The 115,343-nt window shown below is 38.3% G+C and carries 86 protein-coding genes, 1 tRNA gene and 1 pseudogene (1 of these 88 cut by a window edge); 9 read left to right on the top strand and 79 right to left on the bottom strand.

Annotated features, from left to right (window positions below; translation table 11 throughout):
• On the top strand, positions 1 to 145 hold the end of the coding sequence (locus tag AB657_RS06785) for an OmpA family protein (RefSeq protein ID WP_052958652.1). 1,037 nt of this gene lie to the left of the window's left edge; the window shows 145 of its 1,182 coding nt (coding positions 1,038–1,182); the start codon falls outside the window, past its left edge; it ends in the stop codon at positions 143 to 145.
• A gap of 99 nt (positions 146 to 244) precedes the next feature.
• On the opposite strand, the gene AB657_RS06780 is transcribed toward AB657_RS06785, so the two are convergent.
• From AB657_RS06780 to AB657_RS17950, 4 genes are all read right to left on the bottom strand, one after another.
• Complete coding sequence (locus AB657_RS06780; RefSeq protein WP_052958651.1) at positions 245 to 922, bottom strand: fibronectin type III domain-containing protein; 678 nt, start codon at positions 920 to 922, stop codon at positions 245 to 247.
• Positions 919 to 4,284, bottom strand: a complete 3,366-nt coding sequence (locus tag AB657_RS17645) for a PQQ-dependent sugar dehydrogenase (protein ID WP_052958649.1) — start codon at positions 4,282 to 4,284, stop codon at positions 919 to 921. The genes AB657_RS06780 and AB657_RS17645 overlap by 4 nt, the downstream gene beginning before the upstream one ends.
• A 100-nt stretch (positions 4,285 to 4,384) precedes the next feature.
• Positions 4,385 to 5,923: an FAD/NAD(P)-binding protein gene (locus AB657_RS17640; protein ID WP_052958648.1), complete on the bottom strand. Its 1,539-nt coding sequence runs from the start codon at positions 5,921 to 5,923 to the stop codon at positions 4,385 to 4,387.
• A 170-nt stretch (positions 5,924 to 6,093) separates the two neighbouring features.
• A tRNA-Leu gene (locus tag AB657_RS17950) sits at positions 6,094 to 6,183 on the bottom strand.
• A 213-nt stretch (positions 6,184 to 6,396) separates the two neighbouring features.
• Here AB657_RS17950 and AB657_RS17635 point away from each other — a divergent pair.
• Both AB657_RS17635 and AB657_RS06755 read left to right on the top strand, forming a co-directional pair.
• Entirely contained in the window at positions 6,397 to 12,345 is a 5,949-nt protein-coding gene (locus AB657_RS17635; protein ID WP_052958646.1) for a PKD domain-containing protein, read from the top strand.
• Positions 12,346 to 12,671: 326 nt separating this feature from the next.
• Positions 12,672 to 13,460: a glycosyltransferase family 32 protein gene (locus AB657_RS06755; RefSeq protein WP_047245797.1), complete on the top strand. Its 789-nt coding sequence runs from the start codon at positions 12,672 to 12,674 to the stop codon at positions 13,458 to 13,460.
• 78 nt (positions 13,461 to 13,538) lie between these two features.
• Here AB657_RS06755 and AB657_RS06750 read toward each other — a convergent pair whose 3' ends face one another.
• The 6 genes from AB657_RS06750 to AB657_RS17625 all read right to left on the bottom strand — a co-directional run bounded on the left by AB657_RS06750 (position 13,539) and on the right by AB657_RS17625 (position 32,599).
• Positions 13,539 to 14,303 (bottom strand): 4'-phosphopantetheinyl transferase family protein, encoded by a 765-nt coding sequence (locus tag AB657_RS06750; protein WP_047245796.1) that lies wholly within the window; start codon positions 14,301 to 14,303, stop codon positions 13,539 to 13,541.
• Positions 14,281 to 18,258: a non-ribosomal peptide synthetase gene (locus AB657_RS06745; protein ID WP_047245795.1), complete on the bottom strand. Its 3,978-nt coding sequence runs from the start codon at positions 18,256 to 18,258 to the stop codon at positions 14,281 to 14,283. Before AB657_RS06745 ends, AB657_RS06750 begins: the two co-directional genes overlap by 23 nt.
• Positions 18,259 to 18,331: 73 nt before the next feature.
• Positions 18,332 to 25,087, bottom strand: coding sequence for a type I polyketide synthase (locus tag AB657_RS06740; RefSeq protein WP_047245794.1), 6,756 nt, complete (start codon positions 25,085 to 25,087; stop codon positions 18,332 to 18,334).
• A gap of 271 nt (positions 25,088 to 25,358) precedes the next feature.
• Complete coding sequence (locus tag AB657_RS06735; protein WP_047245793.1) at positions 25,359 to 26,216, bottom strand: class I SAM-dependent methyltransferase; 858 nt, start codon at positions 26,214 to 26,216, stop codon at positions 25,359 to 25,361.
• 195 nt (positions 26,217 to 26,411) lie between these two features.
• On the bottom strand, positions 26,412 to 27,464 hold the full coding sequence (locus AB657_RS17630; protein WP_198146889.1) for an Ig-like domain-containing protein: 1,053 nt from the start codon (positions 27,462 to 27,464) through the stop codon (positions 26,412 to 26,414).
• Positions 27,465 to 27,532: 68 nt separating this feature from the next.
• Complete coding sequence (locus AB657_RS17625) at positions 27,533 to 32,599, bottom strand: PQQ-dependent sugar dehydrogenase (protein WP_052958644.1); 5,067 nt, start codon at positions 32,597 to 32,599, stop codon at positions 27,533 to 27,535.
• A gap of 413 nt (positions 32,600 to 33,012) precedes the next feature.
• On the opposite strand from AB657_RS17625, the gene AB657_RS06715 reads away from it, so the two are divergent.
• The gene (locus AB657_RS06715) at positions 33,013 to 34,119 is read left to right on the top strand and encodes a GNAT family N-acetyltransferase (RefSeq protein WP_052958643.1); all 1,107 of its coding nucleotides are present in this window, start codon (positions 33,013 to 33,015) and stop codon (positions 34,117 to 34,119) included.
• Positions 34,120 to 34,152: 33 nt separating this feature from the next.
• Here the strand turns inward: AB657_RS06715 and AB657_RS06710 are convergent, their stop codons facing one another.
• From AB657_RS06710 to AB657_RS06615, 20 genes are all read right to left on the bottom strand, one after another.
• Positions 34,153 to 35,286, bottom strand: coding sequence for a glycosyltransferase family 4 protein (locus tag AB657_RS06710; RefSeq protein WP_047245792.1), 1,134 nt, complete (start codon positions 35,284 to 35,286; stop codon positions 34,153 to 34,155).
• A 2-nt stretch (positions 35,287 to 35,288) separates the two neighbouring features.
• On the bottom strand, positions 35,289 to 35,936 hold the full coding sequence (locus AB657_RS06705; protein WP_047247850.1) for a sugar transferase: 648 nt from the start codon (positions 35,934 to 35,936) through the stop codon (positions 35,289 to 35,291).
• Positions 35,937 to 36,023: 87 nt separating this feature from the next.
• Positions 36,024 to 37,133: a hypothetical protein gene (locus AB657_RS06700; protein ID WP_047245791.1), complete on the bottom strand. Its 1,110-nt coding sequence runs from the start codon at positions 37,131 to 37,133 to the stop codon at positions 36,024 to 36,026.
• Positions 37,134 to 37,264: 131 nt separating this feature from the next.
• The gene (locus AB657_RS06695) at positions 37,265 to 38,446 is read right to left on the bottom strand and encodes a glycosyltransferase family 4 protein (RefSeq protein ID WP_047245790.1); all 1,182 of its coding nucleotides are present in this window, start codon (positions 38,444 to 38,446) and stop codon (positions 37,265 to 37,267) included.
• A 111-nt stretch (positions 38,447 to 38,557) separates the two neighbouring features.
• A complete protein-coding gene (locus AB657_RS06690; RefSeq protein ID WP_047245789.1) occupies positions 38,558 to 40,264 on the bottom strand; it encodes an asparagine synthase-related protein in 1,707 nt (568 codons plus the stop codon).
• Between the two features lie 65 nt (positions 40,265 to 40,329).
• Complete coding sequence (locus tag AB657_RS06685; RefSeq protein ID WP_047245788.1) at positions 40,330 to 41,487, bottom strand: glycosyltransferase; 1,158 nt, start codon at positions 41,485 to 41,487, stop codon at positions 40,330 to 40,332.
• A complete protein-coding gene (locus AB657_RS06680; RefSeq protein WP_047245787.1) occupies positions 41,480 to 42,208 on the bottom strand; it encodes a glycosyltransferase in 729 nt (242 codons plus the stop codon). The genes AB657_RS06685 and AB657_RS06680 overlap by 8 nt, the downstream gene beginning before the upstream one ends.
• 44 nt (positions 42,209 to 42,252) lie before the next feature.
• Complete coding sequence (locus AB657_RS06675; RefSeq protein WP_047245786.1) at positions 42,253 to 42,570, bottom strand: glycosyltransferase family protein; 318 nt, start codon at positions 42,568 to 42,570, stop codon at positions 42,253 to 42,255.
• Positions 42,571 to 42,751: 181 nt separating this feature from the next.
• Entirely contained in the window at positions 42,752 to 43,669 is a 918-nt protein-coding gene (locus AB657_RS06670) for a glycosyltransferase family 2 protein (RefSeq protein WP_052958642.1), read from the bottom strand.
• A complete protein-coding gene (gene murJ / locus AB657_RS06665; protein WP_047245785.1) occupies positions 43,662 to 45,017 on the bottom strand; it encodes a murein biosynthesis integral membrane protein MurJ in 1,356 nt (451 codons plus the stop codon). The genes AB657_RS06670 and murJ overlap by 8 nt, the downstream gene beginning before the upstream one ends.
• The gene (locus tag AB657_RS06660) at positions 45,007 to 45,939 is read right to left on the bottom strand and encodes an O-antigen ligase family protein (RefSeq protein WP_198146887.1); all 933 of its coding nucleotides are present in this window, start codon (positions 45,937 to 45,939) and stop codon (positions 45,007 to 45,009) included. The genes murJ and AB657_RS06660 overlap by 11 nt, the downstream gene beginning before the upstream one ends.
• Positions 45,940 to 46,178: 239 nt before the next feature.
• The gene (locus tag AB657_RS06655) at positions 46,179 to 47,252 is read right to left on the bottom strand and encodes a glycosyltransferase family 4 protein (RefSeq protein ID WP_047245783.1); all 1,074 of its coding nucleotides are present in this window, start codon (positions 47,250 to 47,252) and stop codon (positions 46,179 to 46,181) included.
• A gap of 13 nt (positions 47,253 to 47,265) precedes the next feature.
• On the bottom strand, positions 47,266 to 48,219 hold the full coding sequence (locus tag AB657_RS06650) for an ATP-grasp fold amidoligase family protein (protein WP_047245782.1): 954 nt from the start codon (positions 48,217 to 48,219) through the stop codon (positions 47,266 to 47,268).
• 113 nt (positions 48,220 to 48,332) lie between these two features.
• Positions 48,333 to 49,976 carry an Ig-like domain-containing protein gene (locus AB657_RS17620; RefSeq protein WP_157491618.1) on the bottom strand — a complete coding sequence of 548 codons (1,644 nt, stop codon included), beginning with the start codon at positions 49,974 to 49,976 and terminating at the stop codon, positions 48,333 to 48,335.
• 683 nt (positions 49,977 to 50,659) lie between these two features.
• On the bottom strand, positions 50,660 to 51,940 hold the full coding sequence (locus AB657_RS06640) for a nucleotide sugar dehydrogenase (RefSeq protein ID WP_047245781.1): 1,281 nt from the start codon (positions 51,938 to 51,940) through the stop codon (positions 50,660 to 50,662).
• A 162-nt stretch (positions 51,941 to 52,102) separates the two neighbouring features.
• Complete coding sequence (locus tag AB657_RS06635) at positions 52,103 to 53,104, bottom strand: SDR family oxidoreductase (protein ID WP_047245780.1); 1,002 nt, start codon at positions 53,102 to 53,104, stop codon at positions 52,103 to 52,105.
• A gap of 102 nt (positions 53,105 to 53,206) precedes the next feature.
• Complete coding sequence (locus AB657_RS06630) at positions 53,207 to 54,145, bottom strand: hypothetical protein (protein WP_047245779.1); 939 nt, start codon at positions 54,143 to 54,145, stop codon at positions 53,207 to 53,209.
• A 3-nt stretch (positions 54,146 to 54,148) separates the two neighbouring features.
• On the bottom strand, positions 54,149 to 55,567 hold the full coding sequence (locus AB657_RS06625; RefSeq protein WP_047245778.1) for an MBOAT family O-acyltransferase: 1,419 nt from the start codon (positions 55,565 to 55,567) through the stop codon (positions 54,149 to 54,151).
• Between the two features lie 59 nt (positions 55,568 to 55,626).
• A complete protein-coding gene (locus AB657_RS06620; RefSeq protein ID WP_047245777.1) occupies positions 55,627 to 56,649 on the bottom strand; it encodes an NAD-dependent epimerase in 1,023 nt (340 codons plus the stop codon).
• A complete protein-coding gene (locus tag AB657_RS06615) occupies positions 56,646 to 58,043 on the bottom strand; it encodes a nucleotide sugar dehydrogenase (protein WP_047245776.1) in 1,398 nt (465 codons plus the stop codon). The genes AB657_RS06620 and AB657_RS06615 overlap by 4 nt, the downstream gene beginning before the upstream one ends.
• Before the next feature lie 255 nt (positions 58,044 to 58,298).
• Here AB657_RS06615 and AB657_RS06610 point away from each other — a divergent pair, with 255 nt between their 5' ends.
• The 4 genes from AB657_RS06610 to AB657_RS06595 are packed head-to-tail and all read left to right on the top strand — an operon-like array spanning position 58,299 to position 64,584.
• Complete coding sequence (locus AB657_RS06610; protein WP_047245775.1) at positions 58,299 to 59,420, top strand: DegT/DnrJ/EryC1/StrS family aminotransferase; 1,122 nt, start codon at positions 58,299 to 58,301, stop codon at positions 59,418 to 59,420.
• Positions 59,417 to 61,360, top strand: a complete 1,944-nt coding sequence (locus AB657_RS06605; RefSeq protein WP_047245774.1) for a polysaccharide biosynthesis protein — start codon at positions 59,417 to 59,419, stop codon at positions 61,358 to 61,360. Before AB657_RS06610 ends, AB657_RS06605 begins: the two co-directional genes overlap by 4 nt.
• A gap of 43 nt (positions 61,361 to 61,403) precedes the next feature.
• Positions 61,404 to 62,183 carry a polysaccharide biosynthesis/export family protein gene (locus AB657_RS06600; protein ID WP_047245773.1) on the top strand — a complete coding sequence of 260 codons (780 nt, stop codon included), beginning with the start codon at positions 61,404 to 61,406 and terminating at the stop codon, positions 62,181 to 62,183.
• 34 nt (positions 62,184 to 62,217) lie between these two features.
• Positions 62,218 to 64,584: a GumC family protein gene (locus AB657_RS06595; protein ID WP_047245772.1), complete on the top strand. Its 2,367-nt coding sequence runs from the start codon at positions 62,218 to 62,220 to the stop codon at positions 64,582 to 64,584.
• Between the two features lie 9 nt (positions 64,585 to 64,593).
• On the opposite strand, the gene AB657_RS06590 is transcribed toward AB657_RS06595, so the two are convergent.
• From AB657_RS06590 to AB657_RS06355, 48 genes are all read right to left on the bottom strand, one after another.
• The gene (locus AB657_RS06590) at positions 64,594 to 65,337 is read right to left on the bottom strand and encodes a tyrosine-protein phosphatase (protein ID WP_047245771.1); all 744 of its coding nucleotides are present in this window, start codon (positions 65,335 to 65,337) and stop codon (positions 64,594 to 64,596) included.
• 639 nt (positions 65,338 to 65,976) lie between these two features.
• A complete protein-coding gene (locus AB657_RS06585; protein ID WP_047247847.1) occupies positions 65,977 to 67,791 on the bottom strand; it encodes a hypothetical protein in 1,815 nt (604 codons plus the stop codon).
• Between the two features lie 249 nt (positions 67,792 to 68,040).
• Positions 68,041 to 69,531 (bottom strand): M48 family metalloprotease, encoded by a 1,491-nt coding sequence (locus AB657_RS06580; protein WP_047245770.1) that lies wholly within the window; start codon positions 69,529 to 69,531, stop codon positions 68,041 to 68,043.
• A 13-nt stretch (positions 69,532 to 69,544) separates the two neighbouring features.
• Positions 69,545 to 70,753, bottom strand: a complete 1,209-nt coding sequence (locus tag AB657_RS18060; protein WP_198146886.1) for a DUF6882 domain-containing protein — start codon at positions 70,751 to 70,753, stop codon at positions 69,545 to 69,547.
• Positions 70,754 to 70,764: 11 nt separating this feature from the next.
• Positions 70,765 to 71,418: a hypothetical protein gene (locus tag AB657_RS06570; RefSeq protein WP_047245769.1), complete on the bottom strand. Its 654-nt coding sequence runs from the start codon at positions 71,416 to 71,418 to the stop codon at positions 70,765 to 70,767.
• 57 nt (positions 71,419 to 71,475) lie between these two features.
• The gene (locus tag AB657_RS06565; RefSeq protein WP_047245768.1) at positions 71,476 to 71,886 is read right to left on the bottom strand and encodes a hypothetical protein; all 411 of its coding nucleotides are present in this window, start codon (positions 71,884 to 71,886) and stop codon (positions 71,476 to 71,478) included.
• A 107-nt stretch (positions 71,887 to 71,993) separates the two neighbouring features.
• On the bottom strand, positions 71,994 to 72,731 hold the full coding sequence (locus AB657_RS06560) for a LytR/AlgR family response regulator transcription factor (protein ID WP_047245767.1): 738 nt from the start codon (positions 72,729 to 72,731) through the stop codon (positions 71,994 to 71,996).
• Positions 72,728 to 74,581: a tetratricopeptide repeat-containing sensor histidine kinase gene (locus tag AB657_RS06555; RefSeq protein ID WP_047245766.1), complete on the bottom strand. Its 1,854-nt coding sequence runs from the start codon at positions 74,579 to 74,581 to the stop codon at positions 72,728 to 72,730. Before AB657_RS06555 ends, AB657_RS06560 begins: the two co-directional genes overlap by 4 nt.
• 391 nt (positions 74,582 to 74,972) lie before the next feature.
• Positions 74,973 to 76,112: a serine hydrolase domain-containing protein gene (locus AB657_RS06550; RefSeq protein WP_047245765.1), complete on the bottom strand. Its 1,140-nt coding sequence runs from the start codon at positions 76,110 to 76,112 to the stop codon at positions 74,973 to 74,975.
• Positions 76,113 to 76,170: 58 nt separating this feature from the next.
• Positions 76,171 to 77,268, bottom strand: coding sequence for a DJ-1/PfpI family protein (locus AB657_RS06545; RefSeq protein ID WP_047245764.1), 1,098 nt, complete (start codon positions 77,266 to 77,268; stop codon positions 76,171 to 76,173).
• Between the two features lie 62 nt (positions 77,269 to 77,330).
• Complete coding sequence (locus AB657_RS06540) at positions 77,331 to 77,936, bottom strand: hypothetical protein (protein WP_047247845.1); 606 nt, start codon at positions 77,934 to 77,936, stop codon at positions 77,331 to 77,333.
• Between the two features lie 109 nt (positions 77,937 to 78,045).
• Positions 78,046 to 78,690: a hypothetical protein gene (locus tag AB657_RS06535; protein ID WP_047245763.1), complete on the bottom strand. Its 645-nt coding sequence runs from the start codon at positions 78,688 to 78,690 to the stop codon at positions 78,046 to 78,048.
• A gap of 248 nt (positions 78,691 to 78,938) precedes the next feature.
• On the bottom strand, positions 78,939 to 79,556 hold the full coding sequence (locus AB657_RS06530; RefSeq protein WP_047245762.1) for a CatB-related O-acetyltransferase: 618 nt from the start codon (positions 79,554 to 79,556) through the stop codon (positions 78,939 to 78,941).
• Complete coding sequence (locus AB657_RS06525; protein WP_047245761.1) at positions 79,553 to 79,936, bottom strand: hypothetical protein; 384 nt, start codon at positions 79,934 to 79,936, stop codon at positions 79,553 to 79,555. Before AB657_RS06525 ends, AB657_RS06530 begins: the two co-directional genes overlap by 4 nt.
• 19 nt (positions 79,937 to 79,955) lie before the next feature.
• Complete coding sequence (locus tag AB657_RS06520) at positions 79,956 to 80,816, bottom strand: SDR family oxidoreductase (protein WP_047245760.1); 861 nt, start codon at positions 80,814 to 80,816, stop codon at positions 79,956 to 79,958.
• 26 nt (positions 80,817 to 80,842) lie between these two features.
• Complete coding sequence (locus tag AB657_RS06515; RefSeq protein ID WP_047245759.1) at positions 80,843 to 81,313, bottom strand: hypothetical protein; 471 nt, start codon at positions 81,311 to 81,313, stop codon at positions 80,843 to 80,845.
• A 29-nt stretch (positions 81,314 to 81,342) separates the two neighbouring features.
• Positions 81,343 to 82,452 carry a serine hydrolase domain-containing protein gene (locus tag AB657_RS06510; RefSeq protein WP_047245758.1) on the bottom strand — a complete coding sequence of 370 codons (1,110 nt, stop codon included), beginning with the start codon at positions 82,450 to 82,452 and terminating at the stop codon, positions 81,343 to 81,345.
• A gap of 100 nt (positions 82,453 to 82,552) precedes the next feature.
• A complete protein-coding gene (locus AB657_RS06505) occupies positions 82,553 to 84,283 on the bottom strand; it encodes a tetratricopeptide repeat protein (RefSeq protein WP_232304853.1) in 1,731 nt (576 codons plus the stop codon).
• Between the two features lie 488 nt (positions 84,284 to 84,771).
• Positions 84,772 to 85,911 (bottom strand): amidohydrolase, encoded by a 1,140-nt coding sequence (locus AB657_RS06500; protein WP_047245756.1) that lies wholly within the window; start codon positions 85,909 to 85,911, stop codon positions 84,772 to 84,774.
• Positions 85,912 to 86,563: 652 nt separating this feature from the next.
• A complete protein-coding gene (locus tag AB657_RS06495; RefSeq protein WP_047245755.1) occupies positions 86,564 to 87,019 on the bottom strand; it encodes a DUF1569 domain-containing protein in 456 nt (151 codons plus the stop codon).
• A 2-nt stretch (positions 87,020 to 87,021) separates the two neighbouring features.
• The gene (locus tag AB657_RS06490; protein WP_047245754.1) at positions 87,022 to 87,399 is read right to left on the bottom strand and encodes a nuclear transport factor 2 family protein; all 378 of its coding nucleotides are present in this window, start codon (positions 87,397 to 87,399) and stop codon (positions 87,022 to 87,024) included.
• Between the two features lie 20 nt (positions 87,400 to 87,419).
• The gene (locus AB657_RS06485; protein WP_047245753.1) at positions 87,420 to 87,803 is read right to left on the bottom strand and encodes a VOC family protein; all 384 of its coding nucleotides are present in this window, start codon (positions 87,801 to 87,803) and stop codon (positions 87,420 to 87,422) included.
• A gap of 64 nt (positions 87,804 to 87,867) precedes the next feature.
• Positions 87,868 to 88,461 (bottom strand): Crp/Fnr family transcriptional regulator, encoded by a 594-nt coding sequence (locus AB657_RS06480; protein ID WP_047245752.1) that lies wholly within the window; start codon positions 88,459 to 88,461, stop codon positions 87,868 to 87,870.
• A gap of 164 nt (positions 88,462 to 88,625) precedes the next feature.
• Positions 88,626 to 89,735 (bottom strand): alpha/beta hydrolase family protein, encoded by a 1,110-nt coding sequence (locus AB657_RS06475; RefSeq protein ID WP_047245751.1) that lies wholly within the window; start codon positions 89,733 to 89,735, stop codon positions 88,626 to 88,628.
• A 147-nt stretch (positions 89,736 to 89,882) separates the two neighbouring features.
• Positions 89,883 to 91,025: a hypothetical protein gene (locus AB657_RS06470; protein WP_047245750.1), complete on the bottom strand. Its 1,143-nt coding sequence runs from the start codon at positions 91,023 to 91,025 to the stop codon at positions 89,883 to 89,885.
• 210 nt (positions 91,026 to 91,235) lie between these two features.
• Positions 91,236 to 92,354, bottom strand: a complete 1,119-nt coding sequence (locus tag AB657_RS06460; protein ID WP_047245748.1) for a serine hydrolase domain-containing protein — start codon at positions 92,352 to 92,354, stop codon at positions 91,236 to 91,238.
• Between the two features lie 128 nt (positions 92,355 to 92,482).
• Positions 92,483 to 93,619: a DNA cytosine methyltransferase gene (dcm, locus tag AB657_RS06455; protein WP_047245747.1), complete on the bottom strand. Its 1,137-nt coding sequence runs from the start codon at positions 93,617 to 93,619 to the stop codon at positions 92,483 to 92,485.
• Positions 93,589 to 95,028, bottom strand: coding sequence for a protein NO VEIN domain-containing protein (locus AB657_RS06450; RefSeq protein ID WP_047245746.1), 1,440 nt, complete (start codon positions 95,026 to 95,028; stop codon positions 93,589 to 93,591). Before AB657_RS06450 ends, dcm begins: the two co-directional genes overlap by 31 nt.
• The gene (locus tag AB657_RS06445) at positions 95,025 to 96,065 is read right to left on the bottom strand and encodes a DNA cytosine methyltransferase (protein WP_047245745.1); all 1,041 of its coding nucleotides are present in this window, start codon (positions 96,063 to 96,065) and stop codon (positions 95,025 to 95,027) included. Before AB657_RS06445 ends, AB657_RS06450 begins: the two co-directional genes overlap by 4 nt.
• Complete coding sequence (locus tag AB657_RS06440; RefSeq protein ID WP_047245744.1) at positions 96,058 to 96,390, bottom strand: helix-turn-helix domain-containing protein; 333 nt, start codon at positions 96,388 to 96,390, stop codon at positions 96,058 to 96,060. The genes AB657_RS06445 and AB657_RS06440 overlap by 8 nt, the downstream gene beginning before the upstream one ends.
• Positions 96,391 to 96,622: 232 nt before the next feature.
• The gene (locus tag AB657_RS17830; protein WP_232304907.1) at positions 96,623 to 96,820 is read right to left on the bottom strand and encodes a tyrosine-type recombinase/integrase; all 198 of its coding nucleotides are present in this window, start codon (positions 96,818 to 96,820) and stop codon (positions 96,623 to 96,625) included.
• 303 nt (positions 96,821 to 97,123) lie between these two features.
• Positions 97,124 to 98,191, bottom strand: a complete 1,068-nt coding sequence (locus AB657_RS06435) for a DUF3137 domain-containing protein (RefSeq protein ID WP_047245743.1) — start codon at positions 98,189 to 98,191, stop codon at positions 97,124 to 97,126.
• 9 nt (positions 98,192 to 98,200) lie between these two features.
• Positions 98,201 to 99,001: a DUF1266 domain-containing protein gene (locus tag AB657_RS06430; RefSeq protein ID WP_198146885.1), complete on the bottom strand. Its 801-nt coding sequence runs from the start codon at positions 98,999 to 99,001 to the stop codon at positions 98,201 to 98,203.
• Positions 99,002 to 99,010: 9 nt separating this feature from the next.
• The gene (locus AB657_RS06425; RefSeq protein WP_047245741.1) at positions 99,011 to 99,571 is read right to left on the bottom strand and encodes a LemA family protein; all 561 of its coding nucleotides are present in this window, start codon (positions 99,569 to 99,571) and stop codon (positions 99,011 to 99,013) included.
• Between the two features lie 17 nt (positions 99,572 to 99,588).
• On the bottom strand, positions 99,589 to 100,311 hold the full coding sequence (locus AB657_RS06420) for a hypothetical protein (RefSeq protein ID WP_047245740.1): 723 nt from the start codon (positions 100,309 to 100,311) through the stop codon (positions 99,589 to 99,591).
• Positions 100,312 to 100,313: 2 nt separating this feature from the next.
• The gene (locus AB657_RS06415; RefSeq protein WP_047245739.1) at positions 100,314 to 102,191 is read right to left on the bottom strand and encodes a PA3715 family protein; all 1,878 of its coding nucleotides are present in this window, start codon (positions 102,189 to 102,191) and stop codon (positions 100,314 to 100,316) included.
• Between the two features lie 49 nt (positions 102,192 to 102,240).
• Entirely contained in the window at positions 102,241 to 102,582 is a 342-nt protein-coding gene (locus AB657_RS06410) for a hypothetical protein (protein ID WP_047245738.1), read from the bottom strand.
• Entirely contained in the window at positions 102,583 to 103,755 is a 1,173-nt protein-coding gene (locus AB657_RS06405) for a hypothetical protein (protein ID WP_047245737.1), read from the bottom strand.
• On the bottom strand, positions 103,752 to 104,369 hold the full coding sequence (locus tag AB657_RS06400) for a hypothetical protein (RefSeq protein WP_047245736.1): 618 nt from the start codon (positions 104,367 to 104,369) through the stop codon (positions 103,752 to 103,754). The genes AB657_RS06405 and AB657_RS06400 overlap by 4 nt, the downstream gene beginning before the upstream one ends.
• A 45-nt stretch (positions 104,370 to 104,414) precedes the next feature.
• Positions 104,415 to 105,530: a hypothetical protein gene (locus AB657_RS06395; RefSeq protein ID WP_047245735.1), complete on the bottom strand. Its 1,116-nt coding sequence runs from the start codon at positions 105,528 to 105,530 to the stop codon at positions 104,415 to 104,417.
• A gap of 25 nt (positions 105,531 to 105,555) precedes the next feature.
• Positions 105,556 to 106,620: a trypsin-like peptidase domain-containing protein gene (locus tag AB657_RS06390; RefSeq protein ID WP_047245734.1), complete on the bottom strand. Its 1,065-nt coding sequence runs from the start codon at positions 106,618 to 106,620 to the stop codon at positions 105,556 to 105,558.
• A gap of 10 nt (positions 106,621 to 106,630) precedes the next feature.
• The gene (locus tag AB657_RS06385) at positions 106,631 to 107,836 is read right to left on the bottom strand and encodes a type III secretion system chaperone family protein (protein WP_047245733.1); all 1,206 of its coding nucleotides are present in this window, start codon (positions 107,834 to 107,836) and stop codon (positions 106,631 to 106,633) included.
• Positions 107,837 to 107,872: 36 nt separating this feature from the next.
• The gene (locus AB657_RS06380) at positions 107,873 to 108,259 is read right to left on the bottom strand and encodes a hypothetical protein (protein WP_047247844.1); all 387 of its coding nucleotides are present in this window, start codon (positions 108,257 to 108,259) and stop codon (positions 107,873 to 107,875) included.
• A 70-nt stretch (positions 108,260 to 108,329) separates the two neighbouring features.
• The gene (locus AB657_RS06375) at positions 108,330 to 110,021 is read right to left on the bottom strand and encodes a hypothetical protein (protein WP_047245732.1); all 1,692 of its coding nucleotides are present in this window, start codon (positions 110,019 to 110,021) and stop codon (positions 108,330 to 108,332) included.
• Positions 110,022 to 110,067: 46 nt separating this feature from the next.
• On the bottom strand, positions 110,068 to 110,628 hold the full coding sequence (locus AB657_RS06370) for a hypothetical protein (protein WP_157491615.1): 561 nt from the start codon (positions 110,626 to 110,628) through the stop codon (positions 110,068 to 110,070).
• A gap of 29 nt (positions 110,629 to 110,657) precedes the next feature.
• On the bottom strand, positions 110,658 to 110,867 hold the full coding sequence (locus AB657_RS06365) for a hypothetical protein (protein WP_047245730.1): 210 nt from the start codon (positions 110,865 to 110,867) through the stop codon (positions 110,658 to 110,660).
• Between the two features lie 231 nt (positions 110,868 to 111,098).
• A complete protein-coding gene (locus tag AB657_RS06360) occupies positions 111,099 to 111,836 on the bottom strand; it encodes a LytR/AlgR family response regulator transcription factor (protein ID WP_047245729.1) in 738 nt (245 codons plus the stop codon).
• Entirely contained in the window at positions 111,833 to 113,986 is a 2,154-nt protein-coding gene (locus AB657_RS06355; protein WP_198146884.1) for a tetratricopeptide repeat protein, read from the bottom strand. Before AB657_RS06355 ends, AB657_RS06360 begins: the two co-directional genes overlap by 4 nt.
• A 525-nt stretch (positions 113,987 to 114,511) precedes the next feature.
• Between AB657_RS06355 and AB657_RS18140 the strand changes: the two are divergent.
• A pseudogene (locus tag AB657_RS18140) lies at positions 114,512 to 114,729 on the top strand (IS110 family transposase); the annotation flags it as partial.
• A 139-nt stretch (positions 114,730 to 114,868) separates the two neighbouring features.
• Here the strand turns inward: AB657_RS18140 and AB657_RS06350 are convergent.
• The coding region (locus AB657_RS06350) for a carboxypeptidase-like regulatory domain-containing protein (RefSeq protein ID WP_047245727.1) at positions 114,869 to 115,343 on the bottom strand (475 nt) is incomplete at its 5' end.

The raw sequence follows: 115,343 nt of genomic DNA, 5'->3' as shown, positions 1-115,343 counted from the left end.
CAAAGCCGGTGTAGATACAGATAGATTGGCAACTGAAGCTTATGGTGAAAATCAGTTGTTGAACGAGTGTGATGACAATACATATTGTCCGGAAGAAAAGCACAAAGTAAATAGGAGGTCAGAATTTATAGTTCTTGAATTCTAGTAGTTTTTCTAAACTAAAGTATAGTTTAAGTGATAAAAAAATCCTGTTCATTTGAGAACGGGATTTTTTTTATGTTTTCGTATTTAATTTTAACTGTACTTATCCTACCGAAAAAGAAAAAATGGCAGAAGAGGATTCATTTCCTATACTGTCTCTAGTGACTATTTGCCAATAATATGTTTTTCCTGATGTAACCGGTATTCCACTATAGCTAGAGGTTTCTATATCTGAAATTAGTAACTCGGGGTCGGTGCTTTCCCCAAAATAAAGGTCGTAGCCAACAATATCATTATCCAAATCTTCTGCGTTCCATCTTAGGTTCACGGTAGTACTTGTTCTAGAAATAGAAGCACCGGAAATAGGGGATAGTGCAGTGGCGGGAAAAGGTATAAAAGATTCAATGCCATTGCCCTCGTTATAGAAGGTCCAAACCTCGCTACTTGTATTGTGTTTTCCGGTAACATACCAAGAATAGGGTGTGCCTTTTTCCAATACTATAGGTGTCTCTGTATTTTTACTCTCTATCAATACTGTTTCAGAATTGGAAATGTTTGTAAGGTGTACTATATAAGGTTCAGAGGACCTTTCATCGATCCATTCAAAAACTACTTCACTTTGTGTGTCGGAGACAGCGGAACCTTCGGTACATTCTGAATCCTTTTCAGGAAAAACAAGATTTATGCTAATATTGGCTTTGGTATATTCCAAGACATCCAAATCGGGACTGCATGAACTAAATATAAATCCGGATAAAATGAAGGCTAAACATCTTTTCATAGTTTGACTAGTTTGAAAGATTCGTTCATTTTTTCGTTCTTTAATCTTATAATATATATGCCTGAAGCAAATGAGCTGGTATCCAATGTTACCGGCGTTTGGTCTACTTCGTATTTTTTAGAGCTCAATAATACACCTGTTTCCGTAAAAATAGTTATTTCGACCCATGTAGAGGTTAGTGGTTTTAAATCTATGGTAAGATTGTTTTCTACTGGGTTGGGATATGCCAAAAAGGAATTTTCTAAAATTACGGTTTCTTCAAATTTTCCTAGGCAAGGTTGGTCTGAAAAAACAGTAATGTTATTGACATTTTCGTGTAGCAAAAGGTTTAATTCTTCTTTATCGGTGTAATGTGTACTCTTTCCGTTTATATCAATGGTGTATTCCGTACCACCTTTCATTTTTAAAGTGACACTGTTGGTAGATGAATTAAAATCTAGTTGTACTTCAAGCGGTTCGGGTTCGGTAATAATAATTTTAGAACAACTTTGATAGATAGAAGTAGGACCTAATGTTATGCATAGATCGTATGTTCCTTTTTGTAGCTCTGAAATTTCCAAAGATGTAGAAAAAGGAAAGGACGAGTCACCTTCTGGGCCACTTAGATTGGCGATGTAATCATTAGCTGTTTTTGCTTCTATATATACAGAGCCGTTGTTTGAGCCGATACAAGATGTTCCTGTGGATGTAATCTGAAATTGATCGATGGAAAAATCATTTGCCGAACAACCATTTTCATTAACTGTTTCCCCTTCTGGAGTATTTGGACAAATGTCGTTTGCATCTATGATTCCGTCATTGTCCTGATCATCACCTACTGTAATTACCAAGCTTTTGGTGCATCCTATTTCCGTAGTATAGATATACGCTCCTGATTGTTCTATTGTTATGGAGTTTATGGTGTGATCTCCATTAACAATAGTGCCATCGGGTAGCGTAAGGTTAAACGGAACATTGTTGGACAACATGCTTAAAACTACCTCACTGCCTTCTTTTACTATAATATTATTACTGCCACTATTGGATTCCCCGTTTATTCGATATTCGGTTATTATGTTGTCTTCCGTACAAAAAGTTTCAGACCAAACGGCTATATTGTTTGCTGGATTACCGCCAGCCGCCGTAAAATTACCACCTACTATAAGCTGTGTGTTGTTTTTGGTAAATAGTATAGAGTTCACCCTATTGTCTACCCCGACATTTGTTTTGGGGCCTAAGGCTTCCCACCCATTGGCAACACTCCATCGGGCTGTGTTCATCATTATTTTATTATTGTTTATGTCATCACTAGCGGTTTCAAAACTACCTCCGACGTATATATAGTTGTCATCCGATGTCATATCATTAACATTTCCGCTTAAACCGTTTCCTAGGGGTTCCCAAACTTGTGTAGTTCTATTGTACCTCGCAATTCTATTTACGGTTTGTGACCCGGATAAGGCAAAATTTCCTCCTGCATAAATATAGTTCTCATGCACTACTATGGCTTGTACAAATCCACTGGTGCCGGCTCCTAAACCAGACCAGTTTGATCCGTTCCATTGTGCAATTCGAGCAGCTTCATTTCCTCCGGCTGTATCAAAGTTTCCTCCAACATATAACGTATTGTTCTCGTCAAAAGCGATGGCTCTTATCTCGTTATTTGTGCCTATAATACCCGTTGAAGAATCGGTCAAGGCACTCCACAAGCCATCTTTGTATTGGGCAATATTGTTCACGGTAATGCCGTCAGCTGTTGTAAAGACTCCACCAACAATCAGCGTTCCTGTGGCATCAAAGGCTATTTTGGCTACAGGTCCATTGGTTCCGTCTCCCAAGGTAGACCAGTCAGAACCGTTCCAATAGGCAATATTGTTTGCATTTGTGCCTCCTATCTGGGTAAAATCTCCGGCAGCAAAAATATCTCCGTTATTGGCAATAGCCAGTGAGTATATTGTTCCATTACTTCCTTCTGCAAAAGATTCCCAATTACCATCTTCATTAATAATGGCAAGATTGGAAACATCTACACCTCCGGCATTTGTAAATGATCCACCAACATATATACTTCCATCTTCTGACTCTACCATGGTTTCTATGGTACCGTTTATTCCTGATGATATTTTTTTCCAGTTACCGATACCGTTTACCGGAGTTACTCCCGGACCACTACTTTCTGCTGTCAATTTATATATTTTAGCAGACGAACCATATCCAGAGAAATACAATTCTCCATATTCATCTTCTCCAAACGAGGAAATAAGTTCACCATTGGTTCTAAATAACAATTGGTTGTCCGTAGTTCCGTTTGCTTCATCATATTCCAGTGCCCAGACCCTTCCGGACACATAGTCGGCATATATGTATTTGTTTTGTAAATCGGAAGCGGACAGGGAGCCTCTATATACATATCCTCCTGTAATAGAAACATCACCTGCGCTATGGTCATAGAAAAAGATAGGCCCTATTTCTGGTGTTGTTACCAAAGAAGTGCTAGATCCATAACTGGGTTGGCTATTGGCTTCAAATTTGTTCCACCCGTAATTACCACCTTTGGTAATCAAATTTATTTCTTCATAAACGTTTTGTCCCACGTCGGCTCCCCATAACCTACCTTCTTCGTCAAATGAAAATTTCCATGTATTTCTGATGCCCCATGCGTATATCTCATCCAATCCGGATAAACCCACTCTGGGATTGTCGCTGGGGATTTCATAATTACCATCTGGTTCTTCAGGGTTTGTTTCAATGGGGTTGTCCCCATTAAGATCTACATCTATACGTAATATGCTCCCAAAGACGGTCTCTAGGTTTTGTCCGTTTCTTTGAGGGTCGCCTCCGCCTCCGCCGTCACCTATAGAAGCATAAAGGTAACCGTCGGGACCAAATGAGATTTTACCGCCGTTATGGTTAGAATCGGATTGATTTTTTGTAAATCTGGCGATAATGAATTCACTGTTGGGGTCCAGCATATTGGGGTTACTGCTAGATATAGTGTATCTAACGATATTGATTCTATAGTTGGAAGGTCTGTCGATATAATAGATAAACACATAACCGTTTTTTGTGTATTCTGGATGGAAAGCCATACCTAAAAGACCTATTTCTTGTCCAGAGCTGTAAGTTACTTTTTCCGATAGGTCTAAAAATGTCTCTATATCATCGTTTGTAGCGGTAGGTGAATTAGGGAGTACCTTGATGGTTCCGGGTTGTTCTACTACAAATAAACGATTGGATCCGTCTATCGATGCTTGTATTTCTACCGGGAGGTTGAAACTTAGGTTAGGAAAAGCGTTTTCATAAGACACTTGACCGGTCGTCAAGTTGGAGAAAAGAAATACAAATAAAACTATTAAAGGTAAAATATTCTTATTTGGAGACATGCAATCGTTTTTTATCAGTCCCAAATATACAGTTCATTATTGAACCTATTTGATTTATAACGCTTAAAAATTGACCGATAAAAGGGCTATAATCAATATATTAAATAGAGGTCATCAGTTTTTTTGATAATACCGAGCTGGACCAAATGATTCTAGCGCAATGTTCTAAGTGCCAGAAAATTTTGTCTTCTATTTGGTTGCCTGCCAACAAGGGGCCGGCAATAAACAAGTTTTTCGAAGCTTGCATATTTTCGTCTACGTGAAACCCTATTTTTGAAGGGTTGGGTCTACAAAGTCCCTCGTTAACAAGGCTTTTAAGAAAGGGTGATAGGTCATCAGCAGTTAAGTTAACGCTTCCGAGACAATTAATCACAATATTGAAATTTTCGCTACTTTCTTTGGAATCGGAAGATTCGCCGGTTTTATACTTCATGGACAGGCCATCTTGGTTTTCCGTTAACCCAACAAAGCGACCTTTTAAATGTTCAAATCTTTTAAGATTGGTCAATTCTTCTACTACCGATAGGTAATGATTACCTGCACAACGCTGTCTTCTACCTATTTGGTTGCCATGAAAACAGGCAAAGTTCAATAGTTCTTCTTTACTTAATTTTGGTAATAAAGCTCCAAAACCTTTAGAAATTATACCCACAGTTGTTGCTGCACCCAGTCCTATTTTTTCTGCTTCGTCAATATCTTTATGCGCGGCCTCTGCAATTTCACTGGCACTTAAATTATCGGCTTCGGCTAAAGATTGTAGGTGTTTGGCCTTAAACTGCTTGGCTTTTTCCGCATCAAAAGTTCCGTCGGGCATTACGCCATGCGACGATAGGGTTTTAAAAGTTGTATCATACTCTTTAATTGGTAGTTTGTCACAGATTTTATAAATCATTTCCAATCCACTTGCATTGGCTCCAAGAACGGCAATCTTGGTTTTTAGTCCCTGTTTTTTTCTATTTTTTATAAAGTTGGTGATTTGGTTCATGTTTTCTTCCATGCCCACGCCGTACGGTTCTTTGATGTATAGTGCTGTATTATTGTTTTTAATAGTGTCGTTATACAGTTTTTTATAAGGAAGGGAACCTATGGATAGTATTACTTTGTCAGTCTCGATTGCAGTGGCGTCCTCAAAAGCTATGTGAAATTTATCATCATTTTTTTTAATGCCTACTGTTTCTTTTTGAACATATGTAATGCTTACCTTGTTCGATGCAACTAATGTATCCAAACGTTTGCGGACCTCTTCATCTATATACTTACCGAAAAAAAACCGTGGAATGTATAAATCGTCCCATTGGTCTTTCTTGTATAAGGGACTATTTTTTTCTACCCACTGCGTGGCATATTGGCCACCATTTTTCATAAACTCTTCTGAAAGAGTATCTATATTGGCGTTCAGCCAATTCTTAAAGTGTGTTCTATGTGGCTCGGTAATAAAGTTTTTAAGGTCTTGTATTAAAAGAACCGATTTTCCCGAACGATTGCCATAAGGCATTCCCTTATAAAAATCTTGACTCTTATCAATGATGAAAAGTTCAATTTTTTTATCCATTTTTTTAGTGGACAAACTCTCTAAAAAAGGAATCAAAGTATAGCTAGTTGCTATTCCGGCGCCTACAAATGCAATTTTTTCAGACATTTTTCTTAAAATAAATTTGGTATAAAGTTCTTTAATTATAATTGAAGTTCAATGGCTAGTGCTTAATATTTGTCCAAGTCGATATAATTATCGATTATCTACTTGTAAGAAGGTTTTTTGGGGGAATTAAAACAAAGTAAAAAGGCCTGTATAAAACAGGCCTTTTTTAGCGGAGGAAGAAGGGATTCGAACCCTCGGAGGCGTTAACCTCAATAACAAAATACATTGTTATTTGCATTAGACCACTCTGCCATTCCTCCATTTCCAATTTCAAAACGCATCCTATTTGATAATATTGTTGATAAGTAGTTTTTTTTATACTAACAGGGTTTCTGTTTACTTCATGGATAAAGTAAATTTGGACCTCGTAAAATAAACGTGTTTATATGACTTTTGAACGATATTAATCTGTCGCTTAGTCATAAAGGTTTTTTTTTGTAGTACAAATTGCGCACTGCACATTATAAAAGATTATGAATAAAAATTACGCAACTAAGGCAAAATCGTTTAAGAATCTATTGCTTACCTCGAGTATTATCGGTTCAGCGGCATTGATTATGGGTTTTGGTCCAATGTTCTTTGGTCCCGGATTAACGGAAGCAGAACCTTTTGATTCTTTTACGGATACTGCTTTTTCACCAGCAGGAACGGCTACTGATCCTTATGAAGTGGCGTTTCCGAATTTGGATTTTGATACTCCCTTGAACTTTAATGTTGTGCCGGGGCAAAATAATATTGTAGTGGGGCAAAGGGACGGTAAGGTGTATTGGTTTCCCAATGATGATAATACTACAGATAAAAATTTAGTGATAGACCTTTCTGCGGAAGTAGGTGTTGTGTGGGATGGGGGTTTTCTTGGACTGGCCATACACCCCGATTTTGGAACGACAGGTAAAAATTACTTTTTTGTATACTATACAAGCGATTCAGGAAATAACGAATTGGATGGTCCTTTAGGGTTTTCTTGTGGAGTTGAAAACTTTCAGGGTAATTATCTTTATTTAGAACGTTTTGAGGTGGATCCGACCAATTTAGAGTATGTGGACAACTCAAGGGTTACCATGATAAAGAGAAGAATGTACAATACTACGCACCGTGGTGGTGGTATGGAATTTGGCGATGACGGGTTTTTATACCTATCTACCGGTGATCAAGCTGCTTATATAAATGCCCAGGATATTGCAGAGAATTTAGATGGTGGTGTGTTGAGGATCGATGTGGATATGGATCCAACGAAGAGTCATGAGCCGATAAGAACACTCTCTGATCCTGGGGCAGGTGATCCAGATGAGTTTTCGGGTCGGTATTATTATATTCCTGACGACAATCCTTTTCCGAGCCTTAACGGAGATAACTTTGAAGAGTATTACTCTTTGGGGCATCGTAACCCGCATAGAATGACGAAAGATAGGGCTACAGGCACTTTTTATATTGGTGAAGTAGGGGAGAGTACTCGTGAAGAGATCAATGTACTGTCTAAAGGTAAAAATTATGGTTGGCCTATGTATGAAGGTAATTTAGGCCCCACTGCAAGATGTGGTATGACAGAGTTGTACAACAATATGCCCCATGAGCAACCTTTGTTAGATTTTCAAAGAACGGAAGCCAGTTCTATTATTGGTGGTTATGTATATAATGGTTCCGATATGCCTAGTTTGCAAGGCAAATATATTTGTGCCGATTATGCTAAAAAGACGATTTGGCAAGTGAATACAGGGACAGGTGAAAAACAGGTGTTAGGTAACTTTACACCCTATGCACCGGTATCTTTTGGACAAGATTATCAAGGAGAACTTTATATTTTAAGTCAAGGAAACGGTGTTAAACTATATCGCTTAGCAGACCCTATAAGCTTGGAGGCTGCCCCAGAGAAACTTTCGGACACAGGGGTCTTTACAGATTTAAATAGCCTTACGGTTAGAGAAGGTTTTATCCCTTATACGATGGTAGACCCATTCTGGTCCGATGGAGCATACAAAACACGATGGATGGCCATACCCAATGATGGTACGCACGATACACCTGCGGAACAAATTCAGTTTTCGGAAAACGGCGATTGGGAATTTCCTGTAGGCTCTATTCTTGTAAAACATTTTGATTACCCGGTCGATGATAATGATCCCACGATTACAAAGAAAATAGAGACGCGTTTTTCAATTAAGGGAGCTGATGGCAACTTCTATTTTCTAACCTATAAATGGCGACCTGACGAAAGCGACGCTGATTTAGTGGACATGTCCGTAGGCGAAACAGCTGATATAGAGGTTGCAGCTGCGGGTGGTGGTAAACGTTATGTAGAGTGGTTGTATCCTTCCAATTCAGATTGTGTTACGTGTCATAATCCGGCTTTAGGAGGAACATTAGGGCCTCGTACTCGTTCTTTAAATAGAGATTTTGATTACTCTACACACGACCCTAGTGGTACGGAAGCAAATCAATTGGTGACATTAAGTGCTTTGGGTATTTTAAACGAGAACATTACAGATACCGATACCCCAAATTATTTGACACATGTCGCCATGAATGATGTAGAAGGAACGATAGATGAAAAGGCTCGTACTTATTTAGATAATAACTGTGCTTATTGTCACCAGCCTGCTACTGGAAATCGTGGGGATTTTGATCTTAGATTGTTCAATACCTTGGCACAAACGGGTCTTTTAACTGCAGGCATGAACGAGTCCGTTGGCTTAGGCCCGGATGAGCGTATTGTATACCCTGGAGACGCATCAAAATCACAGTTATACCATAGAGTACAGAGTACTACCCCAGGTGTAATGATGCCACCATTGGCCAAAGGGCAAGTAGATACGGAAGGTGCACAATTGATAATGGATTGGATAAATCAATTGCAACCGTTGGCCGAACCGCCTGCTGCCGGAAATTATAGAATTGTAAATAGAGGTAGTAACGAGACCCTACAAATTTTTGAGGGAAGCGTCGCGGAAAGAGCCAATGTTGTCAGTGGAGGTTACGAAGGGTTGCCAGAACAACATTTTGAACTGCAAGCGGCACCTGACGGATATTATTACCTAAGAGCGATGAATAGTACAAACAGGTATCTTGATGTGCAAGAGGGAGGCCTAGGGCCAAATACCAATGTGTGGCAGTATCGTGGAAACGGTACACCTGCACAGACTTGGGAAATAGTGGATGCAGAAGATGGTACATTTAATATTATAAGTACATTGTCGGGTTATTATTTGGGACAAGACGATACCGGAAACGTATTGGTGGTAGAAAATCCATTGGACGATAGTATACGATGGGAATTTATGCCAACGAGTGCACCTTTTACTATAGGTATAGATATATTGGATGACATACTTATAACCTCTGAAGATGGTACTACCGATGAATTTGATGTTGCTTTAAAATCGGCGCCATCAGAAGATGTTGTCTTACTGATTACTGGTACGGGAGCTACAGATGAATTTACACTTTCCGATACAGAACTGACCTTTACGCCCGCAAATTGGAATGTTCCACAAACAGTTACGGTCACGGGAGTAGATGATGCAGATGTGGACGGAGTTCAATATTATGATATTGAGATTGCCGTTGATGGCCCTCGTAGTGATAGTGCCTATGCCGGTTTTGTAGAGGTGTTTGGTGGTTACAATGAAGATAACGATGGAGGAGAAGGCGCTCCACCTGCGCCGGGTATTTACAGAATTATTAATGAAAGTAATGGCTTGTCCATAGAAGTTGCTAATGCCGAGACCGATAATATGGCAAATATAGAACAAGGGTTATACCAAGGTCAATCACATGAGCAATTTGAATTGGTGTACGAAGATAATGGACTATACTCCCTTATTGCGGTACACAGTGGAAGAGCCTTGGACGTAGAGTTGGGAAGTTCAGACCCAGGTACGAACATTTGGCAATATACGGCTAACGGAACTCCGGCTCAATTATGGAGTATAGAAGATGCAGGAGATGGTACCTATTTTATTGTTAGTGAATTGGCAGGACACTATTTAAGTATAGAACCAAATGGAAATGTTATTGTCGATGTAGAGAATGGCGATGATATATTTAAATGGAGATTTGATGAAGTAGATCCTTCGTCAAACTACGGGTTAGTTATAAATAAGGACGGAGTCTATACCGATGAAGATGGTGATACCGATACCTTTACGGTAGTACTTACAGAAGCTCCTACGGCTGCGGTAACAGTTGGGGTGTCTGCTACATCAGGTGCAGATGAGGTGACCTTATCACCAACGCAATTGAGTTTTGACCAAACAAATTGGGATGTACCTCAGACCGTTACGGTTACAGGTGTAGATGATGCAGATATGGATGGAGCCCAAGAGGTAGTCATAGAAGTTTCGGTTATAGCACCTGTCACCGATACTAATTACGGTATAGGATTGGGAGACGACATAAAAGGAACCAATTATGATAATGATGGAGGTGACAATGGGGCACCGCCACCAGGAATCTATAGATTACGAAATGTTGGCAACACCCTAAGTATTATGCCAGAGAATGGTGGACTTACAAGAGATACCAACTTTGTTACAGACGTGTATGATGCATCTAGCTATCAACATTTTGAACTGGTACCCGATGGAAATGGATTCTATAGTATTAAGGCTATCCATGACAATTTAGTATTGGATATAGAAGGGGGAAATCAGAATGCAGGAGCCAATGTATGGATGTACACAGGTAATTTTAATGATGCCCAGTTATGGGATGTAGTAGAGGCAGGTGATGGTAGTTATTATATTATCAGTGTCTTCCCTGGCGGCTATTATTTAACGGTAGAACCAGATGGCAATGTAATTGTAGATGCAGATGATGGTAGTGATCTATATAAATGGCAATTCTTACCAACAGGGTTTGAACCTGAGGCCGTGGCCAGTGCCGATATTATTAGCGGAAATGAGCCATTGACCGTACAATTTACGGGTAGTGCCTCTACTGATGATAAAAATGATATTGTAGGTTACCTCTGGGATTTTGGTAATGGAGATTCCTCAACAGAGGTGAACCCTCAGTATGACTTTACTACAGGTGGACCCTATGCGGTTACATTAACGGTTACCGATGGTGACGGTTATACCGATACTAGTGATGCTATATTGATTACAGTGAACGGTACACCGGAATCTGTAGCCAGTTCAGATATTACTAGTGGAAATACACCTTTATTGGTGAATTTTACAGGAGATCAATCATCGGATGATAACGGTATCATAGGTTATTTGTGGAATTTTGGAGATGGTAATACTTCTTCGGAAATCAACCCTTCACACACCTTTAACAATCCAGGAGAATATGAGGTTGAATTAACGGTTACCGATGCAGGTGGACTGTCGGATACTTCTACATTGACCATTACGGTGAATGGTGCACCTTATGCTAGCATAATAGCGGACAATACGGGAGGAGAAGCTCCGGTAGAGGTCAATTTTGATGGTAGTTCGTCTACAGACGATGTGGGTATTGTATCGTATTTGTGGGATTTTGGCGATGGAGCCAGTTCAACAGAACAAAGCCCTACCCATACTTTTACAACACCAGGTGTCTATGAAGTGGTACTTATCGTTACAGATGAAGGAGGTTTAGAAGATACCGCAACTACTACAATTACGGTAGTGGATGTTAATGAAGCGCCTGTGGCGGTAGCCGATGCAAATATTCAGAGTGGGGTGGCACCGGTAGAAATTATTTTCAATGGAGACCAATCTACAGATGATGTTGGTATAGTTACATATTCATGGGATTTTGGAGATGGTACAAGTGATTCAGGGGACAGTCCCGCACATACGTATACACAGCCAGGTGTCTATGAGGTAGTACTTACCGTTACCGATAGTGCAGGGTTAATGGATAGTGACTCTATTACAATAACTGTTGTAGATAATGAAGCACCTATAGCCATAGTTAGTGCAGATGTCACCGAAGGTGAGGCACCGTTGTTGGTGACCTTTACCGGTGATCAATCTACAGACGATGTAGGCATTGTTTCATATAATTGGGATTTTGGAGACGGTGTAACGTCTTCTGATGCCAATCCAGAACACACCTTCGATGTAATTGGCACTTATGATGTGATTTTAACCGTTACGGATGATGCAGGGTTACAATCGACAGCAAGCGTAGCTATAACAGTAACAGAAGAAAATGTTACTTTAGAACAGCCCTCTTTTGAATTTATATTGGCACCTAATCCTTCTACCGAATATGTAGAGGTTATCATGAAAGATAACTTTGATATGGATGAAATAATAGGTGTTATGATCCATGATAGCGCTGGTAGGCTTATTAGACAATTTATGGTCGATGAAGTGCTGCAAGGCGATAGATTGCGAATACCAACAGGTCTTTATAGGAAAGAAGTGTATGTTGTAACGTTATTGTACAAAAACAATGAGCCAGATTCAAAACGTTTAATTATTCAATAGGTTCATATAAATTATAATTTCTTCAAAAGGCCGTTCAAGTATATTGAACGGCCTTTTTTTGTTGCAAGGTGTCCTATTTCAAGTTAGATAGGGATTATGGTACGTGTTTTTTCTTTCTCTTTTGTAGGAAATATAATTAGTTGAAATACAGTATTTTAATATGTTTATTTTTAAAATGGTAGTGTGTTTTACTGTGTTGAATAAAGAATCTATAGTTCATCTTATAAAAGCATTGGTTGAACGTTTATTTTAAATAAATGGCTTTATAAACGGTAATTTCATAGTCCCCCCCGAGTTTAACGATAGTGCAATAAAAAAATTTATGTATGATACCTAAAATCATTCATTATTGTTGGCTTAGTGGTGAGGAATTTCCACTAGACATAAAAAGAAATATAGCATCTTGGAAATCGCTGTTACCTGATTATGAATTCATGCTTTGGGATACGGAACGTTTTAATTTGGAAGAATGGCCATTTGCAAAAGAAGCTTTCGAAAAGAAAAAATATGCCTTCGCATGCGATATAGTTAGGTTGTATGCAGTGCTTAAATATGGAGGCATTTATCTAGATACAGATGTCCAACTTCTTAAGAAATTTGATAACCTGTTACACTTGCCCTATTTTGTCGGACTGGAGTATGCCAATATCATCGAGGCGGCCGTATTTGGGGCCGAGAAAAATTCCGAATGGTTGGCACATTGTCTAAAGTATTATGACAACAGATCCTTTGTTAAAGAGGATGGTAGTATGGATATAGTGATAATGCCTACTATTATGAAGTTACAACTACAGAAGATAAGACAGATTGTGCCAATGACAAAAGAGGAGGTAGGTATGGTGGATCGGTTAATTAATGATGAGAGCAAGTTTTATTTGTTTCCATGTGAGTACTTTAGTCCTAAAGATGTTGAAACCGGAAAAATACACACTACAAAGAATACCTATGCTATTCACCATTTTAATAGTTCTTGGTTACCTTATTTTTCTAAGTTAAGAAGGAGAATAAAACTTATTCTAGGGGTAAAGATGGTTAATAGGATGTTAAAGATATATTGGGTTAAAAACACGCTCCAATTCTTTAAAAGAATAGAGATGCAATTTGATTCCAAATAATATTTTTTAAGAAACTCCAAAGTTGTATGGTAGCCAGTAGCTTACTATGTAATGGTTAAGTATGACAATCGCATTTAATTAAAACGATGATATGGATGGAAGTGGTGAGAACTGCAGGGAAACGATATCTTCATGATTTCCTTCGTATGCTACAGCTCCAATATATTCTTCGTTAATATCAAAACTTAAAACCGTTAGATCGGTAATATCCGCCAATAATTGAGATGTAACCAAGTGGTGCCCTTCGGAGGATGGAATTTGTCTAAAATCGTCCTCTATACCTTTTCCGGTTGCCTTTACAATAGCTTCTTTGCGGGTCCAAAACTTATAGAACAACTTCTGCTTGTCCGTGGCACTTTCTAGTGCCAGAACTTCATTTTTATTAAATATATAAGGTATGGTTTCGGTAAAGTCGTTTTCCCTATCTATTTTTTCTACGTCTATTCCTACAGCATTGTTTCCTATTGCAATTAAGCCATAATCATTGGTATGGGAAACATTGAAAAATACGGATGGATGGGAGCGGAGATAGGGTTTTTTGTTTTGGTGTATGTCGATATGTATCTGTGAAATGTCTAATTTGGTATATTCCGCCAACAAGAGTTTAAGGAATGACCGGCATATAATAAACCTATTCCTGTCCTTTTTAAAATGGTACTTTTGTGAACGCTGTAATTCTACTTTATCTAGGTAGATTTCCAGGTCAGGGCTCCGATCGTAAAAGTCGGATAGTTTTATTTTGAATAGCTTTATTTCAGATTTGTTTTCAGAAATAGTTGTAGTAATATCAATAGGAGTCTCTACTGTACCGCAAAATAACCTACTCTTTGTTTTCTGTATCATAATTGTCCAAAACGTCTTGTAGGCTATTTGCAAATACTTCTACGTTAGGCGACGAGAACATATCAATATGGTTACCAGGTACCATATGTTTACGTATGCCTTTTTTAGCTATATTTTTCCACCCCAATAAATTATAATCATGCGCGAAATAAATATCCTGTTTGGCCCTAAAGAGGTCCACTACCATATCTTGTGGAACAATCGTGTAACGATCGGTGGCTTGGTTATGCATCGTATCCATTTTCAATGAACGGTTATGTTGCATTTCATGTTGTTTTTCCTTACCGATTTTCATTCGTAGGAATAATCCGGAAACATGGAGCTTTATCAACTGAACCCTTCTTTTAAAATTTTTCGCACTACTGAACATATTCAAGAAGATAAAAGTTACCCTTCCTAAAAGATATAGGAACGATACAACTTTTTTCTTGAAAGGGTTTTTATAGTAGTAATACGGAAAGACGTAGCTATCAAAGAGAGCTAATATTTTTACTTCTTTGCCTTGTTCCCTTAATTGTCTGGCCATTTCAAAAGCTACGATTCCCCCTAACGAAAATCCGGCGAGGGCATAAGGTCCTTCAGGGTTTGATGCTATAATCTCAGAGACATAATGTGCTGCCATTTCATCAATAGAGTCATGTGGTTCCGAAACGCCGTTAAGACCTTTTGGTTGAAGTGCGTAGACGGGTTGGTCATCGTCTAATTGCTTGGCCAGGTCATTAAATATAAAAACATTGTGATGAGCTCCGTGTACTATATATAATGGAGGTTTGTTTCCTTCTGGTTTTAATGGCACCAATGAATCCCAAGTAATGAATTCACTATCCATATATGCTGCCAATTTTTTAACCGTTGGGTTTTTCAACAAGGCAACTAACGGCAATCTATTGCCTGTTTCTTTTTCTAGTTGCGTCATTACCCTCACGGCTATCAATGAATGTCCTCCGAGTTCAAAAAAGTCGCTATTAACATTTATTTTATCTATACCAAGACATTCTTGCCATATGGAGGCGATAATTTTTTCTGATTTTGTGCTAGGGTCAACAAAACTTGTAGCAGTATTTTTTTTAGATAAAAGACTAAGTAATTCTTTCCTGTCAATCTTGCCATTTAATGTTGTTGGAAATTCTTGTACCAAATTAAACTGCTGGGGTACCATATGAGGGGGCAGTTGTTCCCTTAAAGTTTCTTTCCAACTGTTTATTTGTTCGGTGCTTGTATCTCCTATATGCGCAGGAATTAGGTTTGCGACCAAATTATCTCCATTCAACAATACTACGGATGATTGCACGCCATCTAAAGAATCCAGGGCTTGTTCAATTTCACCGAGCTCAATACGATGACCCCTGATTTTTATTTGTTGATCTATACGACCCAAACATTGAACTTCTCCTGAGGGAAGCAATTTGGCCAAATCTCCAGTGTGATAAAGAATAGGTCCTAAATCTGATTCAAAAGGATTTTTTGTGAATTTTTCAGCTGTTAGGTCTTGTCTTTTCCAATATCCTTTGGCGACACCATCTCCGGCAATGCACAGCTCACCCGTTTTACCGGGTTCTACCAGCTGATTGTGCTCATTTACAATATAAATTTGAGTATTGGCAATAGGTTTTCCAACGGTTATCAGGTCGTCTGATTTTGAAATTTGCTTAACGGCGGACCAAACTGTGGTTTCGGTAGGGCCGTACATGTTCCATAACTCATCTACTCTTTCCAATATATTTTTCGCCAATACAATAGGTAATGCTTCACCTCCACACAAGGCTTTTATGGGCAAGGGTTTTTTCCAACCAGCATCTAAAAGCATTTGCCAAGTTGTTGGAGTGGCCTGCATCATTGTTATAGACTCATCTTCCATGACCTCTAACAAAAGACGGCTGTCCCTGGCGGTTTCTTCATCCGTCAATACCAATGAAGCACCTTTTAATAAGGGAACAAAAAGTTCTAAACCTGCAATATCAAAGGATATCGTTGTAATGGAGAGTAGTTTGTCGGTTTCTTTGATACCGGGCTCTTGTAACATGCTAAACAGAAAATTGACCAAATTCTTGTGCGTTACAGGAACTCCCTTTGGTTTTCCGGTAGAGCCGGAAGTGTACAGCAAATAAACTACTTCACTATTGTCAACTTTTATATTGGGAGATGCATTGGGATATTTTGATAGGCCTTTAAAGATGTCTTCTAAAAGTAAAGTCTTGGAATTGGACTTTAAGGAAGAGGATAGGTTTTTGGTCGTTATCAAATATTTGGCTTCAGAGTCCTCTAACATATACTCTAACCGTTTGCTAGGGTAGTTAGGGTCTAAAGGTAGGTAGGCGGCACCACATTCCATGATGGCAATAAGCGTAACTACAAGTTCAATTGAACGCGGTAATGAGACGGCAATATAATCGCCAGGCGCCACCCCTTGTTCTATAAAATAATGAGCCAATTGATGACCTTGCTTTTCTAAATTTTCGTAAGAAATGTTAGAATCGCCAAATTTTATGGCTTGTTTTAAAGGTGTATTTTGAGCTTGTTCGGCTAAAAGTTCATGTAATGCCAGTTGTGGATAAGAAACCACAGTGTTGTTTAGCTCCGCATAAGGTTTAGTATCTATCTTTACGATATTTCCTATTTCGATACTTGGGTTGGCAACAATACCGTGTAGTACTTCTTTAAAAGAAACCATCATTTGCTCTATGGTAGAAGAGGAAAACAACGCAGAGTTATAGGCCCATTCTAGAATGAGTTCATCTTCTGTTCCGGTCGCGTTTAGAAAAAGCTCAAAAGCTTCAAATGCCCTAGGGTTGCTCTTTAGCTTATAGTCCAATCCATCAAATGAAACCGCATTGGCCATGCCCATATCTATATTGAACATGATCGGTACCAATGGTACCCGAGAAGGATCTCTTGCAATGGCCAGTTTTTGAAGTAATTGGCCAAAACTAAATTGCTGGTGTTCGTAGGCATCGAACAATGCAATTTTTCGGGTTTTTAAATATTCGTTAAAAGGAATATTTGCAGCAATTTTGGTCCGTAATGGTAACAGATTTACACAGTGTCCTATCAATTGGGTTTTTCCGCTTAGGGATTGGCCTGCGGCCGGTAGCCCCAAAACTAGGTCATCTTGTCCTGTTTGTCGGTAAAGAAAAACTTCAAAAGCGGCCATCAAGGTAACTACAAAACTGGCACCTGATTTTATTCCAACTTTTTTTAGGTCTGCTACTAAATCACTGTCAATAGCAAAATCTAAGCGATTGCTTTTAAAAGTTCTTAATTGAGGTCTTGGGAAATCGGTAGGAAGTGTTACGGTCGGAACCGATTTTTCATATTGTTTTAACCAATATTGTTCTGTGGCAATATAGTCTTTACTTTGAATAAACTCTTGTTCTTCTTCGGCATAGGAGCTATACATTTCGGGTTCTGGAACATCTGGTGTTTTCCCTGATGTATAGGCTGAATAGAAACTTCCTATTTCCTCGAGCATAATACCTGTAGACCAACCATCACATATAATATGATGGGCCGTGAGCACTAATTGGTGTTCCAGTTCCGATAATTTCAATAAACCTATCTTAAATAATGGCCCTTCTACCAAATCGAAAATATAATGGGCATCTTCAGACAAATAACCTTTTATGGACCTATTTTTTTCCGCTTCGTCAAGTTGCGAAAAATCCTTGTACACAGGTGTAATGGGTAGCTCCTCAAAGACGGTCATAAAACGCCCGTCCCTACTAAAGGTAGATCTTAGTGCTTCATGACGTTGAACTAACTTCTGTATGGCATCCTCTAGTCCTGCTTTATTCAAATGGCCCTTTAAGATAAGGGAAACAGATTCATTATAGGCCCGGTTTGCATCTTCTCCCCCCAACTTACAGGCAATCCATACTTCAGCTTGCGCTTGTACTATTGGAATTATTTTTTCGATTGCAGGTCCGACAAACGGATTAAAGGCAACTATGTCTTGCATTATATTGTTTATTGTTTTACTTCGTTAGACTTATGCTATCAAAGTAATTCGGTTATTTGATTAGGGTTACCTTTTAAATGTCAAATTTAACGTACGATCCATTTTTCTTTTGATCTTCAACAAACCATGCAGGATTTCCAGACTCGTCCATACCAAGTCTTGCGCCTTCTACAGGCGGTGTGTTCAATGATTTTATAGAAGACTTGTTTCCATTGGAGGTAGCGCTACCGTTCGTTTCCGATTTAAAGATGCCTACTTCAATAAGTTCATCGATACTCTCTAAGATGGTATCAATAATTTTTCTTATATCTTCTTGTGTATACGCTATGGTCATATAACATGGGAAACCATCCATAATATGGATTCCTTTTTCTCGTAATAATACGAATAGCAATTCGGAATAAGGAATATCCTCCATTATTTTAAGTCTCCATAAAGAAGCGTAATAATTGACTTGAATAGGTAGTTTTCGTTTAGTAAACTCCTTGTTCAATTCAATGGCCAATCCTTCGGTCATTTCAGAAAGTCCTTTTTGAAGCTCCGGACCTTTTTCTTTCATGAAATTTAAAGAAGCTTTGGTAGTGGCCAGTGCTAAGGGGTGACGTACAAATGTTCCAGCAAAATAGGTGACACCTACTTCTGGGAAAGAATCGTCTCCATATTGCCAGAACCCACCATCAAGGGCATCCATATATTGTCTTTTTCCTAAAATTGCCCCGATAGAGATACCTCCACCAATAACTTTACCATAGGTTGCAATATCCGCTTTGATGCCAAAAAGTGCCTGTGCCCCTCCTGGATGTGTTCTAAAGCCTGTAATTATTTCATCAAAAATTAGAACGGTTTCCGATTCCGTGGTAACCTCTCTCACCTTTTTAAGAAATTCTATTGGTTGAAATTCCGGTCTTCTACTTTGTACGGGCTCTACTAAGACCGCAGCTATTTCATTAGCCCTTTCTTTAATGATTCTTAAACTTTCCTCTGTTCCATACTCCAATACCAATACATTTTGTACGGAATCTGACAAAATTCCTGCTGCAGCAGGAAAAGTTTTTAATTTTTTGGAACCTCGTACCAAGGCTTCGTCATTGATACCATGGTAAGAACCTGCGAACGAAACAATTAGTGAACGTCCAGTAACTGTTCTTGCAATACGCACTGCACCCAGTACAGCTTCAGAACCTGTATTACAAAGGGCTGCACGATCATGGCCGGTAAATTCACATAACAATTTACATACTTCACCTGCAAGTGGGTGTTGTGGGCCTACTTCGAAACCAAGGTCTACTTGTTTGTGTAAAACTTCTTTTATGAAATCTGGTTGGTGACCAAATAGACCGGCACCAAAACCATTAAGGGCGTCAATGTACTCATTGCCGTCCAAATCCCACAAACGATTGCCCGATGATCTTTCGATAACAATAGGGTACACCAATTCTTTGGTTGCCGGTTTAAATCCGGAAACTACCCTAGGGTCGGCCATATAAGAGCGATGTTTTTGCGAATAAGCCTTACTCGAAGCTGTTTTTTTGTTATAACGTTTTATAAGTTTTTCTAAAAATGCTTGGTGTTCGGGAGTAATCTCTGTGGGCTGTTTTTCAATCTTCGGAGAAGCTCCAAAAGGTTTTTTTAATTCTTTTTTCTCTTCTTCGGACAAAGAATCATTTGACGGTGCTGCACTAGCGGTCAAAGGAGCTTTAAAACTTCCGTTATTTTGAACTGTATTTGGGGTAACAGGGTTAACTGGTTGGTTTTGAACGGGGTTATTTTGCATTGTTCCGTTCCCTTGAAGTAAATCCAATTGCTTTCCTAATAATTGAAGTTGTTGGGCAATAAGGCTTACTGCAGTATTATCTGTATTGTTGATATAATGGTTCCCTGTCGTCACCGTAGATTGCGGAATGGACTGGGGAACAGGTGTCGGAGAAGTATTGTTTACTGCTTGCTGCACCGGGATGCTTATTGGTTGTGCTGGTTCAGGGGCAAAACTTTCCTCTGGTAAAACTTCATCCAAATAATTTGCCAAGAGCTCTGGTGTATTCAACTCATCACTAAGTTGCCTAAAAGTAATGGCCGTATCAAACTCTCTCTTACAAGTAGTGGCCATTTGGGTTAGCACTAAAGAATCTAGGCCAAGTTCTAAAAAGTTATAAGTGGTATCCCCTGCTTCAAGTTCTATACCGGAAGTCTTTAAAATTATTTCTGAAATTTTTTGAAGGATATTCTCTTTTCTCATATTCGTAATACTTTGATTGATCTTAGTCTCTACAGGACTTTCTTGTTGAATAATGTTTTCTTCTATGGTTGAATTGTCGATAAATTGAGGCACTGAAGCTGGAGGATCTATCCAACAAGGCTTACGGTCATATACGTAAGATGGTAACAGTACTTTTTGTCTAGATTGGTCTTTATAAAATTCTTTCCAATTCGGCTCTATACCCTTTAACCACAATTGGCCCAATGCCGTTAATAGCGCTTGATAGGAGTTTTCACCCTTTTTGGGTAAAGGCAAACTGGAAATGGCAGTTACGGTTTTCTCTCCTTTTTTCTGATGAGCCAATGTCGTAAGGGCACGACCTGGACCTATTTCCAAAAGTAGGGCATCATCCTCCATGTTTAAAATAGTATCCATTGCGTCTGAAAAACGCACGGTATCGCGTAGATGGTCTGTCCAATATTTTGGGTTTGTAGCATCCGTATCACTTAACCATGTGCCTGTTACCGTTGAGATCATAGGTATATTCGGAGCCTTTAAAGAAACTTTTCTGACTTCTTTTTCAAAGACATCCAAAATAGGTTCCATCATGGTAGAATGAAAAGCATGGCTCGTAGCTAAAAGCATATTGGCAATGCCATCTGCTTTTAGTTGTTGTGCAAAATTTTCAATTTCCTTGTCCGGACCCGATATTACGCATAATTGATCTGAATTTACCGCGGCAATAGAAAGTGTCTCCGGTATAATTTTCGATAAATTGTCTACAGAGGTTCTAGCGGAAAGCATGCTTCCACCGGGAAGCTCGCTTACCAATTTGCCCCTTACCGTTATTAAACGCAATGCATCGGTCAAGGTAAATACTCCCGCTACGTGGGCAGCAACAAATTCACCTATACTATGTCCGCATAAAAAGGTAGGTTTAATAGACCAGCTTAACCAAAGTTGTGATAGGGCATATTCGATAACGAACAATGCCGGCTGTGTATACTTCGTATCTTTTAATCTTTCTTCGGATTCTGTATTATTTGTTTCCGGAAAAATTACGTTTCTTATATCTAGTTGAAACTCGTTCAGTAAAATGTCTGCACAGGTATCTACAGCCTCTTTAAATACTGACTCATTTTCATAGAGTTCTTTTCCCATTTGCAGGTATTGTGATCCTTGGCCGGGAAATAGAAATCCTAGTTCGCTTGGAATCGTCCTTAAAGAGTTACTCTTTACGTCCTTACTATTTTCAGATAATAGTTTTTCGCTGGCCTCGGTTAATTGACCAGCTACTACAAAGCTTCTATTGTTAAAGATGTCTCTTGTAACATTGAGCGAATAGGCTATATCGGCTAGGGGAGTAGCTGCTTTGTCTATATGGTCGCCCAGTGCTTTTTGATAACCATCTAAGCTTTTTTGTGACTTGGCCGACCATGTAAGTAGTTGTACAGGTCTTCCTTCGTCGCTAGTTTTTGTTTTATTTTCATATTCTTCAACAACCACATGCACATTTGTGCCCCCGACACCGAAAGAACTGATGCCTGCCTTTCTTTTTCCTTCTACATCCCAATTTCTTAAAACATTATTTACAAAAAATGGATTATTTTCAAAATCTATCAGCGGGTTTGGTTTTGAGTACCCCAAAGAAGCAGGAATTTGTTTGTGGTACATTGCCAATATTGTCTTTATAAAACCTGCAACCCCAGCCGCTGAGGTAAGGTGTCCCATATTACTTTTTATAGAACCCACAGCACAGAAATTTTTCTTTTCTTGTTCACCAAAAGCCATTTCAAGGCCTTCTATTTCAATAGGGTCTCCAACCGGAGTAGCGGTTCCGTGTGCCTCTACATAGCTTATTTCCGAAGGAGATATTTGAGCATCGTCCAAAGCATTGATAATGGCCTGTGATTGTCCTTCTGCACTTGGTGCGGTAAAGCTTCCTTTTTCTCCGCCATCGTTGCTTAGTCCTATTCCTTTTATAACTCCGTAAATGGTATCACCGTCCCTTTCGGCATCTTCCAAGGTTTTTAATAATACCACTCCGGCACCGTCACTAAAAACCGTTCCTTTACCGTTTTCGTCAAATGGACAGCAATGGCCTGTCGGTGTTTTTATAGCTCCTTCTTGGTATAAATGTCCACTGTTCATTGGAGACGTTACACTGGCGGCACCGGCCAGGGCAACATCACATTGTCCTGTTCTTAAAGCTTCCGTAGCCTCTGCTATCGCAAGTAACGAAGTGGAGCAAGCTGAATGGACACTAATGGCAGGACCCTTTAAATTTAAGTGATATGCGGTTCTAGTAGCTATGTAATCTTTGTCGTTTACGGTGGTGGCTACAAACTCACCTACTTGATCTAATAAGTCTTTGTTCGGTATAACATTGTTTATGTAATAGGTATTGTAACCGCAACCGGCATATACGCCCACACTTCCGTCATAATGCCTAGGTAGGTAACCTGTCTGTTCTAAAACCTCCCAGGATATTTCCATAAACAAACGTTGTTGTGGATCCATGGCAAGGGCCAGCCTGGGGTTAAGGCCAAAAAATTTAGAATCAAACTCTTTGGCAGAAGGCACAACTCCACGGGCAGGAACATATAAAGGGTCTTTGCGTATGGCCTCTGGTATATTTTTGTCTATTTCTTCGGCCGTAAAAAATGAAGTTGTTTCTCTTCCTTCTAAAAGTACATCCCACAGTTCTTGAACAGATTGGGCACCAGGAAACCTTCCTGCCATTCCAATAACCGCAATATCTTTATGGTTCTGAAGATTCTTTTCGGTTTTTCCTTTTTGCGATTTTTTGGTTGAATTCTTTTTCTTAGGAATTTCTAAATGGGCAGCGAGCTTTCGTATAGTAGGAAATTGATAAAGCTTGGTTATCGGAATAGAGGTGTTTAACTTCTTCTGTAAAATAACTATCGCTTTTTGTCCCAGTATTGATGTTCCCCCGATTTCAAAAAAGTTGTCATCTATACCAATAGAAGGTATTCTCAACACTTCTAACCATACCTCGGCTATTAATTTTTGATATTTTGTCGAAGGCTTTACGAAAGGAGCCAAATAATCCGGACGTTCATATTTTGGTTCTGGTAAGGCGTTTCTATCAATTTTTCCACTTGCGGTTTTCGAGAATTCATCTACCTGGACATAAAAGGAAGGAACCATGTAATCTGGCAGCATTTCCCTGATTTTTTTGTGAAAATCGGGCATGTCCTTAAGTTTCTTGTCCGATTTTATGTAAGAAACCAATTGGGGTTCTCCTGTCATCGAGGTATTGACTACTACAATAGATTTTTGAATATGCGGAAGCTTATCTATAAAAGCTTCTATTTCGCCTAGTTCTATCCGGTGCCCTCTTACTTTAACCTGTTGGTCTATTCGGCCTAAGCATTGTATTTCTCCGTTTGGCAAAATTTTACCTAAATCCCCGGTTTTGTACAATACTTTTCCCTTTTCCGGCTGAAAGGTGTTTTCAATGAATTTTTCTTCGGTAAGATCAGGCCTTTTCCAATACCCTATAGCTGTCCCAGTGCCCGCAATGGCAATTTCACCAATAGTTCCGGATGGTACTAGTTCCCCGTTTTTTCCAAGAATGTATATCGCGGTATTCGCTATTGATTTACCTACGGTAATTATCTCGTCGTCCCTTTCTATCCTTTTTAATGAAGACCATATGGTGGTTTCCGTTGGGCCATACATATTCCAGACAGAAGTACATCTATCCAATAGTTCGTTCGCCAATTTTTTTGAAATGGGTTCACCCCCGGTAAGTGCTTTTAAGTTAACACGTTGTCCCCATCCGGCATTAAGAATCAACTGCCATCTAGTGGGAGTGGCTTGCATAAATGTTATTTTTTCATTTATGATAATGTTCAACAGAACATGATTGTCCAATACCATGTCATTGTCGGCCATAACAATACAGGCGCCTTTTACCAAAGGAGCATATATTTCAACACCGCACATGTCAAACGAGAAAATATTTATGGCCAATATTCTATCTTCTTCAGTAATGCCTGGCTCATCTATCATACTGCACAGTACATTAACTAAATTTTTATGGGAAATAGGAACCCCTTTGGGTTGGCCTGTAGAACCGGAAGTATATATCATATACACCAACGTATCCATGGCAACCGCTATTTTGGGGCTGTCCGTAGAAAACTCTTCTATTTTTTCAATAGATTGGTCTTTAAGTATTTTTTTATGGTCCGAAGAAAATATTTCAGACAGTTCTGTCGTGGTTATCAGAAACTTGGCATCCGAATCTGATAACATAAACTCTAATCTATGGGATGGGTGGGCTGGATCTAAAGGAACATAGGTTGCACCACATTTCATTATCGCAATAAAGGTAATTAATACATCTCCAGATCGTGGTAAACAAACTCCTATTAAATCACCTGGTTTGGTTCCTATAGACAATAAATAATTTGCTAATTGATTGGACTTTTGGTCAAACTCGTGAAAAGTTGTTTTTTCTCCATGAAACTCTATTGCGGTACGCTCAGGGTTCATTAAGGCCTGCTTGCTCACAAGGTCGTGTAAAGGAACTTCTGGGTAGGAAACAAAAGTATCGTTAAGAGTTTTATATTGCTCTAATAATTTTTTTTGGGATGCGTCCATTTATTACTGTTATTGAGAATTTCTTCGGTTTATAAAACTATTTCACAAATAGATCAAAACCATTATAATTGTTGAAGTTAATACGAGTGGCAATATAAGTTTAGTAATTTCCTATATAATCCTTAAATATTCGTTAATATGAAGATATTGGCCCATTTAATTTGTTGTTTTTTGTTCATTGGTCATAGCATTATCAATTTCAATAATAAGTTAAGGTAATGTGGTGTGTTATATTATTGATATTTAACGTGTTAACAGTAGAAAGGATTTGTTAAAAATTTTTCGCCCCGATAATACTTGTAATATCTGGGTGTTCGCCTTCAATTTTTTGTGATTGGTGCCATATGCTAAATCCTGCATTTTGGAAAAGTTTGACATAATTATGGGAGAAAGCGCATTCATTGCCATAAATCTGAGAATTTGGGTTTATACTAAAATCATGGTCAAGGCCGTTAGGTTCAACGGCAAAAAAAGTTGTTTTTCCTATACTGTTCAGTTTGTGAAAAAAATCTTGTAACCGTTGTTCCGTAAAATATTCCAATACACCTCTGAATGTTACAAAAACCATATTTGTTAAACCATTTTCTTCAACCCATTCAAAACCGTCTGCCGCAACAAATTCTAATCTAGTGTTTTCTATATATTTTATTTTATTCTTCGCAATTTGAATTTCACTTAAATCAATACCGACCATTCTGTTTATTTGAGGAAACTTTTCACTTAAAAAGTTTAAGATACTACCATCTCCAGTTCCAATTTCTACGATGGCGGTATACTTTTTAGGGTCTTTTAAAAGTTCTTTCTCTAGAATGTCAAAAGTTGCTTTGTATTTGGGTAAATAATCATTTTTCATTCGATTCTCTGTCGAGGAAAAAAAATCATGCCCATGGTTTATCCAATAATTGCGATGAAATTTTTCTAATGACTTTACATCTCCTTTTTTCTTGGCCTTACGCAGAATGGCCCTTCTCATTAATTTTTCTTTCCAGTTGAGACGGCTCGTATCCCTAAGGTTTGTAATTCCTTTTTCTATTAATTCGGTTGCTTTTTTAGGGTTCACATATACAAGCCATCTACCGAGGGTACATGTTAATATATAAACAATAAGAGCTCTTATTTTACGCTTCATAATCTGTGGTTATACAATTAAAACATATGAGTAACTATTATCTCTGTTTTAAGGAGTGAAGGTTTAAACCTTAATAAATAATTCTATTTTAATGAATCTATTTTTGGGTTTTAAGGGCTATGTTCATTTAAAATATCCCATTAATATTTATAGGTTCGTATAAAAGCTATTAAAATAGTTTGTATGTTATTGGCCTTAGTTTAATATGATTTTTTTTCTATATCTCTCATTCCTATTGTTTCTTAGTTCCATTATGTAAATTCCATGGGGTAAGCTATGATCAAGTTGAATATAGTGTTCAAGTATTCCTTCACTATTCAGAAATTTTGAGGAATGAACCAATTTTCCTTCCATACTATATATCGTAACGGTTACTTCTTTATTTGCTAATGAACTTGTTAATTGAAGTGAGATACTTCTTTCTTCTCCTACAGGGTTCGGTGCAATTATAAAACTATCGTTTACAGGGTATATATTGTCGAAGTCTAGTTTTGAGGATAGGCCAATGGCATTTGTTTCATTTTGATCGCATCCCAATAGTTCGATCTCCGCGAGCTGTGTCATCTCCAGGTCGCCCCGGTTCTTTGTTATCTCGAGCCTGTACTGTGCGTAGGTTCCTGGGTTGGCGACCTCGAATGTCCTTGATTGGTACCTTTGGTCGAACTGCTTTGCGCTCCAGCTGCCCAGTTCGGTGAACGCGCCTCCGTTGGACCCCATGAGCCTGAAGTCCTCGGGGTCCCTTCCTATCTCGTCGTTGGCACTGGTGATCACGATGGCCTCGACCCTTTTGGGCTGTTCCAGCACGATCTGTATCCAACTGGGGTCGGATGGTGCCGGTATCCCCCCGGCATCGAGCCATTTGCTGAAATCGCCCCTTTCCTTCCTGTTGTCGAAGGCCTTGAACCTGTCCTCCTTGGGTATAAAATCGTCCCTTGAGGTGATCTCGCCGCTTCCCACGGGATCGGTCACGTCCACCAAGGTGCCGTTACAGGTACCGTCGTCCACGACGGGTTCCCGTACGGTGACCGTTGCGGTATCGGTAAAGTTCCCGTCATCGGTGGTCACGGTAATGTTGGCGATGCCGGTGGCCTGTGCGGTAACGTTTCCGTTGGTGTCCACGCTGGCTATGGCGTGGTCCTGGCTTTCCCAGGTTATTTCGGTATTTGTGGCAGTATCGGGCAACAGGGTGGCGGTCAGCTGAACGGTAGCGCCGATTTCCATTTCCAGTTCGGTGGGGTACAGGGCCACGCCGGTCACCGCTATCTCCACGGTGGAGGAGGGCGCGCATCCCAATAGTTCGATCTCCGCGAGCTGTGTCATCTCAGGGCTCCTTGGTACTTGGTTACCTCCAGCCTGTACTGTGCGTAGGTGCCGGGGTTGGGTATCTCGAAGGTCCTTGACTGGTACCTCTGGTCGAACTGCTGTGCGCTCCAGCTGCCCAGTTCGGTGAACGCGCCTCCGTTGGACCCCATGAGCCTGAAGTCCTCAAGGTCCCTTCCTATCTCGTCGTTGGCGCTGGTGATCACGATGGCCTCGACCCTTTTGGGCTGTTCCAGCACGATCTGTATCCAGCTGGGGTCGGATGGTGCCGGTATCCCCCCGGCATCGAGCCATTTGCTGAAATCGCCCCTTTCCTTCCTGTTGTCGAAGGCCTTGAACCTGTCCTCCTTGGGTATAAAATCGTCCCTTGAGGTGATCTCGCCGCTTCCCCCCCGATCGGTCACGTCCACCAAGGTGCCGTTACAGGTACCGTCGTCCACGACGGGTTCCCGGACGGTGACCGTTGCGGTATCGGTAAAGTTCCCGTCCTCGGTGGTCCCGGTAACGTTGGCGATGCCGGTGGCCCGTGCGGTAACGTTTCCGTTGGTGTCCACGCTGGCTATGGCGTGGTCCTGGCTTTCCCAGGTTATTTCGGTATTTGTGGCAGTATCGGGCAACAGGGTGGCGGTCAGCTGAACGGTATCGCCGATTTCCATTGCCAGTTCGGTGGGGTACAGGGCCACACCGGTCACCGTTATCTCCACGGTGGAGGAGGGCTCGCATCCCAATAGTTCGATCTCCGCGAGCTGTGTCATCTCCAGGTCTCCTTGGTTCTTGGTTACCTCCAGCCTGTACTGTGCGTAGGTTCCGGGGTTGGGTATCTCGAAGGTCCTTGACTGGTACCTCTGGTCGAACTGCTGTGCGCTCCAGCTGCCCAGTTCGGTGAAGGCGCCTCCGTTGGATCCCATGAGCCTGAAGTCCTCGGGGTCCCTTCCTATCTCGTCGTTGGCACTGGTGATCACGATGGTCTCGACCCTTTTGGGCTGTTCCAGCACGATCTGTATCCAGCTGGGGTCGGATGGTGCCGGTATCCCCCCGGCATCGAGCCATTTGCTGAAATCGCCCCTTTCCTTTCTGTTGTCGAAGGCCTTGAACCTGTCCTCCTTGGGTATGAAGTCGTCCCTTGAGGTGATGTCGCCGCTTCCCACTGGGTCGGTCACGTCCACCAAGGTGCCGTTACAGGTGCCGTCGTCGACCAACGGTTCCCGTACGGTGACCGTTGCGGTATCGGTAAAGTTCCCGTCATCGGAGGTCACGGTAATGTTGGTGGTACCGGTGGCCTGTGCGGTAACGTTTCCGTTGGTGTCCACGCTGGCTATGGCGTTGTCCTGGCTTTCCCAGGTTATTTCGGTATTTGTGGCATTATCGGGCAACAGGGTGGCGGTCAGCTGAACGGTATCGCCGATTTCCATTTCCAGTTCGGTGGGGTACAAGGCCACACCGGTCACCGCTATCTCCATGGTGGAGGAGGGCTCGCATCCCAATAGTTCGATCTCCGCGAGCTGTGTCATCTCCAGGTCTCCTTGGTTCTTGGTTACCTCCAGCCTGTACTGTGCGTAGGTTCCTGGGTTGGCGACCTCGAATGTCCTTGATTGGTACCTTTGGTCGAACTGCTGTGCGCTCCAGCTGCCCAGTTCGGTGAAGGCGCCTCCGTTGGACCCCATGAGCCTGAAGTCCTCGGGGTCCCTTCCTATCTCGTCGTTGGCGCTGGTGATCACGATGGTCTCGACCCTTTTGGGCTGTTCCAGCACGATCTGTATCCAACTGGGGTCGGATGGTGCCGGTATCCCCCCGGCATCGAGCCATTTGCTGAAATCGCCCCTTTCCTTTCTGTTGTCGAAGGCCTTGAACCTGTCCTCCTTGGGTATGAAGTCGTCCCTTGAGGTGATGTCGCCGCTTCCCACTGGGTCGGTCACGTCCACCAAGGTGCCGTTACAGGTGCCGTCGTCGTCTATATTGGTTCCATTTATGGCAACGGAAAGTCCATGGTAACTACTATCACTTCTAGAGTCATCAACGGAAATATCTATAGTATACGGCTGGTTTCCATCTGCTTCAGAGTCGTCTACACCGGTTATGGTAATTGTCTGGGGAACATCCCAATTAGAAGAAGAGAAAATAAGTTCCGATGGGGAAATTGTGTATTCATCGGTATTGTTACTACCGGCAACCAATAAAACAACATCCTCTATGGGAGCGGCGGTTAAGCTAATGTCAACATTGACAGCACTGCCATCTTCCGAAGTAGATACAGCCGTGGTTTGTAATGCTATGCCCGTATCCGGAGCTGCACCCATGGGAAGAAATTTCCAACGAATGGCATTGCCGTCATTGTTTGGTAGTACGGCAACATTTCCATCGGAGTTTTCTCCTAGGTAGAAGCCAGAAAGTTTACTGACGATATAAAAAGAATCGTTACCTGCATCCAATATTTGCCAGAGTTGAGCATCCGTACCGTTACCTACATACTGCCAAACATTCGTATTTGGGGCCGTGTTGCCCATTTCAACATCTATATATCTACCACTATGAAGTGCTCTAAACTGATAGAAACCGTCCCCTGCATCTTCAAGGGCAAAATGTTCGTTGTCTAATTCATTATAAGCACCTGCGGCAATGTTGGCCCGATTATTTAGGCCTGCATTAACTACTATTATGGTATTTCCAGTTGTGTGGTTTACGATCCTATAGTCACCGGTATTCGGAGGCGTGGAAGGTGATCCCATTTGATTGATCCAATCCTCTATTAATTGTACTGCTTCACCGTGTATTTTATTTTTTGCTATTGGCGGCATCATAACCGTTGGGTCATCACTATTTATTCTATGAAACAGGATGGATTTAGTGGCATCTCCTTGATAAAGTATTTTTTCATCACTGATGCCAAGGGGGGTATTGATTCCGGCCGATAATAAATTTGTTTGTTGCAGGTCGTTAAACAATCTCAGGTCAAATTGAGCTCTGTCTCCGGTGCTTCCCGGTCTGTGACAGTACGCACAGTTTAGGTCTAGATAAGACCTTGCCTTTTCATCTAAACTAGCGTTGTTGTCATTAAGGGCTTTATAGGTCTGGTATTGTTGTGTTTTATTATCATCAATAATTTCATCCAAGATTCCAAGATGGCTCAAGGTTACTAATTGATTAGAGGTTACCCCCGATTTTTCATAGGTGTAATCTGAATTTAAATATCGGGTTCTAGGTCCTAAAGTACCCCCGGTTGCAGGGCTGTGACAGGCAATACAATCTTGGTTGGATGGGTAGGTCCATTTTTGAAATGCAGTACTTCCGTTTGCTTTTTTAATAGGAATATCTTCTTCCAAACCGGTTTCTAGAAGATAGGCGTCCGTTTCCTGTTCGTTCCATTTATAGGTAGCAAAATAAAAAGAGCCATTACTGGCCTTGACCGAAAATCTGGTTTCTAATTTTTTGGTCTTGTTTGGGTCGGTCTCGTCAATGGGTAGCTCAAAGTGCTTGATCAATACAGTACCTACGGGAAAATCCCAATCCCCATTTTCCGAAAACGCAATTTTTTCTGCTGCCGTGTTGTGAGTACCATTATTGGGTATGGCCATCCATCGTTTTTTTTGAGCACCGTCCGACCAAAAAGATTCTATAAGCTCGTAAGGAACCAGTCCTGTACTTGGCTCCATATTTTGAAGGTCTTCAAATGCTTCGGTGCTGGACAATGATGGAGGCATGGATCCCGAAAGGGAGCTTTCTTGGCCCAGTTTATATAAGGTAACATTATTACCTTGACTTAATAGGTATAATTCTCCATTGTTATCTTCACCGAACGACATGATATTGGTGGGTGAAAATTGCGTTATTATTTCATAATCGCCAGTATTGGTGTCAACTGCCCATATTTCTTCTCCGACACCATAATCCGCACAGATATATTTGCCATAATAGTCCGGCATGTTATTGCCCCTATAGACATAACCACCGATGAGGGCATTGGCCTCTGATCTTGAAAAAGCCAATAAAGGGGCTTTATGTGGCATATTATCCAATAAATCTACACATTGTGTTCCCCTAAAATAATTTCCTTCGTAAACCGGCCAACCATAATTTTCGCCGACTTCCAATTTATTTATTTCCTCGTGTCTACTTTCTCCAATTTCACCTATATAAAAATCTCCTGTAAGTCTATCTTTGGTCATTCTGTGGGGATTTCTATGTCCGATCGTGTAATATTCCTCAAAGTTACTTCCATCCGGACTCAAGAAGGGATTGTCATTCGGAATTCCATAACCGATGCCGGATATCTCGTCTGAAAAACGCCCGTCTTCTGTAAATGTTCTGGTAGGAGTATGGCTTTTTGATGGATTTTGGTCAACATCGATTCTTAATACTCCGCCATCTAAATTGGTCGTAATATTTTGTGGTTTTGCATAGGCAGATTGGTCTCCCGTGGCCAAGTACAGAAAGCCGTCGTTTCCGAAGACCAAACCACCTCCTCTGTGGGTAGAACTGAACATTCTCATTTTTATCATTACCAAGTCATCGTTGGAGTCCGATATAAATGTGTTGGGATCAACGGTAATTCTTTTTAGTATTAAAAAATTACCCCAATAATCTTCTCGCTCGCAACCAAAACCCGAGATGAATGCATCTGGGTAATCACGACCTTGGCTATCTTTGGTAGTGTAGTATATGTAGAAATAGTTTTTGTTGGTTTGCCCAAATTCTGGATGAACGGCCAGCCCTAAGAAACCTCCGTCCCAGACTACTCCCACTTCATCCGACAAATTCCGCAAAAGGTTTTTCTGAGAAACATTGTTATCGTTTTCGAACCAATATATTTCACCGTTCCTTTGGCCTACGACCAACTTGTTTGAACTGGGAAGACTTGTAAAGGTTAAGGGAGAATCGAACGAAATATTGGGAAAGGCAGGTTGGTATTGCAAATCCGATGCGGAGGCATCAGGAAATTTTCCGTTCAAAAAGGCGCCTACGGGTTCAGGGTTTGTTAGACCTGGCTCAACTACGAGCGGACCAAAACCAAAATAAAGGTAAACGCATGAAAGTAAGAAAATAATTCCCCAAGAGGTTTTTCTCATTTTAGTGTATTTTGAGATTAAAAGGGGAACGGGATGAAATTATGATAAAAAAAAGTTAAATACAATAAAAATTACGTCATTATATCATTGAAAATTAGTCTTTTGTCCGATTTTGGATAAAAGTAAACGTATTCTTATATGTGTGTAGTTTTTTAGTTACAAATCGGCTGCCTAATTCTTATGTGAAGAATGTAAGTTCATGCCATTGTTTTGATATAAGTTTTTTTTGTTTCTTCTTTATATGGCCATTGGTAGTATAAAATATGGGAGAACAAGATTCTCAATGTGGTCTCTTTAACGTATTTTTGTTGACTTTATAACAAGTGGCGTAGTTTGGTTCAAGAATAATTTTTGTAGACAAAAAAAACAATTCTTTGAATTTATCTGCGTTCTATTTCACAAAACATACAAACATGCAGTCTACACAGACTTTTACACTAAATAATTATTCGTTTGAGAACAACCAACATACGGCTCTTTATAAGAAAGCTTTGGAAGAAGTAGGTTGTGAAAGTGCATATTACTGTTATGAACTATTGAATAGTGGACAAAACGAACAACAACGGTTACATTTTTTTGTTTTTAGGTCTTCTGATGACCAAGTTATTGCAGTGATGCCTTTTTTTCTTAGAAAAATAATTTTTGGGGATAGGGATACGGGTTATAAGGATATCAGTAGCCCATGGGGTTATAACGGACCTTTTTTTAAAGAAGGAATTTCAGCGGATCTGATGGTTGAGTTTTGGAAGTTTGTAGATGAGTGGTATAAGGAAAACAATGTAGTGTCAGAGTTTTTACGCTTTAATTTCTTTGATAATTATAAGAATTATTCAGGCGAGGCGGTACATTCTTTATACAATGTAAAAGGAGATATTACGAATTGGGAACTTTTTTGGTCCAATCTAAAATCCAATACAAGAAATCAATTTCGTAAAGCCGAGAAAACCGGTTTAGAATTCAAGCTTTTTTATAAGAATATTACAGAGAAAGAGATAAAGGATTTCTATCAAGTATATATAGGTACCATGGATAGGAGGGATGCTATTGACTCTTTTTACCATCCGTTGGAGTATTTTATTGAGTTTTGGAAGCATAATCAAGAAAAGTGTGCGATTGGGCTGGTCTATAAAGATGGCACTCCGATCTCTACAGAGCTTTTCTTAATTTCAGAAGCAACCATGTATTCCTTTTTGGGAGGAACCGATTCGAACTATTTTAAATTAAGGCCGAATGAGTTTTTAAAGATAAGTGCCGTTAAATGGGCCAATGAAGAGGGACTCAAATATTATATGATCGGAGGTGGGCTATCTAACGGAAAAGAAGACAAGCTATATCTGTACAAGAAGAAATACTTCCCTTTTGATGATGATATCGATTTTTACACCGGTAGAAAAATTGTGATGCCAAACCAATATTTAGAGTGCTTAAAACTGTCTGGGGTAACAGTGGACGATGACCGTGCGGCATTAGAAAATATAAGAGAGGGCTTTTTTCCTAAATACAGGGAAAACAACAGATAGTTTACAGGTTGTTTAAAGATTATTTGGCCATGGCTACATGCTCATAAGTTCTTCGTAAACCTTTAAGGTATTATCGATCATTTGTTGGTGTGTAAAATTGGCCAAAGCTTTTTCTTTTCCTTTTTTTGCCAAGGTTTCCCGTAAATTTTCGTCAGAAAGTACCTGTACCAGTTTTTGTCCCAATTGTTGGGCGTCTTCCATAGGGAAAATCATTCCGTTGACCCCATCGTCTATTTGGTCATAAGCACCGTTAGAATTGGCCCGTATGGTACAACAACCGCTCATCATGGCTTCTACCGCTACCAAACCAAAAGTATCTGAACGTGATGGCAACACAAAAACATCAAATAACTGATAAAAGGGCTTTGGGTCTTGAAAGGATAAGACGGTGACCCTATCTTGCAATTGATTTTTTTGCAACATATTTTCTAACCATTGCTCTTTATCCTTGTTAAGGTAATCGCCTACCAGTACAATATGGATTTTTTCCTTTAACGAATCGGGCAAGTGTTTGCCTATGGCATCCATTAAAATATCGGTGCCCTTCATTTCTGAAATTCTTCCAACAAACCCTATTATTAATTTATTGGTAGGAATCCCGTTTTTTATTTTTAGGGCTTTTAGGTCCTCTTGGGGTATTTCATTTGCAAATCTGTCGGAGATACCATGATAGACCATTCTAATACTTTCTCTTGGCGACCCCATTACAGTTTCCGTAAATTCTTGAGACCCTTTACTTACGGCGATCAATAAATTTGGGTGTTTGTATCGGGCATTGGGCCGTATGGTATCTGCATGTACCGTAGACACATATTTTTTACGTAAGAGCCATGGAATAAAAGTCAAGTTCGGAGAATGACAATGAATAACATCGGCCTTCAATTGTACCAGTAAAGAACTTATTTTAACAAGGCTTGCAATAGAACCAAATCCTTTTTTTAAGGCGTTGCCAGAAGGTTCTTTAAAATAATGGAGTTGAACACCAAGGGTATTGAACTCGGTTTTTAGTTTTTCAAAAAAGGTGTAGTCGTCAGAAGCAATACTTTTAAAACCACTGGTGATAATATGTAATTCATGCCCTTTGTGCACCAAACCTCGTGTAAGGTCCAAAATGTTGGTAGCTAGGCCATCTTTGCCAAATCGCATTACAATAAATACAATTTTCATGGCTATTGTTTTTTAACGTGTTTAAACTGTTCCCAAGAACTACGTTCAACATCCAAAAACTCCATTTTAGGGTTAGATTGTGGGTCTACCTCAATATCATCGGAGGAAATCACTTTCTTTAATGTCTCCCAAAAAATTTTGGCATCCATGGCAAATGTTAGGTTGTCCACGTATTCTACATCTTTGGCAAACCTATCTTCCCAAGTGATAAAATTTCTACCCGAAATTTGAGCCAATCCCGTAATGCCGGGCCGTATAGAAAATCGTCTTCTTTCTTCTTCGGTGTGGTAGGGTAAGTATCTGATCAGTAATGGTCTGGGGCCTATCAAGCTCATATCTCCCTTGAGTACGTTTATTAACTGGGGCAATTCATCGATAGATGTTTTACGTATAAAAATACCAAGGGGCGTTAAGCGCTCAGAATCCGGTAACAAGTTCCCGGCGGCATCTTTTTTGTTGGTCATGGTCTTTAATTTAAGGACCGAAAATATTTTTTCATTTTTACCTGGGCGTCTTTGTGTAAAAAAGGGATTTCCTCGAAAGCCAATGGCCAAAACTATAATAGCAATCAATAGGATGGGGGAGAGAACAATGAGTCCTCCAAGAGCCATCATAAAATCCAATGGTCTCTTAAAATAATTTTTATAGATCATTAAGGTATGTGTTTTTGCTATACTGGTGAACGGCTAAGTTAGTCGATTATTTTGTTAGTATAAAACTTAACGACAGGGACTCGGTTATTTAGATAGTACCGATTTTGGTCCTGAGTCATCTGCGGAGCGTGTAAAGATGGTCTGTGGCTCCCATTTGTTAATTATTTCAGCAAAATGTGACATATCTTCTTTGTTATAACGATAATCTACATGTATGTTTAGTAGGTACTTGTATTCTTGTGCTATTTGGTTTTGGGGCCAGAGTTCGGCCGGGTAAATATCGTTGGAAATTAAGTGTTTTTTAAAGCTACATAACACGGCTCGGTCTTTAAAAGCTATTAATAGCCCGAACGGAACATTGTTTTTAGCAGAAACCACCTTGAACATGTTAGAAGGCGTTAATTTCTTTTCAATAAGTGCCAAATGTCTCTTTTTATAGGCGTTATAATCTTTAAACAGGAAGGTACGAATTATGGCCTCGTGTTGTTTTTGAAGTGGATATATGGCCTGCGTGTTTCTCAGTAGCATTTCTCCTTCACCATAGACCGATAAAAATTCCTCTTTTTGGTTTTGGTGTTCGCAAACCGCTTTTTGGGTCATGGCCTTATCCATGTAGTTCCAAGCCATTACCATAGGGTTCTCTGCGTTAAGTTCTTTATTCTCCAATAATGGCATAGGAATGGAACAGGAGCTATCTTTGGGTTTCCATGCAATACCCCCTAAAGGTATGGGAATCGTTTTTCTCAGGGACGCAATGCAAAAATCGGCCTTACTTTCTACACACCCTTTAGACAACCAACCGTGTGAGTGATCTTCTATGATCGTTGGTCTTTTTCCTTGAGGTATGGTATACTGTTTAATTCCCCAATAGTTGTTTGCTAAAACAACATCTGAAGAAGAAAAAGAAGACCATTCCATATTGGTGTCGGCTTTAAAGGGGTCTACATCATAATATTTAATGTTGTTGAATTCTTGTTCCAGCCAGTTTTTTACAAAAGGACAATAATAGTTGGGTAACCATATATTGGTTATCTCCTTATGTTTTGCAATACCATGAATAATATGTTTTATGGCATAACGGCCTGCATAGAAGAGTTGGTGTTCTCCCATGAACGAACCATCCAATTCTTTGGTAAACTGGGTAGCATCTTCTTTGTGGAAGATAGAGCCATAACCTATTATATTTTTTTGCATACTATAAAGAAACCAAAAACAAGTGAAAGTAAATTCAGAATTCGAAGAAGTTCTGATATTATGGTCAAAAGGAGTTGTTTTATGTGTTTTTATGCCGAAAGTACTGCTTTTTAGGTAGGCTGAGGTATATTTTACTCATTTTCAATAGTTTGGTATTCCTTAAGGATCGCGGCCCACACTTCATCTTTATTAAATCTTGATGAAATCATAGGGCGGGCATTTTGTGCTAATTCTGTTCTAAGTTCATTATTGGTCAATAGGGTTTCCATGGCCTGTAAAAGTGATTTTTCATCTTTGGAGGGGATGATCAAACCATTTTTACCTTCTACAACAATTTCATTGCTACCGTTTATATCGGTAACCAAGGCTGGTAAGCCCATGGCCCCTGCTTCTAATACAACATTAGGAAAACCTTCTCTATAACTAGGAAATACCAATGCGTCCGAAATGGCCAAATAAGGGCGCACATCGTCTTGGTGGCCTACATAATGGATGGCCTTGTTGGCTTTTATCTTTTCCCAAGTGCTACTGGGTAAAAGGTCGGTTTCTCCCTCATACGAACCTACCAGCATTAATTTTACATTGGAGTGTTTTTTACAAAGGTCTCCAAAGGCATGGGCCAGTTCATTTACGCCTTTATCGTTTACCAGTCTGCCAATGTAGATAAACAAGATGTCATTGTCTTCTATACCAATACTTTTACGAAGTTGTCTGTTTTCTTCCTGTGAAAAAAGTGTAGGGTCAAATTGATCCAGATCGATCCCGTTTACATTGCCGTTGGCAATAATTTTTAGGGGCTTTTTGGTTACTTTATATGCCAATAGGTCATTTTTGACCCCATTGCCTTCTGGGTATACATGGGTGGCAAACCTACAGATAAGTTTATCAAAGAAAAGCAACAGTTTTTTCATTGCCCCGGTTTGGGTAGGAAAAATTAACCCTGTAAAGGTATGGGCTCTTTTAGGTACCCTGGCCAAATAACCCGCCATCATGGTCAATAGTCCGGCCTTGGGAGTAATACTATGTACCATAAAAGGTTTTTCTTTTCTAAAGACCCGGTACAAGCGGTACAACGAAACTAAATCTTGTACGATGTTTATTTTTCTTTCTATGTTTACTTCTTTGGTTCTAATACCTTCACGTTGTTGCATTTTCTCCAAATACCGGTCTTCATCATCCGAACCAATGGCCAATATATCATAGTATTGGTTTAAGAAACGTAATTGGCCCTCAAGTAGAATGTACAAAGAACCCGATAGGGCAGCTGTGCGAATTACTTTTTTCTTTGTATGGGGATGCTTTTGATCTTTCATAGAATGGTTATGATAGAATAGGGAGATTATATTTTAATAGCAGATAAAAAGTTTACTGTACTTTCAACCTCGTTATGTAAACTGAAAGCACAAAATACTTTTGTTGCTTATTTATTGTTTCTGTGTTGCTTTTAAAATGTTGATCATTCTAAAACTAATATACACTCTTAATGCTAATTGGTTATAATCTACAATGTTTACGGCAGATACATTATCTTTTATTTTGTTTTTAATGGAGGTTGGTAATATTGATTTTAGAAATGATTTAATATTGAAGGACCTATTTTTAGTTTTATCGGGATTTGTGATTTTTAAATTATTTAAAATCTCATTTAAAAAATCTGCTGGAAATATACCTGTATCTATATTTTTCTTTATTTCATCCTTAAATAACTCTACCATGTCTTTTTGTTTAAGAATATCATAAATCCATGCATTGGCACCTCGAGTTGCATAAGGAATAGAAGGACTGATACTGTTCACTATTTTTTTAAAAAGAGATTTTTCTGTACGCAATGAATCGGGATGTCTACGTACTTCTTCTAAAATGCTTCGTGATAACAAAGGACTTATTTGCTCAATATAAGATAGTTTTAAGTCAGAAAGAGCGGAAACAATGGTGGGTAAGCGAAATTCGTGGTATAGCCTATCTCGCCACTGATCTATGGATTCATTTTCGTCTTTTTTTAAATAGTCGGGAAGATTTTGTTCAAATACCCCTAGCTTGTTCCATTTACTTAAATTGGAATAATCGGAACATAGACCTAGGCCTACGGATAATCTAGCTGTTAATTTCGAAGAAACCTCAGACCAACCAAAACCTTCATCTCCTCGGATTATTCCTTGTACCCCTTCGTTATGTAGCACTGACCAAATATGAAAACCATCTAAATAACCAGCAATGTGATCTATACGTCCTTCCCCATTTTTAATAAATCTTTCAAGAATATCTTCAATAGGTTCTTGTGATAAATTAGTAGAGTAAAATGTATGGGGAGCATTAAAACTTTCAGCTAATTTTTTTGCAATATAAGCATCATTTTGAGGGTCATTTAATGATTTTTCTAAACCCCATGTGATCGTTTTAACCTCTTTGTTCTTTAATTTTAAAAAACAAAGAATCCCCCTTGAATCATAACCACCGGATAGAGGAAGGGCCCAATCATTATAATTTAGTTCTAATGAGTCTAAACTAGTGGAAATTGTTTCTTTTAATTTTTCTTCAAAATCGTTTTCTTTTCTGTTTTCCTTCTTGAAAAGAATTTTGTTTTTTACAACTTCACTTTCCCATGTATCTTTTTTCAGTAATAGAGAATTGTTCGGAGCTAACTGTTGTATTCTTTTATCCCAAGATAAAGCTGGACCTAAACTTCCTGTTGATAGTAGCCAAGGAAGAACGTCTCTGTTAAGTTCGAAATTGTTTAAATAAGAAATGATAGCTATTTGAGAAGTCGAGGCAATTAGAACGGAATCATCTTTATAATACCATATGGTTCTTGATCCAGAGGGGTCGGAAACTATTTCAGAATATTCTTCATTATCACGAAATAATGCATAACAACCATCAGGGAATTCTGATTTAGGTTGATGCCAATTAACATCATTATAGGTTGTTACACCTAATAGTAAACTGTTGTTTTGTCTTAAAATTGATTTTTTGGGATTCATAACCCCATAAGCAATTTTATTGTCAACATTTACCATGTTGGGGTTAGGTATAATGTTGTCAGGAGCAATAGAATCACATATGTTGTTAATAGTTTTCTCTGTGTCAACTGGAAGTTTTTCCCTTGAACAAATCCATATTGCTTTTGACATAGTATTAATTTAAATAGGTTAGATTATTTAAAAAATTTTATACACCTCAAACTTGGGTGGCATTTTTATTTTTGTTTCAAAATATAATTCACGTAAGACTCTAAAATAGGTTCCCTTTCAAAATTTTGAATGCGTTCTTTTACACGTATGCGACAATTATCTAAAAAAGCAGGATGTTCTAAACAATATGACAGTCCTTTTTTTAATAGATCCACATTGCCAACTGGCGTCAGTATCCCGTAATCGGTAATCATTACATCGTCTGTTTTTGGGTGTTCCAGTTCCATAATTTCGTCCGGTCCCGACTTACAGTTAGTGGTTAGAATAGGAAGACCGCAGCACATGGCTTCTAATAAAACATTAGGAAAACCTTCGTGATTAGACCCAAAGATAAAGAGATCTGCTCCTTTTAAAAATTTAAAAGGGTTATTGTCAAAACCTAAAAAAGAAACTCTATCCGTAAGGTTTTTGTTTTCAACACTGCTATGAAGATGTGCTTTTAATGGACCATCACCAAGAATAAACAGGTGCACGGAAGGAAAATCTTCGATGGCATTGATCAGTAATTCCTGGTTTTTACCGGCATCCATTCTACCTACGGTTATTATGTTAAATGTATCTTTTTGAAAAATGGATGAATCCAACGCAACCTTATTTATTTTTTCAATATCAATGGGGTTGTATACTACTTCTATTTTTGAAGGTGGAATTTTGTAATTTTTAATAAGATCGTTCGCATTGCCCTTAGAGTTACAAATTATTTGGTCTGCCTTTGGGTATAGATACTTGATTAGAATGTTATTGATTTTCGATTGTAAGTTCTTGTAACCGTATTGCATACTTGGGTATGACCGTTCACTGATACTTATTTTATAGGTCTTTTTAGTGAAATATTGCGAAAGTATGTTTATATAACTGGGTCGTGTTAATAGCGCAAAAGAATGTGTGATTTTTAGCTTTTTAAGTAAGCGAGCATATTTATAAGCCAAAAAAGGGAGTTTTATAAGTTTTAAAACACCGTTTTCATCTCCTTCCGATTTTTCAATGTAATGAATAGGGATGTCTTTGGGAATATCATAACTGATAATACTGTTCATAAGTACTAGATGCACTTCAATTCCTTGTTTTTGTATGTAAGGCAGTAAATAGGAAACCACACGTTCTGCCCCACCACCTGCAAGTGAGTATATGAGTATAGCTATTTTAGGAGGAGTATTAAACACGATTGTTTTTTTTAATTAAATCTTGGAAAAAATCTTCATACTGCTTTAGAATAATAGACTTGTCAAATTTCCTGTAAACCGCTTCCGATACCAATGTAGGTTCAAAATGGGGGAGATTGTTCAATTTTGCCAAAAAATCCTCATCATCCTTTACCAAATATCCATTAATGCCATTTTCAATAATTTCTTTTGTCCCTCCCGGTACATTGTAAGCTATCGCCGGTGTACCAACGGCACAACTTTCTAATAAAGCATTCGGAAAACCTTCTGTAAGAGAACCTTGTAAGAAAAAATGGGAATCGTTCAGGTACTTGGATACATTTTTAGTGAAAGGAATATGGGTGATGTTTTTTAGAATATTATTGCTCTTTGCCAAGGCAAAAATCTCATCTTTTAAGGGTCCATCTCCAACAATGGTATAGGTAAAAGGTTTTTGAAATTTAGAAAGAACGTTAATTATACGCTTATGTCCTTTTACTTCTACCAATCTACCCACCGTAATAAATCTTATTTCATCTGATTTGTTATCTAATGATGTTGTTTTTAATTTAAAATTATCGGTAATGGGGTTGTTAAGTACTTTTATTTTTTCTGGGCTAATGTTGTATATTGAAGAACAATCTTTGGCCATATCCGATGATTGGCAGATGATGTAATCCAAATTTTTAAGGGCTTTTTTTTCGATTATTGAATACCAATCAAATTTTAATTGGTTGTTCAATTTTTTGTAGATTTTTATAATGGATGTTTGTCGGCCAATGAAAACTATTTTTGGAAAAAAATAGAAATTAGTCCCAATGCAAAATTTACATGTGAAAGTGTTCCTAAAACAATAGCGGGTTTCTCTTTTTTAATGGTCAAGGCTAATTTTGGTATGGCACTCAAGACCCTGTCTTTGTTTAAATAGGTGACCTTAATGTTCTTAATTTCATAACCATCTTTTTGTGGTTTGCCAATAATCACCAGCTCACTTTCAAAAATTAATGGGTCAAGGTTTTGTGCCAAATACGCCAATATGCGTTCAGCTCCTCCCGGACTTAGGTTTGGAATCACTAATTGTATTCTGATTTTATTGTCTGCCAAGGAATCTAATTTTTATTTTAAAGTCAATCCTTTCTTGTTTTTACCTAACCATTGTCTGAGTACCAATAGTTTCCATATCATGATATGGTGGTTCCAGCTGCATACATGGCCTTAATTCATTAATTTTGCTGCCATCCATTGGTTTATTGATTACACTTTCTTTATAAATTATATTATACAGTTAAACATTATTTCTTGACTTATAAGTCAAGAAATAAAAGAATCTTTTCGGTATGTAGCCTATACTGATAATAATACTGACAACATATTTTAAAATATCCAACTGAAGGCTTTTGTCTTTGTAAGTAAACTGGGATACCACATAATTGAAAGCATAATGGCGGTAATAACCATAGCGCAGTATTTTTGTAATGGGCGTTTGGTATAGCTGATAGTATGCATTATAAAACTTAATTTTTTCCAGTTCCAATCGTGTTTTCTTTTTTAAAATCAACCCATCTGGACTAGCGTAATAAATTCTATGAAAAATGTTTACACATAAAAAATCATATTCTCTATTTATCCTATTCCAAGTAATCCCCTCACTTATGAAGGAATGGTCACTATGAAAAAATTGATATTTTTTTAAGATTGATGTACGCCAACTGTGCCATTTTTCTCCTTTGACCTGTTTTTTCCTTTTTAGTACACGATCTTCTATATTTACTTGCCAAAAATTAACAGGAAAAGGGTCTCCTACCAATTTTCCTTTTTCATCATGGACCAAAGTCCATATGCCCGCAATTTCCTCACTCTTTTCAGTTAATTCAACACTTAGCCATAATTGCTTTAATTCTTCAATGGTGCTGGGTATAAAAGAGTCGTCGCTATCCGCTATTATGGTATATGGTCTTTGGCAAAGTTTTAAGCCTTCGTTTACCGCGTTTGGTTTTCCTTTGTTTTCTGGTAATAGATGATAATGTATATTAAAAGATAAGTTTTCAGTTTTCCAAGAGGTTATAAGCTCTTTTGTATTATCTGTACTGGCATCATCGATAATAATCCATTCAAAGTCTTTAGAACTTTGTTTTTTTAGAGAATCAAATACGCGCTTTATAGTATGTGCCCGGTTAAATGTTGGTGTTATTATGCTAAACATATTTTTTATGTTGTAATTTTCTTATGTACCAATATATAGCCAAAGCATTGGTGAATGATACCAACGAAGTAGCCAAAGCAAGGCCTTTAATACCTATGAATTCTATTAACGTATAATTGAATATTATATTGAGCGTTAAACTTAGTACAGAGGAGATAACCAAAAAATTATTCTTATTTATTGCCGTTAGGTATTTGTTCATTATTATGCCTACAACATAGAAAGGTATCTGAATCAAATACATTTGTTGTATTAAAAACACAAGAGCGGTATCATTAGAGGTAAATGCACCCCTTTCAAAAAAAAGCTTGACTATAAATTCTGAAAATACAATCATAACCACCGTTATGCCTGAGGCAGTTAAAAAACTTGTTTTCAGTATTTTGGTTAAGTAGTTATATAAATTATGTTGATCATCTACAGCTTTATTCGAAAAATAAGGTAAAATGGTACTTCCTAGGGGTACACTTATAAGGCTTATGGTAACCATAGGGATTTTGTAACCGTAATTTAAGGCAGCAATAGCACCTACGGCCATTTGAGCAGAAAAATACTGATCTACCATCGGGTTCACCCCATTAATCAAACCAGAGGAAATTTTGGCCGGTATTTGTTTTAGCAATACAACCATGTTCTTGCTTTTAAAATCTGGTTTATCCAACTTTAATAGGCGTTTTTTATATCCGACAAAAATTAGATATGATGTACCTATGAAACTACCTATTAACATACCTAATGCCAATGTTTTTTCATGTAAAATATCATAAAAGAACAAACAGCCAATTATTCCTAAAGGCATAAAGATGGCATTCGTACTGGATAATAAGAATTCGTTATCGGCCATTAGAAGACCTGAAATCAAGGAAGAAATGGCCCAAAGTAACATGCAGGGTAAAATTATCCAAACCTGTATTTTTATTAAATCATAATAATGGGGGCTATGGCCAGGAAATAAGGAAACCAAATAAAAATCTATAAAAAGATAGGTGAGTAAAATCATGAATAGCCCTATGGATAAGGTAATTAAAAAACTACTACTTTGAAAAGAACCGGTGTGTTGCTTGTTTTTTTTTTCAATTAAATAATTCGGAATAAAAACACTTCCGTAGGCATTTATAAATACATTCTGGATAAACGTTGGAATTAAAACGGCAATTAAAAAAGTGTCCAATAGTTCGGAAACACCATAAGTTTCGGCAATAAAAATTTCTTTAAAAAAACTAATTCCCTTTACTACTATAGACACACCACCAACAATTAGCATATTGGTGAATAACTGGGAGTTGTCTTTTTTAAATAAGCTTTTGATGTAAGCAAAAATCTTATTAAGAACTACTTTAAACGACATATGACCTGTGTTTTTTGTCGTGTGAGACCACTTTTTTCGGTTCCGATTTTTTATTTTCTTGATAAATTTGAATATGTAACCATAAAAGAATCATTATGGAGTAGTCGGTAGTGAAAAAATTATGGTTAGTTAACAAGAATAACGATAAAGCCAAGGTCATCATTAAGACTTGTGGTGTTTTTTTAAAAATAGCATACCCTTTTCTTATTAAACTGGCTAGGTACATAAGAAAAATAAGTAGTGGGATTATGCCAGCTTCTCCCCAAATTAACAAATAGGTGTTGTGCACACCTACTGGTGGTGCCACTCCATTACCCCCAAATGCTGCATATCCATTGCCAAATATAGGTTTGTCCAATAAAAAGTCATAGTATCTGGCCCAAGTCTCTAAACGGGAATCTTTGTTCAATTCTTTTGCTTTTTCCTCATTACCACTTATCATCGCTCCCAAATTTTCCAATCTTTGGTTTTTTTTAGGTAAAAATTCATTATAAACCAGAAGGGTGCTTAATAAGGCAAAGCCCAGACCTAACATTTTTGCATTTTTAAGACTCAATTTTATTGAAAGTAGGTTCATTATTAACCATGAAACAATAAAGGTTCTTGAAAAAGTAAAAAGCCCAAGCATTGTAAAAATTATTTTACCTAACAACTGTATTTTTTTTGGCATAACAAAGGTTAAGGCGAAACCCATGATACAAATCAGTCCCCCATTATTGGGGTCTAGGTAGAAACCACTGTACCTGCCACCATCTTTTAAGGGATTGTTAAACAAAAACATATTGCCCAATATGGAAATGGCTCCAATCAGCATAAAAACCCACATTTCTTTTGAGGTTGTCTTACGCATGACTTCATAGCCTCCCCAAATCACTATAAAGTATTTTATAACAATAATAATGAACTCTTTCGTTTCTGGCATAAAGGTTTGGTTCGCTAAACTACTGATAGTAAAATACAATAACCCCAATAACAACATAGGGAAGTTATTGCCTGTTTTTCCGTTTAGGATTACGTATAAGAGAATTAAACCATAAGATAAATAACTTAACAGAGAGGAAATACTTCCATTAAGGTAAACCAAAGTAAACCCGGGTAAAAACCAGAGTATTAAAGCTAATATACTGTAGCGTATAAGAGTAAGAAGTATATTTTTATCCATCATTTTTTTATGACATTATCTATAAGAGATTCCCATTGATTCAAAATATTATCTAAACCATATTGTATGACAGATGATGGAGCTTCAAGGGCCAAATTTTCCCTAATACTTTTGTTGTTTAATAGGGTTTCAAGACCATGCCTCATGGCTTTTTCATTCTGATTTTCTATAAGAAGGCCGTTCTTGTCGTTCTCAATTAAATCTCGGGGGCCTGAAATACAATCATAGGCTATACATGCCATTCCGTTAGAAAGAGCTTCCATCAAACCCATCGGTAAGCCCTCAAATTTTGAAGGGAGAACAAAAATCTGGGAATTCTGCATTAAAGTATGGATGTTTTTGCAAAAGCCTGTAAAAGATACCTGGTTTTCAATATTCAATTTTTTTACCAATATATTTAAAGCTTTATGTCCATTTGTTCCACCTCCTGCTATAATTAATTTCCATTCCGGGTTTGATTTCAATATAGGCTCTAGAATTTTGAGAATGCTGTCAAATCCCTTGTTTTTATATCTATCTAATGATCCGACCAATAAAATATTCTTTTCTCTTTCAGAGAAAGGTTTTACATTTTTTGGTAATATCAAAGGATTGGGCATAACTACAGTTTTGGCGCCGTATTTCATATAATAAGGTAAGTCAAATGTAGTAAGTACGGTTAAAGCATTGGCAAATCGATAGGTGTATTGCCGGATAAATTTTATTTGTGTACGTGAAGTAGTTTTATGGTTGGTGTGCTCGCATATTATAACTTTTATATTACGTAATTTTCCTACTATTATTGAAATAAAATTAACAAGGTGTATAAAAGAGATTAATACATCTGGACGATTTTTTTTGTTTCGGTAAAAAGAATGGAGATTGTGTAAAGAGCGTACTAAGTGGTTCTTTATTTTGCCGTGATGAAGATTTTTAATTTCAACTTTTTCGTCTATTTCATAATAAGTTTTGACCGCAGGGTTAAACGTTATTATTCTGACCTTGTGCTTTTTTGACAGTCCATTTACTATAGTGACTAAAACTCGTTCAGCACCTCCTCCAGCCAGGGAATTGATAACAAAATCTATTTTCATTTAGATAATTTAACTATTTGTTCAGAAACAAATCGTTTCCTAATTTTAAATCCCATTCTTTAGGTTCAATAGGTCTAGTTCCTCCATTGTGATGGAAAGTGATTTCTCCAAAATATAATTTCCCCTCAAAAATATACCAATCAACTCGTAGGTAAGGGGCGCTGCCTACTAACCTTTCAGATAAATCTATCATTTCATCCAACAAAACGGGTTTGGCCACATCTTCATTGCTGGGGGCAGTTACTTTGCCATCGCCCAAGTCAGAGGACCAGCTATAGGGCTCTCGTTCCCATTGTCGATTATACCAGTTTCTATGATGGTTATTGGTGCCCCTACCTATATCTACGTTGATCATACGCACTTTGCCGTTAAAACAATGCACTTTATAATCTGCTGGCAATTCTCCTTCTTTACCTGAGAGTAATTTTTCTACAATAATTCTGGGGGGTATGTCTTTGTATTGTTTTTCTCGACCGTCCCAATAATAGTTTTGAGACATATTGGCGCGAAGATAATTTTGTATTTTTTTCCAATTATGGTGTTTGGCATATTTATCGCGGATGATTACCCCCCCAGAGCTATCATGATTTGTTTTAATAATACAGGGGATGTCGGGTAAATTTTCAGGAACAATGTTTTTAGGGTTTGTTGTCGTGTATAACAAGGGGACTAAATATTCTTCGCCAATAGTTTCAGCAATATAGTCACGTACCGCATATTTGTCCGCAAATTGAGTCGCTTTGGGGTGTTGGTAGTTTAGCTTTAACCAGTTTATTTTTTCATTGAGGGTTTTGGGGTCTTGCAAGTTGAGAGGGTGACCAAAACATTCTTTAAACCTTTGCCTAACAAATGCCTTAGAGGGCAAGTATTTTTTATAAAGGAAGAATTGGTATACCCTAGCAAAAGGTTTTAATAAGTTAAAGCCAATTTCCGAATTTTGATAGAACGATTTTAGTATTGTCCTCATATATTAGTAGCCCATTACGTTGCTTCGTACAAATCTCTAATAAAAAAATTGTATCACAGCAAAAAGACGTTCAAAAGAACGTCTTTTCTATTAACGGATATAATAAATTTATATTATTGCACCAAAGAATATAGAAATGCCTCTAAGTTGGTGTAACCATCCCCATCTTCGTCACCGTTGGCCGTTTTCGACAAATCTCCAAACATGGCCCTTTCCCAAGCATCGGCCATTCCGTCCTTATCCGTGTCATAATTATCGGAGCGAGCGCTACTTTCTTTATTAGGAACTTTTAAAGAATTAAAATTACCAGTATTGTTAAAATAGTCCGATATTGCCTGTTCGTCCATACTGTCTTGGTACAGACTATTGCCGGGAAGTTTATCTCCAAACACTCGTGCTTCTATGTCTTGTGTTGTGGTAGCCCACGTTGTAATAGTACTGTTGGAAACTGCCCTGTTGTTACTTTGATAATCAATAGCCTGATTGTTGTATAAAGAGTACTGGTGTGAGTTTAGCTGATGGTTGTCGCTTAAATATAAATCGCCATCGGAAACAGACATTTTATTTAAATTTTGAACCCATTGTATACTGGCATAGTTGGGAGTATTGTCAGGAAAAGCTTTGTATATATTTCCTAAAATGTCGGTATTGTGTCCGTAAGCTATATAAAGACCTTCTTCGTAGCCATAAATAATATTATTTATAAACTCTATTGTTTCATCGTGTTCACCATAACCCAATAAAACGTTTCTATAACCCACATGTGATAAATAATTTCCTACAAAACTTGCATCATATACATATGTTCCAAATATAACATTTCCAGAGCCATAATTGATTTGCGCCATACAATTCTGAATAGTGACATTACTTACTCCTTGTATACTTAAATTTTCATCGCTACTATGGCCTAAGGTAACATGGTCTAAAATAATATTACTCATTCCATTATCGTTCCGAAGTCGAATAGCATCGTTTTTTGTCCTTCCGTTATTGTTCTCTCTTACCGTAATATATCTGATGATTATATTGCTTCCCAATACATTAAGTACCCCACCATAAGAACTACTGGAAATATTATCTCCCCTTATGGTGATGCCCGGGAAGGGTGCGGTTTCACCGGCTATAGTAAGATCCCCATTAGAAGCTCCTATATTTAATTGCATTCCTGTTAAATGAATATCTCCCCCAACATCAAAAACTACGGTTCTTGCTCCTTTTTGTTCTAGGGCATATCTAAGACTGCCCGATCCACTGTCATTTAAATTGGTGACATGAATCACCTTTCCGCCACGGCCACCGGTCGTATATTTCCCAAAGCCTTGAGCGCCCGGGAAGGCCAATAATTCTCCCATATCGGAGGACGAAATGGTGACCGTGGCCTCTTCTCTATAGGTGGTGTTGTCTTCGGTGGTTACTTCGGTGGTATAGGTGAAATTGTCTTCTACGGGTTCTTCGGTACTTTCTTCTTCGGTATTGGGGGTGTAGGTCAAGGTATTGTCTTCGTTGATGGTGACATCGCCATTGCTCGGGCTAGAAGTACCTATGATGGCCACTTCCGCATCGGGGCTAAAAGAATCGTTGTTCAATACATCCATGACAATGGCATCTTGCCCCGGGGCCATAAAAAAACTATCGTCCAGCAGAAGGGCAATGCTTTCAAGGTCATTGTCGGAAGCAATCACATACTCCGATAACAAATCGGCATCCTTGCTACAGGAAAACAACGAAACGAGGACAAGTAATAACAGGGACACTTTATAAAGAGGGTTTTTAGATGGGCACATAAGTAGGTAGAATTTGTTTAAATTAACTGCACTGTTATTTGGGGTACAATTATAGATTAATATTTTTGCTTTTCGACGAATGATGTGATTTTTTCGTTGAAATGCATCATTGTGTTTGGGGTTTGTATACATCAACGGTGAAAATCTTTAATTATTTTTACTTTTTATATTATTTAACTTCTTGGATCTTAACCTTATTGCAAATCGGTTACCGATACCTTTTGCTTTACGGAAGAGATACGATGATTGGATCTTTTTGATCGATGAAATACACTGATTTTTTTATAAAATCGACAAACTACTGCATCTGTTAACATATTTTTGCATTTGAAGTTCAAAAAGGCTAATGATAATCTTTTAGATAAAATCTGAAGAGAAGTAATAAATCTAGATAAGAATTAAAGTGGACAGGGTGTTATTTTGGGTTTATTAGGTTTTAACGTTAACCTATAAGGATCATTGGTGAGAAAGATTGTATGCTTAAATATCAAGTGTAGGGGGTATTGATTTTTGTATACCTAAGGTATGGTAAGACGAAATTACCTATTTGTCCAACATACTGCACTGTGAAAAAGTTAGGGTGATTAAAAAAAGCTTGTGGAAAATACATTTATTTTCCACAAGCTTTTTTGATTAGAGAAGGACTAGATTAATTATAACCTACCGTCTACATCAGTTTTTAAAATACCTTTTACATCATAAATAACCCCCTGACCTTTTAAAAGACTTTTCATGTCCAAATTCAAAAAATCTTTATGGGCTACGGTCAATACCACGGCATCAAATTTTTGATCCGGAATGGTATTGGTAATGTCCAGACCATATTCATGGGTCACCTCTGCTGGCGAGGCCCAAGGGTCGTATATGGCAACATTGGTGCCGTAGCTTGCCAAATTATTGATGACATCCACCGCTTTGGTGTTACGAACATCGGGGCAATTTTCTTTAAAGGTGATGCCCAAGACCAAAATATTACAGCCCTTTATTTTAATGTCTTTTTGTACCATGAGCTTCACTACCTCAGAGGCTACATATTTCCCCATGGTGTCGTTCATGCGCCTACCTGCCAGAATAATCTCTGGGTGATAGCCATATTCCTGTGCTTTTTGAGCCAAGTAGTAAGGATCCACCCCTATACAGTGTCCGCCTACCAAACCCGGTTTAAACGGAAGGAAATTCCATTTGGTACCAGCTGCTTCTAACACATCATGGGTGTCTATATCCATGAGGTTGAATATTTTGGCCAATTCGTTTACAAAGGCAATATTAATGTCCCTTTGCGAATTCTCGATGACCTTGGCGGCCTCGGCCACTTTGATCGTAGGGGCCAAATGGGTACCTGCGGTAATTACCGAAGCATACAGGGCATCTACTTTTTTACCTACTTCAGGAGTAGATCCAGAAGTTACTTTTAATATTTTTTCTACGGTATGTTCTTTGTCTCCCGGATTGATACGTTCGGGGGAGTAACCTGCATAAAAATCTTTATTATAGGTCAAACCACTTACTTTCTCCAATACAGGAATACATTCGTCTTCGGTTACCCCCGGATATACGGTCGATTCATAAACAACCGTATCTCCTTTTTTTAATACTTTTCCAACAGTCTCGCTTGCTTTGTAAAGAGGTGTCAGAATAGGTCGGTTGGTGCGGTCTACCGGGGTAGGGACTGTCACAATGTAATAATTGCAATCGGCAATATCGTCCAGTTGATCGGTACAGAAAAGTCCAGTCTCCATGTGTGCTGACTCTTTTAACACCCCTTGTAGTATATCATCTTCCACTTCCAACGTGCTATCATGGCCCGTTCTTAGTTCGGCAACACGCCCGGCATTGATATCGAACCCAATAACAGGGTATTTGGTAGCAAATAATCTAGCAAGTGGCAGGCCTACATACCCCAATCCTATAACGGCAATTTTAATGTTGTTCATATTTTAAAGTTCCTTGTTCGGATGCTTTGCGATGTGCAGCATTCGATTGTTTTATATTTTTATTACGATTTAATCAGTATTATGCTTTGTTTCTTTTGGGTTTTACATATAAGCCCGTTCAATGCCCACGTTATTTTGTGGTTGGATAGAACGAAGTCAAAACTACGATTCATTTTTTAAATTTTTCCAATACCAGTCCACCGCTTCTTTCAGTCCCGTTTTAATATCGTACTTCGGGTCGTAGCCCAATAATTCCTTTGCTTTGTCGATAGAGGCCAAAGAATGCGGAACATCCCCGGCTCGGGTAGGGCCGTAGGTGTTTTCGATAGAGGCGATCTTTTCGTCATAGGCGCTTAGGTATTCTTTAAGCAACTGGGTCAGCTCGTTTAAATCGGTACGTTCCCCAAAAGCCACATTATATACGGTATTTAACGCGTCTTGGTTTTCGGTGACCAAGGCACGAACGTTCATTTGGATCACATTGTCTATATAGGTAAAGTCTCTTGAGTAGGTGCCATCACCGTTTATAACGGGCGATTCATGTTTCATTAGTTGCATTACAAATTTTGGAATCACTGCCGCATAGGCCCCATTGGGATCTTGCTTACGGCCGAATACATTAAAATAGCGCAATCCTATGGTTTCGATTCCGTAAGTTTTACTAAATACATCGGCATATAATTCGTTCACATATTTTGTAATGGCGTAGGGGGAAAGAGGTTTCCCGATAATGTCCTCAACCTTGGGCATGTTTTTAGAATCGCCATAAGTAGATGAACTGGCGGCGTACACAAAACGTTTGACCTTTGCATCACGTGCCGCTACCAACATATTCAAGAAGCCGGAAACGTTTACATCGTTACTGGTAATAGGATCGTTAATAGACCTTGGTACGGATCCCAACGCTGCTTGGTGTAAAATGTAATCGACGCCCTCACAGGCTTTTTTACAGTCTTCTATATTGCGAATGTCCCCTTCTATCAAGGTGAATTTAGGATTGTCCATCAACGGAGCCAAGTTTTCTCGTTTTCCGGTCGCAAAGTTATCCAAGCAGGTGACTTGGTTGCCATTCTCTAGCAATGCGGTGCAGAGGTTAGATCCTATAAAACCGGCACCCCCGGTCACTAAAATGTGATATGCTGAATTAAGGTCGTATAAATTCATGTATTTGTTTTGATTTTGCAAATATGTATAATAGAACTTGATATAAGGTTAGATATTATATGAAACCATTGATAAATTCGACCAAAATTAATTGTTGCTGAATTAATTTTGATCATTGTTTAATAGGGTTTTGATTTCTTGGGTCAATTTTTCTGCTCCAATGTTGGATAAATGTGAATTGTCACGCCAATTCTCCAATGATCGGTCATTTGCAAAGAAGTCAGTAAAATTCCAGTATTCAATTTTTTCTTTTTTTAATAGTTGAGAAAGGGTTTCATCATCGTTTTTACAGTCATCTTGATAAATTGGTGCAGTAAAGAGTATTAGTCTTTTGTTGTTAGCTTCGCAGAACTCTTTTAATTCGGTGATGTATTTCTTATATACAATGTTTAAGGATAACTTTTTCTTACAAGGATTGGGTTTTCTTTTGGCTAAAACTTTTTCGAATACCTGCTGTTGTTCTTTATTAGTATGTAAGGGGTCGTAACCATGATACTTTTCAGAACTATGTTTTGGAAAAAAATAATTTTTTAATAACCCAAGAACGGAACCATTATAGTTTAGACACCAAAAAAAGTTTTTTATTGGGCTATTTTGGTGTAACGAGACCATCTCTGTTCTTATGGTTTCGTTTTGATGATAGTATTTGGAAAGTGTAGTAATGTCTTCCCCTTTATAACTATCTTCAAATGAATTTTTGGGAGAGATGTGCAGTAAAACGGTTTGTTCTTTATTTTTTGGCAAGGTTTTTATAAGTGTCCCCGAAAAAGCTATTTTAGAACCGTCTACGCCAATGTTAAAAGAATTTTTGGAAATGACTAGAGGGTCTATATGGTGATTTGCCCTAGAACTCCCAAACACTATAAGATCCAAGTTATTTTTTTTGCTCAAAAAAGTGTTGGTCTTTCCACCGCTTTGCCCGGTAAATACATGACTGTTCAATTCGGTTAAACCTAGGTAGGTTAATTTGTCCAACAGAAAGGCTGCTAAAACCACAAAAAAAGTGACTTTGATGATATATAGTAATGAATCTTTTTTCATATTTCAAAATTGAAAATAAATGAAATTGTTGGACGATGAATAGAAAAGGTTTATGAATAAAATCATAAAACCAATGACTATTGAAATCTTGGCAATGCTGAAATTTTTCCCAAATTCTTCTAGTTTCGTTTTGCTCTTTAAAAGGTAATAGTCAAAACATAGTCCTATGAATAAAATAATCATAGAGTTAGCTAGAACATTTAAATCACCCATAAAAGGCATGCCTGGTTTAAAGAAAATAACTTTTTTAAGAGCGGTCATTGCCGCATCCAAAGTCTGGGCCCTAAAGAATATCCATGCTATTATTACTATTAAAAAGGTAATAGGCCCTCCTAAAAATGCTAGTTTATCCAAAAATTTGAACTGTGGTTTTGATTTTATGAATTTTTCTAAGCTTAAAACCACGCCATGAATCCCTCCCCATATAATAAAATTCCAAGAACTGCCATGCCATAGACCTCCTAAAAGCATGGTGAGCATTAGGTTTCTGTACGTGATTTTTATGCCCTTTCTGTTCCCTCCTAAAGAAATGTACAGGTAATCTCGTAACCAATAAGACAACGACATGTGCCACTTACGCCAAAACTCTGTCAAGGACCTTGAAAAATAAGGGAGATTAAAATTTTGATGAAATTTGAAGCCTAATAATTTGGCCGTACCAATGGCTATGTCGGAATAGCCTGCAAAATCGAAATATATCTGAAATGCATAAAAGATAGTGGCCAAAAGAATTGTACTGGAATTATATAGACCAGTATCCCCATAGATGGTATCTACATAGATGGCAAGGGTGTCCGCAATCACAATTTTTCGGAATAGCCCGATTAAAATTTGTAAAATCCCTTCGTTGAACCATTCCTTTTTAAATATTCGTTTCTTTTCAATTTGAGGAAGAAGATTGGAAGCCCGCTCAATAGGGCCAGCTACCAATTGTGGAAAAAAAGCGATATAGGTAAAGAAATTAATGATATTCGTAGTTGGGCTAAACTGCTTTCTATAAATATCTATCGTGTAACTTAAGGTTTGGAAAGTATAGAAACTAATACCTACGGGTAAAATAATATTGAGCGTTAAATCATTGGGTTGCCAACCAAAAACACCTATCGCTTGTGTAAAGGACTCCGCAAAAAAGTTGTAATACTTAAAAATAGAAAGAAAGCCGAGATTTGCTATCAAACTTACTAGCAGCCATGATTTTCTGGCTTTTGGCGATGTTGCATTGTGTATGGACAAGCCGGCCCTATAATCTATAATGGAACTGATAATGATCAAAGATAAAAAGCGCCAATCCCACCAGGCGTAAAAAATATAACTGGCAACTAATAATAAAAGATTCTGATAGCCCAAGTTTTTGTTCAACAACCAATACAGTACAAAAACCGTAGGGAAAAATAAGAGAAATTCTATAGAATTAAAAAGCATGGCTATCCTTAATTAAAATTATATTAATGCTTGGGGAGCTAAAAAAATGTTTTTTTCTTTTACGAATAATATTCCTTATACCAATCTACAAAACGCTGTACCCCTTTTTTTATGGAGGTATTGGGGCTATATCCGTAATCGGCTATCAAATCATTTACGTTGGCCCAGGTTCTTTCTACATCCCCCGCCTGCATGGGTAGCATTTCTTTTTTAGCGACTTTACCCAAGCTTTCCTCTATGGCGGTTATAAAGTCCATCAATTTTACCGATTTGCTATTGCCGATATTATAGACCTTATAATGGTCTTTTTTAGAAACGGTATCGGTTATAGGGGTTTCCATAATACGTACGACCCCTTCGGTAATATCGTCGATATAGGTGAAGTCGCGTTCCAATTTTCCATTATTGAAGACTTTAATAGGTCGATCGTTGATAATGGCATCGGTAAACAAAAACATCGCCATATCGGGTCTTCCCCATGGGCCATATACCGTAAAAAAGCGTAAACCTGTTGTTTTAAAACCGTATAGGTGCCCGTATGAATGAGCCATTAATTCGTTACTTTTTTTGGTAGCTGCATACAAACTCACTGGGTAATCCACAGAATCGGTGGTTTCAAAAGGTATTTTTTCATTAAGCCCATATACGCTAGAGCTACTGGCATATACCAAGTGCTTTATTTTATAGTTACGGCAACATTCCAAAATATTCAAAAAACCTACCAAGTTACTGTCTACATAGGCTTCGGGATTTTCCAAGCTATAACGAACGCCGGCCTGTGCCGCCAAGTTACAGACTTTGTCGAAAGCCTCGTTCTTAAATAATTTGGGAAGCTGTTCCCGATCTTCCAAAGCCATTCGAACAAAAGAGAAAGCGGGCTGGCTTTCACTTTTTGCTATTACATTGAATGGTTCCGCATCGCTTTTTTTTATTCCCAATTGTTGTAGCCGTGCATATTTAAGGTTCACATCGTAGTAATCATTGATGTTGTCCAAGCCTACTACGGTATGGCCTTTCTCTAAAAGGGATTTGGCCACATAAAAACCTATAAAACCTGCGGCACCTGTTACTAAAATTTTCATGATTGGCCTATTTTGTAATAATTAAAACCAATGCTGTTCATTTTTTCGGTATCCAGCAAGCGTCTACCATCAAATACAAAGGCGGGTTTTAGCATTTGATCGTAAATTTTTTTCCAGTCGTACCCTTTAAATTCATCCCATTCCGTTAAAATGGCAATGGCATGGGCATCTTCCGTTGCCTTTATGGGGGCGTTGGTGACCTTTAGCAAAGCCCTGTTCTCTTCGGGTGAGCGCGTGTTCAGATAATCCAAATCGGCATAAATGCGTTCTTCGGTAACCTTGGGATCGTATACCAGAATTTCTGCTTTTTCCTCTAAAAGCGCATCGGCTACAGAGATGGCCGGAGACTCTCGGGTATCGTTCGTGTCCTTTTTAAATGCCCAGCCATAAAGCACTATTTTTTTTCCTGAAATAGTGTTGTATAGGGTAGCAATGATATTTTCGGCGAACCTACTTTTTTGGTAGTCGTTGGCGATGATGACCTGTTCCCAGTAATCCGCTACTTCTTCCAGTCCATATGACCTTGCTATGTACACGAGGTTAAGGATGTCTTTTTGAAAGCATGATCCCCCAAAACCAACGGAGGCATTTAAGAATTTAGGTCCGATACGGCTGTCGTAACCAATGGCCTTGGAAATTTCTTGGATATTAGCATCTGTTTTTTCGCACAAGGCAGAAATGGTGTTAATGGAAGAGACCCGCTGTGCCAAAAAGGCATTAGCTACCAATTTAGAAAGCTCTGACGACCATACATTGGTCTGTAAAATACGTTCTTTTGGAAGCCAGTGTTCGTATACCCAACTTAAGGCGTCCTTTGCTTCTTGTCCAGAAGGAGTGTCATTACCACCGATCAATACGCGGTCTGCATTTAAAAGATCGTTTATAGCAGTACCCTCGGCCAAAAATTCGGGATTGGATAGTATTTCAAAGTTTACCGAATTGCCGGTATTGTCCAAGATGTTCTGTATGGCCTGGGCCGTTCTTACCGGTAGGGTCGATTTCTCGACCACGATTTTATCGTCTTTGGCTACCCTGGCAATGTTACGGGCACAAAGCTCTATAAATTTAAGATCGGCTGCCTGCCCTTTTCCTTTTCCGTAGGTTTTGGTAGGGGTGTTGACCGATATAAAGATCATTTCCGCCTCATCGATAGCTTGGTCCACAGAAGTAGAAAAGAAAAGATTTTTCCCTCTGCTCGCTGCTACAATTTCTTTGAGTCCAGGTTCGTATATGGGAAGCTTATCCAAGTCTTCCGTATTCCATTGCGCTATTCTGTCTTCATTGATATCTACTACGGTTACCTGTATCTCAGGGCATTGATTGGCGATGACGGACATGGTGGGGCCACCAACGTAGCCGGCACCGATACAGCATATTTTTGTAATCTTTTTCATCTATACGGCTAGGAGTTAAAAAGACAAAGGTTAAAAAATAACCTACAATTAGAAAATGTATTTTAGATGTATTTGTTATTTGAAGGGGTGAAAAACGTGAAGCACCGTTAAAATGGACCTGTTAAATCCTTTAACCGATAATTTGCATGTATTAAACGAATTATGTTCTTAATTCTCGTGATTAAGGAGTGGGATAGTTAATTTTGAGTTCTATATTTGTAACCCTAAACACTTGAACCATTGAAAACCACTTTAATGCCTACCAAAATTTGGCTCTCGTCCCCACACATGGGCGGTGCCGAACAAAAATACGTAGCCGAAGCCTTCGATACCAATTGGATTGCCCCATTGGGACCCAACGTGAACGCCTTTGAAAAGGCGATCGAGGAAAACTTGGGGAACGGAGCGCACGTGGCCGCATTGAGTTCGGGTACGGGTGCCATTCATTTGGGTTTGGAACTGTTGGGTGTTGGGGCCGGTGATGAGGTTCTTTGTCAAAGTTTTACTTTTTCCGCTTCCGCCAATCCCATTCTTTATTTAGGAGCAAAACCTGTTTTTGTAGATAGTGAGGCCGATACATGGAACATGTCTCCGGTATTGTTGCGCGAGGCTATCGTACATAGAATAAAAAATTATAAAAAACCCAAAGCGATCATTGCCGTGCATTTGTACGGTATGCCCTATAAGGTAGATGAAATCCGTGAAATTGCGGACGAATTTGAGATTCCCGTTTTGGAAGACAGTGCGGAGGCTTTGGGGAGTACCTATAAAGGGGATCGATGTGGGACCTTTGGCGATATCGGAATCTTATCTTTTAATGGAAATAAGATCATCACTACTTCTGGAGGAGGGGCTTTGGTGTCAAAGAATAAGACATATAAGGAAAAAGCAGTGTTCTTGGCCACCCAGGCCAGAGACGACGCACCCCACTACCAACACAGTCATGTAGGGTATAATTATAGAATGAGCAATGTACTTGCCGGTATTGGCAGGGGGCAAATGGAGGTTTTGGCCGATAGGGTAGCCGCAAGAAGGGCAAATCATGCATTTTACTTTGATGCCTTGAACGGCCATAAGAAAATTACGTTTTTGCCGGAGCCAGATGGTTGTTTTTCAAATAGATGGTTAAGTTGTATCTTAACACCTTCTTATGAAATGAGAGAGAAAATAAGGACAACTCTTTTAGAAGAGAACATTGAGTCAAGGCCCTTATGGAAACCTTTGCATTTACAGCCTATTTTTAACGATTACGAACAGTTCATGGATGGAACCTCGGAAACCCTTTTTGAAAGGGGGCTTTGTTTGCCCAGTGGTTCCAATTTAACAACAGAAGATTTAGAGCGCGTTGTTTCTAACATCAAAAACGTTATAGCATGATACAAAAATACTTAACTTATAATAGTCAACGTTACGCTTCTAAATGGTTGGTGCTGGTTATAGACCTGGCTACCATTGGTTGCTCGTTTGTATTGTCGTATTTGATTCGATTTAACCTAACCTTGAATTTTGAGGTTGAGAATTTATTGGTGCAATTGCCTTTGGTTTTGGTAACGGCCTTGATCGCTTTTCTTATAGTTGGATCCTATAAGGGGGTTGTACGTCACACAGGGGTAAGGGATGTCTATAATATTTTTAATGCCGTTTGTTTATCAAGTATCTTGGTCATTTTTGTGGTGCTTGCCAATAGAATGTTTGGTATTCTAAATGTCTTTACCATTCCCTTATCCATTATAATCATTAACAGTCTTATCACCTTTATAGGGCTTACGGCTTCAAGATTTGTATTCAAATCCATTTACAACAGAATGCACAGCATTGACAAGGCCTACAAGAATGTGTTGATATATGGTGCTGGAGATTCGGGAGTGCTTACACATGGTGCCATTACCAACCATGCACAAAGTAAATACAAGGTCGTGGGATATGTGGATAGAGATCCTAAAAAAATGGGTAAAAATATTAATGGGGTACCTGTTTTTTCAAGAAAATCATTGACAGAGTCTTTTATAGCCAAGAACAATATTTCGGAGATTATTTTCTCTATACAAAATATAGATGCTACCAGACTTCGTAAAACTGTAGAGGGCTTGGTGGATCTTCCCATTGTGGTTAAAATTGTACCGCCCATTGAAGATTGGATCAATGGTGAGTTAAAGGTTTCACAGATCAAACAGGTACAGATAGAAGATTTGTTGGACAGGCCTCCCATAAAAATAAAGAACAGTAAAATAGAGATGGAGCTGTTGAACAAAACGATTATGGTAACAGGAGGGGCTGGTTCTATTGGTAGTGAAATAGTGCGTCAAATTTGTTCCTATTCGTATAAATCTTTGATTATAATAGACTCTGCGGAGTCTGCCTTGTACGATTTACAGCAAGAATTAAAACAGAACGGGTGTCACAATTTTATTCCCATTGTAAGCGATATTCGAGATAAAAACCGAATGAACGCCTTGTTTATGGAGCATCGCCCCAACATGGTCTTTCATGCGGCAGCCTATAAACATGTACCTCTTATGGAATACAATGCGTATGAGGCCATAAAAATTAATATTGCAGGAACCAAAACCGTGGCAGACCTCTCATTGGTTCACGGAGTGGAGAAATTTGTTTTTGTATCTACGGACAAAGCCGTAAACCCAACCAATGTAATGGGAGCGTCTAAGCGTATTGCCGAAATGTACATTAGTTGTATGCAAAAAGAAAATAAGACTAAATTTATAACCACTAGATTTGGGAACGTATTGGGATCCAACGGATCTGTTATACCATTATTTAGAAAACAAATAGAAAAAGGTGGGCCTTTGACCTTGACCCATAAAGATATTACCCGCTATTTTATGACTATACCGGAAGCTTCCCAATTGGTATTGGAAGCTGGGGCCATGGGTGAAGGAGGTGAGATTTTTATCTTTGATATGGGAGAATCGGTAAAAATTTTCGATTTGGCCAAGAATATGATCAAGCTCTCAGGATTGAGGTATCCCGAAGATATCGATATAAAAATTACCGGTCTGCGCCCAGGGGAAAAATTGTATGAGGAGTTGTTGGCCAATGGTGAAAATACCATGCCTACCTACCATCAAAAAATTAAAATTAGTAAGGTACGTGAGTTGGATTATGCCAAGGTGCGCTCTAAAATCGATGAACTATGTATAACCAACATGTTCTTTAATGGCAATACCGTTAAACTGATGAAAGAAATTGTGCCCGAATATGTTTCTAAAAACTCGGACCTGTGCGAGTTTGATGAAAAATCGGAGGATACCGTTGACGGCTCAAAAAGCAACTCAAATTTAAAAATTGTTCAATCTTAAATTTTTAGTATCCTTGTGGTACACTAATCCATTCAATATAATTATGTTAAGAAGCAAAGGTATTTTCAAAGGAGTATTTGTAATAGGGTTCATAGGAGCTTTACTGACCTCTTGTGGGTCTAAAAAGGATATCGTTTATTTTCAGGATGCGGCCGATTATGAAACTATCGTAAGCGATAATAGCCATGTAAATACCTTTAAGGTAGATGATATTTTAAGAATTAATGTGTCTACCTTGGATCCCGCGGCCAGTGTGCCCTTTAACCTGTTTTCTAGTATGCCGGAAGGAGCTGTGTCGAACCCTCAGCAATTGGATTACCTAGTGGATAAGAATGGAGAGATCGATTTTCCGGTATTGGGCAAAATTAAGGTGGTGGGACTTACCCCGGAGGAAACCAAAGAATTATTACGTGAAAAATTAAAGCCGTATTTAAAAGATCCTATTATTAACATTCGATTGTCCAATTTTACCATTACGGTATTGGGAGAGGTAAACCGCCCCGGAACCTACCAGGTGAATGGTGAACAGATTACTGTTTTGGAGGCTATTGGTCTTGCTAATGACCTTGGTATTAAGGGAAGACGGGACAATGTATTGGTAATTAGGGATTTTAACGGGACCAAAGTGTATACCCGTGTTAATTTGACGAGCAAGGATATTTTAAACTCACCGGTTTATTACCTTACCCAAAACGATGTGGTGTATGTAGAGCCTAATAAATCGGCCGTAAGCCAATCTACTTTAGATAATAGGGCTGGTTTGGCAGTGTCTATAGCATCACTTGTTATCACTACAACGATACTTCTAATCACTAGAAATTAAGATAAATACACGCAATCATATTCAAAAGTAGTCTATGAATTTTTCCGATAAAAAAGAGGATATAAAGAACATTATTAGCACCTATGCCAAGCAATGGAAATGGTTTGTACTATGTGGGTTCTTGGCCTTGGTCTTCGCATACCTGAATATAAGATATACGATACCAGAATATGCCGTGCAGTCGCAGATACAGATCGTACAAGAACAAAATACTTCTAATGGTATGAGTATCTTTCAGGATCTTGACATTATGGGAGGTGCCGATAAGCAAGTAGAGGATGAAATTGAAATATTGTCCTCAAGATCCAATTTTATAGAAGTGGTGAAAGAATTGGGGCTCAATGTTAAAATGATGGCCTTGGGGAAGGTTATTAATTCTGAGATATATGGGAATCAACCTATCAAAATAAATTTTATTGCGGCCGATTCTATTGTCAATAATGCCAAGTATAGCTTTTTTATAGAGTTTACCTCGGCAACTACCTTTGGTTTTGCTGAAGATGAAAACTCGCCATCAAAAGTGTATTCATACGGGAACGGGATTCCGACGCCTATGGGAGATATGGTCATAACCCCCAATGTAAAGGACCCCAAAGGTCTAATTGGTAATGAGTACCATGTTTCTATTAATCCGGTGGAAAATGTGGCACGCTCTTTAAAGTCGACCGTTTCCATTTCGGCGACCCAAGAGTATTCGAATATTCTAGATGTGTCCATGACCAGTGCCATACCACAAAAGGCAAAGGATATTATAGATAAGTTGGTAGAGGTATATAACAGGAATGCAGTAGAAGAGAAAAAACGTGTTGCGGATGCTACTTCTGAGTTTATCAACAATAGAATAAAAATGATTTCGGGAACACTTAGTTCTGTAGATCAAGATGCCCAGGAATTATTGACCGAAAAAGGAATGACGGGATCAGGCCTTGAGGTTGGTGCGGCTGTACAGGTAAGTGCCGGTAGTCGTCAAAATTTGGAAAGTGCCAAGGTGCAGTTACAAATGGTAAGTGGGCTTAAGGAATATGTAAGTGGAGAAACGGGGTATGAGGAAATGCCCGTAGTAGATGTAGGAAGTAGTGCTTTAAACCAAGCTACGATGCAATATAATACCTTGGTAGCGGAACGTAAACGATTATTGAAAAGTGCGGATGAGCAAAACCCGATGATCGTTAATTTGGATGAGCAATTGGAGGGGTTAAAAAACACGATGAAATCTAGTTTGACCTCTTTGGAGCGCAACGTGGGGATGAACGTAAGTACCCTACAGAGTCAATTAGGCCGAATTCAGGGAACCATATACTCGGCTCCCGAAAACCAACGTGAATTGAGGAATATTACCAGGAAGCAAGAAACTACTGAATCGTTGTATCTCTATTTACTACAAAAACGTGAAGAATCTCAAATTGCGTTTGCTTCCGCAGAGCCTAAATCGCATGTGATAGATAAAGCTTATGTAGCTAGCCCAACACCGGTGAAGCCTAAAAAAGCTATTACTTATCTTGCTGCTTTAATGTTGGGTATGTTGGTTCCTTTTGGGGTAATTTATGCCAAAGATTTATTGGATACCAAAATACATAACAAACACAACCTCGAGGACATCACCAAAGATGTACCCGTTTTGGGTGAGCTGCCAAGCTTAGGTAAAAAGGATTCGAAGCTAATTGTAAAGGATGACCGTTCTGTCTTGGCAGAGGCCCTTAGGATTTTAAGGACCAATCTGGACTATATGATAAAGGCCAAGAAAGGTGCTGAAAATGGCAAGAACAATAAAATATTTATTACTTCTAGTGTACCTGGAGAGGGTAAAACTTTTACCTCTACCAATTTGGCCATGATATTGGCCAGTACCAATAAAAAAGTATTGTTGATCGGTGCGGATATTCGTAACCCGAAATTCTATTCTTTCTTTGTGGGAGATTCTGTGGATAAAATGAAAAGATCGGAAAGGAATAAGGATGCCGGACTTACAGATTATATCTTCAACGAGAATATTGAAGTAGCGGATATAATTAATCCTATGCTGGTACATAGTAACACCATCGATGTTATTTATTCAGGTAAAATACCACCAAACCCTGCAGAATTGTTAATGAGCGATAGGGTAGGGGAACTTTTTGACAAGGTGGCCGATATGTACGATTATGTTATTGTTGATACCGCTCCGCTCATGGTGGTCAGTGATACCCTATTGATAAGCCCACATGCTGATCATATTATTTATGTAACCCGTGCCGGTGTTACCGAGAAAAAGGCTGTGGAGTTCCCATTACAGTTAAGGGAAGAAGGTAAAATTAAGAATGTGTCTTTTGTAGTGAACGATGTAACCTTAGATAACCTTGGTTATGGAGGTAAATACGGGTACGGCTACGGAAAGACAACCAAAAAGTGGTGGAAATTATAGAGGGGCTGTTTACCCTCTAAAATTATAAGCTGTTTTTTGTATTAAAGGTTCTACTTTGGCAATAAGGGAAGTACTAAGTTGTATTTCCCTTATTGCTTTTAATTGCCGTGCGTTGTGTACATCAGACGATATAAAATCCAATAATCCACTATCTAAAAGGCTCAATGCCGATTTCTGTACTTCTTTTCCATAATAATTGGATAATGAAAGTATGTTGAGCTGCATTAACATGCCTTTGTCCTTATATTCTTGATAGGTTCTGGTTTTGCCATGTAAGAAGGCATAACGTTCTGGATGTGCAAGAATGGGATAAAGGTTCTTGTCCGCTATTTTTTCCACTGCTGTAAGCAAGTTTAAAGAGGGTTGTAAATAGGACATCTCAATTAATAAATACCGTTTGTCCAAAGGCATCACCTCGTCCTTTTCCAAAATATTCTCAAAATTGGAATCGATCATATGTTCAGCGGCCATATCTATATTTACATGGTTTAAATTATTCATTTTTAAACCATTTTGAAGTAAGGCAAATGAATTGGATATGGTACCCGGTGTATTGGGATGATAGTTCTCCATAATATGCGGCGTACATATAAAGTCAGAGACGCCAAATTCTCCAAATCCCTTAATCAATTCAATGGAATCTTCCACACTTTTAGCCCCATCATCTATACCGGGTAGCAAGTGGTTGTGTATGTCTACAAAACCTTCTAGATAATCTATTAAAAAATTCTTCTTTGTAAAAAAGTTGAACATGTATATACTGTTTAATCTTTAACGGCATTGTTTTTATTCCTACGGTAAAACAACAAATAGGTTTCAAAATTTTGCCATGCAATGGTGCAAATATAGAACTTAGCATTTTGTTGATTTTGACTTTTAGAAAATTTAGATGTAGTACGTTTGTTTGCATGGCCCTTTTATTCTTTGTTTTTAAAAAAGAATAATAGGTTTTAGACTTATTAAAGTACCCGCGAAAATGGGTAAAAATACCCCAACGATACAAAATGCCCCATACTAAATAAGTGCAGTCTTTTACTGCTCAAAATACTTTTTATTGGTTTTCAGTGATTTATGGATGGATCATAAAAGAATGGGCATATTGGCACACAAGTTGCCCACTAGAGAACGTTATGTTTAACTATGGATGTACATGAAGCGTGTCCATAGAAATTTTAATTATGTTGATTAGCTATCGATAGAACCTTGATTTTTGGAAGTAGGGTCTAACTTTTTAACTTTTCAAGTTATAGATTTCCAGAAAGCCAAGTTCTATTTAGTTTTTGATCCGCCCGGTTTGGGCTATGTATTTTTGCTTAAAGTGGTTACTTCAAAATCGGGCGGTATCAAAAAAATCTAGTTTTAAGTATGTAAAATCTTCTTTCTACATCACTTTTACGAAGCTAAGTTGTCTTCGTAGATGTTAACCACACTGGCTAGTTGTATTAATTTGTCTTTATATGTTTTTAATTGTTTTAGTACACCGTTATATGTAGGGGGTACTACATTGTTTTTTGACCGGAACAATTTTTCGTAATAGGATATACCTTCATTTAGATGCTTGCCAAACGATACTAATTGTTTTTTGTGTTTGCCGGTCGGTGATCTTCGATATGTTGAAATCTGGTTCTTATAATAATCAAGGTAGATATGTAATTCTTTAATAAACATATGAGGTCTGTCGGTACGTGTAATTATGTTTGTTCTGCCATATATATGGTCGATCATTTCTTTTAAAGAAGCAATCTTCGAAAAATAGGCCATGTTGGGCCCTGGGCAAACAGATACTCCATCTCCCTCGATTTTTGTATCCAAATCGTGGGCCAATAGGGCAGAAGTGCCCAAGCCTACACAAGTACATGACTTTTCGGTAATCTTTTTAAAATGATAATCGTATTCGGCTTTCGAAAGGTTGAGAGCTTTAAGTTCTTTCAGTTTTTGATGTTGATATTGTCGTGATGCGGTACAAAGGCCTTTCTCGTTAAAATCTTTGTTCAGCGCAACAAACTTCTTCGGACACGGACTACCGGGTTTGCCATCGGAGATACGCTTTAGTTTTTCCATGTCTTTTGTATTTCCTTTTAAACTATGAAAAGGAACACCCAAAGGGGAAATATTGCTCAAATAGAGATCTTCTTCTTTGGCCTTGACCAATTTATTCAAAGTACCTTGATCCACTGTAGTTGCCTCTGGCACCAATAGGAATGCAGATCCCCAACCTATAGCGTCCACGTCATATTCGTCAAGTAAAAATTGGTGTTCTTCTGCTGTACCTACACCGCCTTGAGCAGTGATTTTTAGAGGCAAAGGCTTTTTGGGAAAAGGGCGTTGTTGGTGTTCAAGTGCATGAATAAGAAGTTCGTGCACGATATTGATCAGTTCTCGTCGGTTTTCTTTAAACTGTTGAAGAATCGGCCCCATCAAATAGCCATCCGTAGCAAAGGCATGACCACCACAGTTGAGTCCCGATTCTATTCGGTATTCTGAAACCCAGATTCCCTTTTTTGCTAAAAATTTTCCTTGAATCAGGGCTGATCTATAATCACTAACCTTGAGTACCACTTTCTTTTTGAGGTTTCCGTCCGCATCAGGATAAAAATCATCAAATTTTTCCAGGTAACTGTATAAACGTGGATTCATTCCAGCCGATAGGATAACGGAAGAGCGTAGTTTGCTTTTTGCAAAACCTCTAAGGGCCGCATGGGCGTCATTAAATTCTGTACCAAGCTTTTCTTTCTTTACATAGTTGTCCTTGTCCACCTTGGTCATAATGTTCACATCAATACTTCCCATTGGCATGTGTTCCTTTACCCAATCTTTTATATCGGTCATACTAAGGCCATTTTGGGTAAGCTGAAAGAATTCTTTTTTTAAAGAAGAGGTATCGGGCAGTAGGTTGAAATACGATTTAATACCAGCGGCAGTTTCGGTGGTGGAATTCTTGAATTCCTCGAATTTTTCATGAGCAAGATCATGAATCGTATTAAGATAAGAACTAATGCGTTTGGCCCTAAAATCTTCCATACTCTCCGTAATTTCCGTGTAAGGAAGGTTGTGTTTGCCAGCATACATTTTGCGAAGTTTTTCCAACAGAATATCATCGACCAATGAGATAACGGAGTCGATACCGAATTTTGAAACTTTTAATGGGGAATCGATAGTGAACCCTATACCCATAACGGGAATGTGAAAGGAATGTGCGTACGTCATAAATTGTTTTTTGTGATGGTTTAATCGCATTGAACGTATTTGTTCATGGATTGAAAAAAACTGTAGCTAACAAAAATGGGATTTCAGATATTCTTAAAACATGATTTTGATCAGGTTTTTGAATTAAAAGTAGATGAAATAAGGTATCCCATTCTTTGGAATAAATCCACTGCTTATATTCATAAAAAACAAAAAGGGGAACATAAAATGTTCCCCTTTTTTTAAAAGGTCCTAAAAAAATTTTAGAATCTAAACTCCCTGTGCATCGCTAATTACGCGATCTATAAAATCGGTGTTGATACGCAAGAGCCTGGCTAGGTTATAGAGTACGTTTACTTCACTGTCGTCTATCTGCCCGTCGGCGTACGATATAATCGATAGGTCCCTTAGAATATTCAACTTTTGCATTACGGACAGTACCAGATCCAGATCGTTGGACAGTTGTTGTACTTCTTCGATCATTTCCTTTTCGGTAAGGCCTTTGATCGTCATCATGCAATTGGCAAAAACCTTAGGGAGTACAATACTGCTCAATGCCTGTATTTCCGAGTCGTCGACAACGCCATCGGCATTCGATATCAAGTAGCCTCCCAAGAACATAAAACGCTGTATTTTTTCCGAATACTCACCGTTTTCTTCCAAGTTCTCGGGCTCCATCAACGACATGATGCGCTTAATTTCTAGTTCCATGGCCTCTTCGCTGATCTCTCCACTAATACTGTCGTTAAAAGAGGCATAGGTTTCGCTCTTGTTAAAAAGTTCCAAGGCCTTGATGCGTAAAGGACTAAAAGGGTGACTACTGTACCAATCCGATGGATCGTGGTTGGCATCGTTCAAGGCTTCTTCCAAATCTACAAATTGCTCTATGTAAGCGTTTAGTTGAAAATCCAGCGAATCTGTGGTTACCCCAGAAGATAGCTTAAAGAACGTACGGCCAGCGGTTTCAAAATCTTGGCAACAAAGCAAGCCGACCCTATCGGCACTAATTTCGGCATTTCTGTTCCATGCATACAATTTCATGGCGTGTATGGGGGCCAGGTCATTTTGGCCAATATCCAAGATCTGACGTACCGGGTAATCAAAATGTTCAAAAAGTACATGGCCGATTTCATGACCTATCACAAAAGTCAGCTCTTCCTTTGTAAAACGCTCCAACATTCCCGAAGACAAAATGATATAAAGTCTATTGTCATCCGGCGGGTAGCAAGAAGCATTGAATTGGTCGCTCTGGTAGACGAAAAATTCAATGTCTGCCTTTAGTCTTAAAATCTCCTTGCAATGTTCACCGATTTCGTGAAGCATGGGGGCCAAGGTTTTGGTCAACCTTAAACTGGATTTTAACAAATGCTTTCTCGATTTGAACTTGCCGTTGGTTTCGTTGACCCTTTCCAAGGTCTGTTGTATCAATTCGTTGTTTTGAAACTCGATAACATAGTCCCTATCGCCATCATATACCAAGTGGTTCAGATTTATTCCAGCTCTTTTATCGGTATAGATATCGGCCACTTTTTCCGTGATCGCCTTTTCGTTCAAGGCGTTGATCTCCTCAATACGTTTGGTATAATCATCGGCCAATTTTGTGGTTGTATCTTGAAATGCAACACTTACTTCTTGTATTTTTTGAAAATCGCCCGATGCCTGTGCCGCGTTTAAATTGGCCATCATTTCTTCTTGGGCCGCATTAATGGCGTCTTGGTGTTCCTTTTGTAAATCCGCTAAGGTGGTTGATGTGTATGACATAGTATTATTTTTTTTAAGCTTGAACGGCTGTTTTTGAATTTGAAATTTTCATGAGGTTTCCCTTTAGGTCGAAAATGCCCAGAATTTGATCTTCCCCGTTTTTGGCCAAAATGTTATTGCCACAGTTTTCTACTTGATATCCTTTTGCCATTAAGTAATAATGCAGGCAGTATTTATGGGGAAACCGAAAGCTTGCCGCAAGGTTGGTGAAATGGGAACAGATCAATGCAGGTGCGGTTCTTGCTTTGTTATCCAGTTCAGCGGACCTTACGGTCACATATACCTTTAGGCCTTTAAAAGTTAGCGGTACGTAACAACTGTCTTGTAGAATCACTGAAGCTATCGTAGAAAAATATGCACCTGGATCTGTATCGGTTTCCAGTTTAGGAGTCGTCAGGTCCTCTAACTTATGGGCGGTTCCCAATTCTCTCATTCGTATGGAGGTGTCAAGAAAGGTCTCTGGAATTCCGCTTTGGTTGTTGGCCCAGGCCCATAACCAGCTTTTTTCGTTCTCTGAGTATGTTCCAATAACCTGAATGTCAAAAACCTTGTCGTCACCATAGGTTAATTTACCTTCGAGAATATCACAACTCCAGTTCAAACCTTCTACCATCTCCCCGAAAATTTCTTGCTTTTCGCAAGCCAATACAAAAGATTGGTCGTACAGTTCCGCCATGGAGACGTTGGCAAGTGAGTCGGATTGTACTTGTTGATTTTGCGGTGTTTCCGTTTTTTCCGAGGTTCTTGGCGTTTCTGTAACGGTCGTTGCCGCCGCTGCCGGTGCTTGACCCGTTGCTGCCTCGGCAAATTCTTCCAGTTTGTTTTCCAACAACTCGATAATACGATTTGCCTTGTCTTCTGCATTATCGGCATTGATAACGGGACTATGGTCAATTTTCAGCACCCCCTCTTCAAAAGTGATGGCCTTTCCGAGACTATGCTCATTGTTTTCATTGACGATAATAACTTTTTTTAATCCCGCTTGTAAAAGTTCAACTCCCATTTCATCGATACAGATCGCCTTAAACGCTTGGATCAAGGGCTGGAAATATATTTTGGGAAAAGTGTCTTGATACAGGTGCGAAAAGCGGTCTTCCATTAGGGTGTCCCACTTAATATCCATGGGAACTTCGTAACCTGCTGCTTTGTTGATCTCCGCTTCCAAAGCGGGATATTGGTCGTTTTGAAAGGCTTTGATTATTCTTTTTTCTTTAAGGCCCATATTTTTGGTTTTTATAGTTGTTGTAATAATTTTTCTTCTAAGATTTTGGACAGTTCTTTTGGCAATGCCCTGTCGATCGCCAATGAAATGGTAAGTGTCGTATCTTGAACATTAATACTTAGTGCATCTGCCTGTTGTAGGACGATGGTATCGATGGCCTGCCAAGCTTTTTGACCTATTTCATCTATGGTGATTAGTGACACGACGTCTTTTAATGCCTTGAATACATCCTTAATGTTCAACCTATTGTTCAATTCATTAAGGGGAAGTTGGTCTATGTTCACTTCCTTGATCTGATTTCCCAATTGTGGCTTTTCGGTCTGCAACCAACGTTTCAGCTGCAATACGGTAAGCGTTTCGTTTGCTGGCTCCAAGGGTCTGCTAATAGTCCCTTTAGATAGGGCTACGACCATTTTTTTGGGCTGTTTTACCGTAATGGATACCAGACTATACAAGTTGAAAAACGATACCTGCTCATCGGACGATAGCAGACAGACCGATTTTTGGTTATTCGCTTCTTTAATGTCTAGCACAATGCCCTCCAAGTAGTTTCCGTTGCTAAGGGAAACACCTATAAGAACAGGTTTTTCATTTTTATGGACGCTTTGTAAAACCTGTTCGGGCGTTTGCGCCACAAAGGTGTTATAGTAGGGTGTATTTGTCATAACAAGAAGTGTTGTAATCGAATATCAATGCGTAATAAAGCTCTAACAGGAATAAGTTTAAAGCTTGCTTTCCAATAGATCGGTCAACACCGTTACCCTCTCTTCTACGTTGTCGGCATTGAGTATGGGGCTATGGTCAACGGTTAGAACGCCTTCGGCAAATGAATAGGCATTTTTAGGGTTGTGATGATCTTTTGTGTTGGTAATGTGTACTTCCTTTAAACTTTCGGCCAAAGCTTCTTTCCCCATTTCGTCGGCGGTAATGGCTTTGAAGGCTTCGATAAGGGGCAAGAAGTATATTTTTGGATACGAGTCGTTATAAAGATGTAAAAAACGGTCTTCGAATAAGGTTTCCCATTCAATATTCAAGGCTACGTCAAAACCTGCTGCGGATATGATTTGTGCCTTTAATTCTGGAAATTGTTCTTCTTGAAATGTTTGGGTAAATCTTTTTTCTTTTAATCCCATGATCTTTTGTTTTAAGGGTTATTTGTTTATTTACCTCAAAACTAAGACGGGAAAAGGGGGATTTTAAAACCGTTTTACATTTGCTATTTTCTGTTTTGTATTTGCTTTTATAGGCTGTCCAAAACCTGTTTTAGGTACGATTTTTTTCGTGTGGCCACGGGTATTTTTTCGTCGTTCGTTAGGCAAACGGTATTGTTGCTGCCAATCGTCTTTATGTATTTAATATTTACCAAGTGCGATTGGTGCACGCGTACAAAGGTATGTTCGCTTAAAATGTTCTCATAGTACTTTAGGTTGCGGGCGCTCATGATTTTTTTGTCCACGGTATGGAACACCGTATAGGCACCATCCGATTGGCAGCGTACAATATCTTTGATTTGAAGAAAATATTGGGCATCTGCGGTTTTGATCAATAAGGTTTTCTGAATTTCCTTGTCATTGATCTCTGCAACTTTGTCCAGTGCACTTTTATAGACTTGCTCTTTCTTAAAAACCTCCCTGAACCGATCCAAACATGCGGACAGTTCATCGGAGTCTATCGGTTTTAGCAAATAGTCTATGGTATCGAACTTGATGGCCTTTATGGCAAATTCATCGTAAGCGGTAATAAAAATAAGTTTAAAGGCGATGCTGTCCAAGGCCTCCAAGATTTGAAAGGCGTTACCGCCAATGAGCTCTATATCGAGAAAAACCAAGTCTGGGGTGCGCTTTTTTAAAAAGCTAATGGCGTCTTCAACATTGTCTATTTTGGCAACTACCTCAATGTCTTTTTGGGTATACTTAATAAGTTTGTCAAGCGTGTTAAGGGCATTGAATTCATCCTCAACTATAATGGCTTCGATCATTGAATTTTCAATTTAAAAAACACTTTTGTTCCTGCGGGCTTATTATCCTTGTCGTATAGATCTTCGATTACAAAGGTTTTTTCCTCTCCCTTTTTTCTCATTTTTAAACGTTCTTTAAATATACTTGTTGCGTGCAGTTCTTCGGTTATTTTTTCGTCCTTGGCCTTGGCCGATCGTCCTACCCCGTTATCGGAAATGACGAAGGACAATTCGTTCCGATTCCTTTCTATTTTAAGCCGTAGTTCGCCGCCTTTCTTTTTCTCCTTTAAGCCATATTCTATGGCATTTTCAATAAAAGGCTGTAATAACATGGGAGGTACCTGTATGCCCGAGGGATCGTCTATGCCTTCCATTGCTATCGAATAGGAAAACGCCTTGTTAAAGCGTAATTGTTGGGTTTCTATATAATTGGTGACCATTTCAATTTCCTTGTCCAATGGAATGGATTCCTTTCTTACGTAATCGAAATTTTGTCGTATCAGTTTGGAAAATTTGGCAATGTAGTTCGATGATTTTATAGGATTGCCTTCTAGGGTGATATTTTGAATGGCGGCCAAGGTGTTGAAAATAAAATGCGGGTTCATCTGTACGCGCAGCAGGCGCTGTTCTAATTTTGAAGCCCTGTTCGCCGCCCGTAATTTGGTATTGTAACTATAAAAGGCGGTTATTATGAGTAAGAGTATGAAGAGGGTGACCGTACTGATCAAAAGCCAGGTGTTTCTACGGTTTATTTCTTTCTGGTGTTTAATTTCGGTCTCCTTTCGCTTTACCTCATAATTGACATTGGCGAAATTCAAAAGCCTATCTTTTTCGAGCTTATTTAAGTCTTTCCGTAAACTGTCCCTCACAATTTGATGGTTCAATGCTTTGGTGTAATCTCCTGACATAATGGACAGGGCAATCAATTTATCCCTTACATCGATCTCTTCCTTTGTGTTCTTTGTAGCTTTATAAATACTAAGGGCTTTGTTGAAGTTTACTTTGGCAGAGTCTTTTTCGGCCTTCAGTAAAAATAGATTTCCGAGACCTTTGTAGGGAGCTGCGTTTATGGCTTTTATATTTTTGTTCAAGGTAATGGCACCCCGCAGAAATTTCTCGGCACTCTCGTATTCCTTTGCTTCCATATAGGTGTAACCTATATTATTCAGTACACTGACCAATGTTTTGGGGTCTCTTTTGGTCTGGCTCAGTGTCATGGCTTCCGAGTAACTGGCCAAAGCTTTGTTGTACTCCTTTAATTTTAGGTACACACTGGCCTTATTGCTCTTTATTGAAATTATGGATGTGGTATCCGCCTCTTGGGAATACAAGCTGTCGGTCAATTGCACATAAGCCAAGGCCTTGTCGTAGTCCTTTAGGCCAAAATGAAGTTTGAACAATTGGTTGTATGCCTTACCTTCCATGCGCTTATCTCCGATCAACTGTGCCAATTCCAAGGCTTGCAGGGCATATTTTTGTGAGGTTTCGATATCTCCCATGTGGAGGGCGGCACCACTTAAGGTAATCAGTGAACGGCCTTGGTTGTATTTGTCCTTTAGCTCCACAAACAATGTATAGCCTTCGAGATGGGTGTTGAATGCCTCGGGATATTTATCGTTTAAGTATAAGGCTTCTCCTTTATTGAACAATAACAGGGCCCGCTCTAGGTCGCTTAGGTCTTGGTTGTTTTGCAATAAGCTGTCCAGCTCAAAAAGTGATTCTTCAGGTTGTGTCAGTCTTGTACTGTCCAATACGGCGAGTCTCTTTTCTATACTTGGGCGTACGGTATCCTGATACCCACAGGCCGTAAAAAATACCAAGAATAAAATGCAAAACCCTAGCTGCCAAAGGCTTTTGTGTCTTATCATCATGAAAGGGGAACTCGATGTTATTTGAGTAGGCTAAAGTAAGAAATCAACCATGTTTATTGCGGATATTGGGGGTTGTTTTTTCGAGTGTTGTTTTATCTGGATGCTTCTCTTGAACATTTGGAAATAGAGGTAGCGAGTAGGGGAAAGGGTAAGAAAAGGGAAGAAGTGGAACGACCTTTTTCTTCCCTGTGATTCTAGTAGAATATTGATGAGACGGGAACAAATGGTTGATTTAATTATGGTGGTTTCTATGAAACCAATGTAATCTCGAGTGCCTTTCTTCTGTTTTGATTGGACTGTTTGTAGTGTCTGAAAAATGAATTGTTTTTGTACTGGGCCATATGCCCGATACAATAAAAACTCATCATTATTTTTTTAAGATGGGTACCTGCTACGATTTCTTTTCTATTGTTTTAAGTATGTCATATACCAAGTTTAGCGTGCTTTTCGAAGCTTCCAATTGGTTTAAGGTGCCCGCGACATAGGTGTCTAATTGTGGACAGTACCATAAAAAAGCAGCTGTACTACCTGTATGACCAATAAGTTGTATGTCTGTTTCAATATTTAACAGATCTTTAAAAGATACTTTTCGTATTCCAAACCCGTATTGCATACCTATGGTCTCATGCATCCAATTTTGCATTTGTAGGCGTGTTTCTTTTTTTATGATTTTATCTTCATTGTATGCTTTAAAAAATTGAATTAAATCTCGTGTGGTCGATACCAAGCCGCCGCCACCCCAATCGGCACTTAAACTTTTGAACGAGGAAAGTTCTATATCGCCCACATAAAAATCAGCTATTTTAAGGTTGGTATTTATTGGTGATGATTTTAAATTGATATAAGAACTATTCATTTCCAACGGTTGAAAAATGAATCGCTGAAAGAATTCATGTAACGTTATACCACTTATTTTTTCAATTATTAATGCCAGAAGCACATATTCGGTATCGGTATAATGATAGCCTTGGCCAGGAACAAAGTGGGGTTTCATCTTTTCTTTGGTGAATAGAATCATTTCTTGGGGGGACCAAGACTTATTTGTATCAATAAGTAATTGATTGATAATATTTGGGCTTTCATCAATGGTGGTATCTGTGAAATAGTCTGGTAAACCCGAAGTATGTTGTAATAAATGAGCTATGGTTATGTCTTTTGAATATTCTTTGCCGTCCATTACATGCAGATGTTCGGTAAGTAGTTCTGGTAGATGTTCAACTATTTTATCATCAAAATTCAACTTACCGAGGTCTTGTAAGATTCCAATGGAGCTGGCAGTCAGCATTTTGGTGATACTGGCCGTGTAAAAGGGATTGTTGGTCGAGATAGAGTCTTCCGAGTTAATTTTACTATCGGCTAATTGAATATCTATACCGTTGGTTTTAGAATGTATATGCAGAAAAGCACTTTTAATCGATTCTTTTTCCAATTGGGTCCTAAACAGTTTTTCTATATCTTCATCTATGGTATGTTGACCGAGGCAAGATATTGAGATAAAAAGCAGCAGACATAGTATTGCGTTGTTTTTCATATGTAGAAATTTATTGTTTTTAATAGTTCTCTAGTTATAAACAGTGTCTTGCCATATTCTATTGGTTAATTGTGTATCCTTTTACATAAGATGCCAGTTGCAACATATTATAAAATTTAATAAAATCGCCCTGCAATACCGAAATAAAGCTATGGTCTACCAATAATCCTCTAGAAACGATTTGTTTTTTTTCATGGATTATTTCTTCGATTACGGTTTTAGAGTTTTCTAGTCCTCCGGTTTCGTATGCTTGTAAGGCTTTAACAGCATTTTCTTCGGCGGTTATGGGTCTTTGTTTGGGTGTATATCCCATTTGTTTTACCATGGCTTCTGCCAACACCCAAACCGACCACGGATTTTGACCGGTTATTAAATTTTCATCAATACTTATTTTTTCCAAGTACATGGTTCCTTCATTAAATTCTGCGCCTTGTTCAATTAACTTATCTTGTAATAAGAAAGGGAAAATAGAGGCTGCTTTTGGTATCAACAAAAGCTCCTCCCTATTGGTAAAACCACTTACGTTTTTATTTTTCACAAACCATTCTCCGTTGTTTAGCCTTATATTTACTAGGGCTGCAGGGCCATGACATACGGCTCCGATAACTCTGTCCGTAAAATAAAAATTTTGAACTAAGTTTTGTATATGGATATTGTTCGGAAAATCGAACATAGCGCCTTTGCCTCCAACAAAATAGACGGCTTTATATAGTTTGGTATTTACATCTTTTAACGACAATGTGTTCTTTAATCTATTTTGAGGTATATCGTCATTTAAAAAGGCATAATCGAACTTGCCCATGTCGTCATCGTCCAGAACTACTGGGGGGAGGCCACCTAAGGGACTGGCAATATCAACATCAAAGCCGTTGGCCTTAAAAACATAATAGGCCCTTGCTAATTCGGTAAGTTCATAACCGGTGCTCTTTTCGCTGGCGTCCATCGTATCTGTACTGGTTACAACAGCCAGTATTTTTCCTCTATATGCTGGTACATTTTCTGTGATATAAGCAATGTCACTTGCTTTACTATTTATTAATGCAGTATCGTCTGGTGGTAATAAACTTACAATATATATACCCGTAATAATAATGATGGCAAATACAATGGCCATACTGGTCAAAACCCATTTCACGATGCGGTATTTTTTAAACATAGTTTCTTTTTTTACTGTTCTTTAAAAAGTTGGAATTAGTGCTGTTTGTTCTTATAGCTTAATTAGAACCAGCTAAACCCTAGCCCTAGGTTAAAGGTGACAACGTCTCTGTGGGCATCTTGTTCTAGAAAAGCTCTTCCCATAACTAGTTTGGACTGAATGTTAATGGCAAAGTTCTTCTTTTTATAAACTTCGTATCCGGTGCTGGCCATAACTGCACAGCCAAAATTCCAATCATCGTTCACGTTGTCCTCTATGTCGTAAAGTGCGGGTGAGTCAATTGCCAAGCCTAGGCCGCCATGAATCCACCACCGGTCTTTTACCCAATATTGTACAGATGGAATAAAGCCTCCGAAATGTCTGTCGTTGTCCTGAAATTCATAGATCATGCCGGGCGTAGATGCAGTAATGGCCAACTTATCGTTTAGCATATAACCAAACTTTAGTTCGGGAAAACTGATAGCACCTTGCGATTCGTCGAAAGATGGTATGCCATTACTATCCTCTATACTTATAATACCTCCTCCAAGTCCTATTTCTAGCATAAAACCTTTGCGTTGCGATATGGTTTGGTCGGTAGAACTGTTTTGTGAAAATGCCACTGTAGACATTAGTGTACAGGCGATGAACGCCATTTTAATGATAAATTTTTTCTTGATTGTTTTCATGATTGTTCGTTTTTTGATTGTTCTTAATTTGATGTTACAAAGTTGGGGTACATATTGAAGCAGGTCGTCTCGATTTATAAATAAGAACTTTATTGCATTTGATTTGTATTTAAAATTTAATCCCCACATAAAGGTTAGGTTCAAACAGGAAATAAGATTTCCATTTATTGTCCAATTGTTTAAATTCTTCAGGAGTATTGGTGTCAAACATCCAATTTTGGCAATGAATCTGGGGTTCTACGAAGATGCGCTTCTTTTTTCCGAAAGCAATGTGATACCCAAGGTGGTACGATGTGTAGAGCTTAAAACCGTTGGCTATTTTCTTATCGTTCAGGTCCAAATAGGTCTTGTACTGGGGCAAAACTTCCACTGAGGCAAATAGTCCCTTCCACAGCATTCGTTGATACGATATTCCTATTCCCGTTTCTCGCAGATAGCCAGGGTAAAATTCCGTTTCAGAATCTATTTTGTCTTTAAGTCCGTCCCACCACTGAATGCCCATAGGTTGAAATAGCCTCCACGTGGCAAGTTTGACGCCAATGATGTTTTTAGAATCCAATTCGCGCTTTACGTGAAGCTCAATGTGCTGGGTATTGGTTCTTTCGCCTCCTTTTCCAATATTGCTTAGGATAATTGCAGGAAAACTGACCCTGTATTTATAATCCGTAGCATTATTCCTTAAAGATTCCTTGTTGCCCTGTGCCCATACGTTCAAGGAGCAAAAGACAAAGCCGATGATCAACAGTTTTTTCATTTTGATTTGTTTTTAATTGTTCGTTTTTTGATTTACAATGAATTTACTGGTGCAAAGAAACGTGGTAAGTAAGGGCGCTTCGTCCTGAATTATGATTTCAAACCTTTTGCCTCTGTGGCCAAAAGGTATTCCCGCTATTTTCGGAAAGTGTCGTGTTTCATGCGTGCCAAGAAAAAAGGCTTAACATTTTTCGTGTTAAGCCTTACCGGAATTTAGGTCTCTTCTTGTTTAAGATACTCTTTCTTATTTCATGGTAGCGACTCCGGTCCTGAGGTCAGTAGATCTAGGTTTTGGGTAATTTTTTCAATACTCCAATGCCACCATTGAAGGGCCAACAGTTTTTCGATACGATCTTCCGAAAACCGTTTTTTGATGGGTTTCGCCGGGTTTCCCCCAACAATGGTATAAGGCTCCACATTTTTGGTGACAACCGCTTTTGTGGCAATAATGGCGCCATCGCCTATATGTACCCCCGGCATAATGGTTGCGGCATGGCCTATCCACACATCATTACCGATAACAGTATCCCCTTTTGAGGGATAGCTTTTGCCCTTCATGGCATCTTGCCATGCACCCCCAAAGATGGCAAACGGATAGGCCGTTGTGGCTTCTGTGAGATGGTTGCCGCCATTCATGATAAAGGTGGCATCCGAAGCGATCATACAAAACTTGCCGATGATGAGTTTGTCCCCAATAAAATCAAAATGGTATTTGACATTTTTTTCAAAGTTGGATACGTCCTCAAAATCATCGTAATAGGTGTAATCGCCCACAATGATATTGGGATTGTTGATATAACTTTTTAAAAAACAAAGGTTTTTATAATGGGCCAAAGGAAAAACTGTAGTGGGATCAGGAATTTTCATAAAGGTGCTATATGTTTTGATGTTTTGAACAGTACAAAGGCCAAATACAGGGTTATTAGGGCTTGGACTTTCTCTATTTTGGTCTCCGCCAAAAGGTTGCCAAGGGTATTCAACATAAAAAATACGGCAAATACGAACAGTATCCCCTTTATCGCCTTACTTGTAAAAATAGGTTTAATAATTCTGTTTTTCATTAGTATAACCATTGCCAAGAACAGCATGGTAACCAAGGCCACCATTTCTAAAACATAAATGGTCTGGATCGATGCTATTTTACCGCCCCAAACAATAGTATGGGGTACCAATTTAAATAGCACCGATAAATGTAAGACGGCGTAGGCTACTGCGATGGTTACAACGATTTTTTCCGAGGTTTTCATTTATAGTACCTTTAAGGTCTTAAAGGTTTTTGGCCTGTGCCAAATAAAAATCCTTAAGATGTTGGTTTCCATACGATGGGGCAATATTGTCCTCTGCCATTAAGGTTAAAAAAAACTCGATGGGCCCATAGGTCTTGACACTGGTAAAATTTCTTAGGCACCAGAGGGTCAATTTTCGAGTCCATTCGGGTAAATGACTGATTCTTATGGGTTTGTTCAATGCGGTTAAGGCGAGTTCGCCTATATCGTTAAGACTTAGAACATCTGGGCCCCCGATGGTCAATTCCTTGGTGTCCATGTCCAATGAATCCACAATGGCCCTTGCCAAATCCTCACCGTGTATGGGGTTGAATTTTTGATGGCCCGATCCAAATAAATAGACCCGGCCCGATTTGGCCATTTGTAAAAAATCTTTCATATCCGAGAAAAAACCGTTAGGCCTTATTACCGTGTAGTTTAGGCCGGAAGATTTTAACGCATCGACAAACTTTTCCTTGGCTTCAAAAATTTTTAAAGCTCGATGTTTATCGCCGTTAATGGCCGAAACGTAAACAAAGTGCTTTACCCCGGCCTTTTTTGCTTCTTTAAGCAAATTCATATTGGCCCCATAGTCTACGTCCATATAGGTTAGCCCCTCTTTTTGCCTGGTAATGCCCACCGTTGATATTACGGTGTGTACGCCTTTACATATGTCGCGTAAGGTTTCGGGCTTTGTTACCTCGGCCTGCTTTACCTCCAAATAGTTTTCGTTGCTGTTCTGCAATTTGTCGGGGTTGCGTGCAATGGCGATTACCTGGTTTTGTTGTTCGGTGAGCACCTCTAGCAAGTAACGGCCCAAATATCCTGTGGCACCTGCCAATAAAACGTTGGTATGTTTCATTATCGATTGATTTATAGGGCCATTTTTCAGTTTAGCCTTCTTTTAAAAATATAGCGTGTGATAAAAATTCCGTTGTCATCGTCTTTGCCTGCATTGCTTTCCACCGCGCTGGTCACGAACATCAAATTCCAACCTTCCGAAACCATGGCCGTCAATTTGGAAGCAATCAGGGCGTCATTGGCCGCAATATTCTGAAACCGAATTCCGCCTAGGTTAAAAAGGTTCAATAATTTGGTCTCTTCAAAATTTTTAAGTCTAATGTCCTTTCTTTTTGATTTGTTCCGGGTTGTATTTTTCTCGGTTCGGGCAGAGGTAAACTGTTCGTAATCCCTTTCATCGTTCGACGAAATGATGCGCGATCGGCCCAAGCCGCTCGGAACGATGGATTCGACGCTGGTGATGACCTTGATCTCAAAAGCTTGTTCGGTTGTTTCTTGGCTATAGGCATTTGTCGCCAATAGTGCGAACAATGTGAAAATTGATAGTAATTTTTTCATGGGTATATGGTTTTTATAATCGTTTTCTATTATTGAATGAATTCGTGCGTTAGTAATTGTTGGATAATGGTATTGCGTTGTGATCCCGTATCGTCTTGTTGATTGCTCAATATAACAAGGGTGGCATCGTATTGTGGTATAAAGCCGATCATGCTCCAATAGCCATTGATATCGCCTCCGTGCCAATACATTGTGGTATTGCCTTCTTGTGTGGTAAACCATCCCAATCCAAAGTCTACAAATCCACTGGGCACATCTTGGGCAAATAGCTCTACTTTTTCGGCTTCGGTAAACCAATCGGTTTTTACGGCCTTGGTCCATGTTTCCATATCCTTTGGGCTGCTGCTAAAGTCGCCCGCACCAAAGGCAATACCCATGGGATACGTACTGTTGGCATGCCCGTTCAAATAGCCTTGGGCGTGGGTGTCAACATCTACTTCATCGGTACCCTTAAATGAATCTGCCATACCGAGCGGACCAAAAATTTTCTGTTGAACGTACTGATGGTAGGGCACACCCGATAATTGCTGAACCAATAAGGCCGCAATAAGATAGTTTGAGTTGCAATATTGCTTGTTTGAACCCGGTGTAAAATGGAGTCCATTTTCAGAAACCAGGTCTTTAATAAGCTCATAAATATCTACTTCGTCCAAGACCGATCCCGCTTCGTAAGCTTGTTCTACCACCGATTGGTACTCCGGAATACCGGATTGATGCGATAGTAACTGGGCAATGGTAATTTGGTCGCCGTTTGGAAATTCGGGGTCAAATTCATCTAAAGTTTGGTCGAAACCGTGGATCAGACCATCCCGTTTTAGTTGCACTATAGCCGCGGCCGTTAAAGTCTTGGTAACGGAACCTATGCGATAGGCAAGGTGGTAGCCCTGTGGTAAATTGGAGTTTTTGTTTGCCGATCCAAAACCTTGGCGTATGACATCGCTCCCGTTTTTAGTAACGATGGCGTAACCTTGAAAATCGATTTCGGTCAATAAATTTTCAAGGGTCGTGTAGTCGCTTATCGGGGGATCGCCATCATCGTTCTTTGAGCACGACGATGCCCATATGGTTAAAGCCAACAAAAGGGCTGCCGATAATCTGTTTACCGAATACGTGTTGAAGGGTAGAATTGATAGATGCATGATTGTTCGTTTTTTGATCAATAATTTTGATGCAAAGATTTGCCATATATGCCAGGCAATCGTTCTAAATTATAATCTGAAACGAACTAATGAAGTGCGACTAAGGGTTGGCCTTCATCCAGGCCCTAGGGGTTACACCTTCTATTTTTTTAAAATAGGTATTAAATACACTTTTGGAGTTAAAACCACTGTCATAGGCCAACCCGAGAATGGTCAAATGCGAATTTTTGGGGTCTAGGGCTATGGTTTTAAAATGCTTTAAACGGTATGAATTGACAAAGTCGTTAAAATTCGCATTAAACGCCTGATTGATCAGAAATGACATTTTATTGGTGTTTAACCCTAAAACGTCCGCAACAATTTTTAAACTTAATTGAGGATTTAAAAAAGGTTCTTCCTCGTTGAAATAACTAAGCAATTCTTTTTTTAAGGTTTCAATTTGGCCATCATCCAAGATGTTCGCGATCGGTTTCCCATCATCCGCCCGAGGGCTTGTAATATCGGAAAGGGACAAATTGGAACCGTGTAGGTCTGTAAAGCCCTTTACTTTGTGCAAAGGTTGTAAAAAGGGTTCTTGCCTGTAGTTTATGATCTGACCTCGTCTTTGGTCGATCATCTCTTTTAGGCGGGAAAATCCCGATTCTATGTGACCTGAATTACTTAAGATAAACAGGTCATAAGGCACCAGTGTGGTTTCGTTGTAACCTTGTTCCGACCAGTTTTTTATAATGGGGTCCTGAACTTCAATATGCTTATCGTTGATGAGGTCAAACAATAGGTGTTTCTCCGCTATCAGCGGGGTGTTGTGTATAAATTTTTTAAACTGTTGCTTTTTGTTCAGCCATATTAAACAAAAGCACTTTAAATGGTGTGCCAACTCCAGTTCAGGATTAAGGGTCAGGGCATACTCTACGGTTTCAAGGGCTTTGTCAAATTTACGTTGGTAATAGTAAATATGTGCCAACGTATAATGGTTATTGGAAGAAAGTGGATCTACTTCTATGAGCTTGTTGGCATATATTAAGGCTTTATCAAAAAAACCGAGCGCAATGAACAGTTCTGCCATAGCTTCCAGACCGTCAATATGGTCTGGGTTTATGGCCAATACCTTGTTTATATGAATATAGGCATTTTTAAAGTCCCATTCTTGCCAAAAAAATCGGCCTACATAAGAGAGAGGGTATTCTGGCAACGAGGTATCCAGTTCCTTGGCTATGAGTAAATTGCCTATAGCTGATTCCATAGCCTCTTCATAAGGCATATACCCCCACATTGCCGATAACCCATAGCATTGTAAATTGGCATAGTAGGCCCTGGCGTAATTTTTGTCGAGGGCAATGGCCTGATTGTAATAGGATATGGCCTGCTCTAGACTTTCAGGGGTCCATTTTAATTGAAATGACCGTCCTTTTAAGTACAATTGATAGGCATCAACGTTGTTTGTAGGCTGGTCTATTAAATGATCTTGAATTTCGAAATGGCCAAAATTGTTTCGCACCTCGTCCGCTATGGCAAGACTGATCTCATCTTCCAATTCAAAAATGTCGGTCAATTCCCTATCAAACCTTTTGGACCAATAGTGCGATCCATCTTCAATGTCTATTAACTGAGCGGTTATTCTAACCCGATCTTGAGATTTTTTGATACTTCCTTCAAGAATCGTATTTACGCCCAATTGCTGGCCTATATTTCTAATGTCTATATTTTTTCCCTTAAAGACGAATGAAGAGGTTCTTGCAATTACTTTTAGTTGATTTACTTTTGTTAGGGCATTTATAATTTCTTCAGTGATTCCATCGCAGAAATATTCATTTTCAACATCATTACTCATATTAACAAAGGGTAAAACTGCTATGGATTGTGTGTTGCCCATCTACTAAAAAAATGAAATTTATAAGAACCAAGGATTCTCTTATACAAATTTTGGTGTTTCGTTACCATCATTTGCACGTGTTACATATGTTAGTTAAATTTTCTTTATATAAAGCCAAGTCAAAAAAAATGGCAGATGTTATAAAAATACGTTAAACTTTGGGTTATGCGCCAAAACCCTGTTAAAATACAGCCGTAACAGAGCATGGTTTTTTGTTTTTTTATATCGGTCATCATCAATGGCCTGTTAGTAACCATTAGATATCGATTATAAAATTTCATGCCCCGATTCATTTCAGAACGATTCCTACCTTATCTAGAAAGGTTTGGTTTATGGGCAATTGCGTCGTTTGTCAATGGATCGGCGCGGGCATACCAAACTAAAAATCGACAATATTTTTCGAGCAAACAATTTTTACAAGGTGCGAATAATATGAGGTAACCGGGTTATTGTTCTTTCAGAATATTTGAAACGATGGATTTGAACATTGCTATTCCCGTTTCCAGTATTTCATCGGGAAAATCGTAATCGGAATTGTGTAAAGCCGGGGTTTCGACACCGGCCCCTAGGCCAAACATTGCTGTTTTGTATTCCCTTGAAAACCAGCCAAAATCTTCCCCGAACTTAAAAGGGTAGGGCCTTTCAACAATGCGGTAATTGTTTTCTTTGGCCGCTTTTACAATATAATTATTGCTTTCAATATCATTGGTCGCAGCGGGAAAATATTCTAGCCATTCTATTTTATATCTTAATTGGTGTGTTTGGCAGGTTTCGGCTATAAGAGTATTTATTTGGGCTTTTACCTTAGTGGTGTTTTCCTTGTCCCAGGTTCTCATGGTGTAATGCAACTCCGCATTTTCCGGTGAAATTCCGTAAGCTATTTGCCCCATGTTGATGTGCACGGGGGTTATTAAGGTAAAATTTTCATCTTCAGGTTTTGTTACCTCCAACTGCGATAACGATGTTATAATACTGGCAAGTGCCAATGCCGGGTTTTTTCCATTTTCAGGTTCTGATGCATGCGATTTTTTTCCTTTTAGTTCTACGATAAAACTTTGTACTTCTGCAGAGAATCCTTTATTGATCACAATGATATCGTGTAGCGGTTCTTTGGGGATATTGTGAAGCGCAAATACGTAATCGGTTTTTAGACTTTTAAATTTGGGGTCGTTAACAATGCGGTAGGCACCTTTTCCATTTTCTTCCGCCGGTTGAAACAATAGAATAATTTCACCAGAATTAAATGATTGGTTTTTTAGCCAAAAAATTAATCCGGAAACGATGGCCATATGACCATCATGTCCACATTTATGGGATACCCCGTCTTTTTTCGATTTGTGGTCAAATTGGTTTTCCTCTTGTATTGGCAATGCATCCAGCTCACATCTGATCGTAATGGATTTCCCCTTTTTGGGAAATTTATAAATAGCGGCTACGCCAGTTCCACCAACATTTTCAAGAATATGTGTTGGGTTGTGCTTATTGATGAATCTCTGAATTTTCTTGGCGGTTTCGTATTCAAATCCTGATAATTCAGGATTTTCGTGAAGCTCCTTTCTAAATTTAAGTATTTCCGTATTGATCAATTTATTCCCTTTTTTAAAGGTTGTATTTAAAAATGGTGACGTCGAATTTGCTTGTACAAAGATACCACTTGTGTCTGGGATTCAACATAAGGCTTTGCGACGTGGTTTAAAAATAGATTCTTTTTATGTCTTTATTTTCCCCCGATGCAGAAAGTATCAACATTAATAAATATTAGGGGTAGGGGAGTTAGAGGTGCAAATGAGGTACACATCAATGTTTGACTTTGATTATATCATGTTTTCCAAGTTCTGAGGATGCTCATGAAGGTCAAGTGCGTCATTGTTTTATTGAATTTCCAATGCGCAATGAAAATTACGTTTTCGCGCAAAAAGACACCTTGTAATTCATTTTATTTCATTTTCCAGGGCTGACCCTGCTTTTCTTTTTAGATGCAATAGAGGCCTTTATTGTTAATAATTGGAATTGGTGAACTGATACACAATCCGGTAGGCGGTACGATGAATCGTATGTTTTTGGTATTGCCTAGATAAATAGAAGATGAATCGAATAAAAAAGCCCGAAGAACCTGATTTTAGAATCTAAGGGCCTAGAATAGTATTGTCTCAGATTAAGGAAGGATTTACTTGTTCTTTACCTCAGTTATTTGTTGGCAACTGGCTTTCTTCGTTATGTTTCATTCATTTTTTATTATTAAACTCCAAACTGCCTTAAATGATGATCATAATGTTTATAAGCGAAAATTCCAATTTGTTCTTTGGTCATTTTACCGAAAAAACCGTGAATAAAATCTGGGTTGTTATAGCGCCCGTAATGTTCAGTTAAATCAAACAATTTTTGTTTTTGCTTCTCAAAATCTCCATTTTTCTCTTTGATGGTAAAGTTAGAACCTGCTGGTGCACCTTTACCCATTGGTTTGTCGTTTTTGGTGTTGGCCTTTAAGACCATTTTTCCAATAAGTTTACCAAGAAAGTCTTGTTTATAAGGTATATTGTTATCAATACCTAACACCCATTGATTCCAAATATTCAAATGTTTTATCATTTGGTAAACATTCATTTTGCCCCATTGCGCTTTACTGTCTGCATTGATTTGTTCAATTCGTTTGGTTAGCTGTAGTCTGATGTTTGGGTCAAAAATGGTTTTCATCTTTATAATTTTATGCAGTATGATGTTATTTCTTTTAATTTCTCTCCTTTAGCACTCTGAAACAGATAAAAATCAGAAAATGCATACTGTTTTCCACTTTCCATTGTCATTACCCCATTTGCTGCACCTTCTTTACCGTGGGATAAGATTTGATTTAATATCAAATTAGATGCTTTTACAGATTGCATTTTTGCTAATTCTTCCGTAAACGCTTTTATTCCTTCTAATTTTTTGTCGCCAATAATGTTCCAAACTATATCATCCGTAACATTTTCAATTAAAAAGGCTATATCGCCTTTGGCAAAGGCAATATTAAACTGTTTTAAAAATTCCATTTTGGGCGAATTGCCACAATTGGGACTGGATATTATTTTGGTCATTTAGAGTCATTTAATATTCTCTAGTTCATCGAATGAAATCCAATGGAGTTCCCTTCTGTATCTTTAATAATGGAAACAAATCCGTGTTCCCCAATAGCCATTTTGGGTTGAATAACTTCGGCCCCGTTTTCCGATGCTCTATTTTCTAAGACCTTACAATCTTCACAACCAAAATAAACGAGACTTCCATTGGCTGAGGGTTTTACGGCTTCCATTTTTACCAAAGCACCAGCTGCACCGTAATTTTCCATATCACTTGGGAAGCATTTCATCTGTACAGATGAATCTGTTGGATCGCTCATATCTTCTAACGCAACTTGAAGTACTTTTTCGTAAAACGTTGCGGCCCTATCCATATCGTTTACATAAATCTCGAACCACACCACGGGATTAAATTTTTTCATCTTTTAAATCTTTTAAATTGTTATGATTACAAAAGTGAAAAAAGCAAGTCAATAAAAACTTGTCCTATGGCAAGTTCTCTGTTTGAGATAACACTTCTTTTCTTATCCGGCTCAAAGAAGTATCGGTAATCCCTAAATAAGTAGCAATATATTTTAAGGGTACTTCTTTAATAATTTGGGGCTTTTCTTGAATCAGATTTAAATATCGTTGTGAGGCACTTTGCGTATGCATAGTGACGGCACGGTGTTTTGCCATGAAAAGTTGTTGGGACATCCAGCTGCGCCCCCATTCGGTAAAGCCTTCAATGGTTCTATATAAATTCTGGAAATCGTTGAATTCAATTTTATAGACTTCACAGTCCGTTAATGCCTGAATGGTTTCTTCTGAAGGTATACGAAGAAATAAAGAAGCTACTTCAATGAGAATATCATTAGGGCCAAAAAAACCGGTCGTAATTTCGTTGCCTTTATAGTCAATAACAAATGAACGAAACAAACCTTTTTTAATTAGGAAATATTCGTTGCTAATCTTACCTTCATTAAGTATGATTTCATTTTTTGAAAACTCAACTTTGGTGTGGGCATCCATAATGTTTTTATAATCCTCTTTTTTAATATTAGGGTGATTGTATGTGCTTTCGAAAAAAGAATTTTTCATTGTTCATTATGGGTTTGTTAGCTTGTTGCTAACGTGTTTGTATATGGTTTGTTGCGTGTTTAAGCACATAATTTAGTAAATAAAAACCGAATAGAAAATCCGCAAGGATTTTCGTAAGTAGGCTAGAAGTAGCAATAAATTATATACGGTGTTGGCGGTAGTAATTATTTTCCAAGTATTTCATTGATATAAATTGAACGATATTTTTCAGGATATTCAACTTGTACTCCGTGTGTTCCGTTTTCAAATAAAAACCATTTTTTAGATGGCGCAATAAGTGAATCAAAATACGCTTTTGCTACTGACGTTTCGGTAAAATGGTCATTGTCTCCTTGTAATATATAAACTGGCACTTTCAATTCAGGAATATCACGCATTAAATTCATATTGATTGCAGTAGGTTGTAAAATTTTAGCTGCAGGATAGTAGGATTCAGGACTATTTATCATATCAGTAAATTTTTCGCTAAACGTTAATCCATTATCTAAAAACATACTTTTAATAAAATTAAAATCGGTTTCTAATTTTATCGGTGCATACTTCATTACAATCTTTCGTTCTATTTCAAAGGCTTCAGTTACTGAATTTTTTGAGTTTTTAACATAAGGTGGTCTTCCAATTTGTTTTAATTGATTGATTGAAATGGTATCATTGTGTTTTTGGGATTCTGACATTGCAAATTCATAAGATAATTCTTCTGAAAGTGATAGATTCGCCATAAGACCACTACCAATATAGGTGTGATATAATTCAGGCTGTTTTTGAACCATATAAGCTGCTACCGCTGTTCCCCACGATAAACCTTCAATGTAAATTTTGTCTTTTTTGAACGTCTTTTTTAAATGATTGGATAGTTCCAAACCATCATCAACTATATGTGATAAGGTAATGGATGAATCAGGTATGCTATCATTAAAAGCTAGCCCAGAGCCTCTTTGCTCCCAGTAACAAACCGTAAAAATATCTTCCAAATCAGTTCTTGTCAATTTGTAAATTACAGGTAAAATTGGTGCGCCTGGTCCTCCGTGAACTATTAGTAGTACGGGATTATTCTTGTCTTTTCCTCTTATGGTAATCCTTTGAGGTACTCCATTGATTGTCATATCCTCGTGCATAGCGATACTATTCGGAAGAACATTACCGTTTTCGTCTAAAAAAGGTTCTTCGTTTCCAGAACTATTGATTCGAATTATTAGTAATACAACTAAAATAAACGCAACAATTGCTCCCAGTAAAATCAAAAACCACTTTCCTATTTTCTTTAATATTTTCATATGTTATTAATTTGTTCTATGGTTTTTTCTTATTACCGCCAACGGTCAAGTGTATAAGTAGTAGCAGTTTTCTACTCACAAACCTTTCAGTTTTATACTGACCTTTATTTTATATTTACAGTTTCGTTCTTATAACTTAAACCGCTATTACTTATACACCGTGTTACCTGCTGGCTCATTCTCAATTTCTAACCAATTAAGCTGATATTTTTGCTCATAAAGTGTTTTACTTTTGGTAACAGAATCTTTATAATCAGATAATCCAACTTCTCCTTTTTCTACAGATAAACTTGGCTTGGTGCTTTGTTTTACCAAGTCTTTCATTTTGGCTATGAGCTTTGGTCGGTTTCGGTCGGTTTCGCTGATACAATCGCTATAATCTATTGTTAGCAATTTTTCAGCATCTTCTTTATTTGCACCAATATATGCTTGGTAGTGATAATACATAAAATCTTTCAAGTATAAAATTTGATGGTCAGTGCTATGTAATTCTCCCCAGTCTTGGCTCACATCAAATAAGTAGGCGTCTGACAATGTTCCGTTTAATATGGATACATCAAAGTCAGTTATTCCTCCAGCCTTCATTTTGATACACTTATCAATTTGGGTTGTCCACTTTTCATCAAAACCATTGTCTTTTCCATTCTGCCATTCGGAATAATCAATCCCGTTTATGGTTAATATTCTTTGATAACCATTGTCATCTTTTCCTCGTGTGACTGGAACAGCAATACTTGGAAAATAAATACGAAAATGAAATTCTTTGTCTTCTTTTGGTAAATCGGATTGGGATATTATAAAGATATTTTTACTTGCATTAAGTGAATCGATTCTGTTTTGAATATCTCTTTTAACAGCATTTAATCTATGTTCCTTTACGGAAACAGAACCTTGTTTTAAATTTCCTATCTCAAAAATTTTGAATACTCCTCCATTTCTTCTTTTGATTAGCTTATTATCCTTAAAAAGCATTACCCCAAAACTTCTGTTTCCTTCTCCAGGAAGATAGTTAGCCCAACTAACCTTAACTTTCAAAGAATCTCTATTTGCTTTTAGGCTTTCTTTGTTAACTACAGCAAATTCTCCTAATTCTTTGTGTTTAATATACAGAACATAATTGCCATCAGAAAAATCAACATCACCCAAAAATGAATCACTATTCTGTTTTCGGAAGGGTTCGTAAAATTCATTAATATCTTTGCCAAATTTATTAGTTAAAGATTTTAGAATAATCCAAACAGCGAAAATCAGAATTAAAGTAATTATTGCATAAATCATTGTTTTTTTCATTCGGTTTGGCTTGCAGGTAACGGTTTAGCTATGAACAGTACGGGAGCAAACTGGCGTTTGCTTTCCACCACGCACATAGCGAAATCTTTTTGTTTTGATTTATTTTTTCCTGTCCAGAGCAAAATCCAAAAGATTTTGCGGACTTCATAATAATACGCAAACCTTTCGTTCCAGCCCAAAGTCCCGTATTGTTTATAGGTTGTGTTGGCATTAGTTATTTTTTAAATGGTCCAATATTCTTTGTCTTATGCCCGATAACTTGGCAAAGTCCCGATTGCTCATAATTATATATGCATATTTTCCATCTCTACTAGCTTCCATAAAACAACTATATCCAACATTTGCTCCGCTATGACGCAACGAAATAATTTCATTCGTTGTTGAGTCTATCTTAAAACCAAACCCCAATCCATAAGTTGGTCTTTTTCCGGTTTCTAAAGTAGGTCGTTCGAGCAACCTCTTTATACTTTGCTTTGATAATAAGTTCTCTGTATTATCCGAGTTAATTGAGTTTTGGATTGCTATTAAGAATTTTGCTATTTCAGATGGTGTAGACCATAATCCTCCAGCTGCATATTGAGGATATAGAAAATAATCCGATTCTAAGGGAGTAGCATTTTTCTTATGACCAATTGCAATCTGACTCAGCTGTGATTCATTTAGATTGACCGAATAAAAACTTGAAACCATTCCGCAAGGTTGCAATATCTCTTCATTCATTTGTTCGTTAAAACCTTTATTGTTGATGTCAATCAGAGCTTTTTGTAATACGACATATCCTCCACCAGAGTAGTCGAATTCGGTATTAGGTTTTTTCTTGACAACAATTTTAGGTTCAAGAAATACCTCACCGTTTAGAATCGATAACAAATCTGGTGGTGTTTTTGTGCTTTTATATCCCCGAAATCCGTGAATGTTAGTTCCTCCAGTATGCGTTAACAATTGAAAAACGGTTGGTTCGAACTTGTTTCCCTTACTTTTGGATTCAAGTTTCCAATTGGTTAAATATCTGTTGACAGGGGTATCTAAGTTGATTTTTTGCTTTTCAACATTTTTTAAAATTAAGGCCCCTGTTAGACTTTTGCTTAGTGAGGCTGCTTGAAATAAAGTTTCATTGGTAACTTTTTCTTGGGTTGAGCTATTTTTTACCCCAAATCCTTTCGAATAAACTAGTTCAGAATTTTCGACTATTGCAATACTTAGTCCCGGGATATTATTTTCAATTATGTATTCCGCTATAAATTCTTCATCATCTACTAATAGTTGGGCTCTCGTAGTAAACGAAAGTAGTAGTAGAAGTATTAATGTGAAACTTGATTTGTTAATCATTTTGTCTAATTAATGCCAACGGTCTCGTATAAGAATAGTAGCGGATTTTGAAGCACTTATTTTTCAGATAAATACAGACCTTTTTTTATTTACTCACTTTCATTTTAACGATTAAACCGCTATTATTTTTATACAATGTTGTACGCTGGCTTTTTTTCATTCAGTTCGTTTTTATCAGCGTTGGAAAAGACATACTCTTTTGCAGTTTTTGGTGAAGCGTTGGCTTGTGCGAACTGCAAATGTGTATGGCTTTCAGGGTTGGCTTGTTTTATACCTTTTTCAATAAGTTGTCCTAATGAATTTGCTATGTGCCACATTAATACTGGTGGAACAGCATTTCCAATTGCTCGATATTGTCTAGCATCAGAAACAGAATCCAATTTAAAATTGTCAGGAAAAGATTGAATGTTTGCTGCTTCCCGTGGTGTGAATCTCCTGTATTTACCGTCAATTTTTAAAACAGGGTCAGTACTGTTCAGGCTGACCTTTGCAAGATGCGAACTAATTGTATTGCAAGGTTCTTCCAAGTTTTGGTCTCTTCCCTTATTCATTTTCTTTTGTACTCTCATCATTCCATCAACCGCACGTTGGCTAAAGAACCATTTTTCATCCTTATTAGCTTTTTTGTCAACTACCTCTTTCAATTTAACTTTTGAGCCGTTCAAAGTGGTTGGTTTGGGAAAATTAAAATAAACGAAGTCCTCATAATTCTTGAACCCAATTATAAAAACTCGTTCTCGCTTTTGTGGAACACCATATTCTGACGCATTAAAAAGCTGATATTTTACGTGATAACCAGCTTTTTCAAACTCTTTGATTATCATTGGAAACGCTTTCTTTTTATTGGCAGACAAAATTCCTTTTACATTTTCCGCGATAAAGAATCTAGGCTGTTTCTTTTTAAGAATTTTGACCATTTCAAAGAATAGCATACCTCTTTCGTCTTTATAACCTAATCTTGGCGGATTTTGTGCACTAATCGAAAAGGACTGACACGGAAAACCACCCAAAAGAATATCGTGTTCGGGAATTTCAGCCATTGTAACATCCTTGATGTCTTTAGTGATACATTTATGTTCAAAATTATCATTGTAAATTTCTGTAGCATATTTATCAAAGTCGTTAGCATATACTACCTCGAATGGCAGGGAAGGGTAGTTTTTATTCAGATAACTGAAATTACCAGTTAGACCTAAATCCATACCGCCACAACCACAAAAAAATGATGCAGCCCTTAATTTCTTATTTCCATTAACTCTTGCCATTGTCCAGATTCTTTTGAAAATTCTACTACTAAATTTTTATCAACTTTTAAGTTGCCTTTTTCATATTCCTTTACAGGATTATTAATGATAAATATGTTTTTTCCAGAGTCATTAATGACCAAATAATAAACATAGTAATTGTCACCTAGTGTTTCAGCTGTATCCCATTCGTTGGGGGTCAACTTAAATCGATTGCTATTGATGGCTTTTCTCGATTTTGTGGTTTTAACCTCTATATATCTTTTCTTTTTCTCAATCTCAATACTTTGTAAATCATATCCAACTCCTAAAGGTGTTGGAATTTTATTTATCAAATGTTGTCTGTTTGAACCTTCTTTGGTTCGTAGATATTCGTGAGCTAATACTAAAGTTTCTCCGTAGTCTCCAAAAATTTTGGTTGGAACTTTAGCATCTCCAGTCATTCTTGAATAATACTCTTGAATCAAAGCGGAAATGCTTTCAACTTCATTAGAATCTAATTGAGGTTTAAATTCTTCTATTTCATCAAAGCTATTAACAAAATCAAACCATAATTCTTCGAGAGAACTAACCTCAGGATTTGTAATTGATTCTTTATCATAGAATTGGTCATACTCATTAAACCAAACCGAGTTTTTCAAATGAAAATTGATAGCTTCTTTATTTTCATCATTTAGGTAATAATAATAACCTGTACCTTTATGCTGTAACAAATTTGCCAACACCATATAATCTAAAATATCTCCTGCATAGCGATATACATCACCTCTGGATGGATAAGTTCCAGTTCTAGAGTTTTTTAGTTGCTCATACTTGTGTTCATATTCAATCTTTTGATTTCTGTTGGACAATATTAGTTCAGCAACTTCTTTTGGGTGTCTGCCATCCCGGGTAACTCTTAAATCAAAATATGCACATTGAGTTAATTCTTCTGCGGTGAAACTAAAAGGTTTGCCTAATATTTTTTCTCCTTCAATAAGAAGTTGTAAGATGAATTGGCACGGTTTGAATCGTACACCAGCTTCAATTTGTTTAATTACATTTTGAGGTTTTATATGTCCTCCTGGATATTGAAAACTGAACAAGAAGTAATTAAAAAATTCATCCAAATATTGATTATTGGCTAATCTCTTTGCAGTTAATCCAGGATATTGTTTTCCGTTAGATTCTTGAATAAAACCAAATAATGCTGATATTTCAGTTCTCCAATTGTCAATTGTTTTTTGAGTAGATGTGGAATTTTTCTTGAAGCCAAAAAGAACTTTATTTAATTCATCTCTAAATACTTCTTTGTCCAATATTGGCATTTCCGAAATAGAAGTTGCAACATAAAGTAAAACCTCTTCAACATCATTTTTGAAGCGAGGTCTAACGTGATGAAGCCTAAAGAAGTATTCGTCAGGGATTTTATATTTTAAAGGCTTACTCATAAATATTTTTTGATTTCTAAAGCTATTTCTTTAGCTAATAATGGCGGTACTGCATTACCTACTTGCTTATATTGACTTGTTTTACTACCACAAAAAATAAATTCGTCTCGGAATGATTGAATTCTAGCACTTTCCCTAACTGTAGGAACACGATTAAATTCATAATGAAAATGATGTCTGTGACCAGTATCTATGGTAAAACTCGGCTTTTTGCTATTAAGTCTAGTCCAAGCGATATTTACTTTTCTCGTTTCGTGAAGTTCTTTTGGTAAGTCTTTGTAATTACCTCCATCTGGAACCATAGCAATAATTTCAACCGTTTTTTCACTATGGTTTGTGATTTGATGATTGAAAACTACCTTATTCCCATTTCTCATTTCTCTTTGAAAAACACTTTTTGGATTAATGGGATATTGACATCCATCTTCTAAACTATTTTTTGGCAGGTCGGAAATGGCTTCTTCAGACGTGATTTTATTATCAGTTGTTGTTGGTTTCGGAAATTCAAACTCCAAGCTATCTTTTAAGCCAACAAAAAAAGCTCTCCTTCTATTCTGAGGTACGGCAAAATCAGATGCTAATAGTTTATTATAAGTTATTTTATATCCGATATCTTCAAAGTCCTTTAAAATTTGATTTTTGATAGCACCATTGCCCATTGAAAGTATGTTAGGAACATTTTCCATAACAAATGCTTTGGGTTTGAAATAATTTACAAATCGAAGAAAGGATTTGTAAAGTTGGTTTCGCTCATCATCAATGATTCTTTTGCCAGCAATAGAAAAACCTTGACAGGGTGGACCGCCTATAATTAAATCGACACTTTCAATATCATATTTTGTCTTTATTTCTTGAGGGTCTAGGTTTAGCAAGTCAGCAACAATTCCTTTTGAATTTTTATGGTTATAGTTAAAAGTTTCAATTGCATCTTTCCAATGGTCTATTCCTAGAATTACGTTGTAGTTCGCTTCAATAAATCCTTGAGAAAGACCTCCACAACCACAGAATAGGTCTATTACGTTATATTTTTTACTCATTTTCAAAGTTGAATGTTCCTTGTTTGGAATTCGTATTTCTTAAATAATTGGCTGTATCTTCTGCTACTGTAAAAATGGATTCTGAACATTTATATTTAAAGGCTTCTCTTGCAAATTTGTCAGCAAAGAATAAATCCGTAACGGTCTGCAAGTCGGTTTTAAATAGTTCAGCCAATTTTTTCAGCTTTGATTTACTGAATTTTTGACTTCCGTTTTCAATTCGACTAATGGCACTTGTATTAATTCCGATTTTCGCACCGAATTCAGTTTGTGTCCATTCTCGCCTTTCTCTTTCCGTTTTTATGTAATGTCCGAAACTTGCCATTTTTATAATTTAATCAAATTATGACTTGACCTATTTTTAGCAAATGTAAAAATAATTTGCAGTTTATATATCAAGTTGGTCAAAATATTTTCGGGTGGTGGTGGGGAAGTGAAAGCTCTTTTGGTTTTTCAGCGTTGGCTATTGAGCTTTGGCAAAAACCAAATGTGCTTGAACGTGGGGTGGCTTTTTTCAGCTTGCGTACAACTTGTTATATCACCCCTAATTTACACTTTTATCCTTTTTTGTGCCGGGCTATCGAGACATTTTGTTCTCGCTTAGCGGGTGTCGTTATTTTTTTTACGACAATGTTCAGCGTACTTCGTACCTGTAATAGATCTTTTTGTGCAACATGTGTATAGATTATGGTTGTTTCTGGCTTTGTGTGGCCCAATAGTTCTTGTATGTACCTTAAACCAACACCGTTTTCTATCGAGTGGGTGGCAAAAGAGTGCCGTAATGTATGTGGTGCTATCTTTTTGGTACGGATTACCTTCGGTGTTCCTTTTTTTCAACGGTGCAAATAGAAAACCACAATGTCTTTACAGTCCAAATTTTACACTAATCTAAAAAAACGGATTAACCGAACTTTAAACTGTATTCAAAACAGTACATTCAGTGGCAAAACTTTTGGGTGTTTTGAAAAGTAGAATTAATAATAATTAGCTTATTGGAGCTAGTTCTTAAAGCGTCGGTTTTACCAAGAAATTCCCATATTATCAGGTGAATACACAATCTACAATTTTAATTCTTCGGAAATCTCCAAGGCAGTTTCAATGTCATTGGCCAATTCTTCCACTAGCTTCATACTGTCCAGCTTTCCTGATGGAAATGAAAACAGCCCATTCTCATTTTTTACGGCCACATACATTTGTCTATTTTGAAAAGACATCGATATGGGTCGGTCAAATTCTTCTTTTAAAGCAACAATTTTTTCCATGATTGAAGCGGATAGAACATAACGGGCCTCCACTTGGTCGGTACCGTACACCATAAACTTGCTGGTAAACCTTGGGTCTTCCAAATGTATTTTCTGCTCTTCCTTAAAATTAAAACTGGCCAAGCGGTCCAATTTTGTCATTTGGTTTTTGGACAATACCACCGTATGGCCGTTCAATTTCTTTTTAAACCGCAACCAACAGAACATACCTCGGAAAGAATAGTTGGTGTTGTCAGCTAATTTTTTGGTTACCATATTCTTGAATACGGTCTGGTACATAACGCCTATCATATTTAGAACGGGAATACGCATTAATATACCCAAAAACTTGTTGGCTACATTGTTTTCCACAATGCCCAAATCCGTTATGTTTATTTCTGTATTATTGGTTTTTCTTCTAATCTGTCCGTAACTATAAACTGGTGCTTCTTCCTTTATCCAAGGGAATAATTTGCTTTTTACCACTTCATTGGATGGGGCCATTGCACCTTGGGTAAACTCAACCTGTGGAAACAGCATTATGACCATTTTAGCAATGGTTTTCTGTTCAATGGTTTTGAATTTTTGAAATGTCCTGGTAAAAAAGATGGTGGTCGGATACAAAAGGACCATCAGCCCCATTATTGGATAGAGCGATGCGTAGGGATCGGTGTGACTGTTCTTGAAAACATTCAAAAAAGCCAAAGAAGTATTTTGGAGCATTGGTATGTATTGTATGCCCAACAATGCAAGCATAAATATGAGGTACACACCGGTAATGCCCCACATGACTCTTTGCAAAAAAAGGGTGCGCTTCTTTTTTTTATAAAGCGTATCCAACACTTTGCTGGTTTCGGTATAGGCCGTTACTATGCGTTCTTGCATTATCTACTATTAGGGCCATTTTATGGTGTTCCACGGACTGTCTGGGCTTTCCAAAACCTGTTTGTAAAGGTGGAATACTTCTTCTTTGTACGTATTGGAATTGGCACTCATATCTATGGCAAAACCAAGGGCAAAGCTTTTTCCAAAATCTTCCCAAGAAGAAAAATGTTGCAAGGCCAATGCTTTGGCAAAATTGATGACCTTCCAGGCTTCTTCCTCAGAAATAAGATTGCCGGTATAGGCTTTACGTGCCTGCCCGACCAATACTGCCGCATCATAACCTGCCACACCAAGCTTTAATTCGGAATCAAAAAGGATGATGCCTTTTTGCTTTAAACTGTTTAGGGCTTCTCCAGAACTTAACGTTTTCAAATAACGATGGGCCCGCTCATTACTGCCGAATTTTTGATCCATTAGTTCGCCCCATTTTTCTTGAGGCTCGTTTTCAATCATTCCTTGGATAAAATCAAAGTACCATCGGCGACCATCTTTCATAAAATACTCGGTCAAATCCCAATACCCTTCCACGGTATCAATGCCCCAACCTTCCAGATAGGGTTTAACATCTTTGGCAGTGAGAAATGATAGGGTGTTGGTGTTGGCTTTCCACCATTCGGCTATGGGCGTATACAGGGCCAAGCCAAATAATTGTTCTTGATTGAGGTCACTGTTTGGCGACTTTCTAAATTTTGCCTTCGTCTTGGCCGGGGCATCGTATTCTTTCTTTCCAATTTTAAAATAACGAATGGCATAAGAAGCAATAGCGATGGCCAGTATCACATAACCGTACCAGGGTAAGTTTTCGAACATTTGCATGATTTATGAATTTAAAAATTGATTAACGTTGATTTCTTTTTGTTCCGCTTTAGGAATTTCCAATAGCGTACCGGGTTGGTCTTTTCGAATACCCGCGATAATACTTGCGGGAAACATTTCTATGGTATTGTTATAGCTGGTGACCGCCGCATTATAGGCACGTCGTGCCGCGGATATCTGGTCTTCAATATCAGAAAGTTCATATTCGATGTTCGTGAATTGCTTGTCGGCCTTTAAATCAGGGTAGTTTTCCACGTTGATGTTCAACCCGCCAATAATATGCGTTAGCTCGTTTGAGGCCTTTATTTTTTCGTTCGCCCCAGAGGCTTTTTCAGCAGCACTGCGTAGTTCTGTGATCTTTAGCAAGGTTTCCTTTTCATGCGCCAGATATTTGTTGAGCATGGCGATAAGGTTCGGAATCAAATCAAACCTTTTTTTAAGATAAATCTCAATGCTGCCAAAGGCTTGTTTGATTTGATTTTTTTTACCAATTATCCGGTTGTTGACAATAATGCCAGTTAGCGCGATAAGCGCTAGAATTGCAATGGCGATAATGATTTTCATATTACTTTTTTAAATGGTTATATGCGTAACTGTTGAAATTCCCACTCAAAAGGTTTACCCAAAGACTGGATTGTTTTTAAGTGATCTAACTCAAATTTTTGTAAGGTCTCCTTATATTGACGTTCATCGTCTTCATTGCGAGTTTCGGTTATCATTTTCAGTGTTTTATTTTGAAAATCGATGCTATAATTCATTTCATCGCCCGACACCCTTTGGGCTGCACTTTTCTTATATTCAATCAATTCAAAAGCGCTATTTTGAAACCTGAAAATATATTCGTGGGAAGACCATGTTGTACATTCACGACATGGCCATATAAAAAACTCAATTTGCAAATCTCCATTTGGAAGAATTTGAAGCCCTTTAAAAGGTTCTTCCATCGTGGGTGTATTTCGGTTGATGATAAACGCGTTGGATTGAAGTACTTTTTTCAATTTTCCATTGCGTTTGCCCAAGTAGATACCCAATACCCTCGGGTTAATGTGTAGCGTATCGCTATCTGAACCGTCCTCGTAGACATATTTTTTCTCTATGGGACTTTCGATCGCAAATACGATGTCTTCATAACCGTCTCCGTTTAGATCTCCTGAAGCTTTTGACAAAATTTTCCAATTGGTCGGGATTATATTTTGCATTGACCTTCCCTTGGCGGGCAGCTCAGGCAACATAGGTCCGCTTTGGGCGTAAAACACCTGAACCAAAAAGAATGCCATCAAAAATGGGATGTTCCTAAAATTCATTTCTAATTTGTTTTCAACGCCAATTCGTTGTTTTGATACACGTAAATGACATTTTTGTTGGTCTTAAGTGTGTCTTCTGAACCAGGCTTTAGAATTACTTCTTCAGATTTGAGGGCGAAAACAAGGCTACCTTCTATTTCATTTATCTCTAAAACATCTGTCAAATAAGTATCCAAATTTTCATCATAGGGTTCAATGTCAAGGGTTCCCATAGACTTCAGGGTTCCGTTTTCAAGAATAAAAGCCTCACCTCCAAATGGATATTCAAATGCCATTTGACAAATAATAATGACTTTGTCCGATGCGTTGCTTTTGTAAAAATGGAGCTCAAATAGATAGGCGTCACCTATACCTTTTGATCGGTATACTATTTTGTTGGATGCATCCAACATTAAAAGCCTATCGCCCCAATCCGTTTCAGTATCTGGGGCTACGGTTCGTCCGTCTTCTGGTTTATAGTTTCCTGCTGCTATTTTGAATGCCTCCAACTGATAGGCGTAATCTACATCAAACCTGTCTATGTGAATGTCCTCCAATTTTTCTGGATCGTACTCGGAAAACAAAATAGCCCCAGAATCATGTTCGGTATACGTACTTCCATTAAATTTCAAGACATTGTTTTTAACATGAAAGGATTTTTCTGTTTGGCATTCCCCATCATTATCTTTAAACATCTTGGTTTCGGTTATCTTGTTGTTTATCAGAATATCAAAATGGTCATTGGTCTTCTTAGTGCTTATCACCACCGCTTTTTCTTCATCTTTAAATCTTCCGTCACAATCCCCATCCCATTCTCCACGATTCATGGCAACAGTATAATTGGCAAGCACCTTGATCAAACTATCTTTTGATTTCATGAAAAGGGACAGTGTTTTATTTTGGTATGGATTTACCCTTGAGTGTCCGTAGTAGGAAACGTACAAACCGAAAGCCACTTTGTTTTCAGTAATCTCAAGTAAATTTGGGGCAATCTGAATTTCAGTTAACTCAATGGCATCAGAAATCCATTGGTTGGTCTGGTGACTTTCAAAGTACTTGTTCATTATTTTTCCAGAACGGTTGTCCGCAATAACAATGTGGCTGTTGAGGTCAAAATACTGTTCGCCTTCATCCACGACTTCTGGAATGACCACAATGCTTTCGTTGGGATTGTCTGGGTGTTCCAGAGTAGTAATCAAATCGGTCTTTGTTTGCACCCAATCCAAATTCAGGTCCGTTAAAACGCCATTGATCAGTGCAAAATTTTTAAAGGAATCATTCAATCTTTTGGCATCTATTTTTATAATGGTGCCATTACCCCTAATTTCATATTCAATTTCTTCTACTTCTTTGGTGTTGCCCCAAAATATTTTGTTTATCGTTAGTTTGCTTTCGCTAATTCGGGAGACTGTCCTGGACATGCCTTCGGCTATTTCATCGAAAGCTACTTGTTTGTGATCTATGATGTTCCCCTCCGTATCATAATTGATTATAATCGTCTCCATTTCATGGTCCCCGTGTTGAATGGTTGTTACAATGGTGTGAAAATTTGTATTCACAGGTAGCTTATAGATGGTGATCGCTCTGTAATTATGACCTTCCGAATTAAAATCAGGATAGATTTGGTCCAGTTTCAAAGCTTTGGCATCTACCTCATCATAATCGTCTTCATCGATAAAACTGTCAAAATTTGTGTCTTCGATGTGTGGCAATTTTTTGGTTTGGCTGTTGGCAATTACTTCGGCAAAATCTAAATGCACGCTCTTAGGTAAGGTGTCCAAAGCCGTTTCAATGATTTCAACGGCGCTTTGGGTTTCGATCTCCGGTTCTTTATCCGTTTTGGAGCCTTGGCCACAGGAGATTGTAAGTACTAGTAAGGCTATGTGATATTGAATTTTCATTTAATGCCGATTATGGTTTATATAAATCCACTGTTTTTAGTTTCTTATGCTATATTACGTCAATGACTTTTTCGAGTAAATAATGCACTATGGCAACGAGTACAGTGATCATTAGCAATACCGCCAAACGGATAACCGTCCTTTTCGGGTTGTTTTTTAGTTTCTTTCGTAGGTAAAAAATATCTAACAACACGAAGCATAATGCAATGGCGCTCCCAACCCACAGACCAACTTGAATCATCCCTATATCATAAAATAGATGTAGCAAATAGCCCAATCCTTCTTCGCTTACCGTATTGGCTCCTAAAACCAAACGCATATAGCCAATGCCTATGAACAGGCACAACAGCGTCCAAAATAGATAGGCCAATATGTATTTTAAAATTCGCATCTATAACATTTCTTTCGTGCAAACAGTGTCTTTTTCAACTTCATCGGGCATCCCCTTTAGTTTCTCAAAAAAATGGGTGCCGGCCATATTTAGTCCTTGCGCTACATCGCATACATAGATAAAAGCATCTTTTTGATTGCTGCTTCGGGTTCTGTAGACCGAATTGGTCAGTATCCAACTATTCTTTTTAAAGGCTATGTGATGGTAGGCCTCGTTTAGTCCGCCATCAGGAAAGGCAGTTTTAATGAAAAAACCATCGGGTTCTGCGACCACATCAACAATTTGATTGCCTCCATCTTCAGAAAAATTGGTGGTTTTTAAAGCGAATTGGTATGCTTCCCCTTCATTTGTAAAGAGCAATAGTTCGTCTCCTTGATAAGGCCCTGCACTTACTATTTTATCTAGTACACCATCGTTGTTGATGTCAATTTCCCTGATAAAAAAGTGCTCGTTTTCCATGTAATCCGATAAGGTGTAGGTGCTATTGGTTTGGTCATCTGGAAATGGGTCCGGATTTTCATTGTCATCAAAAAACGCTGTTTCAAATAAATCTTCTAAAATCTGTTTTTTCGAAGTAGTTAAATGGGATGCAAAATCAGCATCAAATTTTGGATGTGGCCCGTCAAAGAGAAAGAATAGCACCAATTTTGCCTTTTCGTTACTTAGCTCGTTCATCAGGTAATATTTTTTGTATTCCCTTACATAGTTTAGCACATGATGTTGAAAGTAGTTAACCCCATCTGCTTCCCATTGTCCGTTCTCACAAATACGGATAATGTTTTTTTCATAGCTGGGGTATTTGTTGGTTCGCAGCAGATAAAACAAGTATTCGATATAATGTACACTGTGTTCGTAAAGTTCATGGGGAGCGTCATTTGGTGCATCCCAGCCAAAATAGCTTTGAAATTCTTCGAAATCCTTAGGAAACTGCCGTAGAAACTCTTCTTCATCCTTATCTGCCATAGCAATATATAGGTTATGGATGCTGATGTCCTTGGGCTCTTGGGTACTTTTCTCGGCTGGAGCTTCCCATTCGTCCGCGTTTAAGTTTTCTGAAGCTTCCATAAAGAGGGTATTCACCGAATCTTTAGCTTTTTGCTCTTTTTCAACGCGCTTGTTCTCCTGACCACAAGACAGTAATAAGAGTGCTAGAAATACAAATTGATACTTCATTTTACATGTTTTGTTTTAGGATAAATACCATTTGAAAAAATATTCTTTAGGCTGTCGGCTTTGAAGAATTCACCTTCTTTAAAATAATTGATTTCGCCACAGTATAAGGTTGAATCATTTAGGCATGGGTCATAATAAAACTCTGCCAAGCGGTAATCCTGGTACATACCCAGTTCTTCGCTTACAAAGCCCCCAAAATCCTCTTCATGGTCAATAAAATAGCCCGTACCAGCTTCCCCAATAAAACCAAATGACATTCCCCCGTATTCATAAAAATGAATCCCATTTTCGCCGGTATACGAAAGTGGTTTTCCGGTTTTATGTTCTGTCCGTAGGTGCACCTTTATTTTTTCTTGTATGGCATTCTGTACTACGGAATAATCTTTATCCGGATATTTTACCAAATACAAATTGGGATATACGTTTGACTGAATAAACCGCATATCCTTAAAAAAGAAGTGGTGGATTACCAGTCCCGTCGCACCAAATACCAACACGGCCAAAACTGCCTGAACCCGTCTTTTGCTTTTTAAGGTCCACTTGAAAAACCTAAAGGCAAGGATCAATAGCAGAATTGCTACAATAACCAGTATGGTAATGACTAGTATGAACACAACGTTGGTTTGTTTTTAATGGTCAAATGATTTCATAGCTTCGGGTTAATGCACGTTTTCTTTATCTATCTCAACGGTATACAATGGGTTTTGCATGAAATCAGCATTCTCATGTGCAACCCGGATCAAGTATTCTCCCTTCTTTAATTTTTCTCGATATTGGCCATGCAATTTTCCCTTTTTGTTGAGGTATTCTTCCATGGTATAAAAACCATTGTTTTCTAGCACGGAGAAACGGAAATCCATATCCTTTATCTTTGACTTCATACGGATAGAAACTTTGGCATCTTCCTCCAAAAAGAACAAGAAAAATGTGGCATTGGCATAAAAGGTGTCGGTAATGGAAGAATAGGATTGAGGCTCATCAATAGTTACAGCATTGGCGTAAAAAGAGGGCTCCACAAAGTTGATGATTTGATTTTGCCCATTTTTATTAGGTTTTTGATACGAGTATAGTCCACCCTTGAACATAAATCTTAAAACGGAATTTTTTTGCTTTAAGTCTATAGCATAGCCGATTTTTGTTGGATATATGGTCTTGTACCATTGATTGTCGGCATCTAAACCATGAGCATATGATACATGTTCTAGGTAAACATTTTTAGTATTGATTTCGATTGGATAAACACCTTCCAATGTGTAGTCTATATTTCGAAAGTCTTTTAGTTCTTCGTTGATTTTGTCTTGTTTTTCGCCTTGAAACATATAAAAACGGGTCAGAAATCGTCCGTTTTTCTTAAAAACCCAATTTTCAACACCCATTTCGTTTTGAATTCCAAAATGGATAAACTTTCCTTTTTCTGCTTTATAAAGGGGTTTTAGGTCTGCTGTTCGGTTGGAGCAGCCCGCGCATTCCGCTCGAATAAAATTTGCTAAAATTGATGTTGACTCTCTCCAATCGTCTAAAAGCACGATTTCTTTTTCTTCAAGCAAATCAGAAAATGATTTGGAAACATTCTCATTCGTGATTTCTTGAAATGGATACATTACGGAATCCAATGTCTTAAAAACTACTTTTTCTCTAGAAGTATGTACTAATGCTTTACATGAAACAAATAATAGGGCAATGAACAGCATAGCACTAAACTTTATTAAGAATGTGCCATGCTGTGAAATATTATATTGTGGAACCATTGATCCTTTCAAGTTTACCTGTTTCAAGTAATAATTTTTGGCTTTCGAAGCACTATTTGCTGTAATGAGTCATTTCCGCTCCAAAATCGTTCACGAATATATTGTCCAATTCATCCGCTTTGGTGGCAAGCTGGGCCAGACATTCCAGAATTTCATTTTTATGGTCGGAATACAGATCGCTGATATGGATGCGATACGATAAGTAGATCTGATTATCGGAAATGGACAATCGATGCGGACCCATATCCGCGGTTAGGATGTACTCATAAATCTCGGCCAAATTTTTACTGGGCAAGTCGTTTAGGGGAGAGGTAGCGAATAGATAATTGTTGTCATAAACGAATATGCGTATCTCTGCACTGCCTTGGTGAAAATACCAACGCTCCCTGCCCGACCTTGCCAAAATGGGATTGATATCCAGTTTGTATATGGCTTCCTCCACCTTTAGACTGAAATCGGATAGTTCCATTTCTTCGAATAACTTTTCGTCTACAAGTGTGCCACAATTGGGGCAGTAATCGGTCTTTTCTTCAATAAGTCCCCCACAGTTGGAACAACCAAGGGTAAAGGCATCCGACATATCATTGACTATCGTTAATTCTTCCCGAAGGGTTTCCATGGGAATGGCAAAACCCATGTTGTCGGCATCGGAAAATTTTGAGGTCACAATCCCCATTAACTCCCCTTTTTCATTGATTACCGGCCCACCGCTATTTCCTGGATTGATGGCGGCGTCCGTTTGAATATAATAGTTACCTCCTATACTTTGGCGTGGATTTGAAACTATACCTTCGGTAACTGTAAATGGCATACCGTAAGGATAGCCCAAGACAATCACCTTGTCTCTTGATTTTGATTCTGTCCGATGTTCAATTACCACCGTTTCAATAGGTTTTGGAAGGTCGTTAGCTCGCAAAAACGCAATGTCTTTTCCCGGATTTACATAAAGCACTTGGGTCAAGTACCTGTTTTTATCTTTCCCTTCCAGGCTAACGGTATGGCAACCCGCCACCACGTGGTAGTTTGTGATGATAATATCATTTTCTTTGTTGTAAAAACCTGTGCCCGTGCCATTTGAAGTATTTATCTTAAATACCGAACTTTCTATATTCTTCATGATTCCTTGCTTAATTGGTTTTAAAGTTTGCCATCATCTTTTGCATGGCCGCCATGGATTGCTGCATTTGTTCGCCCATAAGTTTTGTAAGGTCCATACCGTAATCGGCATCCATAAACGTATCTTCCATGATGGCTTGCATGCCCTTTAAAAGGATGGGAGCCGCTTGGCTCCATGGCAAATCACTGGCTTGTGATAGGGCGTCGGTGATGGGTTTGCTAATTTCTTCGTTCACCAAATTGTAAAAGAACATGTTGTAAAAACAGGACTGTATAAGAATGGAAGCATCCTCGAATCTGGAGTTGGCGATCATTTCCTGCGCTTCTTCATAATTTTCTTGCCAATTTTCTCTGATGTTTTCCTTTTTTCCGCTGTATTTATAGGGAATAAAGGTTTCTGTCTGATAGAGGTCGGCCATGAATTGCTCCTTAGGGAGTTCTTTCAATTTTTCCAAGGCCGATTTTCCATTCAGCAATCGGTCATGAAATGGTAGCCTACCATCAAAAAGTCCGTCTATCGCCTTTTCCAATAGGGTACGTACATATCCTTGGGGCTCTGCATGAAACTCTATCTTTTTTAAGGTGATGTTCAAGCTGTACCATGCATTGTTTCCATGCCGTTTTTCCATGTACCGGTCAAATCGTTGAAGGTCATCCGCCAAAATTTTTAGATAATTATCGTAAGCTTCCTGTTTGCTGTTTTCTGGAAAAGGGGTTGTTTTAGGCTCTTGTATGTGGGCTGCACCAAATTTTTCTATAAACTCGTCGTCATAGCTATCTGCGTAATAGCATATTTCCCGAAGCACCCCATAGATTTTGTACGGTTCACAAAGACTTATTGGACATGAAAAAGAAAAATACACCAAATGATTATCCAAGACTATATTGGTCAAATTGAGCGGATACATTCTGAGTTCTGCCAATTTTCGCATCATGGGTACTTTTTTGGCATTTTTTATGTTCAAAAAAGGACATTTGATCAACAGTTCATCAGTTGTTTGGGTAATGGATACCACTACCGACCCATGGGGTATTTCGTAGGTGTCACCTTTTTTTTTGCCGGAAAGATGATTCCCGACATAATCCAATAGGGTAGGCACTACCTCGTTATATTGTTTACTGTTAAAAAGAGCTACTGCCTCGTCCCATTTTTCATCCTGTCTTGTCGATGATTTTTTAGGATGTATTGGTGGAAAATACTTGTTGTTTTTATCCATTATTGTTATGTAATTAATTGGATTACATTATTAATTTTAGGCCGCTAAACTTTTAATTTTGCCCTCCAATTCCTCAAAGGCTTGCTGTTGCGATTTTACCAAGACGGCCTGTTTTATGGCTCCAGTAATCACTTCTAAGATGCTTTTGCGAGCCTTTACACTTTTTCCGAAATAGGCATGCATTAGTTTATTGGGAATGATATGGTTTACTTTCACCGTGTTTTCATTCACAAAAAGTAACTTAACGGCGTGCATGCCACTTTTTTTAAGTACAATACATGGTGCCATTTGTCCGCTGGTGTCCGTGCGATGTTCCCAAACATCATATTCTTTTGAACACTCAAAACCGGATTCTTTTTTTAAGACTTCACAGAGTTTATCTAAAGAATTGTATGGTTGTTTTATTTGAATTAAATTCTCCATTGGTTGTATGATTTTGGATATAAATGAAAAACCACAGATGGTTTTGACCATCTGTGGCGGTAGTTTGTTTTTAAAAGTCTGTAAAAGACCGGATTGGCAATACCGTGAAATTTGCAGTATTTTTAGGAAGGGCTATGGGAGCACTACCCCCTAAAAAAGCTATATAAGCATCATTTGCATTAACTTCTGTAGAAGTCCATACTGTACTAAAAAGGGCGCTTCCTCCATTGGCGAGTATCGTTGGTGCAATGTAATCGTCGTAGTTTATCGCTATTTCATTGAATTCATCCACACTTGGTAAAAACCAATCATCATAACCATTCCAATCCAAATTGGAAATAGTTAATGCGGCAGATGGAATACAACCTGCGGCAATAATTGCCTCAGAATTGGTTTCTCCTGTTCCGATACCGCTTCCAGAAGCCCCTGTTAGTATACCTGAACAACCCCAGGCGTTAACGGTTAGACCTGAAATTGCACAAACCAAGCCTTCACTATTGTTACTTGCAGGGTCTATCCAAAAAATAACACCACCATACTTGAATTCCCCAATCTCGTTCAAGTCATTAAGTTCTACGAACGCATTGGCAGAAACTGTTTCGGTACCATTGCTTACCGAAATGGTGGCCAACATATTGGGGTTGGTTTCAAAATCGAAAAGGGTTTCATCCGCTACGGACAATTCACCTGTATTCTGATCTATCGCAAATGCACCAGCCGGATTTTGGAACGTAATGGTATAGGTTAGATTTGAGCCACTGGCCTGTATGGTTCCCACAACATCGCCATTGGAAGGGTTTTCATCAATGGTCAAATCCGTATTTGTGGCAGATACTTCGTCTACATCGTTTAGATTGATGGTGGCCGTGGCCGTAGCTGTTTCCGCACCATCTGTCACTGAAATCTCAGCTGTAATCACGGGGTTGGCCTCAAAATCGAATAGGTTGGGGTCAATTACCGTTAATTCTCCTGTAGCGGCATCAATGGCCATGGCGCCCATGGGTGATTGCGAGGTAAATGAAAACGCTAAAGTACTATTGCTGTTGGCCTGTACCGTTCCTAAAACCTGTCCGTCCGTTGGATTTTCATCAACCGTAACAATAAAATCCTGAACGGTTATTTCAAGAATATCATTAAGGTTCACGGTTACGGTTACCGGATTGTCTGCATCTTCAATAGAAACGGTCGCTGTCAGTATAGGATTGGTTTCAAAGTCGAATAGCGAAGCATCCAATACGGTAAGTTCGCCCGAATTGAAATCAATACCCATAGCGCCGCTCGGTGTCTGGGACGTAATGGCAAAGCCCGAAGCATTTCCAATGGTCTGTAGACTGCCTATAACTTGCCCTTCGGCAGGATTTTCATCTATGGTCACCTCTAAATTCTGACCGGAAACCTCATTCACATTATTCAGGTTTATGGTAATGCTTGCCGAATTTTCAGCATTGTCCGCGGTAACGGTTGCCGTAATCGTAGGATGAGTCTCGAAATCGAATAAGGTCGCATTGGCTACAGTAAGTTCACCAGTAGAACCGTCAATATTCAAAGCTCCCGCAGGTGCTTGTGAGACGATATTAAAATTTGTGGTGGAAACATCGGTTTGTACGGTGCCCACGGGATCACCTTCTTGGGGATTTTCATCTAGGGTTACCTCTAAATCTGACAGTGTTACGGTTACAGCTCCATCATCATCATTGTTGCAGGCAACACATAGAAAAAGTACACTTACGGCCAAGTAAATAGTTTTAAGTTTATTGTTCATGATTGTTTTGGTTAAATTAATTTAATTGAGGAATAGGTTCGGAATTTTAGTAGTCCATTTCAATTAATGAACCGTCCATTTTGTATGAAAAAGTAAAAGAAGTCCCCCCATTTTCAGGCTGCAGTTTTACGATGTATTGGGCATCACTCACATCACCGTTCTTTGGGTATTTGACAAAAGCCATTTCAAGTCGGGGGTTCTCGATGTCTTTCTTGGCCTTTAATTGCTCACTCGATTTTTCAACGAGTTCTCCTAATTTCACAAGACTGATTTTTTCACCCAATTGAAACATAAAATCGGCCGCCTTGGTACCCTCTGGTATTTCCAAGGTTACTTCAGAAGTTTGGTTCCAGTTGCCCAACGAGTAGGTCCATTGCCCCATTTTTAAAGATTCAGGGGCATCGGTTACCGTGGTCGAAATGCTATTACCGATCGATTCATTGTATATGATGGTCAATTCGGTATAGTAAGCACTATCCCCAAATTCACTTTTCAGTTCTTTCTCAATGCCTGCAAAGCCATCGGCGTTGGCAGGTAGTTTTGTCGTGTCTCCTCCACAGGAAACCAGTGTTATCGCTATCATTAAAATTATCAACTGTATTTTCATTTTTATGCTTTTTTTATGTTGATTGACTATTACTCTTCTGCTCTTCCAAATAGGAAAAACAGCGCGCCACCTGCTAGAATCAATACCGCCCTGAGCACCCATCCCATGGTACTGCCCCAGCCATCTATCCAAGCAAGTAATCTGATGTTGTAATTAAAAATTGACAAAAGGGCAGAAATTAGGCCCATAGCTGCAAACACAAGGCCTCCTTGGCCTAGTTTGGATTTGATGTTTTCCATTAATATTTGATATTAATATTTCTTGATAAGCACCATTGGAAAAGTGTGATTTTCGAAGCGGGCTTAAGTAAGAAATGGTTTGGTCAGGGTAAAGATGGGGCAGTGGCATTTCCTATGAAATAGCCAATCTATTTTCGTGAGCTGGGAATCATTATTCGTGCGAAGTAAGGAAATATGCGTTTTTGGAGAGATAGCTATTTCCGGTGATATTGATCATTGGGACAATAGTTCTCAATGACTATTGTAATTCAAAAAAGTGGTTACAAAAGCTTCCTTTTTTCGGGAGGAGACAGGGATTTTTTGACCATTCTTTAAATAGATGACGCCCGACTTATCGTATTTGTCTATGAATTTCAAGTTTACCATGAAAGACTGGTGGGGCCGGGTGAAATTGACTTTTTCAAGTTTCTCCTCGTATTCCTTTAAGGGTTTGGAAGCCACGTATTTTTTATCATTGGCCAAGTAGAATGTCGTATACCCCTTGTCGGATTCACAGTACAATAATTCTTGCAGGTTTATGACCTGAAAACTGTCGCTGAGTGAAAGCACCAAAGTGGCATCATCTTGATACCAAACTTTTTTTGCCGTATTTATTTGCTCTTTTTGTTCGGTAATAGGTAAGGTCTTTATCTTTTTTAAGGCCAAATCCAATTCTTCAACGTCAACAGGTTTTAAAAGATAATCTACGGCACCAGCCTTAAGTGCCTTCAAAGCATATTCTTCATAGGCGGTAATGAATATGGTTTTGAAGCTAAGGTGCTCGGTTTGGTCAAGAAAGTCGAATCCAGTACCATCTGTGAGATTTATATCCAGAAATATCAATTCTGGTTTACAGGCATTAGAGACCACAACGGCCTCCTTGACCGTAGCACATTCACCTATGATTTCTATATTGGTTTCAACCGTTTCCAAAATATTTATCAAACCTTTTCTAATATAGGCTTTGTCCTCAACGATAAGTGCTTTCATGAATTCTTTATTATTTTATAGGGAATGATCAAAGTAACTTTGGTTCCTTGCTCATTATATTTTTTTCTATCCTCGACAAATACGGATCCTGGCATGTTGAAATCTTTGGCCAAAAGGTTTAGCCGCTCACTGGTAATGGTGGTGGCCAACGACTTCTTTTTTGTTTTTGTTTTTTGGAGCATGGCATCTATTCCAACACCATTGTCCGTTATGGTACAGCTTAACTTTTGATTGTTGAAACTAAGGTGAACCTCTATTTCCCGATGTTCTTGATTAGTAGAAAAAGCATGTTCTATAGCATTTTCAATAAAGGGCTGAATGAGCATGGGAGGAACCAAAAAGAGATTGATATTTATGTTTTCGTCTACCACCAAACTATAGTCGTAAGGTGAATTGGCGTCCATATTTTGTAAGATCATATAATTGTCTATGGCATCCAATTCTTGAATGAGGGGAACTATTTTGTCCCTTGAATTTTCTAGAACAAGTCGTAGTAGTTTAGAGAATTTTGATAGATAGGTAATTGATTTTTTCTCTTCTTTGTTCAAGATCATGCCCTGCAAGACTGAAAGCGAATTAAATATAAAATGTGGCGTCATCTGCGAGCGCAATAACCTTTGTTCGGTAATAATATTTTGGTTTTTTACTTTAACGTTCTTGTATTTTTGATAGAATACCAAAGAACCTGACAGGATAGAGATAACCAAAATGCCGATAACGGCCCAAAGGTAATTTTGTTTGGTCTTTGCAAGGTCTTGCGAAGTGCTCATTACCGTTTTGGTAAGTTTTAATTCGCGTATACTAGCAGAGTCCAATGCCTGCTTGTATTTGTATTCGTATTCCAACTGGGCAATTTTTTCGATATTTTCTTTATTAAAAAGGCTGTCGTTCAATAATTTGAATTGCTGATGACTTTCAAGGGCTTTTTTATAGTTCCCCTTTGCGCTATATATGGTTGCCATTGTTTTGTATACCAATATTTGCTGAGGCAGAAGTTCTAGTTCATTTGCTATTTTTTTCCCGTTCTCGGCGTGTATTAGAGCATTTGAATAATTTTTGAGCGAAACATAAGTTTTTGCCAATCCAATATGGGCATGGCAGCTATAGATCTTATCTTCAATAGATTCACTTATCTCTAAACAAGCTTTATAATGTTTCAAAGCATTTTTAGGTTGATCCATTAAAAAGTACAAATCCCCAAGTTGAAAATTACCCCCACTTAATTCTGTTTTATCATTGATTTCTTTACTTAGGTTTATAGATTTTGTCATATACAACAAGGCGTTTTCAAAATCTTTTAAATCTGCATAAACCGCCCCCTTGTTGATCAATGTTCTGGAAATCTGTTTCTTATCATCTAATTCCCTATAAATATTTAGTGCAATATCTAGATGATCAAGTGTTTTGTCGTACTGTTTCAATTCATAATAGACCGCACTTATGTTATAAGAAGAAACGGCAATATCTTCCTTGTCATCATTTGCAATATGTATGCTCAAACATTTATTAAAATAAGCTAGAGCTTCTGTATATCTACCTTGATTAAGGCAAATTGCACCAATGTTATTTAAAATGTCCAAGTTTAATTTTTCCTCACCTAATTGTTCACTTATATCAGCAGCCTTTTTAAACAGTTCGATAGCTTCATCAAAATTTCCTTTTCTGTATCTGGAGGTTCCAATATGGTTATACATATTTGCTTGAACTAATGAGTCACCATTTTTAATGCTTAGTTCAAGTACTGTCTTATAAAAGTCGGTAGCCTTATCAAATTCACCGTTTAAGTATGCTATTTTCCCCAAAGATGTATAGGAAGCATAAATACAATCCGGGTCCTTAAGTTCCTTACATATTTCGAAGGCTTTAAGCGTATAGTTTTCGGCATTATCTCGTTCACCGTTTCTTAAGGCATTATTGCTTAATCTTAGTAGACTGTTTGCAGTTCCCTTTTTGTAATTAAGCTTTTTGGCCAAATCATAGGCTTCTTGGGCCTTTTCGTTGGATCGGTTTATATCTGATGTAGAATAACTTTTAGAAAGCTCGATTAACAAATTAACTTTTGCAGTGTCTTTTTTGGTATGAAATGCCAACTCTTTCTTTAAGCTGTCTATTTTAATGTTCTGTGCCCTTACTGCGCTGGTGGTTAGCAAAAGAATGAGAATAAAAGTTTGGATAGGAGAATTTTGATTCCAAAAGATCGACGTAATTCTATTGATCCCTATGTTAGCTATTTTACATAAGAGATGCATAATCAAAATAATAAAAAATTTAATACGGATGGTTTGCTCATTTTCTTATTGGCTGAAAGGCTTGACATAAAACAAAATACGGGTTTTTAATCTCCTTCAGAAAATATAAGCGTAAATTTCTTGGTGGTGGAATACTATCAATCCATATACGTAATGTTTGAATAAATATTTGCAAGGGCAGGACATTTATTTGTTTCGTAACATGAAATCAATAAATTCCGAAACATAACCAAATCTTATCCCTAACTTTTGCGCATGGATCCTATTGGTTTTGTAGCGTTCCGGCAGATAAGCAAAAAGCAAAACATGATAGGGCGCAACCTACTCCATTGATTTCAGTAGCCATTGTCTTCCCCTATGCCCCTTGCCTTATCAATAACCTTTCCAAGTACCTTGATTGTCTTGGCTGCCATTTGTACTTTTTTGGTCGGTAACAGAAAGCTTCGCAATCTATTGTTCCTGTGCTCTTTCAATGCCTGTAAACATAATAAGACATGTAAAGAAGTATATAATCGGATCGTGAACAAGGGGAAGAGCAAAACTGGCATTGAGCGGTGGCCAACAAACTGCTTAAACAGTCCTTTGCCATTGCAAAATCGGGTAGCCCGTACGATGAATCGTATGTTTTGGTATTGCCTAGATAAATAGAAGATGAATCGAATAAAAAAGCCTGGGGAATTTGATTTTTGAATCTAAGGGCCTAGAATAATATTGTCTCAGATTAAGGAAGAATTTATTTGTTTTTTGCCTCAGTTCTTTGTTGGCAACAGTATTTTCATTCAATTATTTTGGCCAATTCGGTTCGAACTTTCGAATAAAACAAGGCTTTTCGGTTTCAAAAATTCCTTTTTTGTAAGCTTTATAGTGCAATTCGGTTAATTTTTTAAATTCTTTTTTCCGAAGTCTGTCAACTTTTCTAGGAGACATAAAATCGTAAGTAGAAGCCAAAAATAAAATTATCTCTAGATTTTCACATTCCGATGGAACTGTAACAACTGCCCATTCATAACCAACTCCAGCAAAAATCAATTTATTCGTTTCTTTGGGTAGTTTGATTTGGAAATACCCATTCAAGTCAGTTTGTCCGATTTTGATTGTGTCTTTGTCGAATATTGTGATTCCAATTGCACTTTCAGAAAATTGGTCGATAGTTTTTCCTCTTATAGTCCGTTGTCCAAATACAGAGAAAAAGCAAAATAAGAATGATATGAAAAATACTGTTTTAATTCTCAAAGTTTTCGGTTTTTCATATTGTTGC

This window comes from Maribacter thermophilus, from assembly GCF_001020565.1.
GTDB lineage: Bacteria > Bacteroidota > Bacteroidia > Flavobacteriales > Flavobacteriaceae > Maribacter > Maribacter thermophilus.
Note: the sequence above shows the minus strand (reverse complement) of the source record. Positions and strands in the feature narration are given on the sequence as shown.

Bases quoted from the DNA above. Each gene is read 5' to 3' on its own strand.
- AB657_RS06520 (WP_047245760.1), bottom strand. From the start codon at position 80,816: ATGAAACATACCAACGTTTTATTGGCAGGTGCCACAGGATATTTGGGC.
- AB657_RS06385 (WP_047245733.1), bottom strand. From the start codon at position 107,836: ATGGATAAAAACAACAAGTATTTTCCACCAATACATCCTAAAAAATCA.
- AB657_RS06745 (WP_047245795.1), bottom strand. From the start codon at position 18,258: ATGCAAGACATAGTTGCCTTTAATCCGTTTGTCGGACCTGCAATCGAA.
- AB657_RS06605 (WP_047245774.1), top strand. From the start codon at position 59,417: ATGATACAAAAATACTTAACTTATAATAGTCAACGTTACGCTTCTAAA.
- AB657_RS06390 (WP_047245734.1), bottom strand. From the start codon at position 106,620: ATGAAGAATATAGAAAGTTCGGTATTTAAGATAAATACTTCAAATGGC.
- AB657_RS06410 (WP_047245738.1), bottom strand. From the start codon at position 102,582: ATGCGAATTTTAAAATACATATTGGCCTATCTATTTTGGACGCTGTTG.
- AB657_RS17640 (WP_052958648.1), bottom strand. From the start codon at position 5,923: ATGTCTGAAAAAATTGCATTTGTAGGCGCCGGAATAGCAACTAGCTAT.
- AB657_RS06620 (WP_047245777.1), bottom strand. From the start codon at position 56,649: ATGAAAATTTTAGTAACAGGTGCCGCAGGTTTTATAGGTTTTTATGTG.
- AB657_RS06590 (WP_047245771.1), bottom strand. From the start codon at position 65,337: ATGTTCAACTTTTTTACAAAGAAGAATTTTTTAATAGATTATCTAGAA.
- AB657_RS06470 (WP_047245750.1), bottom strand. From the start codon at position 91,025: ATGAAAAAAACAATGATTTATGCAATAATTACTTTAATTCTGATTTTC.
- AB657_RS06445 (WP_047245745.1), bottom strand. From the start codon at position 96,065: ATGAGTAAAAAATATAACGTAATAGACCTATTCTGTGGTTGTGGAGGT.
- AB657_RS06655 (WP_047245783.1), bottom strand. From the start codon at position 47,252: ATGAAAATAGATTTTGTTATCAATTCCCTGGCTGGAGGAGGTGCTGAA.
- AB657_RS06570 (WP_047245769.1), bottom strand. From the start codon at position 71,418: ATGACAAATACACCCTACTATAACACCTTTGTGGCGCAAACGCCCGAA.
- AB657_RS06420 (WP_047245740.1), bottom strand. From the start codon at position 100,311: ATGAATTTTAGGAACATCCCATTTTTGATGGCATTCTTTTTGGTTCAG.
- AB657_RS06740 (WP_047245794.1), bottom strand. From the start codon at position 25,087: ATGGACGCATCCCAAAAAAAATTATTAGAGCAATATAAAACTCTTAAC.
- AB657_RS06480 (WP_047245752.1), bottom strand. From the start codon at position 88,461: ATGAAAAATTCTTTTTTCGAAAGCACATACAATCACCCTAATATTAAA.
- AB657_RS06495 (WP_047245755.1), bottom strand. From the start codon at position 87,019: ATGAAAACCATTTTTGACCCAAACATCAGACTACAGCTAACCAAACGA.
- AB657_RS06580 (WP_047245770.1), bottom strand. From the start codon at position 69,531: ATGTCATACACATCAACCACCTTAGCGGATTTACAAAAGGAACACCAA.
- AB657_RS17625 (WP_052958644.1), bottom strand. From the start codon at position 32,599: ATGAGAAAAACCTCTTGGGGAATTATTTTCTTACTTTCATGCGTTTAC.
- murJ (WP_047245785.1), bottom strand. From the start codon at position 45,017: ATGTCGTTTAAAGTAGTTCTTAATAAGATTTTTGCTTACATCAAAAGC.
- AB657_RS06360 (WP_047245729.1), bottom strand. From the start codon at position 111,836: ATGAAAGCACTTATCGTTGAGGACAAAGCCTATATTAGAAAAGGTTTG.
- AB657_RS06635 (WP_047245780.1), bottom strand. From the start codon at position 53,104: ATGAATTTATACGACCTTAATTCAGCATATCACATTTTAGTGACCGGG.
- AB657_RS06415 (WP_047245739.1), bottom strand. From the start codon at position 102,191: ATGAAAATTCAATATCACATAGCCTTACTAGTACTTACAATCTCCTGT.
- AB657_RS06600 (WP_047245773.1), top strand. From the start codon at position 61,404: ATGTTAAGAAGCAAAGGTATTTTCAAAGGAGTATTTGTAATAGGGTTC.
- AB657_RS06405 (WP_047245737.1), bottom strand. From the start codon at position 103,755: ATGAAGTATCAATTTGTATTTCTAGCACTCTTATTACTGTCTTGTGGT.
- AB657_RS06510 (WP_047245758.1), bottom strand. From the start codon at position 82,452: ATGCATCTATCAATTCTACCCTTCAACACGTATTCGGTAAACAGATTA.
- AB657_RS06430 (WP_198146885.1), bottom strand. From the start codon at position 99,001: ATGTTCGAAAACTTACCCTGGTACGGTTATGTGATACTGGCCATCGCT.
- AB657_RS06690 (WP_047245789.1), bottom strand. From the start codon at position 40,264: ATGTCAAAAGCAATATGGATTTGTTCAAGGGAAAAACTTCCAGTTGAC.
- AB657_RS06370 (WP_157491615.1), bottom strand. From the start codon at position 110,628: ATGAAAATACAGTTGATAATTTTAATGATAGCGATAACACTGGTTTCC.
- AB657_RS06670 (WP_052958642.1), bottom strand. From the start codon at position 43,669: ATGTTTAGCATAATAACACCAACATTTAACCGGGCACATACTATAAAG.
- AB657_RS06490 (WP_047245754.1), bottom strand. From the start codon at position 87,399: ATGACCAAAATAATATCCAGTCCCAATTGTGGCAATTCGCCCAAAATG.
- AB657_RS06595 (WP_047245772.1), top strand. From the start codon at position 62,218: ATGAATTTTTCCGATAAAAAAGAGGATATAAAGAACATTATTAGCACC.
- AB657_RS06610 (WP_047245775.1), top strand. From the start codon at position 58,299: ATGCCTACCAAAATTTGGCTCTCGTCCCCACACATGGGCGGTGCCGAA.
- AB657_RS06475 (WP_047245751.1), bottom strand. From the start codon at position 89,735: ATGAAAATATTAAAGAAAATAGGAAAGTGGTTTTTGATTTTACTGGGA.
- AB657_RS06755 (WP_047245797.1), top strand. From the start codon at position 12,672: ATGATACCTAAAATCATTCATTATTGTTGGCTTAGTGGTGAGGAATTT.
- AB657_RS06375 (WP_047245732.1), bottom strand. From the start codon at position 110,021: ATGAACAATAAACTTAAAACTATTTACTTGGCCGTAAGTGTACTTTTT.
- AB657_RS06540 (WP_047247845.1), bottom strand. From the start codon at position 77,936: ATGAAAACAATCAAGAAAAAATTTATCATTAAAATGGCGTTCATCGCC.
- AB657_RS06715 (WP_052958643.1), top strand. From the start codon at position 33,013: ATGCAGTCTACACAGACTTTTACACTAAATAATTATTCGTTTGAGAAC.
- AB657_RS06695 (WP_047245790.1), bottom strand. From the start codon at position 38,446: ATGAAAGATCAAAAGCATCCCCATACAAAGAAAAAAGTAATTCGCACA.
- AB657_RS06380 (WP_047247844.1), bottom strand. From the start codon at position 108,259: ATGGAGAATTTAATTCAAATAAAACAACCATACAATTCTTTAGATAAA.
- AB657_RS06660 (WP_198146887.1), bottom strand. From the start codon at position 45,939: ATGCCAGAAACGAAAGAGTTCATTATTATTGTTATAAAATACTTTATA.
- AB657_RS06630 (WP_047245779.1), bottom strand. From the start codon at position 54,145: ATGAAAAAAGATTCATTACTATATATCATCAAAGTCACTTTTTTTGTG.
- AB657_RS06525 (WP_047245761.1), bottom strand. From the start codon at position 79,936: ATGAAAACCTCGGAAAAAATCGTTGTAACCATCGCAGTAGCCTACGCC.
- AB657_RS06365 (WP_047245730.1), bottom strand. From the start codon at position 110,867: ATGGAAAACATCAAATCCAAACTAGGCCAAGGAGGCCTTGTGTTTGCA.
- AB657_RS06565 (WP_047245768.1), bottom strand. From the start codon at position 71,886: ATGGGATTAAAAGAAAAAAGATTTACCCAAACATTTCAAGAAGAACAA.
- AB657_RS06560 (WP_047245767.1), bottom strand. From the start codon at position 72,731: ATGATCGAAGCCATTATAGTTGAGGATGAATTCAATGCCCTTAACACG.
- AB657_RS06750 (WP_047245796.1), bottom strand. From the start codon at position 14,303: ATGATACAGAAAACAAAGAGTAGGTTATTTTGCGGTACAGTAGAGACT.
- AB657_RS06710 (WP_047245792.1), bottom strand. From the start codon at position 35,286: ATGAAAATTGTATTTATTGTAATGCGATTTGGCAAAGATGGCCTAGCT.
- AB657_RS06545 (WP_047245764.1), bottom strand. From the start codon at position 77,268: ATGTTTAAAAAATACCGCATCGTGAAATGGGTTTTGACCAGTATGGCC.
- AB657_RS17635 (WP_052958646.1), top strand. From the start codon at position 6,397: ATGAATAAAAATTACGCAACTAAGGCAAAATCGTTTAAGAATCTATTG.
- AB657_RS06640 (WP_047245781.1), bottom strand. From the start codon at position 51,940: ATGAACAACATTAAAATTGCCGTTATAGGATTGGGGTATGTAGGCCTG.
- AB657_RS06425 (WP_047245741.1), bottom strand. From the start codon at position 99,571: ATGAAAATCATTATCGCCATTGCAATTCTAGCGCTTATCGCGCTAACT.
- AB657_RS17645 (WP_052958649.1), bottom strand. From the start codon at position 4,284: ATGTCTCCAAATAAGAATATTTTACCTTTAATAGTTTTATTTGTATTT.
- AB657_RS06550 (WP_047245765.1), bottom strand. From the start codon at position 76,112: ATGAAAAACAACGCAATACTATGTCTGCTGCTTTTTATCTCAATATCT.
- AB657_RS06650 (WP_047245782.1), bottom strand. From the start codon at position 48,219: ATGAGGACAATACTAAAATCGTTCTATCAAAATTCGGAAATTGGCTTT.
- AB657_RS06435 (WP_047245743.1), bottom strand. From the start codon at position 98,191: ATGCAAGAACGCATAGTAACGGCCTATACCGAAACCAGCAAAGTGTTG.
- dcm (WP_047245747.1), bottom strand. From the start codon at position 93,619: ATGGCAAGAGTTAATGGAAATAAGAAATTAAGGGCTGCATCATTTTTT.
- AB657_RS06615 (WP_047245776.1), bottom strand. From the start codon at position 58,043: ATGAAAAAGATTACAAAAATATGCTGTATCGGTGCCGGCTACGTTGGT.
- AB657_RS06530 (WP_047245762.1), bottom strand. From the start codon at position 79,556: ATGAAAATTCCTGATCCCACTACAGTTTTTCCTTTGGCCCATTATAAA.
- AB657_RS06515 (WP_047245759.1), bottom strand. From the start codon at position 81,313: ATGAAAAAATTACTATCAATTTTCACATTGTTCGCACTATTGGCGACA.
- AB657_RS18060 (WP_198146886.1), bottom strand. From the start codon at position 70,753: ATGGGCCTTAAAGAAAAAAGAATAATCAAAGCCTTTCAAAACGACCAA.
- AB657_RS06450 (WP_047245746.1), bottom strand. From the start codon at position 95,028: ATGAGTAAGCCTTTAAAATATAAAATCCCTGACGAATACTTCTTTAGG.
- AB657_RS06700 (WP_047245791.1), bottom strand. From the start codon at position 37,133: ATGCAAAAAAATATAATAGGTTATGGCTCTATCTTCCACAAAGAAGAT.
- AB657_RS06585 (WP_047247847.1), bottom strand. From the start codon at position 67,791: ATGACGTACGCACATTCCTTTCACATTCCCGTTATGGGTATAGGGTTC.
- AB657_RS06780 (WP_052958651.1), bottom strand. From the start codon at position 922: ATGAAAAGATGTTTAGCCTTCATTTTATCCGGATTTATATTTAGTTCA.
- AB657_RS06485 (WP_047245753.1), bottom strand. From the start codon at position 87,803: ATGAAAAAATTTAATCCCGTGGTGTGGTTCGAGATTTATGTAAACGAT.
- AB657_RS06735 (WP_047245793.1), bottom strand. From the start codon at position 26,216: ATGAAGCGTAAAATAAGAGCTCTTATTGTTTATATATTAACATGTACC.
- AB657_RS06535 (WP_047245763.1), bottom strand. From the start codon at position 78,690: ATGAAAAAACTGTTGATCATCGGCTTTGTCTTTTGCTCCTTGAACGTA.
- AB657_RS06625 (WP_047245778.1), bottom strand. From the start codon at position 55,567: ATGCTTTTTAATTCTATAGAATTTCTCTTATTTTTCCCTACGGTTTTT.
- AB657_RS06440 (WP_047245744.1), bottom strand. From the start codon at position 96,390: ATGGCAAGTTTCGGACATTACATAAAAACGGAAAGAGAAAGGCGAGAA.
- AB657_RS06505 (WP_232304853.1), bottom strand. From the start codon at position 84,283: ATGAGTAATGATGTTGAAAATGAATATTTCTGCGATGGAATCACTGAA.
- AB657_RS06555 (WP_047245766.1), bottom strand. From the start codon at position 74,581: ATGATGATAAGACACAAAAGCCTTTGGCAGCTAGGGTTTTGCATTTTA.
- AB657_RS06460 (WP_047245748.1), bottom strand. From the start codon at position 92,354: ATGATTAACAAATCAAGTTTCACATTAATACTTCTACTACTACTTTCG.